Annotated in this window: 101 protein-coding genes, 1 tRNA gene, 2 pseudogenes and 1 riboswitch (1 of these 105 running past the window's edge); of the genes and pseudogenes, 49 read left to right on the top strand and 55 right to left on the bottom strand. The window is 72.7% G+C overall.

Features of this window, described 5'->3' with window-relative positions; all coding sequences use genetic code 11:
- Positions 1-1,236, bottom strand: partial view of an ATP-dependent DNA ligase gene (locus ACFVX6_RS05430; protein WP_389688202.1) — the 5' portion only. It extends 339 nt beyond the left edge of the window; 1,236 of the gene's 1,575 nt are visible here — the first part of the coding sequence; it begins with the start codon at positions 1,234-1,236; its stop codon lies beyond the left edge, outside the window.
- A gap of 427 nt (positions 1,237-1,663) precedes the next feature.
- On the opposite strand from ACFVX6_RS05430, the gene ACFVX6_RS05425 reads away from it, so the two are divergent.
- The 3 genes from ACFVX6_RS05425 to ACFVX6_RS05415 all read left to right on the top strand — a co-directional run bounded on the left by ACFVX6_RS05425 (position 1,664) and on the right by ACFVX6_RS05415 (position 6,371).
- The gene (locus ACFVX6_RS05425) at positions 1,664-4,405 is read left to right on the top strand and encodes an alpha/beta fold hydrolase (protein ID WP_389688200.1); all 2,742 of its coding nucleotides are present in this window, start codon (positions 1,664-1,666) and stop codon (positions 4,403-4,405) included.
- Entirely contained in the window at positions 4,402-5,337 is a 936-nt protein-coding gene (locus tag ACFVX6_RS05420; protein ID WP_389688198.1) for an ABC transporter permease, read from the top strand. Before ACFVX6_RS05425 ends, ACFVX6_RS05420 begins: the two co-directional genes overlap by 4 nt.
- 128 nt (positions 5,338-5,465) lie before the next feature.
- Complete coding sequence (locus tag ACFVX6_RS05415; protein ID WP_389688196.1) at positions 5,466-6,371, top strand: carbonic anhydrase; 906 nt, start codon at positions 5,466-5,468, stop codon at positions 6,369-6,371.
- A gap of 12 nt (positions 6,372-6,383) precedes the next feature.
- Here the strand turns inward: ACFVX6_RS05415 and ACFVX6_RS05410 are convergent, their stop codons facing one another.
- Positions 6,384-7,334 (bottom strand): aldo/keto reductase, encoded by a 951-nt coding sequence (locus ACFVX6_RS05410; protein ID WP_389688194.1) that lies wholly within the window; start codon positions 7,332-7,334, stop codon positions 6,384-6,386.
- 235 nt (positions 7,335-7,569) lie between these two features.
- Positions 7,570-9,360, bottom strand: coding sequence for a beta-galactosidase family protein (locus ACFVX6_RS05405; protein ID WP_389688192.1), 1,791 nt, complete (start codon positions 9,358-9,360; stop codon positions 7,570-7,572).
- A gap of 244 nt (positions 9,361-9,604) precedes the next feature.
- Between ACFVX6_RS05405 and ACFVX6_RS05400 the strand changes: the two genes are divergently transcribed.
- Together ACFVX6_RS05400 and ACFVX6_RS05395 are read left to right on the top strand one after the other, a co-directional pair.
- Entirely contained in the window at positions 9,605-10,747 is a 1,143-nt protein-coding gene (locus ACFVX6_RS05400) for a substrate-binding domain-containing protein (protein WP_389688190.1), read from the top strand.
- Positions 10,748-11,097: 350 nt separating this feature from the next.
- Positions 11,098-12,090: a hydroxyacid dehydrogenase gene (locus ACFVX6_RS05395; protein WP_389688267.1), complete on the top strand. Its 993-nt coding sequence runs from the start codon at positions 11,098-11,100 to the stop codon at positions 12,088-12,090.
- A 90-nt stretch (positions 12,091-12,180) separates the two neighbouring features.
- On the opposite strand, the gene ACFVX6_RS05390 is transcribed toward ACFVX6_RS05395, so the two are convergent.
- Positions 12,181-12,996 carry a sugar phosphate isomerase/epimerase family protein gene (locus ACFVX6_RS05390; protein WP_389688188.1) on the bottom strand — a complete coding sequence of 272 codons (816 nt, stop codon included), beginning with the start codon at positions 12,994-12,996 and terminating at the stop codon, positions 12,181-12,183.
- Positions 12,993-14,105: a LacI family DNA-binding transcriptional regulator gene (locus tag ACFVX6_RS05385; RefSeq protein ID WP_389688186.1), complete on the bottom strand. Its 1,113-nt coding sequence runs from the start codon at positions 14,103-14,105 to the stop codon at positions 12,993-12,995. The genes ACFVX6_RS05390 and ACFVX6_RS05385 overlap by 4 nt, the downstream gene beginning before the upstream one ends.
- Before the next feature lie 241 nt (positions 14,106-14,346).
- On the opposite strand from ACFVX6_RS05385, the gene ACFVX6_RS05380 reads away from it, so the two are divergent.
- The 6 genes from ACFVX6_RS05380 (at position 14,347) to ACFVX6_RS05355 (ending at position 22,272) form a co-directional block, all read left to right on the top strand.
- Positions 14,347-15,471 (top strand): Gfo/Idh/MocA family protein, encoded by a 1,125-nt coding sequence (locus ACFVX6_RS05380; RefSeq protein WP_389688265.1) that lies wholly within the window; start codon positions 14,347-14,349, stop codon positions 15,469-15,471.
- Complete coding sequence (locus tag ACFVX6_RS05375) at positions 15,468-16,625, top strand: dihydrodipicolinate synthase family protein (RefSeq protein ID WP_389688184.1); 1,158 nt, start codon at positions 15,468-15,470, stop codon at positions 16,623-16,625. Before ACFVX6_RS05380 ends, ACFVX6_RS05375 begins: the two co-directional genes overlap by 4 nt.
- A 29-nt stretch (positions 16,626-16,654) precedes the next feature.
- On the top strand, positions 16,655-17,461 hold the full coding sequence (locus ACFVX6_RS05370) for a sugar phosphate isomerase/epimerase family protein (RefSeq protein WP_389688182.1): 807 nt from the start codon (positions 16,655-16,657) through the stop codon (positions 17,459-17,461).
- A gap of 141 nt (positions 17,462-17,602) precedes the next feature.
- On the top strand, positions 17,603-19,996 hold the full coding sequence (locus ACFVX6_RS05365) for a polysaccharide lyase 8 family protein (protein WP_389688180.1): 2,394 nt from the start codon (positions 17,603-17,605) through the stop codon (positions 19,994-19,996).
- An 86-nt stretch (positions 19,997-20,082) separates the two neighbouring features.
- On the top strand, positions 20,083-21,708 hold the full coding sequence (locus tag ACFVX6_RS05360; RefSeq protein WP_389688178.1) for a N,N-dimethylformamidase beta subunit family domain-containing protein: 1,626 nt from the start codon (positions 20,083-20,085) through the stop codon (positions 21,706-21,708).
- Positions 21,709-21,882: 174 nt separating this feature from the next.
- Positions 21,883-22,272 (top strand): VOC family protein, encoded by a 390-nt coding sequence (locus ACFVX6_RS05355; RefSeq protein ID WP_389688176.1) that lies wholly within the window; start codon positions 21,883-21,885, stop codon positions 22,270-22,272.
- Positions 22,273-22,301: 29 nt separating this feature from the next.
- Here ACFVX6_RS05355 and ACFVX6_RS05350 read toward each other — a convergent pair whose 3' ends face one another.
- From ACFVX6_RS05350 to ACFVX6_RS05330, 5 genes are all read right to left on the bottom strand, one after another.
- Positions 22,302-23,840, bottom strand: coding sequence for a PE-PGRS family protein (locus ACFVX6_RS05350; protein ID WP_389688174.1), 1,539 nt, complete (start codon positions 23,838-23,840; stop codon positions 22,302-22,304).
- Entirely contained in the window at positions 23,818-24,672 is an 855-nt protein-coding gene (locus ACFVX6_RS05345; RefSeq protein ID WP_389688172.1) for an ABC transporter ATP-binding protein, read from the bottom strand. The genes ACFVX6_RS05350 and ACFVX6_RS05345 overlap by 23 nt, the downstream gene beginning before the upstream one ends.
- A complete protein-coding gene (locus ACFVX6_RS05340; protein ID WP_389688170.1) occupies positions 24,669-25,724 on the bottom strand; it encodes a FecCD family ABC transporter permease in 1,056 nt (351 codons plus the stop codon). The genes ACFVX6_RS05345 and ACFVX6_RS05340 overlap by 4 nt, the downstream gene beginning before the upstream one ends.
- Positions 25,721-26,713: an ABC transporter substrate-binding protein gene (locus ACFVX6_RS05335; RefSeq protein WP_389688168.1), complete on the bottom strand. Its 993-nt coding sequence runs from the start codon at positions 26,711-26,713 to the stop codon at positions 25,721-25,723. Before ACFVX6_RS05335 ends, ACFVX6_RS05340 begins: the two co-directional genes overlap by 4 nt.
- Positions 26,714-26,750: 37 nt before the next feature.
- Positions 26,751-26,888: riboswitch (cobalamin riboswitch) on the bottom strand.
- Between the two features lie 9 nt (positions 26,889-26,897).
- Positions 26,898-27,890: a helix-turn-helix transcriptional regulator gene (locus ACFVX6_RS05330; RefSeq protein ID WP_389688166.1), complete on the bottom strand. Its 993-nt coding sequence runs from the start codon at positions 27,888-27,890 to the stop codon at positions 26,898-26,900.
- A gap of 321 nt (positions 27,891-28,211) precedes the next feature.
- Here ACFVX6_RS05330 and ACFVX6_RS05325 point away from each other — a divergent pair, with 321 nt between their 5' ends.
- From ACFVX6_RS05325 to ACFVX6_RS05310, 4 genes are all read left to right on the top strand, one after another.
- Complete coding sequence (locus ACFVX6_RS05325; RefSeq protein ID WP_389688164.1) at positions 28,212-28,658, top strand: hypothetical protein; 447 nt, start codon at positions 28,212-28,214, stop codon at positions 28,656-28,658.
- A gap of 81 nt (positions 28,659-28,739) precedes the next feature.
- Entirely contained in the window at positions 28,740-30,755 is a 2,016-nt protein-coding gene (locus tag ACFVX6_RS05320) for a PA14 domain-containing protein (RefSeq protein ID WP_389688162.1), read from the top strand.
- A 298-nt stretch (positions 30,756-31,053) separates the two neighbouring features.
- Entirely contained in the window at positions 31,054-31,932 is an 879-nt protein-coding gene (locus ACFVX6_RS05315; protein ID WP_389688160.1) for a GNAT family N-acetyltransferase, read from the top strand.
- Positions 31,933-32,024: 92 nt separating this feature from the next.
- Positions 32,025-32,762 carry a trypsin-like peptidase domain-containing protein gene (locus ACFVX6_RS05310; RefSeq protein ID WP_389688158.1) on the top strand — a complete coding sequence of 246 codons (738 nt, stop codon included), beginning with the start codon at positions 32,025-32,027 and terminating at the stop codon, positions 32,760-32,762.
- A gap of 56 nt (positions 32,763-32,818) precedes the next feature.
- On the opposite strand, the gene ACFVX6_RS05305 is transcribed toward ACFVX6_RS05310, so the two are convergent.
- A complete protein-coding gene (locus ACFVX6_RS05305; protein WP_389688156.1) occupies positions 32,819-33,142 on the bottom strand; it encodes a hypothetical protein in 324 nt (107 codons plus the stop codon).
- 125 nt (positions 33,143-33,267) lie between these two features.
- Here ACFVX6_RS05305 and ACFVX6_RS05300 point away from each other — a divergent pair, with 125 nt between their 5' ends.
- Positions 33,268-33,690 (top strand): hypothetical protein, encoded by a 423-nt coding sequence (locus ACFVX6_RS05300; RefSeq protein ID WP_389688154.1) that lies wholly within the window; start codon positions 33,268-33,270, stop codon positions 33,688-33,690.
- Here the strand turns inward: ACFVX6_RS05300 and ACFVX6_RS05295 are convergent.
- Positions 33,687-34,898: an IS110 family transposase gene (locus ACFVX6_RS05295; RefSeq protein ID WP_389688152.1), complete on the bottom strand. Its 1,212-nt coding sequence runs from the start codon at positions 34,896-34,898 to the stop codon at positions 33,687-33,689. The genes ACFVX6_RS05300 and ACFVX6_RS05295 overlap by 4 nt on opposite strands.
- Positions 34,899-35,214: 316 nt before the next feature.
- On the opposite strand from ACFVX6_RS05295, the gene ACFVX6_RS05290 reads away from it, so the two are divergent.
- Complete coding sequence (locus ACFVX6_RS05290; protein ID WP_389688150.1) at positions 35,215-35,433, top strand: hypothetical protein; 219 nt, start codon at positions 35,215-35,217, stop codon at positions 35,431-35,433.
- 61 nt (positions 35,434-35,494) lie between these two features.
- Here ACFVX6_RS05290 and ACFVX6_RS05285 read toward each other — a convergent pair whose 3' ends face one another.
- From ACFVX6_RS05285 to ACFVX6_RS05255, 7 genes and pseudogenes are all read right to left on the bottom strand, one after another.
- The gene (locus tag ACFVX6_RS05285) at positions 35,495-35,770 is read right to left on the bottom strand and encodes a hypothetical protein (RefSeq protein WP_389688146.1); all 276 of its coding nucleotides are present in this window, start codon (positions 35,768-35,770) and stop codon (positions 35,495-35,497) included.
- Between the two features lie 314 nt (positions 35,771-36,084).
- Positions 36,085-36,656, bottom strand: a pseudogene (locus tag ACFVX6_RS05280) (IS630 family transposase); the annotation flags it as partial.
- 85 nt (positions 36,657-36,741) lie between these two features.
- Positions 36,742-37,383 carry a gamma carbonic anhydrase family protein gene (locus ACFVX6_RS05275; protein WP_389688144.1) on the bottom strand — a complete coding sequence of 214 codons (642 nt, stop codon included), beginning with the start codon at positions 37,381-37,383 and terminating at the stop codon, positions 36,742-36,744.
- A 284-nt stretch (positions 37,384-37,667) separates the two neighbouring features.
- Positions 37,668-37,910, bottom strand: a complete 243-nt coding sequence (locus ACFVX6_RS05270; RefSeq protein ID WP_389688142.1) for a hypothetical protein — start codon at positions 37,908-37,910, stop codon at positions 37,668-37,670.
- 42 nt (positions 37,911-37,952) lie between these two features.
- Positions 37,953-38,165, bottom strand: coding sequence for a hypothetical protein (locus ACFVX6_RS05265; RefSeq protein WP_389688140.1), 213 nt, complete (start codon positions 38,163-38,165; stop codon positions 37,953-37,955).
- A gap of 276 nt (positions 38,166-38,441) precedes the next feature.
- Positions 38,442-38,514: transfer RNA gene (locus tag ACFVX6_RS05260), tRNA-Trp, on the bottom strand.
- Positions 38,515-38,568: 54 nt separating this feature from the next.
- A complete protein-coding gene (locus ACFVX6_RS05255) occupies positions 38,569-39,303 on the bottom strand; it encodes an ankyrin repeat domain-containing protein (protein ID WP_389688138.1) in 735 nt (244 codons plus the stop codon).
- A gap of 569 nt (positions 39,304-39,872) precedes the next feature.
- Here ACFVX6_RS05255 and ACFVX6_RS05250 point away from each other — a divergent pair.
- The 4 genes from ACFVX6_RS05250 (at position 39,873) to ACFVX6_RS05235 (ending at position 44,670) form a co-directional block, all read left to right on the top strand.
- The gene (locus ACFVX6_RS05250; RefSeq protein ID WP_389688136.1) at positions 39,873-41,204 is read left to right on the top strand and encodes a glycoside hydrolase family 18 protein; all 1,332 of its coding nucleotides are present in this window, start codon (positions 39,873-39,875) and stop codon (positions 41,202-41,204) included.
- A 79-nt stretch (positions 41,205-41,283) separates the two neighbouring features.
- Entirely contained in the window at positions 41,284-42,528 is a 1,245-nt protein-coding gene (locus tag ACFVX6_RS05245) for a serpin family protein (RefSeq protein ID WP_389688134.1), read from the top strand.
- Positions 42,529-42,571: 43 nt separating this feature from the next.
- Positions 42,572-43,786 (top strand): serpin family protein, encoded by a 1,215-nt coding sequence (locus ACFVX6_RS05240; protein WP_389688132.1) that lies wholly within the window; start codon positions 42,572-42,574, stop codon positions 43,784-43,786.
- Complete coding sequence (locus ACFVX6_RS05235) at positions 43,786-44,670, top strand: aldo/keto reductase (protein WP_389688130.1); 885 nt, start codon at positions 43,786-43,788, stop codon at positions 44,668-44,670. The genes ACFVX6_RS05240 and ACFVX6_RS05235 overlap by 1 nt, the downstream gene beginning before the upstream one ends.
- 55 nt (positions 44,671-44,725) lie before the next feature.
- On the opposite strand, the gene ACFVX6_RS05230 is transcribed toward ACFVX6_RS05235, so the two are convergent.
- Positions 44,726-45,769: a PfkB family carbohydrate kinase gene (locus ACFVX6_RS05230; protein WP_389688128.1), complete on the bottom strand. Its 1,044-nt coding sequence runs from the start codon at positions 45,767-45,769 to the stop codon at positions 44,726-44,728.
- A complete protein-coding gene (locus ACFVX6_RS05225; RefSeq protein WP_389688126.1) occupies positions 45,766-46,410 on the bottom strand; it encodes a bifunctional 4-hydroxy-2-oxoglutarate aldolase/2-dehydro-3-deoxy-phosphogluconate aldolase in 645 nt (214 codons plus the stop codon). Before ACFVX6_RS05225 ends, ACFVX6_RS05230 begins: the two co-directional genes overlap by 4 nt.
- A gap of 86 nt (positions 46,411-46,496) precedes the next feature.
- On the opposite strand from ACFVX6_RS05225, the gene ACFVX6_RS05220 reads away from it, so the two are divergent.
- Entirely contained in the window at positions 46,497-47,297 is an 801-nt protein-coding gene (locus tag ACFVX6_RS05220) for an IclR family transcriptional regulator (RefSeq protein ID WP_389688124.1), read from the top strand.
- 151 nt (positions 47,298-47,448) lie between these two features.
- Here the strand turns inward: ACFVX6_RS05220 and ACFVX6_RS05215 are convergent, their stop codons facing one another.
- A complete protein-coding gene (locus ACFVX6_RS05215) occupies positions 47,449-49,491 on the bottom strand; it encodes a tetratricopeptide repeat protein (protein WP_389688122.1) in 2,043 nt (680 codons plus the stop codon).
- Positions 49,492-49,741: 250 nt separating this feature from the next.
- Positions 49,742-50,785: a S66 peptidase family protein gene (locus tag ACFVX6_RS05210; protein ID WP_389688120.1), complete on the bottom strand. Its 1,044-nt coding sequence runs from the start codon at positions 50,783-50,785 to the stop codon at positions 49,742-49,744.
- A gap of 97 nt (positions 50,786-50,882) precedes the next feature.
- Between ACFVX6_RS05210 and ACFVX6_RS05205 the strand changes: the two are divergent.
- The 5 genes and pseudogenes from ACFVX6_RS05205 to ACFVX6_RS05185 all read left to right on the top strand — a co-directional run.
- Positions 50,883-51,623 (top strand): annotated as a pseudogene (locus ACFVX6_RS05205) (alpha/beta fold hydrolase); the annotation flags it as partial.
- 177 nt (positions 51,624-51,800) lie between these two features.
- Positions 51,801-52,334, top strand: coding sequence for a helix-turn-helix domain-containing protein (locus ACFVX6_RS05200; protein WP_389688263.1), 534 nt, complete (start codon positions 51,801-51,803; stop codon positions 52,332-52,334).
- Positions 52,327-52,749: a DUF4180 domain-containing protein gene (locus tag ACFVX6_RS05195; RefSeq protein ID WP_389688118.1), complete on the top strand. Its 423-nt coding sequence runs from the start codon at positions 52,327-52,329 to the stop codon at positions 52,747-52,749. The genes ACFVX6_RS05200 and ACFVX6_RS05195 overlap by 8 nt, the downstream gene beginning before the upstream one ends.
- Before the next feature lie 76 nt (positions 52,750-52,825).
- Positions 52,826-54,529 carry a sigma-70 family RNA polymerase sigma factor gene (locus ACFVX6_RS05190; RefSeq protein WP_389688116.1) on the top strand — a complete coding sequence of 568 codons (1,704 nt, stop codon included), beginning with the start codon at positions 52,826-52,828 and terminating at the stop codon, positions 54,527-54,529.
- A gap of 185 nt (positions 54,530-54,714) precedes the next feature.
- Positions 54,715-57,231, top strand: a complete 2,517-nt coding sequence (locus ACFVX6_RS05185) for a Helicase associated domain protein (RefSeq protein WP_389688114.1) — start codon at positions 54,715-54,717, stop codon at positions 57,229-57,231.
- A gap of 39 nt (positions 57,232-57,270) precedes the next feature.
- On the opposite strand, the gene ACFVX6_RS05180 is transcribed toward ACFVX6_RS05185, so the two are convergent.
- A complete protein-coding gene (locus ACFVX6_RS05180) occupies positions 57,271-58,662 on the bottom strand; it encodes a glutamate decarboxylase (protein ID WP_389688112.1) in 1,392 nt (463 codons plus the stop codon).
- Positions 58,663-58,971: 309 nt separating this feature from the next.
- Here ACFVX6_RS05180 and ACFVX6_RS05175 point away from each other — a divergent pair, with 309 nt between their 5' ends.
- Both ACFVX6_RS05175 and ACFVX6_RS05170 read left to right on the top strand, forming a co-directional pair.
- Positions 58,972-59,385 (top strand): tyrosinase cofactor, encoded by a 414-nt coding sequence (locus tag ACFVX6_RS05175; RefSeq protein ID WP_389688110.1) that lies wholly within the window; start codon positions 58,972-58,974, stop codon positions 59,383-59,385.
- A complete protein-coding gene (locus tag ACFVX6_RS05170; RefSeq protein ID WP_389688108.1) occupies positions 59,385-60,248 on the top strand; it encodes a tyrosinase family protein in 864 nt (287 codons plus the stop codon). The genes ACFVX6_RS05175 and ACFVX6_RS05170 overlap by 1 nt, the downstream gene beginning before the upstream one ends.
- On the opposite strand, the gene ACFVX6_RS05165 is transcribed toward ACFVX6_RS05170, so the two are convergent.
- Both ACFVX6_RS05165 and ACFVX6_RS05160 read right to left on the bottom strand, forming a co-directional pair.
- Positions 60,188-60,910, bottom strand: a complete 723-nt coding sequence (locus ACFVX6_RS05165) for a response regulator (protein ID WP_389688106.1) — start codon at positions 60,908-60,910, stop codon at positions 60,188-60,190. The genes ACFVX6_RS05170 and ACFVX6_RS05165 overlap by 61 nt on opposite strands.
- The gene (locus ACFVX6_RS05160; protein WP_389688105.1) at positions 60,907-62,595 is read right to left on the bottom strand and encodes an ATP-binding protein; all 1,689 of its coding nucleotides are present in this window, start codon (positions 62,593-62,595) and stop codon (positions 60,907-60,909) included. Before ACFVX6_RS05160 ends, ACFVX6_RS05165 begins: the two co-directional genes overlap by 4 nt.
- 126 nt (positions 62,596-62,721) lie before the next feature.
- On the opposite strand from ACFVX6_RS05160, the gene ACFVX6_RS05155 reads away from it, so the two are divergent.
- A complete protein-coding gene (locus ACFVX6_RS05155; protein ID WP_389688104.1) occupies positions 62,722-64,074 on the top strand; it encodes a cation:dicarboxylate symporter family transporter in 1,353 nt (450 codons plus the stop codon).
- A gap of 228 nt (positions 64,075-64,302) precedes the next feature.
- Positions 64,303-66,108, top strand: a complete 1,806-nt coding sequence (locus tag ACFVX6_RS05150; protein ID WP_389688102.1) for a S8 family serine peptidase — start codon at positions 64,303-64,305, stop codon at positions 66,106-66,108.
- A 135-nt stretch (positions 66,109-66,243) separates the two neighbouring features.
- On the opposite strand, the gene ACFVX6_RS05145 is transcribed toward ACFVX6_RS05150, so the two are convergent.
- From ACFVX6_RS05145 to ACFVX6_RS05135, 3 genes are all read right to left on the bottom strand, one after another.
- A complete protein-coding gene (locus ACFVX6_RS05145; protein WP_389688100.1) occupies positions 66,244-66,942 on the bottom strand; it encodes a (2Fe-2S)-binding protein in 699 nt (232 codons plus the stop codon).
- 43 nt (positions 66,943-66,985) lie between these two features.
- Positions 66,986-68,038, bottom strand: a complete 1,053-nt coding sequence (locus tag ACFVX6_RS05140; RefSeq protein ID WP_389688098.1) for an SIS domain-containing protein — start codon at positions 68,036-68,038, stop codon at positions 66,986-66,988.
- Positions 68,039-68,182: 144 nt separating this feature from the next.
- The gene (locus ACFVX6_RS05135; RefSeq protein WP_389688096.1) at positions 68,183-69,436 is read right to left on the bottom strand and encodes a PTS transporter subunit EIIC; all 1,254 of its coding nucleotides are present in this window, start codon (positions 69,434-69,436) and stop codon (positions 68,183-68,185) included.
- 176 nt (positions 69,437-69,612) lie between these two features.
- Between ACFVX6_RS05135 and ACFVX6_RS05130 the strand changes: the two genes are divergently transcribed.
- A complete protein-coding gene (locus ACFVX6_RS05130) occupies positions 69,613-70,404 on the top strand; it encodes a GntR family transcriptional regulator (protein WP_389688094.1) in 792 nt (263 codons plus the stop codon).
- 124 nt (positions 70,405-70,528) lie between these two features.
- Here ACFVX6_RS05130 and ACFVX6_RS05125 read toward each other — a convergent pair whose 3' ends face one another.
- Positions 70,529-71,335, bottom strand: coding sequence for an alpha/beta fold hydrolase (locus ACFVX6_RS05125; RefSeq protein ID WP_389688092.1), 807 nt, complete (start codon positions 71,333-71,335; stop codon positions 70,529-70,531).
- A gap of 140 nt (positions 71,336-71,475) precedes the next feature.
- Between ACFVX6_RS05125 and ACFVX6_RS05120 the strand changes: the two genes are divergently transcribed.
- The gene (locus tag ACFVX6_RS05120; protein WP_250738094.1) at positions 71,476-72,162 is read left to right on the top strand and encodes a GNAT family N-acetyltransferase; all 687 of its coding nucleotides are present in this window, start codon (positions 71,476-71,478) and stop codon (positions 72,160-72,162) included.
- A 64-nt stretch (positions 72,163-72,226) separates the two neighbouring features.
- Here ACFVX6_RS05120 and ACFVX6_RS05115 read toward each other — a convergent pair whose 3' ends face one another.
- Positions 72,227-73,255, bottom strand: coding sequence for a TolB family protein (locus ACFVX6_RS05115; protein WP_389688090.1), 1,029 nt, complete (start codon positions 73,253-73,255; stop codon positions 72,227-72,229).
- Between the two features lie 114 nt (positions 73,256-73,369).
- Positions 73,370-74,251: an alkaline phosphatase family protein gene (locus tag ACFVX6_RS05110; protein ID WP_389688088.1), complete on the bottom strand. Its 882-nt coding sequence runs from the start codon at positions 74,249-74,251 to the stop codon at positions 73,370-73,372.
- A 262-nt stretch (positions 74,252-74,513) separates the two neighbouring features.
- On the opposite strand from ACFVX6_RS05110, the gene ACFVX6_RS05105 reads away from it, so the two are divergent.
- Positions 74,514-75,677 (top strand): alpha/beta hydrolase, encoded by a 1,164-nt coding sequence (locus ACFVX6_RS05105; protein ID WP_389688086.1) that lies wholly within the window; start codon positions 74,514-74,516, stop codon positions 75,675-75,677.
- On the opposite strand, the gene ACFVX6_RS05100 is transcribed toward ACFVX6_RS05105, so the two are convergent.
- Entirely contained in the window at positions 75,655-77,127 is a 1,473-nt protein-coding gene (locus ACFVX6_RS05100; protein ID WP_389688084.1) for a carboxylesterase/lipase family protein, read from the bottom strand. The two genes, ACFVX6_RS05105 and ACFVX6_RS05100, sit on opposite strands and share 23 nt — an antisense overlap.
- A gap of 105 nt (positions 77,128-77,232) precedes the next feature.
- Between ACFVX6_RS05100 and ACFVX6_RS05095 the strand changes: the two genes are divergently transcribed.
- Both ACFVX6_RS05095 and ACFVX6_RS05090 read left to right on the top strand, forming a co-directional pair.
- On the top strand, positions 77,233-77,631 hold the full coding sequence (locus ACFVX6_RS05095) for a hypothetical protein (RefSeq protein ID WP_389688082.1): 399 nt from the start codon (positions 77,233-77,235) through the stop codon (positions 77,629-77,631).
- Positions 77,632-77,802: 171 nt separating this feature from the next.
- On the top strand, positions 77,803-78,087 hold the full coding sequence (locus ACFVX6_RS05090; protein ID WP_250738105.1) for a chaplin: 285 nt from the start codon (positions 77,803-77,805) through the stop codon (positions 78,085-78,087).
- A gap of 113 nt (positions 78,088-78,200) precedes the next feature.
- Here ACFVX6_RS05090 and ACFVX6_RS05085 read toward each other — a convergent pair whose 3' ends face one another.
- The 5 genes from ACFVX6_RS05085 to ACFVX6_RS05065 form a co-directional block, all read right to left on the bottom strand.
- Positions 78,201-79,064, bottom strand: coding sequence for a tyrosinase family protein (locus ACFVX6_RS05085; protein WP_389688080.1), 864 nt, complete (start codon positions 79,062-79,064; stop codon positions 78,201-78,203).
- 6 nt (positions 79,065-79,070) lie between these two features.
- On the bottom strand, positions 79,071-79,457 hold the full coding sequence (locus tag ACFVX6_RS05080) for a tyrosinase family oxidase copper chaperone (protein WP_389688078.1): 387 nt from the start codon (positions 79,455-79,457) through the stop codon (positions 79,071-79,073).
- 72 nt (positions 79,458-79,529) lie between these two features.
- Positions 79,530-80,063: a GNAT family N-acetyltransferase gene (locus ACFVX6_RS05075; RefSeq protein WP_389688076.1), complete on the bottom strand. Its 534-nt coding sequence runs from the start codon at positions 80,061-80,063 to the stop codon at positions 79,530-79,532.
- A 17-nt stretch (positions 80,064-80,080) separates the two neighbouring features.
- Entirely contained in the window at positions 80,081-80,692 is a 612-nt protein-coding gene (locus ACFVX6_RS05070; RefSeq protein WP_389688074.1) for a trimeric intracellular cation channel family protein, read from the bottom strand.
- Between the two features lie 178 nt (positions 80,693-80,870).
- Complete coding sequence (locus tag ACFVX6_RS05065) at positions 80,871-81,482, bottom strand: sigma-70 family RNA polymerase sigma factor (protein WP_389688072.1); 612 nt, start codon at positions 81,480-81,482, stop codon at positions 80,871-80,873.
- 86 nt (positions 81,483-81,568) lie between these two features.
- On the opposite strand from ACFVX6_RS05065, the gene ACFVX6_RS05060 reads away from it, so the two are divergent.
- Positions 81,569-82,396 (top strand): alpha/beta fold hydrolase, encoded by an 828-nt coding sequence (locus ACFVX6_RS05060; RefSeq protein WP_389688070.1) that lies wholly within the window; start codon positions 81,569-81,571, stop codon positions 82,394-82,396.
- A 24-nt stretch (positions 82,397-82,420) separates the two neighbouring features.
- On the opposite strand, the gene ACFVX6_RS05055 is transcribed toward ACFVX6_RS05060, so the two are convergent.
- The 3 genes from ACFVX6_RS05055 to ACFVX6_RS05045 are packed head-to-tail and all read right to left on the bottom strand — an operon-like array spanning position 82,421 to position 85,745.
- The gene (locus ACFVX6_RS05055; protein ID WP_389688068.1) at positions 82,421-83,545 is read right to left on the bottom strand and encodes an acyl-CoA dehydrogenase family protein; all 1,125 of its coding nucleotides are present in this window, start codon (positions 83,543-83,545) and stop codon (positions 82,421-82,423) included.
- Positions 83,542-84,750, bottom strand: coding sequence for an acyl-CoA dehydrogenase family protein (locus tag ACFVX6_RS05050; protein WP_389688066.1), 1,209 nt, complete (start codon positions 84,748-84,750; stop codon positions 83,542-83,544). Before ACFVX6_RS05050 ends, ACFVX6_RS05055 begins: the two co-directional genes overlap by 4 nt.
- A complete protein-coding gene (locus tag ACFVX6_RS05045) occupies positions 84,747-85,745 on the bottom strand; it encodes an NADPH:quinone oxidoreductase family protein (protein WP_389688064.1) in 999 nt (332 codons plus the stop codon). Before ACFVX6_RS05045 ends, ACFVX6_RS05050 begins: the two co-directional genes overlap by 4 nt.
- Before the next feature lie 238 nt (positions 85,746-85,983).
- Between ACFVX6_RS05045 and ACFVX6_RS05040 the strand changes: the two genes are divergently transcribed.
- From ACFVX6_RS05040 to ACFVX6_RS05025, 4 genes are all read left to right on the top strand, one after another.
- Entirely contained in the window at positions 85,984-87,108 is a 1,125-nt protein-coding gene (locus tag ACFVX6_RS05040; RefSeq protein WP_389688062.1) for a hypothetical protein, read from the top strand.
- 86 nt (positions 87,109-87,194) lie between these two features.
- Positions 87,195-88,115, top strand: a complete 921-nt coding sequence (locus tag ACFVX6_RS05035) for an SDR family oxidoreductase (protein ID WP_389688060.1) — start codon at positions 87,195-87,197, stop codon at positions 88,113-88,115.
- 136 nt (positions 88,116-88,251) lie between these two features.
- Positions 88,252-88,854, top strand: coding sequence for a TetR family transcriptional regulator (locus ACFVX6_RS05030; RefSeq protein ID WP_389688058.1), 603 nt, complete (start codon positions 88,252-88,254; stop codon positions 88,852-88,854).
- A 79-nt stretch (positions 88,855-88,933) separates the two neighbouring features.
- The gene (locus ACFVX6_RS05025; RefSeq protein ID WP_389688056.1) at positions 88,934-89,737 is read left to right on the top strand and encodes a hypothetical protein; all 804 of its coding nucleotides are present in this window, start codon (positions 88,934-88,936) and stop codon (positions 89,735-89,737) included.
- Here the strand turns inward: ACFVX6_RS05025 and ACFVX6_RS05020 are convergent.
- Positions 89,724-90,557 carry an enoyl-CoA hydratase/isomerase family protein gene (locus ACFVX6_RS05020; RefSeq protein WP_389688054.1) on the bottom strand — a complete coding sequence of 278 codons (834 nt, stop codon included), beginning with the start codon at positions 90,555-90,557 and terminating at the stop codon, positions 89,724-89,726. The genes ACFVX6_RS05025 and ACFVX6_RS05020 overlap by 14 nt on opposite strands.
- Positions 90,558-90,580: 23 nt before the next feature.
- Complete coding sequence (locus ACFVX6_RS05015) at positions 90,581-91,345, bottom strand: PIG-L deacetylase family protein (protein WP_389688052.1); 765 nt, start codon at positions 91,343-91,345, stop codon at positions 90,581-90,583.
- An 18-nt stretch (positions 91,346-91,363) separates the two neighbouring features.
- On the opposite strand from ACFVX6_RS05015, the gene ACFVX6_RS05010 reads away from it, so the two are divergent.
- Entirely contained in the window at positions 91,364-92,188 is an 825-nt protein-coding gene (locus ACFVX6_RS05010; RefSeq protein WP_389688050.1) for an MBL fold metallo-hydrolase, read from the top strand.
- An 85-nt stretch (positions 92,189-92,273) separates the two neighbouring features.
- The gene (locus tag ACFVX6_RS05005; RefSeq protein WP_389688048.1) at positions 92,274-92,795 is read left to right on the top strand and encodes a DUF3887 domain-containing protein; all 522 of its coding nucleotides are present in this window, start codon (positions 92,274-92,276) and stop codon (positions 92,793-92,795) included.
- A 30-nt stretch (positions 92,796-92,825) separates the two neighbouring features.
- Here the strand turns inward: ACFVX6_RS05005 and ACFVX6_RS05000 are convergent, their stop codons facing one another.
- Together ACFVX6_RS05000 and ACFVX6_RS04995 are read right to left on the bottom strand one after the other, a co-directional pair.
- Positions 92,826-94,166 carry an alpha/beta fold hydrolase gene (locus tag ACFVX6_RS05000; protein WP_389688046.1) on the bottom strand — a complete coding sequence of 447 codons (1,341 nt, stop codon included), beginning with the start codon at positions 94,164-94,166 and terminating at the stop codon, positions 92,826-92,828.
- Positions 94,167-94,263: 97 nt separating this feature from the next.
- A complete protein-coding gene (locus ACFVX6_RS04995; RefSeq protein ID WP_389688044.1) occupies positions 94,264-95,196 on the bottom strand; it encodes a TetR/AcrR family transcriptional regulator C-terminal domain-containing protein in 933 nt (310 codons plus the stop codon).
- Positions 95,197-95,312: 116 nt separating this feature from the next.
- Here ACFVX6_RS04995 and ACFVX6_RS04990 point away from each other — a divergent pair, with 116 nt between their 5' ends.
- Complete coding sequence (locus ACFVX6_RS04990; RefSeq protein WP_389688042.1) at positions 95,313-96,875, top strand: MFS transporter; 1,563 nt, start codon at positions 95,313-95,315, stop codon at positions 96,873-96,875.
- A gap of 49 nt (positions 96,876-96,924) precedes the next feature.
- Here the strand turns inward: ACFVX6_RS04990 and ACFVX6_RS04985 are convergent, their stop codons facing one another.
- The 3 genes from ACFVX6_RS04985 to ACFVX6_RS04975 form a co-directional block, all read right to left on the bottom strand.
- The gene (locus ACFVX6_RS04985; RefSeq protein WP_389688040.1) at positions 96,925-97,269 is read right to left on the bottom strand and encodes a hypothetical protein; all 345 of its coding nucleotides are present in this window, start codon (positions 97,267-97,269) and stop codon (positions 96,925-96,927) included.
- A gap of 14 nt (positions 97,270-97,283) precedes the next feature.
- Positions 97,284-98,369, bottom strand: a complete 1,086-nt coding sequence (locus ACFVX6_RS04980) for an S-(hydroxymethyl)mycothiol dehydrogenase (RefSeq protein WP_389688038.1) — start codon at positions 98,367-98,369, stop codon at positions 97,284-97,286.
- Positions 98,370-98,553: 184 nt separating this feature from the next.
- The gene (locus ACFVX6_RS04975) at positions 98,554-99,480 is read right to left on the bottom strand and encodes a LysR substrate-binding domain-containing protein (RefSeq protein ID WP_389688037.1); all 927 of its coding nucleotides are present in this window, start codon (positions 99,478-99,480) and stop codon (positions 98,554-98,556) included.
- Positions 99,481-99,550: 70 nt separating this feature from the next.
- Between ACFVX6_RS04975 and ACFVX6_RS04970 the strand changes: the two genes are divergently transcribed.
- From ACFVX6_RS04970 to ACFVX6_RS04960, 3 genes are all read left to right on the top strand, one after another.
- Positions 99,551-100,495, top strand: coding sequence for a dihydrodipicolinate synthase family protein (locus ACFVX6_RS04970; protein WP_389688035.1), 945 nt, complete (start codon positions 99,551-99,553; stop codon positions 100,493-100,495).
- Between the two features lie 95 nt (positions 100,496-100,590).
- Complete coding sequence (locus tag ACFVX6_RS04965; protein ID WP_389688033.1) at positions 100,591-101,631, top strand: DUF5954 family protein; 1,041 nt, start codon at positions 100,591-100,593, stop codon at positions 101,629-101,631.
- A 357-nt stretch (positions 101,632-101,988) separates the two neighbouring features.
- Positions 101,989-102,660: a LysM peptidoglycan-binding domain-containing protein gene (locus ACFVX6_RS04960; RefSeq protein WP_389688031.1), complete on the top strand. Its 672-nt coding sequence runs from the start codon at positions 101,989-101,991 to the stop codon at positions 102,658-102,660.
- Positions 102,661-102,695: 35 nt separating this feature from the next.
- On the opposite strand, the gene ACFVX6_RS04955 is transcribed toward ACFVX6_RS04960, so the two are convergent.
- The 3 genes from ACFVX6_RS04955 to ACFVX6_RS04945 form a co-directional block, all read right to left on the bottom strand.
- Complete coding sequence (locus ACFVX6_RS04955) at positions 102,696-103,340, bottom strand: MerR family transcriptional regulator (RefSeq protein WP_389688029.1); 645 nt, start codon at positions 103,338-103,340, stop codon at positions 102,696-102,698.
- Positions 103,341-103,403: 63 nt separating this feature from the next.
- Complete coding sequence (locus ACFVX6_RS04950) at positions 103,404-104,318, bottom strand: phytoene/squalene synthase family protein (protein WP_389688027.1); 915 nt, start codon at positions 104,316-104,318, stop codon at positions 103,404-103,406.
- Positions 104,319-104,345: 27 nt separating this feature from the next.
- Entirely contained in the window at positions 104,346-106,091 is a 1,746-nt protein-coding gene (locus ACFVX6_RS04945; RefSeq protein WP_389688025.1) for a protein kinase, read from the bottom strand.
- A 179-nt stretch (positions 106,092-106,270) separates the two neighbouring features.
- Here ACFVX6_RS04945 and ACFVX6_RS04940 point away from each other — a divergent pair, with 179 nt between their 5' ends.
- Positions 106,271-106,756 carry an NUDIX domain-containing protein gene (locus ACFVX6_RS04940; protein WP_389688023.1) on the top strand — a complete coding sequence of 162 codons (486 nt, stop codon included), beginning with the start codon at positions 106,271-106,273 and terminating at the stop codon, positions 106,754-106,756.
- Between the two features lie 13 nt (positions 106,757-106,769).
- Here the strand turns inward: ACFVX6_RS04940 and ACFVX6_RS04935 are convergent, their stop codons facing one another.
- From ACFVX6_RS04935 to ACFVX6_RS04920, 4 genes are all read right to left on the bottom strand, one after another.
- The gene (locus ACFVX6_RS04935) at positions 106,770-107,036 is read right to left on the bottom strand and encodes a GlsB/YeaQ/YmgE family stress response membrane protein (protein ID WP_266884034.1); all 267 of its coding nucleotides are present in this window, start codon (positions 107,034-107,036) and stop codon (positions 106,770-106,772) included.
- 95 nt (positions 107,037-107,131) lie between these two features.
- A complete protein-coding gene (locus ACFVX6_RS04930) occupies positions 107,132-107,452 on the bottom strand; it encodes a hypothetical protein (protein WP_389688021.1) in 321 nt (106 codons plus the stop codon).
- Between the two features lie 5 nt (positions 107,453-107,457).
- Positions 107,458-108,351: a hypothetical protein gene (locus ACFVX6_RS04925; RefSeq protein WP_389688019.1), complete on the bottom strand. Its 894-nt coding sequence runs from the start codon at positions 108,349-108,351 to the stop codon at positions 107,458-107,460.
- Positions 108,348-109,196 (bottom strand): phosphatase PAP2 family protein, encoded by an 849-nt coding sequence (locus ACFVX6_RS04920; protein WP_389688017.1) that lies wholly within the window; start codon positions 109,194-109,196, stop codon positions 108,348-108,350. The genes ACFVX6_RS04925 and ACFVX6_RS04920 overlap by 4 nt, the downstream gene beginning before the upstream one ends.
- 204 nt (positions 109,197-109,400) lie before the next feature.
- Here ACFVX6_RS04920 and ACFVX6_RS04915 point away from each other — a divergent pair, with 204 nt between their 5' ends.
- Positions 109,401-110,033 carry a TetR/AcrR family transcriptional regulator gene (locus ACFVX6_RS04915; protein WP_389688015.1) on the top strand — a complete coding sequence of 211 codons (633 nt, stop codon included), beginning with the start codon at positions 109,401-109,403 and terminating at the stop codon, positions 110,031-110,033.
- Positions 110,034-110,213 lie beyond the last annotated feature (180 nt).

Here is a 110,213-nt window from a genome sequence, read left to right as displayed (position 1 = left end):
CAGGTGCAGATTGGACAGGAGGCCGGTGCGCCGACCGTGGCCCCGTTCGACGGCGAGCACCACCAGGTCGAGGGTGTGCACCGGTTTCACCTTGAGCCAGTGCTTGCCGCGTCGGCCGGCCGCGTAGACGGAGTCGAGGGCCTTGAGCATCACGCCCTCGTGCCCCCGGCCCAGGGTCCGCGCCCAGAACTCCTCCGCCTCGGCCGCCTGCGCCGCCGGGTCCTCGACCACGAGCCGGCCGACCCGGAACTCCTCCGGTACCAGGGCGGTGAGCGCCTCGTACCGTTCGCGCACCGGCAGGTCGAGGAGCACGCGGTCCCCCGCCACCAGCACGTCGAAGAAGTAGGGGACGACCGGAAGGGTCCGCCGGGCGGCCTCGACGTCGGCGCGGGAGCCGACCCGGCTCGCCACCTCCTGGAACGGCACCGGGCGCCCGTCCGCCGCGGAGCGTCCGATGACCTCCCCGTCGAGGATGAACCGGTCCCCCGGAAAGGACCGGGCCAGCTCGGCCACTTCCGGCAGCCGGCCGGTGATCTCGTCGAGGGAGCGCGTGTACACCCGTACGTCGTCCCCCTCGCGGTGGACCTGCACCCGGATCCCGTCGAGCTTCTCCTCCACCGCACACGGCCCGAGCACGGTCAGGGCCTCGGCCACCGACTTGGCCGTGTTCGCCAGCATCGGCTGTACGGGCTGCCCGACGCGCAGGGTGACCTCGCGCAGGGCCGCCGCCCCCTCGGCGAGCACGGCCGCCGCGACCCGGGGCAGGGAGCCGTCGAGCATCGCGGCCCGGCGCAGGGCGGCGGCGGGCACCCCGGCCGCGGCGGCCACCCCGTCCAGGGCCACGGCGTCGAGCGCGCCCTGGCGCACCTCCCCGCCGAGCAGGCTGCGCAGGAACCGCTGCTCGGCCTCGGTGGCGGCGCCGAGCAGCGCGTCCAGGATCCGGCGGCGTTCGGCCTGGGCGCCTGCCCCGGCAACGGCGGCGAGCCGGGTCACGGCCTGGTCGACGGCGGTCACGGTCAGGGTGGGTTCGGCGGCCGGTTCGGTCTCCCCGGCGAGCGCCCGCCAGCCGATCCCCGGGCGGCCCTGCGGGAGCCGCCCTGCGAGGTAGGAGACGACCAGCGCCGCTTCCTCGGCGGGCGCGGCGGCGAACAGCTCCGCGAGCAGGGCGGTCTTCCCCGACCTGGCGGAGGTGTCGGCGACCTCCCGGGACACGCGCGCAACCTCGGCCAGCAGCATGCGGCCATCCTCCCGCCGCTCGGCGTGCGCCGCAGCCCGGCGTGCGCAGGCCGCCGGGCGCCGGGCGCAGGGCTGCGGGCGCCGGGCTGCGGGCGCCGGGCTGCGGCAAATCCACTTCGCCGGCGTTTGAGGCGCGGGGCCTGGGGCGGAGCCCGCCACGCGGCGGAGCCGCGGAATGCTGCACAGCCCGGAAGGGGTGGGGTGGGGAAGGAATCGCCCCCGGCCCGACCCCGCCGGGCTTTCCGACTCCCTGCCCCGGCCCCCGGCCCGGACTCCCGGCCCCGGCCCCGGCCCGCCGCCCGCCGCCCGCCGCGTTACCGCGTACCGCAGGCGCGGTATGCCGACCGGCCGGCGTAGTCCTTGAGGACGTCGGCAGTTCAACCTGCGGGAGCGCGGACGGCACGGCCTTGGCGCTTAGGGTTCCCGTATGAAGCTCCGACTGCCACGACGCCGCCGAAGCCGCCTGCTCGCGGGCGCGGCCGCGCTCGCCGTCGTCGCGGGGGCGGGCACCCTCACGGCCACCGCCGCGGCCGGCGACGCCCCGTCCGTGCGCCGCGAGGACAAGGTCCTCGACATGCCCGGCGCCGGGATCGACATCTCGTACTTCACCAGCGGGGACACCGCGGGGGACGGCGGGGCGAAACGTCCCGCCGTGCTCCTCGCCCACGGTTTCGGCGGCAGCAAGGAGGACATGCGTCCGCAGGCCGAGCGCCTCGCGCGTGACGGCTACGCCGTCCTGACCTGGTCCGCGCGCGGATTCGGCCGCTCCGGCGGGAAGATCGGGCTCAACGACCCCGCGTACGAGGTCAAGGACGTCTCCCGGCTGATCGACTGGATCGCCGCCCGGCCCGGGGTGCGCCTCGACGCGGCGGGAGATCCGCGCGTCGGCATCGCGGGCGGCTCCTACGGCGGGGCGGTCTCCCTGCTCACGGCCGGCAACGACCCCCGCGTGGACGCCATCGCCCCCTCGATCACCTACTGGAACCTCGCGGACTCCCTCTTCCCCAACGGCGTCTTCAAGAAGCTGTGGGCGGGCCTCTTCTTCACCACCGGTTCCGCGGGCGGCCTGCAGCCGAGCGCCTCCGGCCCGGGCGCCGTCCCCCAGGCGGCCCCGGCCGCACCCGGCTGTGGACGCTTCCAGCCCGAGCTGTGCGCCATGTACGAACGGGTCGCGGTGACAGGCAAGCCCGACCCCGAGGCCCGCGCACTGCTGGAGGAGCGCAGTCCCTCGGTGGTCGGCGGCGCGATCAAGGTGCCGACCCTGATCACGCAGGGCCAGGACGACTCCCTCTTCCCGCTGGACCAGGCCGACGCCATGGCCCGGACGATCGCCGCCAACGGTGCGCCGGTCTCCGTGGACTGGGCGGCCGGCGGTCACGACGGGGGCATGCGCGAGGCGGACCGGGTCGAGGACCGGGTGAAGACCTGGTTCGACCGGTACCTCAAGGACGACGCGGCCGTGGACACCGGCCCCGCCTTCCGCGTCTCGCGCTCCGGCGGCATCGACTCCACCGACGGCCGGGTCACGCTGCGCGGAGCGAGCGGCTCCACCTATCCCGGGCTGCTGTCCGGGCCGCGCGAGTTCGCCCTGACCGGCCGGGAGCAGACCTTCGCCAACCCGGCCGGCGGGGCCCCGCCCGCGCTGTCCGCGCTGCCGGGCATCGGCGGGCAGCTCGCCGCCCTCGGAGGCGGCCTCTCGCTGGACTTCCCCGGGCAGAACGCCCGGTTCGAGTCGGAGCCGCTGACCGGGGAAACCCGGATCACCGGGACCCCGACCATCACCCTAAAGGTGAGGTCTACGGCTGCCGACGGTTCGGCCGTTCTGTTCGGCAAGGTGTACGACGTCAGCCCCGACGGGCGCCAGCAGGTACTGCCGAGTCAGCTGGTGGCGCCGGTGCGGGTGGAGGACGCGCAGCAGGACAAGACCGTCGAACTGCGGCTGCCCGCGATCGACCACGCGGTCGAGGCCGGGCACCGGCTGCGGCTCGTCGTCGCCGCCACCGACCTCGGCTACGCCTCCCCGGCCGCGCCGGCGACCTACACCGTCTCGGCGCAGGGCCCCCTGGCCGTGCCCGTCGCGGGCGGGGTGCGCACGGCGTCCTCCGGGCTGCCCGCCTGGACCTGGTGGATGCCGCTCGGGGCCGCGCTGCTGGCCGCGGCGCTGGTGGGGATCCGCAGGACCGGCCGTGGGCCGGGCGGTCCGCCGAAGGGCGGCACGCAGGCGGGCGCGGCGCAGCCCGACCCGGCGCTGGCCGACGTACCGCTGGAGATCACCGGGCTGACCAAGCGCTACGCCAAGGCACAGGACCGCTACGCCGTACGGGACCTGTCCTTCCGGGTGGAGAAGGGGCAGGTGCTCGGCCTGCTCGGGCCCAACGGCGCGGGCAAGACCACGACCCTGCGGATGCTGATGGGCCTGATCTCTCCGGATGCCGGTGAGATCCGGGTCTTCGGGCACCAGGTCCGGGCCGGTGCGCCCGTGCTCTCGCGGGTCGGGGCGTTCGTGGAGGGTGCCGGCTTCCTGCCGCACCTGACGGGCCGCGCCAACCTGGAGCTGTACTGGCAAGCCACGGGCCGCCCGGCCGCGGACTCCCACATGGAGGAGGCCCTGGAGATCGCCGGGCTCGGCGACGCGCTGGAGCGGGCGGTCCGCACGTACTCGCAGGGCATGCGCCAGCGCCTCGCGATCGCGCAGGCCATGCTCGGCATGCCGGACCTGCTGATCCTCGACGAACCGACCAACGGTCTGGACCCGCCGCAGATCCGCGAGATGCGCGACGTGATGATCCGGTACGCGGCCGGCGGGAGGACGGTCATCGTCTCCAGCCATCTGCTGTCGGAGGTCGAGCAGTCCTGCACGCACCTGGTGGTCATGGACCGCGGCCGGCTCGTCCAGGCGGGCGAGGTCGCCGAGATCACCGGCGGCGGGGACGTCCTGCTGGTGTCGCTGGCCGAACCGGTGGACGAGGCGGTCTTCGGGAAGATCGCCGCGCTGGAGGGAGTGGAGTCCGTGGCGAGCGCCGAGGACGGTCTGCTCGTACGGCTGGACGGCGCGAGCGCCGCCGAGCTGATCGCCGAACTCGTACGGCTGGAGGTGCCGGTCTCGGGAGTGGGGCCGCACCGGCGGCTGGAAGACGCGTTCCTCACCCTGATCGGAGGCGCGGCATGAACACCGTGACGGATGCGAACGCGCACGTGAACAACACAGGCTCGCCCGCGAACGGCGACGTGACGCCGGACGGCATCGGCCGCGAGGTCGCCCACGGCTACCGGGCGAACCGGACGCTGCCGCTGCGCGTGGAGGCGCTGCGGCAGTGGCGCCGGCGGCGGACGCTGGTGATGGGCGGCATCCTGGCCGCTCTGCCCTTCATCCTGATGATCGCCTTCGCGGTCGGCGGCGGCCCCGGCAGCCGCGGCGGCAACGACGGCCGGATCACCCTCATCGACACGGCGACGGCCTCGGGCGCGAACTTCGCGGCCACCTGCCTGTTCGTGTCGGCCGGGTTCCTGCTGGTGGTGCCGGTGGCGCTGTTCTGCGGGGACACGGTGGCCTCGGAGGCCAGCTGGTCGTCGCTGCGGTACCTGCTGGCCTCGCCCGTGCCCAGGGCCCGGCTGCTGTGGAGCAAGCTGGTGGTGGCCCTCGGGTTCAGCCTGGCCGCGATGGTGCTGCTGCCGCTGGTGGCGCTCGCCGCGGGTACGGCGGCCTACGGGTGGGGGCCGCTGGAACTCCCCGCGGGCGGCTCGCTGCCGGCCGGGGACACGATCGGGCGGCTCGCGATCGCCGTGGCGTTCGTCTTCGTATCGCAGCTGGTGACAGCCGGGCTGGCGTTCTGGCTGTCGACGCGGACGGACGCGCCGCTGGGCGCGGTGGGCGGGGCGGTCGGTCTGACGATCGTCGGCAACGTGCTGGACGCGGTGACCGCGCTGGGGTCCTGGCGGGAGTTCCTGCCGGCGCACTGGCAGTTCGCCTGGGCCGACGCCTTGCAGCCCCAGCTCGAGTGGGGCGGGATGATCAAGGGGACCGTGGTGTCGGTGTCGTACGCGGTGGTGCTGTTCGCGCTCGCGTTCCGCGGGTTCGCGCGCAAGGACATCGTGTCCTGAGGTTCCGCCGTCGGGGGCCAACCCGGGCGGACCCTCGTGTGCCTGCCGCGCCGGCGGCCCGTACCCCCCAAGAATCGCCTCGGTCAGGGCGTACGGACGCGTCCGAACGGCACCGAGGGGTACGACCCATGGACAGAGCAGGACTTCCGCCTCGCAGGTTCGTGCTGACGGGTGGCCTCACGGCCGCCGCGGCCCTGCTCACGGGATGCTCGGCCAAGAGCACCCCGAAGGCGACGACGGCCGCGCCGGAGCCGCGCCCGAGCACCCCCGAGGGCGCGTACAGCCGCCTTATGGAGGGCAACAAGCGCTGGGTGAGCGGCAGCCTGAACCACCCCGACCGGGATCCGAACCGCCGAGAGCTGGTGGCGCAGGCGCAGGATCCCTTCGGCGTGATCCTGGCCTGCATCGACTCCCGGGTGCCGCCGGAGCTGCTCTTCGACACCGGGCTCGGCGACCTGTTCGTGCTGCGCACGGGCGGGCAGGCGGTCGGCCCGGTGGTCACCGGGTCGGTGGAGTTCGGGCCCATGACGGCGGGCACCCCGCTGATCATGGTCCTCGGCCACCAACGCTGCGGGGCCGTCGACGCCTCGTACAAGGCGTTGCGGGAGGGCAACCCGCTGCCCGGCAACCTGCGGGCGATCGAGAAGGCGCTGGTGCCGGCGTACGAGCTGACGATCAAGGACCCGGGCGCCGACCCGGTCGACACGATGATCCGCCATCAGATCAAGGTGACGGCGGACGATCTGCGTGCCAACGCGGATCTGGCGCCCCTGGTGGGGAAGGGCTCGCTGGCCGTGGTCGGCGCCTACTACTCGCTGGACACCGGCCAGGTGGAGATTCTGACGGGGGCGCCGACGGGGAGCCCTTCCGCCAGCCCGTCGGCCAGTACCTCGGCCTCCGGGAGCACCTCGCCCAGCCCGTCGGCATCGGCATCGGCGTCCACATCCCCGTCCGCGTCCCCGTCGGCATCGGATTCCGCATCCGCGTCCCCGTCGGGGTCCGCTTCCGTCAGTCCGTCGCCCGACGCCTCCTGACGGCGGGACCGGTCAGCCTGCGGCGGCTCCCGCGACGGCGTCGACCTCCGCCAGGAGTTCGGCGTCGAGCGGCCGGTCGGCGACGGCCGCGTTGGCCCGTACCTGCTCGGCGGACGTGGCACCCGCGATGACGGAGGCGCAGCCGGGCTGGGCGGAGAGCCAGCCGATGGCGAGTTCCAGGACGGTGCGCCCGTGCTTGTCGGCCAGCGCCGCGAGGGCTTCCACGGTGTCGAGGCGCTCGTCGGTGAGGTAGGCGTCGCGGCCTTCGAGGCGGGAGCCCGCGGGGACGGGAGCGCCGCGGCGGATCTTTCCGGTCAGCAGCCCGTTGGCCAGCGGGAAGTACGGCAGGACGCCGACTCCGTAGTGGAGGGCGGCCGGGACGAGCTCGCGCTCCGCCGATCGCTGGAGCAGCGACCACTCGTTCTGGGCGGATACGAAGGGTGCCGCGCCGGTCTCGCGGGCCACGTGGGCGGCTTCGGCGAGCTGCCAGCCGCTGAGGTTGGAGTGGCCGATGTAGCGGATCTTGCCTTCGGTGACGAGCTCGGTGAGCGCGGCGAGGGTTTCGGCCACGGGAACGTCCGGGTCCGGGCTGTGGAGTTGGTAGAGGTCGATGTGGTCGGTCTGCAGGCGGGTCAGGGATGCTTCGACGGCGCGCCGGATGTACGCGCGGCCGCCGCGGGAGCCGGCGGCGGGTCCGTAGCCCATGTCCACGCCGTCGTAGCCGAACTTGGTCGCGAGGACGACCTGGTCCCGGCGGCCCTTGAGGGCTTCGCCGAGGTGGGTTTCCGAGCCCCCGGCGCCCCCGTAGATGTCGGCGGTGTCGAGGAGGGTGATGCCCGCGTCGAGGGCGGCGTCGACGACGGTGCGGGTGGCCCGGGCGTCTAGGCGACCGCCGAAGTTGTTGCAGCCGAGCCCGATCGCCGACACCTGAAGACCTGAACTGCCCAGGGGGAGATGGCGCATTTCTTTGTTCCTCCGCACTCGTCCGGCACATGATCGGCAGGACGGCAGTGTAGATCGCACCCGACCCCCGGCCCCGGGACGGGTGCCTGCACCGGCGTAGAAGTTCACACGATCGCAAAAGACTTCGCGGAGGTCGGCGCCGGTGACCGGGGCCGGTGACCGGGGCCGATGACGGGGCCGGTGACCGGGGCCGGTGACCGGGGCCGGGACGAGCGCGGCCGTCGTTCCGTGCGGGTCAGTAGTCGATGTCGACGACCGTGGGGCGGCCGAGGTCGGGCTGGTCCCGCAGGGGCAGCTCGGTGCCCGGGCGCTCCAGTTCCAGTACGACGAACTCGTTGGCGCCGGCACGCCACAGCGGGGCGGGTGCGTACAGGGTGCGCTGGGGGCCGCGCGGGGTGTCGTAGTGCCCCAGGAGGAAGCCGTTCAGCCAGATCAGGCCGGTGCCCCAGGAGGAGAGGTCGACGAAGCCGTCGGCCGGGGGCTCGGTCAGGGTGTGGGTGAAGCGGTGGAAGACGGGGGTGTCCGGGGCGGCGGAGTCCCCCGACCACACCAGCGCGGCCAGTTCCGTGAGCGGGAGCGGTCGTATCTCCCATTCGAAGAGGTGCTGGTGGCCGTGGCGCACGGCGCGGGAAATGCCCTTGCGGTCGTCGAGGAGCGGCCCGTAATTGACCCGGCCCTGGGCCCGGACGAGCAGGTCGAGGACGACTCCTTCCTCGCCGACGGGCAGGTCCAGGCCCTCGTCCGGTGAATTGCGGTCCAGGATGCCGAGCGGTGCTCCGTCGGCGAAGACGTACGCCCGGTCGCCCAGCCCGTCGATCTTGACCGGCATGACGGGGCGCGGGCCGGTGATGGTGGTGCGGTAGTGGATCAGGCCGTGGTCCTGGCCGAGCTTCTCCATCGACTCGGGAGCGGGGCGCAGGAGCGGCGGGCCGGCGAGGAGGTCGAGGTGCGCGAGGAGCGGCGCGATGCCTCCGGCGACGGCGAGGGCCGGGGTCATCCGGGGCGGCGGCTCGGGCAGCGGGCCGTCGGGCAGCGGCACGTACTTGCCGATGACCTCGCGGAACGCGTGGAATTTCGGGGTCAGTTCGCCGGCCTCGCCGATGGGGGCGTCGTAGTCGTAGCTGGTGACGGTGGGCTGGTAGCCGGGGTCGCCGGGCCGGGATCCGGTGTGGTTCGCGCCGGCCCAGAAGCCGAAGTTGGTGCCGCCGTGGGCCATGTAGAGGTTGACGGAGGCTCCGGTGGCGAGGAGTTCGTCGAGCGACTGCGCCGCGTCCTCCACGGGGCGCACATGGTGCTCCTCGCCCCAGTGGTCGAACCAGCCGATCCAGAACTCCATCGCGGTGAGCGGGCCGGTCCGCTGGTAGCGGCGCAGGGACGCGAGGCGTTCGGCGGGCTTGGCTCCGAAGGTGGCGGTGGCGAGCCGTCCCGGGACCATGCCGCCCTGCAGCATGGCGTCCTCGGGTCCGTCGGCGGTGAACAGCAGGCAGTCGACGCCGCGTTCGAGCAGCGAGCGCTCGATGTGGGCGCGGTAGCGGGTGTCGTTGCCGTACGAGCCGTACTCGTTCTCGATCTGGACGGCGACGACGGGACCGCCGCGGCTCGCGAGGTACGGCAACACCTCGGGAACCACGAGGTCGAACCAGCCGTCGACTTCGGCCTCGAAACGCGGGTCGGAGCAGCGCAGGCGCAGGCCGTCGACGGCGAGGAGGCGGGCGGGCAGGCCGCCGAAGTCCCATTCGGCGCAGATGTAGGGGCCGGGGCGGACGATGACGTCGAGGCCGAGGTCCTGGGCGATGCGCAGGAAACGGCCGAGGTCGCGCCAGCCGGTGAAGTCGGCCTTCCCGGGGGCGGTCTCGTGGAAGTTCCAGGGGACGTAGGTGTCCACGGTGTTGGCCCCCATGGAGCGCAGCCGGGTGAGGCGGTCTTCCCACAGATCGGGGTGGACCCGGAAGTAGTGCAGTGCCCCCGAAACGATGCGGTGGGGGCGGTCTGCGCGTCGGAAGCCGTCCTGGTCGTGCGTGAGCATGCGCTGACTCCCGGGAGAGATCGAGATGCTGCCGTGAGGGGGCGGGACGTGGCCGAATATATGAACGCGCGGTCCGCGCCGTCAATGACCGGTTGATCGGGTTCGATCGAATCGATCGTTTCGGTTTTCTGTGGTGGAATCGAGCGGCACGCGCACCACGGACCACACACGAGCCATGCACACGGGCCACGCACACGGACCACGGACCACGCACCACGGGCCGGGCACACCGCAGGGGGATCCCTTGAGACCACATGTCGACCAGCGCCAGGCCCGCGTGCTCACCCTCGTCCGGGCGCGGGGCAGTGCACGTGTCGCGGACCTCGCCAAGGAGCTGGGCATCTCCCCGGTGACCCTGCGGCGGGACGTCGAGGCGATGGCGGCGCGGGGCGAGATCCAGCGGATGCACGGGGCGATCAGCCGGCTCGAGCCCGTCCCGGCGGCGCCGGTACCGGGGCCCGCGGTGCCGGGCTCCGTACCCGACCCGGGTCGCGGTGGCGGCGGGCTGGTCATCGGGATGGTCGTGCCGACCACCGAGTACTACTACGCGGACGTCGTACGGGGCGCCCGCGAGGTGGTCGAGGCGAGGGGCGCGCGGCTCGCCGTGGGGCTGACCCGGTACCTGGCGGGCGAGGACCGCACGCAGGCGGACCGGTTGCTCTCCACGGGGGCGGACGGACTGCTGCTGACCCCGAACTGGGAGGCCGGAACTCCCGGACCCGGCGAAGGGGCGTGGACGGCCGAACTGCCCGTGCCGACCGTCCTGGTGGAGCGGTGGGCCCCGCCGGGGCATCCGGCGGCCTCCCTGGACCGGGTGTCCTCCGACCACGCCGACGGCGCGGCGCGGGCCGTGGCGCACCTGGCGGAACGGGGGCACAAGCGGATCGCGCTGGCCAGCCGGGAGACCCCGACGTCGGGGCGGCTGCGGACCGGCTTCGCGGCGGCCGTGGCCACCCTCGGGCTGGAGCCGCCGCCCGCATGGCCTGCGGCCGGGGCGTGGCCTGCGGCCGGGGCGGGCGCGACGGCCGGGGCGGCTTCGCCGGCGGAGGCGGAGGCCTTCGCGCGGACCCTGGACTACTTGTGCGCGGCGGTGTCCGAGGGCGGAGTGACCGCTGCCCTGATCCACAGCGACACGGACGCGATCATGCTGATCCCGCGGCTCCAGGCGCGGGGGGTGCGGGTGCCGGAGGACCTGGCCGTGATCACGTACGACGACGAGGTGGCCGAGCTGGCCGACGTACCCCTGTCGGCGGTGGCTCCGGCCAAGCGTGAGGTGGGGGCGCGGGCGGCGGGCATGCTGCTGGACCGGCTGGAGGACCGCGGGGCGGGGCGGGAAGGGCCGCGACAGCATCTGGACCTGCTTCCCCGGCTGACGGTCCGCCCGTAGCCCCGCGAGGTGTGCGTTTCGCGTGTGCGTTTCGATCGAATTGCGGATTCGCTCTTGACGACATGATCGTCCGCGCAAAAGGATGAGGCTCGCGAACAGCTCCGGGGCCGCCACTTTGGGGAGCGGCGGCCCCGGGGCCCATTCGCCCCGCGAGGACCTGCCGGTTGCCGCCCGCCGGGTTGCCGCCCGCCGGTCGGTTGCGCCCACGTGTCGGTACCGGCGCCTCGGCCGGGGTTTGTGACCATCGGGACTTCGGATCTCACGGCAGGAGCCGCCAAGTGACCCACCCCGCCTCCGACTCCGCCCCATCCCCTCTCGCCGCGCCCCGCCGGCCGGTCACCGTGCTCGCCATGGGCTCCGGGACCCGGGCCGCCGTCCTCGGTGACCGGATCCTTCCGGAGCTGGTCCGGGTCGCCGACGTGGATCCCGGGCTGTTGGTCACCGACTTCGGCTCCGCCTGCTCCGAGGACGCGCTGCGGCAGCGGCTTGCCGTGGCCGAGGTGCTGTTCACCGGGTGGGGCTGCCCTCCGCTGGACGCGCGGGCGCTGGAGCTGATGCCGGAGCTCCGGGCGGTCGTGCACGCCGCGGGCAGTGTCAAACACCATGTCACCCCGGCTTGTTGGGAGCGGGGGCTGCTCGTGTCCAGCTCGGCCGCCGTTAACGCCCTGCCGGTCGCGGAGTACACGCTCGCCGCCATCCTGTTCGCCAACAAGCGGGTCCTGGACTCCGCGCACGCCTACCGGGCCGCCCGCGGCCACATCGACCCGCTGCGCCACTACCCCGCCGTCGGCAACTACCGCCGTACCGTCGGCCTGGTCGGCGCTTCCCTGATCGGCCGCCGCGTACTGGAGTTGCTGCGCCCCTTCGACCTGCGGGTGCTCGTGCACGATCCGTACGCCGATCCGGCCGAGCTCGCCGCCCTCGGCGCCGAGGCCGTCGCCCTGGACGAACTGCTCTCCCGCAGCGACGTGGTGAGCCTGCACGCTCCCGAGCTGCCGCAGACCCGCCGGCTGCTGGACGCGTCCCGGCTGGCCCTGATGCGGGACGGGGCCACCCTCGTGAACACCGCGCGGGGCTCGCTCGTCGACACCGCGGCGCTGACCGGGGAGCTGGTCTCGGGGCGGCTGCACGCCGTGCTCGACCACACCGAGCCGGAGGTGCTGCCCGCCGACTCCCCCCTGTACGACCTGCCCAACGTGCTGCTCACCCCGCACGTGGCCGGTTCCCTGGGCGGGGAGCTGGACCGGCTGGCGTTGTCGGCGGTCGAGGAAGTGGCGCGCTACGCCCGGGGGCTCGGCTTCCGCCACGCCGTCGACCGGGACCGGCTCGGCCACTCGGCCTAGGGCCTGTCGTCAAACTCCCGTCGTCGCCCGAAGGGCGGCCTCGCGGGCGTCTGGTGCGCCGCGAGGCAGAAGGGAGTTCGACGACAGGCCCTAGGCTTTCTCCGTCGGCTCTTGCCCGGCCCGCGCCGCGCGGACGAGCCGCTCCAAGTACGCGCGGCCCGGCCCGAGCCGCTCCGGCAGCGCGCCGGCGCCGGGGTACCAGCGCTTCTCGTACTCCCAGCAGAGCCAGCCCCCCGGCGGTACGAGGGCCACCGCCTCGGCGAGCGGCAGCGCTCCCCCGCCGAGCCCGAGCGGGGTCAGCTCCTGCGCGGACGCCACGTCCTTGACCTGGACGTACCCCAGGTGCCCGGCGAGGGCCCGGCTCGACTCGGCCGGCGACTCGCCCCCGAGCCAGGTGTGCAGTACGTCCCACAGCGCGCCCGCGCCCGGATGCGCGACCCGGTCGAGGACCCGGGCCGTGGCGGTCGCCGTGCGGTGCGAGTCGTGGGTCTCCAGCAGGATCCGCACCCCGTGCCGCTCGGCGAAGGGTGCGGCGGCCCGCAGCCTGCGGACCGCGTGGTCGTCGGCGTCGACCGCGGGCGGTTCACCGCCGCCGGGGAAGACCCGTACGTAGGGGGCTTCGAGGTCGGCGGCGAGCCGGACCAGGGACTGGATCTCGGCGAGGACGGGCTCGTCGGGGCCGGGCGCGGCCACCCGGGCGTAGCCCGCGACTCCGAGGACAGTGACGCCGGCGGAGGCCAGGGTGCGCAGTCCGGCCGCGCGGTCGCCGGCGGAGCTGGCGGGATGCAGGGGCTCCTCGGGGTGGGCCCGCAGTTCGAGGCCCTGGAAGCCGTGCGTGGCGGCGAGCTCCGCGCTGCGCTCCAGCGGGGTGCCGGGCAGGCCGAGGGTGGAGAAGGCGTACCTCACGGACGGCTTCCTTCGGTGGCGGCGGGGAGCCTGCCGGCGGCGGGCGCGGTGGCGGGCGGCGGCGCGGTGGAGGCGCGCACCGTCAGCTCGGCGGGCAGCGTGGTGATACCGCCCGGGGGCAGCGCTCTGCGGCCCGTGACGAGCTGGGCGGCGAGCACCCCCGCCTCGCGCAGCGGCACCCGGACGGTGGTGAGGGCGGGTGCGGTGTCGACGCAGACGGGCAGGTCGTCGAAGCCGGCGACGGAGACGTCCTCGGGTATCCGCAGGCCGGCCTCGCGCAGGGCCGCGGCGACCCCGGTGGCGACGCTGTCGTTGGCGGCGGCCACGGCGGTGAAGGGCGCTCCGCGGCGGAGCAGTTCACGGGTGGCGTCGTATCCGGCGGACCGCTCGAACCCCGCGTGCACGGTGAGGCCGGCACAGTGCGCGGGCAGTTCGGGGTCGTGGTCGCGCAGGGCGTCCTGGTGTCCGGCGAGGCGCTCCCGGGTGGTGCTCAGTCCGGGCGGGCCGGCCACGTAGGCGATGTGTCGGTGGCCGAGCGTCAGCAGGTGCTCGGTGAGCCGGAAGGCGCCGCCCCGGTCGTCGAACATGACGGTGGCGACGGGGAGTCCGGCGGGCATGGGCAGCGGGGGCCGCCCGCAGAGCACCACCGGGGCGCCGGTGGCCGCGATGCGGGCGAGACGGGCGGCGAGCGCCCGGGTGTGCTCCGGGTCCTCCACGGCGCCGCCGGTCAGGACGACTCCGCCGGCCCGCTGTCCTTCCAAGAGGGCGAGGTAGTCGAGCTCGGCGGCCGGGGCGCCCTCGGTGTTGCAGACGACGGCGAGCCGGCGCGCGCCGCCCTGCCCGCCGGGGGCCAGGGCGCTCTGCAGGGATCCGGCGAGGATCCCGAAGAAGCTGTCCGCGACATCGTGGACGAGGACGCCGATCAGGTCGGAGGTCGCGGCGGCGAGGGCCCGCGCAGGGCCGTTTGCGATGTAGCCGAGGTCCTCGATCGCCCGCTCCACGCGGGTCCGGGTGGCGCCCGCCACCGGATACCCGCCGTTGAGCACGCGCGAGACCGTGGCCGGCGATACGCCCGCGTGCACCGCCACTTCGGCGAGTGTGACCGCCATCGTCCCCTCCATCCGTTCCGTCCGGGGTCATCGTCTCACCCGGTGTGTGGATCTCCATAGCCCCCGATGAAGAAAGCGCTTTCTATCACCCGTAAGAGTCTTGCACCGCGACACCACGCGGCCCTAGCCTGAGCGGAGAGAAAGCGCTTTCTATGCTGCTTTCTCGGAAACTCCGCACAAGAAACACCGCAACAAGACGAAGGAGGGGGACATCGTGCAGCGCAGGACGATCAAGATCGCCATGAACGGCGTCACCGGGCGGATGGGATATCGCCAGCACCTGGTCCGCTCCCTGCTCGCACTGCGCGAGCAGGGCGGGCTCGACCTCGGCGACGGCACGGTGCTGTGGCCGGAGCCGGTTCTGGTCGGCCGGCGCGAGGAGGCCCTGCGGGCCATCGCGGAGCGGCACGGCCTGGAGCACGTGAGCACCGACCTGGCTGCGGTGCTGGCCGACCCCGAGGTCGAGATCTATTTCGACGCCCAGGTCACCAGCGCCCGTGAGGCGGCCGTGCGGCAGGCCGTGGCGGCCGGCAAGCACGTCTACTGCGAGAAGCCCACCGCCCTCACCTTCGAGTCCTCGCTGGAGATCGCGCGACTGGCCGACGCGGCCGGCGTCAAGCACGGGGTGGTGCAGGACAAGCTGTTCCTGCCGGGCCTGCTGAAGCTCAAGCGGCTCATCGACGGCGGCTTCTTCGGCGAGATCCTGTCCGTGCGCGGGGAGTTCGGATACTGGGTCTTCGAAGGCGACTGGCAGTCCGCCCAGCGCCCTTCCTGGAACTACCGCTCCCAGGACGGCGGCGGCATCGTCGCCGACATGTTCCCGCACTGGGAGTACCTGCTGCACGAGCTGTTCGGCCGGGTCCGCACGGTGCAGGCGCTGACGCGCACCCACATCGGCCGCCGCTGGGACGAGGCGGGCAAGCCGTACGAGGCCACCGCGGACGACGCGGCGTACGGGATCTTCGAGCTGGAGGGGGGCGCCGTCGCGCAGATCAACTCCTCCTGGGCGGTACGGGTCAACCGCGACGAGCTCGTGGAGTTCCAGGTGGACGGGACGCACGGGTCGGCGGTCGCCGGGCTGCGCGGCTGCCGGATCCAGCACCGCGCGACGACCCCGAAGCCGGTGTGGAATCCGGACCTGCCCCTGACCGAGAGCTTCCGCGACCAGTGGCAGGAGGTCCCGGACAACACCCCCGCCGACAACGGCTTCAAGGCCCAGTGGGAGCTGTTCCTGCGCCATGTCGTACGGGACGAGCCCTGGCAGTGGGACCTGCTGGCCGGGGCCCGCGGGGTGCAGCTGGCCGATCTCGGGCTGCGTTCCTCTGCGGAGGGCCGGCGGCTCGTGGTCCCGGAGGTGGCGCTGTGAGCATCCGGCTCCCCTCGGCGGACGGCGGGCTGCGCCTCCACGCGCCGGTGACCGCTCCGCTGGCGCCGCTCACCTGCGGCCCGGCCGGCAGCCGCATCTTCTACTCGGCCGCGCACGTGGTGGCCGACCCCCTCTCCGCCTCGGCCGAATCCGGCCCGGTGATCGACTGGGAGTCCACGCTGGCCTTCCGGCACACCCTGTGGGCGCAGGGTCTCGGGGTCGCCGAGGCCATGGACACGGCGCAGCGCGGGATGGGGCTGGACTGGCCGGGCGCGGCGGAACTGATCCGCCGTTCGACCGCCGAAGCCCGGTCGGTGGGCGGCCGGATCGTCTGCGGGGCGGGCACCGACCAGCTGGCTCCGGACACCGCGCACACCCTGGCCGCCGTCACCGCGGCGTACGAGGAGCAGCTGGCGCTGGTCGAGGAGTGCGGGGCGACGGCCGTGCTGATGGCCTCCCGGGCGCTGGCCGCGGCGGCGCGCGGTCCGGAGGACTACCTGGAGGTGTACGGGAGGCTGCTGCGGCAGAGTTCCCGGCCGGTGGTCCTGCACTGGCTGGGGCCGATGTTCGACCCGGCGCTGGAGGGGTACTGGGGGCACGCGGACCTGGACGCGGCCACGGACGTCTTCCTGAAGATCATTTCCGAGTACCCGGAGAAGGTCGACGGCATCAAGGTCTCGCTGCTCGATGCGGGGCGCGAGGTGGACATCCGGCGGCGGCTGCCCGCGGGCGTGCGCTGCTACACGGGCGACGACTACCACTATCCGGAGCTGATCGCCGGGGACGGCGAGCTGGCCAGCGACGCCCTCCTGGGGATCTTCGATCCGATCGCCCCGATCGCGGCGCGGGCGGCGCTCGCCCTCGACCAGGACGACGCGACCGGATTCCGGGAGCTGCTGGATCCGACGGTGGCGCTGTCCCGGCACCTGTTCGCTCCGCCCACCCGCTACTACAAGACGGGCGTCGTGCTCCTGGCCTGGCTCGCGGGACACCAGGAACACTTCGCGATGGTCGGCGGGCTGCACTCGGCCCGCTCGCTCCCCCATCTGGCCACCGCCTACGAACTGGCCGACAACCTCGGCCTGTTCCCGGACCCGGAGCTCGCCGAGGCCCGGATGCGACAGCTGCTCGCGCTGCACGGGGTGACCTCGTGAGCCCGGCGGCGGCGCCTGCCCGGTTCAGCTTGAACCAGGAGACGATCCGCCAGTGGTCCCTGCCCGAGCTGGTGGCCGGGTGCAGCGCGGCCGGGGTCGGCGCGGTCGGGCTGTGGCGCGATCCCGTACAGCGGTTCGGGGTGCGGGAGGCCGCGAAGCTGGTCGCCGGGGCCGGACTCCGGGTCAGTTCGCTGTGCCGGGGCGGCTTCTTCACCGCCGCCGATCCGGACGGGCGGGCGGCCGCCCTCGAGGACAACCGCCGTGCCGTGGAGGAAGCCGCCGAGCTGGGCGCCGACGCGCTGGTCCTGGTCTCGGGCGGCCTGCCGGACGGTGACCGGGACCTGGCGGGAGCCCGCCGGCGGATCGTCGACATCCTGGGCGACCTGGTCCCGTACGCCGCCGGGCACGGGGTGCGCCTGGGGATCGAGCCGTTGCACCCGATGTACGCCGCGGACCGCTGCGTGGTCTCCACCCTCGGTCAGGCCCTGGACATCGCCGAGGAGTTCCCCGCGGCGCGGGTGGGGGTGGTCGTCGACTCCTACCACCTGTGGTGGGACGAGCGGCTGCCTTCCGAGGTCCGGCGGGCCGGAGAGGCCGGCCGGATCGTGTCCGTCCAGGTCGCCGACTGGGTGACGCCGCTCCCCGAAGGCGTGCTGCTGGGGCGGGGACAGCTGGGCGACGGCTCGATCGACCTGAGGGCCTTCCGGGAGCTGACCGACTCCGCGGGGTACCTGGGGCCGGTAGAGGTGGAGATCTTCCATCCCGGGCTGTGGGCGCGCGACGGCGACGAGGTGCTGCGGGAGGTGATCGACCGCTACCGCGAGCACGTCGCATGAGGTGAAGGGGGTGCGTGAGCCGAAGTACACGAAGTACACGGGGGCCACAGCGTTTCAGGCGAAGCAGCGTTTCAGGCGAAGCAGCGTTTCAGGCGATGCAGCGTTTCAGGCGAAGCAGCGTTTCAGTCAAAGGAGACTGTGATGACAGATGTGTGGAGCCGCCGTGCCTTCCTCACGGGGGTCGGTGGCAGCGTGGTGCTGCTCGGCACCCCCGCCTTCCCCGCGACCGCCGGGACGGTGACCTCGGTGCACGCCGCCATGCGCGCGGTGTGGCAGGGCCTCGTCCTGGGAAGCGTGTCCTCCCCCACCGCGGAGCCGTTCCGCACGCGGCTGGTCGCGCTGGGCGCACAAGCCGGCCAGTGGCGCTCCTCGATGGCCCCGGCGACCGGTTCGCTCTGGCCCGACCAGGTCTTCAGCACCGACCCCGAGTGGATGGCGCAGAGCTACTACCGCCTGCGGAGCATGGCGGAGGCCTATGTCAGACCGGGGACGGGGCTCACCGGTGACGCCGCGCTGCGTACGGCCGTGCTGACCGGACTGGACCATCTCCACGCCCAGGTCTACAACGCCGGGCAGGCGCGGTACGGCAACTGGTGGTGCTGGCAGATCGGCGCCCCCCAGGCGCTGCTCGACACCGTCGTCCTGATGTACGGCCGGCTCTCCGCGGCCCAGCTCACCGCCTACTGCGCCGCCGTGGACCACTTCGTACCGGATTCCACGGTCGGCTCGTACACGGGGACGAGCACCGGGGCGAACCGGGTGGACCTGTGCCGGGTGCTCGCGCTGCGCGGTGTGGTCGGCGGCGACGACGCGAAGATCGCCCTGGCCCGGGACGCGCTCACGCCGGTGTTCCCGTACGTCACCTCCGGCGACGGGCTCTACCGGGACGGCTCCTTCATCCAGCACACCTACGTCGCGTACACCGGCTCGTACGGTTCGGTCATGCTCGGCGGACTGGGCATGCTGTTCGGCCTGTTGAAGGGAACGGCCTGGGAGGTCACCGACCCCGGCGCGCAGATCGTCTTCGACGCGGTGGAGCACGCGTGGGCGCCGTTCCTCTACAACGGACTGATGATGGACGCCGTATCGGGGCGGGCCCCCAGCCGGGGGGTCCAACTGGCCGATCCCCTCCAGGCGCAGCTGGACGACCACACCCGCGGGCACTCGGTCCTCGCCGCGATCCTGCTCCTCGCCGAGGGCGCGAGCACCGCCGAACGGACGCGCTGGCGCGGCTTGGTGAAGGGCTGGTCGGCGCGGGACTACTACAGCCCTCCGATGGCGGACGCCACCCAGAGCCTGGCGGCCCTGGCCCGGCTCTCCGAGGTCTCGGCGGACGCCACGGTCACGGCGGCGCCCGAGCCGGTGGCGCACCGGTTGTTCCCCTCGATGGACCGGGCCGCGCACCGCAGGCCGACGTGGGCGGCCTCCCTGTCCATGGCCTCGAAGCGGATCACGCACTACGAGACGGGCAACGGCGAGAACCTGCGCGGCTGGCACACGGGCAGCGGCATGCTCTCCTGGTGGGGCTCCACCTACGGGAACGGCCAGTACTCGGACGCGTTCTGGCCCACGGTCAATCCCTACCGGCTGCCCGGGACCACCGCCTCCCGCAAGGCGCTGGCCGACGGAGCCGGGGGCGACTGGGGTGCCTCCCGGCCGGACGTCACCTGGGTGGGCGGCACGACCGACGGGGAGTTCGCCTCGGCGGGCCAGCACCTGAAGGGGCTGGGCAGCACGCTCTCGGCCCGCAAGTCCTGGTTCTTCCTCGACGACACGGTGGTCTGCCTGGGCGCCGGGATCAGCTCCACGGACGGCGCCGCGGTCGACACGGTCATCGACAACCGGAACCTGGGCGCGACCGGCGCCCACGCCCTGACCGTGAACGGCACGGTCCAGCCGGCCACGCTGGGCTGGACCGCCTCCTTCCCCGGGCCCGGCTGGGCGCACCTGGCGGGCTTCGGCGGCTATGTCATGTCGGGTTCGAACACTTTCAGGGCGCTGCGGGAGGCCCGCACCGGCCGGTGGAGCGATATCAACCGGAGCGCCTCGACCACGGCCCTGACCCGGCGCTACCTGACCCTCTGGTACGACCACGGGACGGACCCGACCGGCGGCAGCTACGTCTACCAGCTGATGCCGGGGGCCTCGGCCGCCCAGACCTCGGCGCGGTCCGCCGCCACCGGATGGCTCACGGTGCTCGCCAACAACACGACAGCCCAAGCGGTGGCGGTGGGCTCGCTCGGCTTCACCGGGGTGAACTTCTGGCAGCCCGCGACCATCGGCGCCCTGCAGGCGAGCGCGCCGTGTTCGGTCACGGTGCGGGAGCTCGGCGACGGCACGGCCGTGGTCTGCGTCTCGGACCCGACCCGCACCCTCTCGGGACTGACCCTCGTGTGGAACCGGCCCGTCACCCAGGTGCTGTCCCAGCCGGCGAGCGTGGTCTCGGCAAGCACCGGGACCGCGCTCCAGCTCGGCTTCGGCAGCCTCACCGCTCTGGCGGGAGCGAGCCAGGTGGTGAAGGTGAGACTGGGGTGATCTCCGGACCACTCCTGGTCACCTGATCCCCGGCCACCCGCGGGGCGGTAACAGCGGAGCCCACAGGGTGACATAGCGTGACCTGCATGGATCAGGAGCACATATCCGGGGACGGCGAAGGCGCGGGCAGGCGGCGGTTCCTCGCCCTGGCGACGGGGGCCGCAGCCACCGCCGCCGGGCTGGGGGCCGTGGCCGGCTGCACGAGCGGGGACGCCGGGTCGGCGGACGGGGCGGGGCCCGGCGAGAGCCCGGAGCCGTCCGGTACCCCGCAGAAGAAGGAGGGGCCGCACGGCTTCGACGTCCGGGCCGAGAACGCCCGCCCGGGGAACGCCGACTGGCAGGTCACCAAGGCCGGCCCGGCCCGCGCCATCGAGGGCTTCGCCGACCGGGTCAGCGTGCTCCCCGGCGAGTCCTTCGGCCTGCACGTCTCCACCACTGCGCCCCGGTTCACCGTCTCCGCCTACCGCATGGGCTGGTACGGCGGCGCCCGGGCCCGCCTGGTCTGGCGCTCCGAGGCCCTGCCCGGGGTACGCCAGCCCGACCACACGGTGGACGCCTCGACGCGCACGGTCCGCACCCGGTGGGCCCGTAGCACCACCGTCGAGACCAAGGACTGGCCCGAGGGCTGCTACCTGCTGCGCCTCGACGCGCAGGGCGGCGAGGGCCAGCGGTTCGTCCCCGTCACCGTGCGGTCCGCCGCCACGGCCGGACGTACCGTCGTGGTCAACGCGGTGGCGACCTGGCAGGCGTACAACCGCTGGGGCGGCTACGGCAGTTACGACGGCCCCAGTGGCGGATACGCCTCGCGCTCGCTCGCCGTGACCTTCGACCGGCCCTACGAGTACGACGACGGCGCGGGCCTCTTCCTGGTGTACGAGGCTCCGCTGCTCGCGCTCGCCGAACGGCTCGGCATCCCCCTGGCGTACACGACGACCACCGACCTTGCCCGGGAGAAGCGCCTGCTGGAGGGAGCTTCGGCGGTCCTCTCCCTCGGACACGACGAGTACTGGTCACCCGAGCAGCGGGCGCACGTCACGGCAGCCCGGGACGCGGGCACCAACGTCGCGATCCTGGGCGCGAACTGCTGCTACCGCCGGATCCGGCTGGAGGCCTCCGAGCTCGGGCCGGACCGCACGGTGGTCTGCTACAAGTCCTCCTACGAGCAGGATCCCGGCTTCAAGCGCGGCCACCCCGCCACCGTCGACTTCCGTTCCCCGCCGGCCGCCGACCCGGAGAGTTCGCTGCTCGGCGTGATCTACGACGGCTACCCGGTGGACGCCCCGTACGTGGTGACCAACCCGGGCCACTGGCTCTTCGAGGGCACCGGCGCGAAGGCCGGCGAGAGCTTCCCGCACCTGGTCGGCGTGGAGTACGACAAGGTCAACACCGGTTTCACGACCCCGCGCCCGATCGAGATCCTGGCCCACTCCCCCGTGGTCTGCGAGGGCCGCCCGAGCCACCAGGACACGGCGTACTACACGACGCCGAGCGGCGCCGCCGTCTTCGCGACGGGGACGATGCGCTGGGTGGAGGCCCTCGACGCGAAGGGCGACGGCCGCAGCGGAGCCAACCACGGCCTGGACGCCCGCTCGGGCGCCCTGACCACGCGGGTGACGGAGAACCTGCTCCGCACCTTCGCGGCGGGCCCGGCGGGACGGACGCATCCGGCGCAGGACAACGTGAAGGCGGTGTACGGGGGTCCGAGCGCGTGAGGCCCGCCCCTCGACCACTCCACGGCTCCACGGCTCCACGGCTCCACGGCTCCACCCAAACGCACTGGACTCATCCCGTAAGGGCTGTTTAGGATCATGTCGCGGCATCGCGTGTCGGTCACCGGCTGGGTGAGGCATGGAGGTGCCGAGAGTGCCTTTCGGAGGCATCCACTCATGACGGTTCAGCTCAACCACACGATCATCCAATCCCGTGACCACCGGGAGTCGGCCGAATTCCTGGCCTACTTCCTCGGCCTGGAGGTCGGAGCCCCCTGGGGCCCCTTCATCCCCGTCGAGATCGCCAACGGCGTCACCCTGGACTTCGCGACCATCGCCGCCGAGTCCATCACCCCGCAGCACTACGCGTTCCTCGTCTCCGAGGCCGAGTTCGACGAGGCCTTCGAGAAGATCAAGCAGGCGAGGATCACCTACTTCGCCGATCCGCACGGACAGCGCCCCGGCGAGATCAACCACAACGACGGCGGCCGCGGCGTCTACTTCCTGGACCCCTCGGGCCACGGAATGGAACTGATCACCGTCCCGTACGGCGGCTTCAAGCAGTAGGTCCGGCCCGGCCCGCCCCGGCGCTCCGTTCAGTCGAGCATGCGCCGCATGACCCACTCCGGTAGCGCCGGGTTCCCGGCCGCCGCCCTTGCCGTCTCCTCGTCGGCGAGCAGCCGGGCCAGCGCGGGCACGGGAAGCCGCGGATGTTCCGCGGCTTCCCGGCGGACCGACGGGGACGGGTCGCCGAGCAGCCGCAACGCCGACTCCCCGGACAGCCGGGGGTCGGTCGCCGCCCGAGCCCGGACCTCCTCGTCCTCGTCCCGGCTGAAGCGTTCCACCAGCTCCGCCGTGGAGTCCGGGTCGTCCAGCGCGAGCTGCCGAAGTCGCCGGTTGGGGTCCTCGGCGTAGCGGAGCAGGTTCCGGCCGGGGAAGTTCGGGTGGCCGTAGGGGCGATTCGGTGTGGAGAAGCTGCCGGTCCACCAGGTGAAGACCTCCAGCAGCATGTCCGCCGGGGCGTCGTCGCACCGCTCCGCGAGGAACAGCCGCACGGTCGGGTCCCGGTCCCGGGCCAGCTGCTCCACGACGTCTGGCGGCAGCCGCCGGGCCATCGCCACGCTGCTGCGCAGCACGGGGTGAACCGAGCCGGCGAGCCGCCGCATCGCCGCGGGATCACCGTGCAGGGCCATCACCCACGGAGCGGGGTGGCGCAGCCCGTCGAGTTCCAGTCCCGGCAGGAAGCCGGCCCGCTCCTCCTCCGTCAGCTCGGGCCGCAGCGATACGGCAAGGCGTACGGCGTGGGCGGGATCTGCGGCCAGTGCGGCGACCTGGTCGGGCTCCAGGTAGGGGTTCGCCGCGAGGAAAGCTCGCCAGGTGGGGTCCGGGCTCCCGCTGAGGCGCAGCACGAGGTCCCGGTCCAGCCGCCGGGTCTCCACGAGGTCGAACGTCACCCTCACCCTGTCGAAGAGCTCGCACGTGACCGGGGCCTCCTCGTGCCGGGCCAGCGCGACCGCCGTCCGCACCACCTCGGCGGTGTCCTCGGCCAGCCGGGCCCGCAGCCCGTCGTCGAAGCGCGCCCAGGCCGACTCGGCCGCCGCCGCGCGCACGGTGGCCGCCGGATCGGCGGCCAGGGCCCGGAGCAGCCGCTCCGGCATGCGGGGCAGGCTCGCGGCGTCCGCCCGCGCGTCGTCGGAGCGGGCCGCGGCCAGCGCTTCGTACACGTCCTCCGTCAGCAGCCCCCCGGCGGCGTCCGCCGCGTACGCCAACTGGTACCGGCGCCGGTCGTTCGGCTCTCCCCGCACGAGCCGGGACCACTGTTCGGTGGTGAGTGTGACGCAGGTCCGGGTTCCGGTCCTCGAGAACCGCAGCGTTGTGCCCCGATGCTCGGCCAGGCTGCCGCGCACCCTCCAGTCCGGGTGTGCGATCGCCGCCTCCACCACCGCCTGCGGCAGGTCCGCCCGGTACGGCAGTTGGTCGCTGATGCCGAGCATCGCCACCAGGATCCCGTCGGGCGCGGCACGGTTCATGCTCAGGCCCTCCAGTCTCTCCTGGCGCAGCCGTGGGCCGGCCGCCTCCCCGAACTCCAGCCCGTCCCAGCCCGCCACCGCGTCAGTACCCCGTTCGCTCCCCATCCTCCGGAAGGTAGACGATGTGCGGCGCGCCCGTCGTCGGGTGGGTGCCGATGCGGGTGCGGACCCCGTAGACCTCGGCCAGCAGGGGCTCCGTCAGCACCTCCGCCGGGGTGCCGGAGGCCGCCACGCGGCCGCCCGCCAGGACGTACAGGCGGTCGCAGTACATCGCGGCCAGGTTGAGGTCGTGCAGGACCAGCAGGGCGGTGGCCGGCAGGGCGCGGACCAGGCCGAGGATCTCCAGTTGGTAGCGGATGTCCAGGTGGTTGGTCGGTTCGTCCAGGGCGAGCAGGCCGGGGTCCTGGACGAGGGCGCGGGCCACCAGGGCGCGCTGGCGCTCGCCGCCCGAGAGCCCGTCGAAGCGGCGGTCCGCGAGGGCGGCCGCGCCGACGGTGTCCAGGGCCCGCGCGACGCGGCGTACGTCGTCGGGTCCGTCCTGCTCCCAGAACCGCTTGTGCGGGCTTCTCCCCATGGCGACCACCTCGCGCACGGTCAGCCCGAAGGTGCCGGCCGCATCCTGGGGCACCACCGCCACCCGCCGGGCGCGGTCCTTGACGCCCAGCGAGGCCGCGTTCGCGCCGTCCAGCAGGACGCGCCCGCCGGTCGGGCGCAGGGCGCCGTAGATGCAGCGCAGCAGTGTCGTCTTGCCGCTGCCGTTGGGACCGACGACCCCGACCGTCTCGCCGGGGCGGGCGGTGAGGTCGATCCCGTGCAGCAGCGGCTGCCCGTCGATCTCGTACCGCACGGCCTCGACGGCGAGTTCCGCAGCTTCCGCCGCCTCCGCTGCCTCCGCCACCGGCTCGGCCACCGGCCCCGTAGGCCGTCCCACCCTCATCCCACGACCCCTTCGGTACGGGTGGACCTGCGCAGCATCCACAAGAAGAACGGCCCGCCGACCAGCGCCGTGACCACGCCCACCGGGATCTCCTCCGGCGCGGCGGCGGTACGGGCGATCAGGTCGGCCAAGGTCAGGAACACCGCCCCGCCCAGCGCGGCCACGGGCAGCAGCGCCCGGTGCCCGGCGCCGACGGCCATCCGGGCGGCGTGCGGGACCATCAGCCCCACGAAGCCGATCGCCCCGCTGTAGGCCACCAGTACGCCGATGACGAGCGAGGTGAGGACGAACACGGCGGCCCGGAAGCGGCCCGTGTCCAGGCCGAGCGTCTGGGCGCCCTCCTCCCCCGCGAGCAGCAGGTCGAGCGGCCGGGCCAGGGCGACGAGCAGCCCGGTGCCCAGGAGCAGGGCCCCGGCGGGCAGGGCCAGTTCGCTCCAGCGCGCCCCGCCCAGCCCGCCGAGGGTCCAGAACAGCACGCTGCGGATCTGATCGGGATGGGCGGCCAGCACCAGGATGAGGCTGGTCAGGGCGGACAGCACGTACTGGACGGCGACTCCGGCGAGGATCAGCCGGCCGGTGGTCATGGTGCCGCCGCGCCGGGCCATCGCGTAGACGGCGACGAGCGCGCCCATCGACCCGGCGAACGCGGCGAGCGGTACCGCGGTCCCGCCCGCGAAGCCGAGGAACCCGGCGCCGAAGACGATCACCAGCACCGCCCCGGCCGAGGCCCCGGAGGAGGCTCCGAGCAGGAACGGGTCGGCGAGCGGGTTGCGTACGAGGGCCTGGAGCACGGTTCCCGCGACGGCGAGTCCCGCGCCGACGACGGCTCCGAGCAGGACGCGCGGCATCCGGACGTCCCACACGATCGCCCCGAACGCTCCTGCTCCCCCTCCGGGTCCCGGCCCTCCGAGCACGATGTCGAGCACCCGCCCCGGAGGGATCCGTACCGGCCCCAGGGCCAGGCCCGCCAGGGCCGACGCGGCCAGCGCGGCGGCGAGCAGGGCCAGTACGACCGGCGTACGGGTGAACGCGCGGGCGGCCCGGAGCCTCACGGGGCGGCGGGGTGGAGCTGGCCGCCCAGCGATTCGACGGCGTCGGCGACGCGTACGCCGAGCACGGCGGAGGACAGCGGGAGCACGACGAACCGCTGGTTCTTGACCGCGGGGACCTGTGCCAGCGCCGGATCGTTCAACAGGCGCTGCTTCTTGGCTTCGACGGTGGTGCCGCCGTAGTCGTAGATGAGGACGACCTCGGGCTTGCGCTCGATGACCTTCTCCCACGACACGTCGCCGAAGGTGTCGTCGAGGTCGGCGAACACGTTCGTCCCGCCCGCCATCGAGACGATCTCGTTGCCGATGCCCTTGCCGCCCGAGGTGAAGGCGGAGGCCTCGCCCGAGTCGTAGACGAAGACGGCGGGCTTGGCCCGGTCCTTCACGCGCGCGCTGACGGCCTCGATGCGGCGCTGTTCGTCCGCGATGAGCCGCTCGCCGCGCTCGGGCACGCCGAAGGTCCGTGCCACCTCGGTGATTTCGGTCCTGAGCTGGTCGAGGCCGACCTTGCCCTCGGTGCAGTACTCCACGCTGAGGCGGGAGTTGATGCCGGACTTGGCGAGTCCCTCGCGGTCGCGGCCCTGCGCCTTGTCGAAGGCGCTGGAGTAACCCCCGTACACGAAGTCGGGGTTGGCGCCGAGGAGGATCTCCTTGGAGGGGTACTCCTTCGCCAGCACCTTGATCTTGTCGTACGCGGGCCGATAGGCGGGCAGTACGGCGTCGTCCAGGTAGGCCGTCCCGACCGTCCTTCCCTCCAGCCCGAGGGCCAGGAGGATCTCGGTGGCGTGCTGGTTCATCGTGACCGCACGCTGTGGCGGTGCCTGATAGGTGCTGGTGACACCGCAGTTGGTGACCGTGTACGGGAATCCGGGCGCGGCGCTCGCCGCCGCCTTCGCGTCCTGCGCTGCGGGTGATCCCCCGCACGCGGCCAGCGGTATCAGGAGGGGGACGGGCAGGAGCGCGCGCAGCAGCGCACGGGGGTACGAAGACATGGTGAAGCCTCTCCGGGGGATCCGCGTCCCCTGGTCGAACCGAAAGAGGCGGTGCGTCAGTGTCTGACTCCCGGGTCCCCGCACGGGGGTGTCCGGTCACAGTGGCGGGACCGCACCGGATTCGCACCGGTTTCCTGTCCTGCACCGCCTGGATAACCCGGCCCAGTGTGCCAGAAGGGCGACGTCAGCGTTGCGCGCGCACCGCGTCGGCCGCCCGGGAGGCGAGGGTCCGCAGCGCCTCGTCGGAGGGTGATCCCGGCTCGGCCGTGTAGAGGTAGAGGGTCTGGTCGGGGTCGTCGGGGAAGGCGAGGGACTCGTACTCCAGGGCGAGTTCGCCGACGAGGGGGTGCCGGAAGCGCTTGGTCCCGTGGGTGTGTTCGAGCACGTCGTGCCCGGCCCACCAACGCCGGAAGTCACCGTCGAGCGCGCCTAGTTCCTCGACGAGCGGACTCAGGTCCGGATCGTACGGGTGTCGGCCCGCGTAGAACCGCAGCGCGGCGACGGCTGCGCGCGCGGCGCTCTCCCAGTCGGCGAAGAGCCCGCGGGCGGCGGGGTCGAGAAAGAGGAACCGCGCCAGATTGCGCCCGCGATGACCGGGCGCGCCCGACTCCGGGGTGTCCGGCTCCGAGGCGTGGGGCTCCGGGGTGTCCGGCTCCGAGGTGTGGGGCTCTGCCGCGCCGAAGTCGGCGTACAGGGCCTCGGCGAGCCGGTTCGCGGCCAGGACCTCAAGCCGGCGCCCCATGATCATCGCCGGGGTGCCGTCGTCGAGGGCGTCCAGTACCCGGTACAGACCGGCCCGGACCCGCTGCGGGCCGGCGGCTTCCGCGGGGCCGGGGGCTCCGGCCGCCGCGCCGGCTGCTCGCCCGGGCCCGGTGGCCCGCTGCGGCCGGGCCAGGTCGAAGAGGTGGGACCGCTCGGTGGCGTCGAGCCTCAGCGCACGGGCCACGGCGTCGAGGACCTCATCGGAGACGTGCAGGGTGCGCCCCTGCTCCAGCCGCGTGTAGTAGTCGACGCTGACCCCCGCAAGCTGCGCGACCTCCTCCCGCCGCAGCCCGGGCACCCGCCGCCGCCCCGGGTGGGCGGCGACCCCCATCTCCTCGGGACCGATGCGGGCACGCCGGGAACGCAGGAAGTCCCGCAGGTCGGAACGGGGCTCTCGCCCGGCGGTGGCGTTCATTCCCCCAGGCTAGGCGGTTTCCCCGGGTTCCTCGGGCACCTCCGGGTTCCTCGGGCGCCTCCGCACCCCGGCCGGGCCGGTCCGACATCGCGAGACACCCCCGCACCAGGCCGGCGGCGGAGCACTGCGCACGGAACGGGCGCACCGCCGGCAGCCGGGCGGGTCGAGGGGACCGATCCGGGCCCACCCCACCACGCCGGTCCATTGAGCAGCCCGGCCGAGCCACCCCCGCTCACCCTGCCCGTCCCCCGTCCGCGCGGGCCGTGTCACAGCCCGGTCACAGCGGCCCCACAGGACCCGCTCCCGGGCCACCATGACCCGATGCGCAGACACCACGTGATCATCGCCCTCACCGGCGCCGGAATCCTCGCCCTCACCGGTTGCGGCAGCGACTCCGACGCACCGACCCCCGACAAGCCCTCCACCTCGACCGTGCCGAGCGCCGACCCGAGCGCCCGACCCAGCGCCGATCCGAGCGCGGCCCGCCCGGACAGCGGCCTCCCGCCGAGCCCCGCACCCGCGCAGCGCGCCGCCTACCTGGCCGCGCTGAACAAGATCGACCCCGAGATCGTCAACGGCAACGACGACAAGGCCGTCTCGCGCGGCCTCGACCAGTGCCAGTCCATGAAGGGCGAGAAGGACCCGGCGAAGCGAGTGGCCGGCGCGAACCAGCGCTTCATCGGCCCCAACCACCCCGACGGCTTCGGCCCCGTAAAGTCCGCCCTCATCGTCGCGACCGTCCAGGCCAACCTCTGCCCGACTTACTGAGTTCAGTAGAGTCTGCCCGGCGGAAGATCAACCCCCTCGTGACCCGCCAGTCCACCTTCCTCTTGGGACAGGCCTCACACCGTGACCACAACTCCTCGGCGGCACCGTGCCGCCGCCGCGCTGGCTGCCATGGCCACCGCCTGCGGACTGATCACCGCCGCAGGCGCCACCTCCGCCGCAGCAGCCACGGCGGCGGCGACGTGCCCGTCGTCGCAGTCCACCCGCGATTTCTTCCCCACCACCTCGTTCAGCCAGGCGCCCGTACGGACCGACTGCGACACCACGGTCGACGAGAACTGGGGCACCGGCGCTCCGGCCGCCGGCCTGCCGGCCGATAATTTCGGGGTCCGCTGGACCCTGGACCGGGACTTCGGATCGGGCGGCCCGTTCACCCTGACGGCCACCGGCCAGGACGGCATCCGCGTCTACCTCGACGGGGCCCTTCACATCGACCTGTGGAAGAACGTCGCGGCTGACCAGACGCAGACCGTGAACGTGACGATTCCGCCCGGCACCCACAAGTTGCGCGTCTACACCGTCAACTGGAGCGGCGCCGCCGACATCAAGTTCGGCTACGTGCCCAGGACCTCCGCGGCCGAGGACAAGGTCAAGCCCCTCGCGCCGACCGGCGTCACGTCGGTGCTCGACAACACCACCGCGCAGGTGAAGGTGTCCTGGGCGGCGAACAGGGAGATGGACCTCGGTGTCTACCGGGTCTACCGACGGCTCGCGGGGACCACCGCCTGGACCACCGTCCGCACCACGAAGGCGACCTCCTTCGCCGAGCCGCCACCCGAGGGCGCCGGCCGTACCTACCAGTACCAGGTGCGTGCCTTCGACCTGGCCGGCAACGCCTCTGCCGCGACCGCCGGGCAGCCGGTGACCACCTCCAACGCCGCCGTTCCCGGCGTGCCCCGTGCCACAGCCGCCGACACCGGCATCTCCCTGACCTGGCCGACGTCTCCCGGAGCAACCGGCTACCTGGTCAAGCGGATCGGTGACCCCACCGTCCGCAAGACCACCGCGGCGAGCTTCAAAGACACCGCGGCCCCGCGCTCGGTCGTCTCCGAGTACCAGGTCGCGGCCGTCGACTCGGCCGGCCGGGCCTCCCAGTACAGCACCCCGGTCACCGCTCGCCGCCCGGTCGCGGCACCGCACGAGGTCACCGCGAAGCCTGCCTCGGGCAAGTACGTCGACCTGACCTGGAAGGTCCGCCCGGCAACGGACGGCGCGTACGAGGGCTTCACCGTCTACCGGTCCACCACCCTCCCGGTGAACACCCAGACGGCGGAGGTCTTCTGCGGCAGCCGTACCTCGAAGAAGCTGCCGGACGGGCAGATCCAGTGGACCTGCCAGGACAACGGGACCGCAGCCAACACCAAGTACCACTACGCCGTGAAGGGCTGGGGCGTCGACCAGTACGCGGGCAACACCTCCGTGTCGTCCAACACCGCCACCGTCACCACCGGCTCCCGCGACCAGACACCGCCCCCCGCGGTCACCGGCCTGACCGCGCGGGCCACCGCCTACGGCATCGTCCTGAAGTGGAACGCCAATCCGGCGGCCGACCTCCGGCGTTACGAGGTCTACAGCGGCACCCCGGTGGGTGCGGACTGCTCGGCGGGCGTGGCCGCGTACCTCGGCACCGCTGACACGTCGTACCTGCTGGAAGCGTTGCCGGACGGCGAGGAGCAGTGTTTCTTCGTCGACGCCGTCGACACCACCGGCAACTCCAGCTTCCAGTGGACCGGAGATGCCACGGTCGTGAACGCGACCGAGCTGGACCTGACGCCGTCCGTCGGGACTCCCGAGACCGGACCGGTCGCCCTCGGCGCCACCCGTACGGCCTCCGGCACCGACGTGGAACTGTCGTGGAACACGGTCGCGGACGCCATCGGCTACCTGGTGTACCGCTGGAATCCGACGACCAAGGCCTACGAGAAGCTGACGACCCGGCCCATCACCGGCACCTCGTACACGGACTCCGGCCCGCCCACCGGTACCACCCATTTCTACCGGGTGACCGCCTCGTACGCTGACGGCAAGGAGTCGGTGCCCGGCGGAAACCACGTGATCCTCCCTCCGCCCCACCAGTAGGAGCGCCCCCCGAACCAAGCGACCGGACAGAGTACGTACAGACAAGGCAGACAGGCAGACAAGGCGTACGGCTCCCGGAAGAACCGTGCCTACCTGCGCCGATGGAGGAACAGGGCCGCACCAACCAGCCTTCAGTTAACCCTTTGCCGAGGAACCGATGGACCAGCTACGTTCTCCCAGCCGTCCATGTTGATCCGGACCGGCACTGTCGACGAGGAGGTGTGGAGCACATGCGCAGGAGTGCCCAGCAGTTGAGCCCGCGTACTGACCTTTGCCACCTCCTCACGACGGAGACACCTTGTCGCTCCGCATCACCCCACTGACCGACCCCTCTCACGGGGCACACAGCCGACGCCTTGCATGGCTGGCGTCCGATGCCGATTCCAACCCCGTCGGAACGGCCTTTCTGCGCCTGTTCGATGGCGGACAAGCGCACCTGGCCGAACTGACCCTCCACGTCCACCCCGTGGAGCGCCGCAAGGGCGTCGGCTCCCAGCTCCTCGACACCGCCGTGGCCGCCGCCCGGGACGACGCCCGACGCTGCGTCAGCGCGCAGGCCCGGGCAGGATCGCCCGGCGACCACTTCCTCCCGGCCCACGGCTTCCGCAAGGTCCTCACCCTGAGGTACGCCCGCTTGCCACTGGCCGACGTGGACACCATCGCCCTCGCCGAGGTCATCAAGAGCCCGCATCCCGACTACCGGCTGGCGTCCTGGCAGGGAACCGTCCCCGACGCCCTCGCCCAGACGTTCGCCGCGTCACGCCGGGCCATGGACGACATGCCCATGGAAGACACCGACCACGGAACCACGGCCTGGGACGTGGACCGGGTGCGGGCTGCGGCAAAGGCCGTCCAACAGCGCGGCGACCTGTTGCACACCGTCGTCGCCATCGACACCCGCGACGGCTCGATCGCCGGGTTCACCGAACTCGTCGTCCCCGGCAATGGCACGGGCGATGGCCAGCACTACGGCACCGGCGTCCTGCCCGAGCACCGCGGACACGGCCTCGGCCGATGGATGAAGGCCGAATCGATCCGACAAGCCCGCGAGCGCCATCCAGACCTCGACGGCCTCCTGACCGACACCGCCGACAGCAACACGCACATGAGACACATCAGCGACAGCCTCGGCTACCTGCCCACGCACACGACACTGCAGTACCAGCTCGACCTGTAGATATCGGCTGCGGTCCCTCTTCACCGTCCGCAGGCGATGCCACACCGCCGGCATCGACCACCGACGTGCGCACCGTGGTTCACGACGCTGCTGTGACAGGTCTTGCCCGCGGGCGGACCGAGAGGTACTGGACCTCCGAAGGCATCGCAGCAGTGGCCGCCGGAGACGCCAGGGACGACCTGGTCCAGCCCGAGTGGACCGGTGACGGCTCGATAGCCAAGACGGTCGGCCGGTTGTACGCCTCGGGCACTGACGGCGATCTCGGCGCCTGCACCGCGACCGTCGTCGGAATCCGCACCGTCGTGACCGCGGCCCACTGCGTCAGGACGTCGATCGAGGGGGCGTCCCCGGGCGAGGCCACCTGGGACAAGGACCTCTACTTCGTTCCGGGCTACCGACGCGGTACCGCACCCCACGGCGGGTTCACGGTGCCCCTGATACGGATGGCCGAGAACTGGCAGGCCGACGGCTTGGACGTGGCCATGCTCGAAATGTACCCCGGCGTCGACGGGCGGAACATCTCCGAGGCGACCGGCGCCCAGCCCGTCTCGTTCGCCGGCGAACAGGGCGCGATGACTTACTACTTCGGCTACCCGTACACGGACCGGCTCCTGCACTGCTCGGGCACCGGCGCGTGGGAGGCCGGCAAGAGACTGAGGAGTATCCCCTGCATGATGGGGCCCGGATCGAGCGGCGGCCCGTACCTCTCGGGCGAGTCCGCGTCAGGCAGCGTCGTCGCGGTGAACGTCAGCGGTGGTGAGGGCGTCAGCTACGGAACGGCCCTCGGCGCGTTCGCGGAGCGTCTCTACCGGCAGTCCGAGCACGGCTAGGGGCGCCGCCGGGCACTGGCGGAGAACGGGCCCCGGTCGCACCGGGCGCCACCGAGTCAGGCTGAACCGCCGAGACAACGGCGCGCATCAGCCCACAGCCGCTCGAACTCCTCCTCGGAGATCTCCGCCGCCTCGGGCTGGTCCCGCCAGCCGTCCAGGGGACCTTCGGCGAGAATCCCGTACTGGCCGTCGTAGCGGAACATCGCCGAGAGGTCGGCATGATCACGCACGTACCGGACCTCTTCCAGAGAGGCCGCCGTCATCGGGCGCGAGTCCTTCCCCCGGATCTCGACCTGTCGCGCTACCCAGCCTTCGTCATCGGCCTCGAAGTACAGCCACAGGTCTTCGTCCTCGTAGTACGTGCGGATCCAGCTCGCCATGCAGCCATCCTGACCCACCAGACTCCTGGTACGGAAAAGCCCCCCGGCCGATCAGGGCCGGGGGGCCCCTATCTGTTTGGTCAAGGTGGAGGGGTGCTGGTTCGGGCCTCTGGAACGATGTGCCTGTGCATGCTGATGATCAGGTTGGCGAGGGTGTCTCTGCGGACCTCGCGGTGCTTCTCCGGAGCGCAGACGACAGCCGTCCGGTGATGATCGCTTCCTCCGTCTGTGGCAGTTGTGGCGGGCGTGTGTTCCTCGTGCTCTTTGACGATGCCGAGGGCGGGGCCGAGCGGATGTGTGTTGGTTGCGGCGTCCACGCGTTCATCGCGGATAGCGAGGAGTTTTGGGAGGAGGCGGATCCTGGCGAGGCCGGCTGCCCGTGCGGAAGCAGGGAGTTCGAGGTGGCCGTCGCGTTCTCGCTTGCCGACGATGGGTTGGTCCGCTGGGTGACGGTTGGGCTGCGGTGTCGGAGGGATGGTGCCGTGGGGGTCTATGCCGACTGGAAGATCGATTACGGACCCACGGACCACCTCCTGACCATGGTCTAGGTCTGTGGAACGACGGTCCGAACAGGCTGCGGTTCGTAGAAGGTTCCGTCACGGAGCATCGCAAAGAGGACGTCGGCCCGGCGCCGGGCGAGACAGAGCAGAGCCTGAGTGTGGTGCTTCCCTTGGGCGATCTTCTTGTCGTAGTAGGCCCGCGATGCCGGGTCGCCTAGGGCCGCGAACGCGGAGAGGAAGAAGGCCCTCTTGAGCTGCTTGTTTCCCCTGCGGGAGGGCTGTTCGCCTCGGATCGACAACCCGGAACTGCGGGTCGCGGGCGCGAGACCGGCGTAGGCGGCGAGGTGGCCGGCGGTCGGGAACGTGCTGCCGTCACCGACCTCGATCAGAATCCGTGCTCCGGTCCTGACGCCGACTCCCGGCATCGACCTCAGGACCTTCGAAAGAGGGTGAGCCTCCAGGATCTCCTCGATCCGCCCGACCAGGAGTTTGCGCTGGTCAAGGACGGCGGTCAGAGATTGGGCCAGGCTCGGGACGATCAGCGCGGCCGCGTCCGTGCCAGGGACGGTGACGGTCTGCTCGTCCAGAGCGGTGAAGATTTCCTCGACCAGCCGTTCGGCCATCCTCGGCGCCTTCGGCCGTAACAGCGTCACCAGGCGGCGCCTGCCAGCTTTGCGAATCTGAGCCGGTGATCCGAACCGTTCCAGCAACGTGAGGACAGCCAGGTGCTGCAACCGCGGCCCCAGCACCCGCTCCAGGGACGGATGGATCTGGGTCAGCAGGCCGTGCAGCCGGTTGGCGAACCGGGTCGCTTCGCCGGCGAGGTCGTCGTCGAAGCCGACGATCATCTCCAGTTCGGCGATCGTCTCGTCCTCGCCGTCGATCGCCCGCAGCGTGTGAGGCATCGCGCGGGCCGCGTCCGCGATGATGAACGCGTCCTTCGCGTCCGTCTTGGCCTCGCCCGGGTAGAGGTCGGCGATCCGCCGCATCGTCAGCCCGGGAAGGTAGGCGACCGGGCAGCCCATGTCCCTCGCGACGGCCAGCGGCAGAGCCCCGATCGAGGCAGGCTGGTCGACCACGACCAGCACCGTTCCGTGCTTGGCCTGCAGCTTGGCGAACAGCTCGCGGAGCTTGGGTTCGGTGTTGGGCAGGCGCTTGTCGAATGCCTTCTTTCCGGCCGGGGTGACGGCGGTGGCGTGGTGTTCGCCCTTGCCGTCCAGGCCGAGGAAGACGTCGATGCCGCCGGTGTCGATCACGTGCAAGCCCCTCCGCTCACGCTTTCGTCCGGCCTTGCCACGGCACCGAGCTGCCACATCCACGTTACGGAGAGCTCTTCCGGCCTGGGTGAAGCCGGTGCTCAAGCCCCTCATCAGCGGTCCGTCGATGCCTCCGGGCCCGGTGACACCACCCCCCGGATCATCAACAACAAGGGGGGGAAGTCATGCCGGACCCGAAGGCCGGTAGCCCCATTGCGGAGCCACGAAAAAGGTAACGGGGGGGCAAACGGCACGCGCAGCCCGCCGGACACCCAGGCAGGAGAATCGCGACGACTTCACCGCGGTCACAGACCGGATGAGCGGTGAGATCACGGGGCAGGGCCACCGCATCACTCAGCCAGAGACAACGACCGGCGTTCAGAACCGGTGTCTTGAGGGGGCTGGCGTCGCCATCGCCTGTCTCATCGGCCGGGTGCGCGAGCTTCGCGGCTACATCCGCGCCGTCGGCATGGAACCGCCGACGGCTGAGCCGACCCCGGAGAAGGCGCGCGAGTTCATCCACCGCGATGTGTGAGAGAACTGGAGTGCGAGCAGCCCCCACCCCTCACGGGTGGGGGCTTTTGCTGTGCCTGGGGTCAGGTGGGCGGCTGTCCACTGCCCGTGAAGGCGACCTCGCCCCGCTTCCTACTGGGCCCGTCGCTGGCTCTGATGAACCCCTCCTTGCCATCCGGCATGCGCAGGACGGCCGCGCGAGCGTTCAGCAGCTCCCGCTCGAGCCCGGGATCGTCGGCCGTGAGGGAGCCGAACCACGTCTTCGGGGTGCCGTCGTCGAAGATGGAAACCCGGGCATGGACTGCCCGTTCGGTCCCGTCGATCACCAGTACCGCGTCGCTCTCGAGTTGTCTCGGCATGCCGCCAGTGTGCACCCGAAGATCGGGGGCAGGCGTCAGCCGCGATAACCGCCACGTCTCAACGGACGCCAGTAGCATCATCCCCTCGCCGAGGGGGTGCTTGATGTTGCTCGCCCGATCACTTCTGACCACTACCGTTCAAACAGTTCCGATTGCAGCACTCACGACCGTGGTGTTGGGCACCTGGCTGGCCCCGTGGATCGCCCGCCGTCAGGTTTCGGCGGACGCTCGTCGAACTAGTCGGCGAGTGGCGAGTCCACCTAGTGCCGCATCAGGCAACGTGGGTGCCGTCGAGGGTGAACGTGGTTCACGGTCGGGTCTTTGTGTCTGCCGCCGCGTTCGGCCCACTGCCCGCCCGGGTGGGGTTGCAGGTTCAGCGGGCCGAACTCGTCCAGGCAGAACACCACCTCCGGCTCGCCGTCCTCGGGTATGACCTCGCCGTCGGCGATCGCACAGAGGTGTTCGACGCGGGCCTTCTTGGCGGCGTAGTCCGGATCGTGAGAGGTCTTCCAGGTCTTATGCGTGGGAACGAGACGCCCTCCTCACGGAGCAGGACCCGCAGGCCCTCGCGGCTGATGCAGGTCGAGAACGGCAGGCCGTGCTCGACCGGCTTGGACTTGGCGTTCTTCTTGATTTCCGGGCGCTCGGGCAGGGTGAAGGTCCTCGGCCGCCCGCCCGCGTACTTCGGAAGAGGGAGTCGAAGCCCGTCAGCGTTGAAGTTGTGGATTACATCCCGGACCCGGTCCGCGCTGGTGAACGTCACCTCGGCAATCTGCGCCCGGCGCCAGGTCACCACCGACTTTGTGCCCCTACGGATGATCCGCAGCAGCAGCAGCCGCCTGCCCTCGTCGTCGTCGATCTCACGGAGCCGCACTCGCTCTGCCACCGGCACAGCTTGCCGGACGCGCGCGCCGGCGTGGAATCCGGACGGTGCGTCACCTCGCCACAGCACAAGGGCCGCTGATGCGGCGCTACCCGAGATTCAAAACCTCATCATCCGCGTGCGTACCGAACTCGGCGACGCGCACCTCCGCGATGCGCTCGTACCGGCTGATCCGGTCGGTCCACTCCGCGTCCACGCCGAACGCCACCTGCGCGAAGCCCACCCGCCCGACGGCCTCGGCCAGGCCCGGATCGCCAGGGGCCAGCAGCCGCACCGGCGCGTCAAGCGCCACGGTGTGCGGCGGCACGAAGTACTCGTCCGGCAAAACGGTACGCGCATGGACGAGCGCGCCGACAGCGACAACCGAGCCGGCCCCCAACCGTGCGCCTTGGAGGACCGTTGCCGAGGTCGCCACATAGACGCACCTGCCGACCTCGCAGCCCAGCAGCGTGGCATGCGGCCCCACGAAGACGTGGTCGCCGACAAGCACCGGCTGATCGCCGGCGACCGCAGACCCGCGCAACACCGCGTTCTCGCAGATCACCGCCGCCTCCCCGACCTCGATCCGAGACCCCTCGGCATCGAGGACCGCACCGTACATCACCCGCGCCCTTGGCCCCACGCGCACATCACCGACGAGCGTGGCCGTCGGGGCGACGTAGGCGGTGGGATGGACCTGCGGTTCATGCCCGCGATGCCGGATGCGGATTCCCTGCGCTTCAGTGATCATGAGCGGATTCTCTGCCGACCGATCGCGAGCATGCTGGCGGATTTCCGACGTCGCGTTCGCCGAGACATGCGCCATCCGCGATCTGAGGCACTACAGGGCGAACGTTGGCTGCTACGGCACTGGCTGAAGAGGTCGGGCCGAGCCTCGACCGTGAGCATGACGATGCCACTTACGGAGACTTCTACAGTCAGGAGGCTGTGGTCCTGGCGTACCAGAAGGCAGCTCTGGAGGGATCTCTCCCGATATTGAGGTCTCAGAGTCCCGGATCAACGGGCATCTCGGCGTCATGGAGCAGTCGCAGCTCCCTCACGAGGATCATCCACGCGCCCTGGCCGCCAGGCGATGGCCGTGGAGTCGCCCGGGACGATGTCGTCCGGGTCCGGGACATCGATGCGCCGGAGGAATTCGATGAGGTCTCGGTCGGAGTAGGCGACGCCGAGGACGGTGTCGACGCCGAGGATCCGGATCACGACCCGTCGGCCTCCCGACGGGGAGATTCGGTGCACGAGGATCGGCGCATGGTCCATGGCTCCAGCCTGCGACGTCACGGCCGGTCGGGCATCCCGGGGTCAGTCGCCCCAGGCGTCGGGGCCGCCACCCTGCCAGCGAATCGGCGGCCAGCCCGCCGCGGTCTCCAGGCCGGCGGCTCGGAACATGTCGACGACTCCCGCGAAGGAATGCGCCACGCCGAGTGGCCGATCCTCGCCATGAACGTGCGCCGTCACCGCGCGGCCGCCGTCCCGGTCGGCAGGGTGGACGACGATGTGCGTGCGGTCGGGCATACGTCCAGCGTGCGCGGCTCAGGGCAATTCAGCACGCCGAGGGCCACGTCGGGCGACAGAAGGGACAGGCGGGGACTCCATCGACGGCAAACGCACGCCGCGCGGCATCCCTAAGATCGGATGGTGGGGTGGGAGGTGGAGCGCTGTAGTCAGACTGCCGGCGCGGGTAGCGAGAGCGAATCGCCCCATAGTCAAAGCGCACACAGACACAGAAAAGCCCAGGTTCAGATTGCTCCGGCCTGGGCTTTCGACAGGTAAGTACCTGGTCATTCCTTGCAGGGGTGGCAGGGCTCGAACCTACGACAACCGGTTTTGGAGACCGGTGCTCTACCAACTGAGCTACACCCCTTCGGTGAGACCAACCATGCCATGGCGTACTCCGAAGATCCACTGAATTCGGTGGTCAACCGCGAGGAATTTCGGTCCGGGTCCGCGCGCCGCCGGACCCGAGCCAGTCGATGAGCGGGCCGTCCTCGCTGGTCAGGGCGATGTCGAGCGGAGTCAGGCCGCCGTGGCCGATCCAGTTGATGTCCGCTCCTTGAGACAACAGGTATTGCGCCGTGGACAGTTGACCCCCGTGGCACGCCCCCCAGAAGGCGCTGGTGATCTCATCCGGATCCGCACCCGCCGCGACGGACTCCTCGACCGCGGCGAGCAGTCCGAGGGTGGCCGCGTCCTGGAGGGTGGGGCGGGCTCCGAGTTCGAGGAGTCTGCGCGCCGCCCTCCACTGCCCGAAGCCGGTCGCGTCGGCCAGGGGGGCGCCGCCTCCCAGGATCGAACCCGGGGCTTCGATGTCGGCCCCGGCTTCGACCAGGGCGTCGATCGCGGTGACGTCGTCGTTGCTCGCGGCCCAGTGCAGCGGCGTTTCCCGGTGCGAGCCGACGAAGCGGGCCCCCGGGTCGGCTCCGGCGGCGACGAGGGTACGGATCACCTCCGCGGTCCGCGGGTAGTGGCCGGGCCAGTCCACGGCGAGGTGCAGCAGGCTCCGCTCGCCCGCCGCCTCGCCCCGCTTCACGATCCGGCTCCCCGCCAGCCCGGGGTGCGCGGCCAGTAGCCGCCGGAGTCCGTCCAGGTCGCCGCCCCGGATCGCGGCCGTGACGGCTACGGCGAGCGGGTCCTCCGATGCGAGAGCGAGCATGCCGCCCAGCCTACGAGCCCGCGGCAACCCTGGAGCCCCCGGTCGACGCGGGGCGCGCGCCCCCCCTCTACGGAGGATCGAGGACAGGGTGAAGAGCGGTGCGGTGGCATCAGGTTCCCCCCGGCGCGGAGCAGCCCGGTCGGGCCCCGCCGGACGACGCCGCACCCGCGCGTGCTCGTCGCCCGCGCGTGCTCGTCGCCCTCGCGCGCTCGTCGCCCTCGCGGTGCTGACGGCCGCCCTGCCCCTCGGCCCCACCCCTGAGTTCCGGTGCCGGTCCAGGCCCGGACAGCTCCGGCGAGACCGTCTCCCTCACCGGAACCGCCCCGGCGAGCGCCTCGACGTGACCCTCACCCGGGTGGCCGACCCGACGGGCCCCCACGCCCGACAACGCGGACCGGCTGGTTTCCGTAGAGCTGCGCCTGGAGAACGGGCGCGCCGGACGCCCCGGACACCCTCCCGTCCGCACCGACTTGCCCCACCCCCTTGACCCGCTGTGGTCCAGACCAATAGTTTCCGCATGCACAGCGCACGCGCCCCGGCACCACTCACCGCATCCGCAAAGGAAGCCCATGCGCCGCAGCATGCTCGGCAGGCTGGCAGTCGCCGCCTGCTCCCTCTCCCTGCTGACCGCCTTCGCCCCCGCCCACGACGGCTCCGGCCACGAAGACTCCGGGCACGGCCGCTCGTACAAGAAGGTCGGCTACTTCACCCAATGGGGCGTCTACGGACGGGACTTCCAGGTCCAGGACCTGGAGAAGAACGGCAGCGCGAGCAAGCTCACGCACATCAACTACGCCTTCGGCAACATCAGCGCGGACGGCAAGTGCTTCACCGGAAACATCCCCGGTGAGGCCGACGCCTGGGCCGACTACGTCCGTCCGCTGGACGCCGAGAACTCGGTGGACGGCGTCGCCGACGACTGGGTCCAGCCGCTCGCCGGCAACTTCAACCAGCTCCGCGAGCTCAAGGCCAAGCACCCCGGCCTCAAGGTCCTGCTCTCCCTGGGCGGTTGGAGCTGGTCCACGCACTTCTCGGACGCCGCGCTCACCCCGGCCTCGCGCAAGGCCCTCGTGTCCTCCTGCATCGACCTGTACATCAAGGGCAACCTCCCGCAGGACGGCAGCCGCGGCGGCGCGGGTTCGGCCGCCGGGATCTTCGACGGGTTCGACATCGACTGGGAGTGGCCCGGCTCGTCGGGCGACACCGACACCACCTACCGCCCCGAGGACAAGAAGAACTTCACCGCGCTGGTGAGCGAGTTCCGCACGCAGCTCGACGACTACGCCCGCAGCCAGAAGCGGAAGGCGAAGTACGAGCTGTCCGCCTTCGTCCCGACCGCCCCCGCCAAGATCGACGCGGGCTTCGACGTCCGCCGGATCATGCGCGACCTCGACTTCGTGACCCTCCAGGGCTACGACTTCCACGTCTCCGGCGAGGCGACCACCGCCCAGCAGTCCGCGCTGTACGCGAGGAACGACTTCAGCGTCGACGGCACCGTGGACGCCTGGGAGCGGCGCGGCGCACCCGCGCACAAGCTCGTGATGGGCATGCCGTTCTACGGGCAGGGCTGGACCGGCGTCAGCGGCGGCGGGGACGGCATGGGGCAGCCCGCGACGGGTCCGGCTCCCGCCACCTGGGCATCCGGGTACGCGGACTACAAGGAGCTCAAGCAGCTTGCGGCGTCCGGCACTTACAAGCTCCACCGGGACCGCCGCAACGGCAGTGCCTGGCTGTTCGACGGCACCACCCTGTGGACGTACGACGACCCGCAGGTGCTGCGCACCAAGACCCGCTACATCCGTGAAGAGGGCCTCGGCGGCGCGATGTTCTGGTCGCTGGACGCGGACACCGCCGACGGTGAGCTGATGACCGCGGTCGACGAGGGACTGCGCGGCCGCTGACGGCCCCGCCCCTGAACAGCGCCGCCGGGCCGTGGAAAACGACCCGTCCCGGCGGCGCCCCACCCCTTACGCTCCCCGCATGAAGACGCAGACGGTACGAGCGGTCAACGCACTCACCTCGCGCTGGGCCGGCCGGGCCGTGACGGGCGACGAGGGCACGGTCCTCACCGCCGCCGGGGTCTGGCCGCTGCTGGCCCTGCTCGCCGACGGCGCGGCGGGACCTGCCCGCAGCGAGCTGGAACAGGCCCTCGGCATACCCGCCGACACGGCGGTCGACGCCGCCCGGGAGTTCCTCACCGCCCTGGACGGCGTACGGGGCCTGCGCGCCGCCACCGGTTTCTGGGCCGCGCGGGACCTCCTCCTGGAGGAGGCGTGGTCGGCCCGGCTCCCCGCCGGGACCCGGGGCACCCTCACCGGCGACGGGGACACCGACCGCAAGGCCCTGGACGCCTGGGCCGCCGACCGCACCGATGGACTCGTCGAGCAGATGCCGGTCCCCGTCGACGAGGAGACGCGCTTCGTGCTCGCCTCCGCACTCATGCTGCGCATGCGGTGGATCCAGCCCTTCCACGCCTGGACGACCGAGATCGGCGAAGGCCCCTGGGCGAGGCAGGAGGTGCAGGCCCTGAGCCGCAGTACGACCCTCCTCGACCGGGTCCGCGTGGCCCGGGCGCCGGGCGGTCCGGTGACCCTGCTGGAGGTGGTGGGCGACGGCGGGGTCGACGTCCACCTCGTCCTGGGCGAGCCGCAGGCCCCGCCGGGCCGGACCCTCCAGGCGGGCATCGCGGCCGTCACCAGGGAGATCCCTTCCACGGGCGCGAGCCTGCTGCCCGAGGGAAACCCGGGGCCGGGGCTGCGCATCGGGAGCGTCCTCTCGGAACGCCGCGAACACCGGCTGCACATCAGCACGGTGGCCTTCGAGGTGAAGGGCGACCACGATCTCCTCGACCCGGCCTGGCTGTTCGGCTTGCAGAGCGCCTCCGACACCCGGACCGGCCACTTCCCGGGCATCAGCGGCGAGCCGTTGGCCGTCGGCGTCGCCCGGCAGTCGGCAGTGGCGCGCTTCCACTCCGAGGGGTTCGAAGCGGCCGCCGTGACGGCGATCGGGCTTGCCGCCGGCTGCGCGATGCCCCGGCTGAGGTACCGCGTCCGACAGGCCCAAGTGGCCTTCCACCGCCCCTTCGGCTTCCTCGCCGTCCACCGGACCTCGCGCCTGGTGCTCGCCGCGGGCTGGGTGGCGGAGCCCCTCCCGTACGAGGTGAAGGACCATGCGGCGGAGGAAGCGGAGGCCTGGGCGAAGCTGGATGCCGAAGAATGGGATTGAGCCGGTCCCGCTCCGCCGGGCCGGTGCCCGTACGCTCCGCTCCATGGACAACTCGACGGTGGAGGCGGTCAACCGCCTGACGGCACGGTGGGCGGCACGGCGGTCGGCGCAGTCCGCGGACACGGGCGACGGCGACGGCGACGGCGACGGCACGGTGTTCACCGCGGCCGGGCTCTGGCCGCTGCTGGCCCTGCTCGCGGACGGCGCCGACGGGCCGGCCCGCACCGAGCTGGCCGAAGCCCTCGGCATACCCGCCGACTCGGCGGCCGAAGCCGCCCGGGAGCTGCTGACCGCGCTGGACGGCGTACGGGGCGTGCGGGCCGCCACCGGCCTGTGGGCGCGGCGGGACCTCCCGCTGGAGGCGGCTTGGTCCGCCCGGCTCCCCGCCGGGACCCGGGCCACCCTCACCGGCGACGAGGACACCGACCGCAAGGCCCTGGACGCCTGGGCGGCCGAACGCACCGGCGGCCTCGTCGAGAAGATGCCGGTCGAGGTGGGCCCGCACGTCGAGTTGGTCCTCGCCTCCGCGCTCGCGCTGCAACTGACCTGGGAGCAACCCTTCTTGGAGCGGCCCGTGCGGCCGTCACACGGCCCGTGGGGCGGGCGCTCCCTGCGTGGGCTGGCCGTCACCCACGCCTTCCCCGAGCGGATCCGGGTGGCCCGGGGGCCCTCGGGCCCGGTGACCCTGCTCCGTGTGCCGGGCGCGCCCGGTGCCCGCGGTGCGGACGTGCACCTGCTGCTCGGTGAGCCCGGGGACGTGCCCGGGGACGTCCTGACGACCGGGATCGCCGAGGTCACCGGCGCGCTCGCCTCCTCGACCGCGAGGGAGCTTCCCGACGGCGAAGCGGGTCCCGGGCTGTCGCTGCGCACGGTGGACTCGTCCAGCCCAGAACCCGTGGCCCGGATCGGCACGGTGGCCTTCGGCATCCGCGCCGAGCACGATCTGCTGGAGCACGCCGAGCTGTTCGGGCTCGCCTCCGCGGCCGCCCGCCCCGGTCACTTCCCCGGCATCTCCTCCGTCCCGCTCGCGGTCCGCTCCGCCCGCCAGTCGGCCGTGGCCCGCTTCCACGCGGAGGGGTTCGAGGCCGCGGCCGTCACCGCCGTCGGCATGTTCCGCGGGGCCGCGAGGACCCGGTCGTACCGGGTCCGACAGGCCGAGTTCGAGGTGGACCGGCCCTTCGGCTTCCTCGCCGTCGACCGGGATTCCGGTCTCGTGCTGTTCGCGGGCTGGGTCGCCGACCCCGATACCCTCACCTGATGACTTCGGACAAGATCACCGCGACCGACTCCGGCACCTGGCTCCTCGGCGACCTCCCGGTCCGCCGCATCGGGTTCGGCGCGATGCGCCTCACGCACCTCGCCGACGGCTCCCCCAGCGACCGCGACCGCGTGACCGGGGTGCTGAGGCGGGCCGTCGAACTGGGCGTCAACCACATCGACACGGCAGCCTTCTACTTCTCCGCGACCCGCTCCGCCAACGAGCTCATCAACCGGGCCCTCGCCCCGTACGCCGACGAGCTGGTCATCACCACCAAGGTCGGGCCGGCCCGCGATGCCGCCGGCGAGTGGTGGTGGGCCACGCCCGAGCAGTTGCGCGGACAGGTCGAGGAGAACCTGCGCCAGCTCGGGCGCGACCACCTGGACGTCGTCAACCTGCGCGTGCAGCGCCAGGCGACGACCGGTTCGATCGCCGAGCACTTCGGGGCGCTCGCCGAGCTGCGCACGGCCGGGCTGATCCGGCACCTGGGCGTGTCCAACGCGCGGCCGGACCACCTCGCCGAGGCGCAGGCCATCGCTCCCGTGGTCTGCGTGCAGAACGCGTACGGGATCGGTTCGCCCGGCGAGGAGCACGCGTTCCTCGACGCGTGCGGCGAGCAGGGCATCGCCTTCGTTCCCTTCTTCGCGATCGCGGGCACGGGCAAGGAGGCCGGAGGGGTCACCGAGGAGGGCCCGGCGGTACGCGATCTCGCGCGGGCCCACGGCGTGTCCCCGGCCCAGCTCCGCCTGGCGTGGACCCTGAGCCGGGGCGCGCACGTCCTCGCCATCCCGGGCACCGGGAACCCGGAGCACCTGGACGAGAACGTCGCCGCCGGCGCGCTGCGGCTGTCGGCCGGGGAGACGGCCCTGCTCGCAGCCGGGTAGCCCCCGGTGCGCCGGCACTCCTGGACTCCTGGACTCCTGGACTCCTGGACTCCGATCATGTCGTCTCCCGTCCTGCGCCGAGGAGGTGTTCGCGGTGCGCGGCCGCCAGGGCGGCCGTCTCGGTGAAATCGGGGATGCGTCCGGTGCCGCCCCGGCCGGACACGGAGAGGGAGGCGGCCGCCATCGCGTGGGCGACGGCGTCCGCGAGGGTGTCGCCCAGCGCGAGCCGGGCGGTGGCGGTGCCGGTGAAGCAGTCCCCGGCGCCGGTCGCGTCGACCGGGTCGGGGTTGACCGGGACGGGCAGGTACGCCGCCCCCGTGCCGTCGTCCAGCAGCAGCCGGTCGGCGCCCGCGGTGACCGCGACGGTGCGGGCGCCCAGGGCCCGGTAGCGTGCGGCGGCCTCGGCCGGGTCGTCGGTGTCGACCATGGCCAGCGCGTCGGCCGGGCAGGAGGTCTTCAGCAGCCCGGCCAGCGGGGCGATGCGGGCCAGGAGGGTACGTGCCTCACCTCGACTGGTGAGGCGGGAGCGGAAGTTGGGGTCGTAGGAGAGGTGTCCGCCGGCTTCGTGCACGGTCCGGGCGGCGAGCAGGACGGCTTCGCGGCTGCTCGGCGACAGGGCGCCGGCGATACCGCTGGTGATGAGGGCCTTGGCGCCCGTCAGCAACTCCCGCCAGGACTCGACGTGTTCCACGGAGAGGGTGGAGCCGGCGCTGCCGGTGCGCCAGTACACGAACTCGCGGTCGCCCTTGGTGTCGGCGCAGAGCAGATAGGCGCCGTTCGGGCGCGGGGAGCGGCGTACGTGGGAGACGTCCACGCCGAGTTCGGCGGCGCGGGCCAGCAGCGGGACGCTCAGCTCGTCCTCGCCGACGACGGCGAGCAGGGCGGTGCGGGCTCCGGCGGCGACGGCCGCGGCCGCGGCGTTGAGGGCGTCCCCGGAGAAGGAGACGCGGGCGGGGGTGCCGTCGGCTGCGTCCCGCAGGGCCGTCTCGGCGTGGATCTCGACGAGGACCTCGCCGAGGACGAGGACGTCGTATCCCCGCGCCCCGGCCGCGCTCCCGGACCCGGCGGTGCTCCCGCCCGTGTGCCCGGCCCCGCTCACGACCGGCGCTCCGTGCCCGCGCAGTCGCCGCAGCAGGGCTGGGCGAGGTCGGCGAAGACGGCGGCCAGTTCACCCGGGGCGGCGGGCAGGCCGCTGCCTATCCCGACGGCGGCGGCCCCGGCGGCGAGCCAGTCGCGGACCTGGCCCGGCGCGATCCCGCCGGTCGGGATGATCAGGGCGTCGGGGAGCACGGCCTTGAGGGAGCGGATGAACTGCGGGCCGCCCACGTGGGCCGGGAACACCTTCGCCGCACCGGCCGACCGGACGGCCGAGGCGATCTCCCCCGGGGTGAAGCCACCCTCGATGAAGACGGCCCCTCGCTCCTCGGCGACCTCGCGGACCTCGGGGGCCGGGTAGGGCGAGATGAGGAAGGCGGCGCCCGCGTCGAGCGCGGTCCGCGCGGCCACCGCGGTGGTGACGGTGCCGACTCCGATGAGGGCGGGCCGCCCCTGCGCGTCGGCAAGCGGGACGGTGCGGGCCACGGCCTCGGCCCAGCCGGGGGTGGAGGTGGTGAGTTCGACGGCGCGGCAGCCGGCGGCGAGCAGGGCGATGGTGTGGCGGACGGCCTCGTCCGCGTCGGCGTTGCGCAGGACCGGCAGCAGTCGCTGCGCGGTGATGGCCGCATACGGGTGACAGGACAAGAGACCCTCCATTTGTTCCACGTAATGGAACTTAGTATCGTGTAACGGAACACCTAATGCAGACCATACCCATCTCTGGAGATCCCTTGTCCACGGACGAAAGGCCCGAGAACGCAGAGGCCGCAAGCACGTCCCGCGGCGGCCGGACTTCCGCCGCGGGTACGGCGCTGGAGAAGTCGATGCGGATCCTGGAGGCCGTGGCCGCGCCCGGCGGCCCGCACCGGCTCACCGATGTCATGGCGGCGGCGGCCGTGCCGAAGTCGAGCACCTTCCGCATCCTGGCCTCGCTGATCGAGCAGGGCTTCGTACGCTCCGAGGGCGAGAGCCGCTACGGCGTCGGCCCCCGGCTGCGCGGGCTGTCCGCCCTGGTCACCGGAGGGGAACCGGCCAGCATCGAGCGGATCCTGCGGGAACTGCAGGAGGCCACCGGGCAGGCGGTCCATCTCGCCCTGCACAGCGGGGAGACCATCACCTACATCCGGAAGCTGGAGAGCGAGCAGCCCTTCCAGACCGCCTCGCGGGTCGGCATGCGGATGCCGCTGCACACGACCGCGATCGGCAAGAGCATCCTGGCCCACCTGCCCGGTGCCGAGGCCCGCGAGCTGATGGCCTCGTCCGGGCTGCCGCGCCGCACCCCGAACACGCTCACGACGCCGCAGGTCCTGGAGGCGGAGCTGGAAGCCGTGCGGGAGCGGGGGTTCGCCCTGGACGACGAGGAGAACGAGGCGACCATCCGCTGCATCGGCGCCGCGATCCTCGACACCGGGGGCCGTCCGATCGGCGGCGTCAGCGTCACCACCGTCACGTTCCTGGTCTCCCGCACGGAGATCGAGGCCTACGCACCCGCCCTGCTCGCGGCCACCCGGGCCCTGGCCCCGCTGCTGTAGGCCACCCGCGGGCGGCGGTCCGGGCCCGGCTTGCCGCCGGGGCCCGACCTGGCGTCGGGGTCCGGCCTGGCGTCAGGGCCCGACCTGCCGCCGGGGTCCGGTCCGCCGCCGGGGTCCGGTCCGCCGTCGAGGCACAGCCCGCGCTCGGGCCCTAGTCCGCAGACGGAGCCCGGGCGGCGGTCCGGGTGAGCAGTTCCCGGGCCGTCCGCAGGTGCCGGTGGCCCGGTTCCAGGACGGACTCGGCCCGCGCCAGGGCGCCGGTCAGCACCGCGGCCGCCTCGGGGCCCCGGTCCCGGGCGAGCAGGGCGCGGGCCCATTCCAGGCGGGAGTAGAACACGTGCGGATGGTCCTCGCCGAGCACCCGGGTCCGGTCGGCGGTGAGCTCCGCCCAGGCTTCGGCCGCCTCGGCGGTGCGCCCGGCGCGGGCCGCGAGCGCCGCCAGGCTTCCCCGGACGGCGAGCGTGTGCGGATCGTCGGGCCCGATCCCCTCGGCGGCTTCGGCCTCGGCCAGCAGCCGCCCCAACTCGGCCTCCGCATCGGCTGCTTCGCCCGGCCGGAACCAGATCAGGCTGCGCCGTGTCGCCAGCACCTGCGGATGACCTGCGCCGTGGACCCGTAAGCGGTCGGCCAGCAGCCCTTCCAACTGGCCGGCGGCCGCGCGGGGATCGCCGCCTTCTCCGGTGGAGTAGGCCAGCTGGTGACGGGCCGCCAGGGTGTCCGGGTGATCGGGCCCCAGCACCGCCCGGGCGTCCACGAGCAGCTCCGCGAACTGGGCCGCGGCGGCCAGGTGGTTCCCTGACTCCCCTACGAAGAAAGCCAGTTGATGTCTCGCTGCCAAGGTGTCGGGGTGCCTTGGCCCGAGCCGGCCGGCGCGCCTGTGGGCGATCCCGGCGAGATCGGCGGCGGCCCGGCGCGGCTTTCCGGAGTCCCCGATGGCGATGGCCAGCGGCAGTTCGGCGCCGGGGACCCCGCCGCGCGAGGCGAGGCCGAGGGCCTCGACGGCCCGCGCGAGGCGGCCCTCCTGATGGGCGACGAGCCCCATGTCGTAGGCGTCGGCGGGCTCCACCAGGGGCAGCAGCCCGCGCCACAGGTGGTCCGGCACGGGACCGTTGCCCGGCGCGTTCAACAGGTAGTCGAACGCGGTGAATCCGGCACCGAAGTTGCCGATGAGCAGCCCGCTCGTGGCGTAGGCGGCGGCGCAGGCCCAGTCCATCGCCTCCGCGAACGGCTCGGGCTGGAGGTCCCCGCCGCCCCGGGCCGCCAGATAGGGGGCGTGTAGCTCGCGCAGCCACGCGCGGCTCACGGGGCGGCGCAGTCCGGCCCGGCGGCAGTCCACCGCCGCCGCGACCACGGCGGCGCCGCGCGGATTGGCGCCCGGGGCCCAGGCGTTCTCCCAGGCCGCCAGGAGTTCCGGACCGGCCGCCAGCACCTCGGCGACCCCGAATCGCTCGCCCGCGCGCAGCGCGGCCCCGATGCGCGGATCGCCCCGGTGGGCGGCGGCCCGGCCTCGCTCCGCCCTGGACCAGTGCCGGGGCAGCCTGACGACCACCGCCCGGTGGAGCAGGTCGCGCTGGGCCCGCCATGCGTCCCGGTCGGAGCCGGTGAGCCGGCTCTCCTCACGGGCGTCGTAGCGCCGGTGCTCCTGGACCCGCATCGTCGCGATGACCACCGCCGTGCGCAGGGAGGCCAGTTGGGCGGCGTTCAGGCCGCCCCCGCCGAGGTAGTCCTCCAGGTCGTCCAGCCACAGCACGGCGCGGCGCCGCCGCCCGGCGATCCGCACCGCTTCGGGCAGTGCGGCGCGCGAGAGCGGGCGGACGAAGGCGTGCCGCGGGTAGCGGCTGCGGGCCACCTCGTAGGCGAGCCGGGTCTTGCCCGCCGTGGACTCTCCCACCACGAGGACGAAACGGGTCTGGTCCAGGGCTGCACGCAGGGCCGGTTCGGCGTCGCGCCGGATGTACGCGGGCGGGGCCGCCGGGGCCTCGGCCGGGTGGGCTCCGGCCAGTTCGGGGCGGTCCACGTGGCGCAGCAGCGGGACCCGGCCCGCCGCGGTACGGAGCACCTCGCCGGCGGCCCGGGGATCGGCGCTCTCCCCGGGGGGCCGCATCCGCTCCGCGGCGAGTCCGGACAGCGTGGTGACGGCCGCGCCGATCCCGGCGGCCCAGGGCCCCGAGGTCCACACCGCCGCCAACGCCACCGCACCTGCTCCGAGCCCTACCGAACCGAGGTATCCCGCCCAGCCCCGCGCCCGGCCGGATCCCCTCAAGAGCAACGCCGACATGCCGCCCCCAACACGTCCCGTGGGAGCCCCATTGTCACCCCGGGCCCGGGCGGGGGAACCCCAACGGAGCCACTGCGGAGCGATGTTCGTCAGTAAGTTGAGGAAGTGACGAAATTCAATAAGTCCCGAGGTTCAGTAAGTGACGAGGTTCAGTAAGTGACGAGGCTCAGTAAGTGACGAAGATGCGGCGGGCCGGGCCGTCCACCCGGATCCGGCCCCCGACAGGGATCACGATCTGCGGGTCGGTGTGCCCGAGGTCCACGTCGAAGACGGCCATGGCGTCGGGGGCGTACTCGCCGAGGGCCCGCAGGACCGCCTCGCGCTGCTCGCGACGGTAGCGCTCCCGCTCCTCCGCGTCGAAGCGCTGCTCGAAGGACCAGCTCTTCGCCCGGCCCATCAGGAGGGCGGGGAACTGCCGCAGCAGTCCGCGTTCCCCCATGTTGCGCAGGATCCAGTAGACGTCCCGGGCGCTCGGCATGTCCTCCGAGGTCTCCAGGAAGAGCACCCCGCCGGCGTACTCCTCGACGGGCCGGACCGCGCGGTCGGCCATCAGCAGCCAGGAGAGGATCTCCAGGTTCCCGCCCCAGCCGTCGCCCTCGACCACCCGGTCTGCGTTGTGCCAGGTCCAGCCGTCGGCCGGCTCCAGTTCCGGTTCGGCGTCGAAGGTGCGCGGGTCGTCCCAGGGACCGTTGACGTCCCCGCTGGCGCCGGCGGCGGTCAGCTCGTACTCGCCCGAGGTGAACAGCGCCGCCCGCAGGGACTCGGCCGTGAGCGGGTTCATGGCGCCGGGCCGTCCGAGCTCGACCATCACCGAGCCCCCGTGGTAGGCGACCAGTCCGAGGTGCCTCAGGTGCAGGAGCAGGTTGGTGTTGTCGCTGTAGCCGAAGAACGGCTTGGGGTTGGCGCGCAGGAGATCGGCGTCGAGGTGCGGGAGCAGCGTGATCTGATCGTCGCCGCCGATGCTGGCGATCACCACCTTGATCTCGGGGTCGGCGAAGGCGGTGTGGAGGTCGGCGGCCCGCTCCTGCGGCGTCGCGCCCATCTTCCGGGTGGTCGGGTATTCCACCGGTTCCAGCCCGAACTCCTCCCGGAGCCTGCGCAGCCCCAGCTCGTAGGGCTGCGGGAAGAGCGCGGGCAGACCGGCCGAAGGGGAGAGCACCGCGACGCGGTCTCCGGGGCGGGGCTTGGCGGGGTAGCGGGGATCCGTCATCCGATGATCCTAGGAGCGGGCCCGCCCGCCACCGAAGCGGTTTTCCGGGGTCCCTCGCTCCTCTCGGCGCAGGCGGCGGTGTGATCGAATCGGCGGCATGACCACCGAGTTGATACCCGTCGCCGGCGGAGGCCGCATCTGGGCCGAGTGGGCGGGGGACGGCCCTCCGCTCGTCCTGCTCCACGGATCGGTCCACGACAGCCGCCTGTGGGACCACGTCTTCGCCACCCTGGCACGGCACCACACCGTGGTGCGTTACGACGCCAGGGGTCATGGCCGCTCGACGCCTCCGACCGAGCCCTTTCGTTACGAGGACGACCTGCTGGCGGTTCTGGACCGATTCGGCATCCGGACCGCGGGGCTCGTCGGCTTGAGCATGGGAGGCGAGGTCGCGCTCGACTTCGCCCTGGAACACCCCGACCGGGTCCGGTCGCTGACCCTGATCGCATCCTCCGTCGGTGGCCACGAGTGGCCCCGAAGTCCTGAGATGGATGCGTACGCCGCGGCGCACCGCGGATCGGTCGGCAGCCGCATCGCCGAGCTGGAGCTCACGCTCTGGGCGAGCCTGGGCGACCGGGCCCCGGGATTCGAGGTCATCGAGCCCATGGTGCGCGAGAACGCCGAAGCCGGAGCCGCCGCGGAGAAGGGGCACGCCCTCGACCCGGCCGAGGGCGCGGTCGACCGTCTGGACCGGATCGGGGTTCCGACGGTGGTCGTCGTCGGCGATCACGACCACCCCGAGATCGGCGTCATCGCCGACCGTCTCGCCGCCGGCATCCCCGGCGCGCGGCTGGAGGTGGTCGCCGGCGCCGATCACTACCTGCCACTGCGGGCTCCCGGGCGACTTCTCGCACTCCTCCTTGGTTCCGTCGGCTCGCCGAGCCCCGCCGGGTGGTCCGCCGGGCGATCCGCCGGGCGATCGGCGCCGCCCGATTCCCGCCCGCCCACCCGGGCCGGATTCCTCAACCTTCCCTATCAGCCTGCATTCGCACCTCTTAGGGTAGGATCCGGAATCATGAGTGACGAAGGACGCGAGCTGTACTCGGTCGGCGAGGTGGCCGAGCTGCTCGGGCTGCACGTGCGCACCGTCCGGAACTACGTGCGCGACGGCCGGCTCAAAGCCGTCCGAATCGGCAAGCAGTACCGGATCAGCCGGACGGACTTCGAGGCCCTCACGAGCCTCCCCGCCCCGGCCGCCGAGGATCCGTCCACCGCCGGGGAAGCACCGCGGCGGCATCTGGAGGTATCGAGCATCGTGCAGATCGATGCGATCGGTCCCGACGCGGCGAGCCGGCTCGCCAACCTCGTCACGGCGAGCGCGCAGTCGCCGAGGGCCGCTCCGGCCATGCTGCGCGTCCAAACGGTTTACGACAAGGAGCGGGCCCGCATGAAGATCGTGATCCTCGGCGACGCCGCCACCACGGCCGATCTGCTGCACCTGGTCGACGGAGTGCTCGGGCCGGGCAACGACATGGGGAACGACCTGGACCCCGTCACCGGCCACGGTGCCGTCACCGGCCACGACGCGGGGGCGGCGCACCGTGGCTGACCTCCTCGTGGAACACCACGGCGTACCGGTCCTGGTCTGCGCTGCCGACGGCCCGCCCGTCGCCACCGAGCAGGACGCGCTCGACCAGCTGATCGGCGGCGCCTTCTACCGGACCGACATCGTCGCCGTCCCGGTGGAACGCCTGGACGCCGGCTTCTTCGACCTGCGCAGCGGGCTCGCCGGGGCCATCATGCAGAAGTTCGTGAACTACCGGGTCCGCCTGGTGGTCGTGGGCGACCTCGCGCACCACCTGGAGGCGAGTTCGGCCCTGCGCGATCTCGTACGGGAATCCAACGAGGGCCGCCACATCTGGTTCCTGCCCGATCTCGACGCCCTGGCCTCCCGGCTCGCGCCGGCCGGGGAAACGGGGCCGGGCACTGCGGATTCCGCATCCGCGGAACCGTTCGGCGGATAAGCGTTATCCAAGTCCCCCTCGACGGTCTCCCAGGTATTGGGCATCATCGAGCGCCGGTACGGACAGGGACTTTTCTATGAGCACTCAGCACACGGCAGCACTGGTGGCCGCGGCCCGCGCGGGCGATCCCCGTGCCCAGGACGACCTGGTCAGCGCCTATCTGCCGCTGGTCTACAACATCGTCGGTCGGGCCCTGAACGGGTCCGTCGACGTGGACGACGTGGTCCAGGACACGATGCTGCGGGCACTCGACGGGCTGGGCGGCCTGCGCGACGACCACAGCTTCCGGTCCTGGCTGGTCGCGATCGCCATGAACCGGGTACGCGCCCACTGGCAGGCCCGCCGGAGCGCCCCCGGCGAAAGCGGCCTGGAAGCCGCCTGGGAGCTCGCCGACCCGGGCGCCGACTTCGTGGACCTGACCGTCGTACGGCTCCAGCTGGAGGGCCAGCGGCGCGAGACGGCCCGTGCCACGCGCTGGCTCGAGCCCGACGACCGGGCACTGCTCTCCCTGTGGTGGCTGGAGTGCGCCGGGGAGCTGACGCGCGCCGAGATGGCGCAGGCGCTGGAGCTGTCCCCGCAGCACACCGCGGTACGGGTGCAGCGGATGAAGGCGCAGCTGGAGGCGGCCCGGGTGGTGGAGCGGGCGCTGGGTGCCCAGCCGCCCTGCGAGGACCTGCGGGCCATGGCGGCGAGCTGGGACGGGCTGCCCTCGGCGCTGTGGCGCAAGCGAATAGCCCGGCACGCCCGCGCGTGCCTGCGCTGCGCCGGGCTGTGGAACGGCCTGGTCCCGGCCGAAGGACTGCTGGCCGGGCTGGCGCTGCTGCCGGTCTCTGCGGCGCTGCTCGCGGGCGTACGGGCCGCCCTGGACTCCGGCTACACCTCCGCGGGCCTGGCCACCGCCGCTCCGGCGTACGCTCCGGACGGCGCCCCCGCCCCGGACGCCGGCCACGCCGACGACGGCAGTGGCGACAGCGGCAGTGGCGGCAGTGGCAGTGGCGGCAGCAACCTCGAAGCGCAGTTCGCCGCGGCGGGCGGCCCCGGAGACGGGCGCGCCTCGCTGCGCAAGCAGCGCCGCACCCGCGGCCGGCGCCGGGTGATCGGTGGCGCGGTGCTCGCCGCCTGTGTCGTGGGAGGCGGGCTGACGTACCTCGCCACCCGCCCCGGCACCGGCTCCCCCGAGGTGCCTCCGGCCGCGCTCGTGGCGCCGGACTCGGGGACCGCGCTGCCCCCGGAGGCGGCCTCCCCCACCCCGAGCCCCTCGGTGTCCGCCTCTTCGAGTGCCTCGCCGAGCCCCAGCCCGAGCCCGACTCCTACTCCGAGTCCGACCCCCACGCCCACCCCGAAGCCGAGCCCGAAGTCCACCCCGCCGAAGAGCCCCGCCCCCGCCCCGCCGGGCGGCAGCACCGCCGCCCAGGTGATATCCCTGGTCAACTCCGAGCGCGCGAAGGCCGGCTGCGGGCCGCTCAAGGAGGACGCGCAGCTGCGTACGGCCGCCCAGGGCCACTCCGACGACATGGCCCGGCGGGACTTCTTCTCGCACACCAACCCGGACGGTGCGGACCCGGGCAAGCGGACCACTGCCGCCGGATACCGCTGGTCCACCTACGGGGAGAACATCGCGAAGGGGCAGCGGACGGCGGCTCAGGTGATGGATTCCTGGATGAAGAGCCAGGGTCACCGCGAGAACATCCTCAACTGCTCCTTCAAGGACATCGGCGTGGGCATCCACCAGGGCGCCGGCGGCCCGTGGTGGACGCAGAACTTCGGTGCCCGGATGTAGGGCCACCCGGCCCGACTCCGGCCCGACTCCGGCCCGACCCCGACTCGGCGCCCGACCCGGCCTTCGCCACGCTCCGCCCCCGCCCCGCCACGCTCCGCCGCACCCCCGTCTGCGCGATCTCCCCGCAATGATTCAAAATGGGGGCAAGATAGGAGCTGGAAGCAAACCGGCAGATCACGGTGGAGGTGGGGCGCATCAGCAGGCAGAAACTCCGTCCGCACCAGCGCGAGGCCGTCGACGCCGCCGTGCGGGCGCTGGAACTGCCCGCCGGGCGCAGGGTCCCACGGACCGGGCTCCGTACGCAGGTGATCATGGCAACGGGCTCCGGCAAGTCGCTGGTCGCCGTGCACACGGCGGAGGAACTGCGGGCCGGCCGGGTCCTGGTGCTGGTGCCCTCCCTGGACCTGCTCGTGCAGACCGCCGCGGCCTGGCGCGAGGGCGGCCGCACCGGCCGCGCCTTCGCCGTGTGTTCGCTGCGCGGCGAGGACGCGGGAGTGCCCACCACCACCGACCCGGCCGAACTGGCCGACTGGGCGGGCCCGCCCGTCGACCGGGTCACGGTGTACGCCACGTACGCCTCGCTCGGCCTGGGCACCATCGAACGCGCGCACCGCGAGGGGCTGCCCGGCTGGGACCTGATCGTGGTCGACGAGGCGCACCGGACCTCGGGGCGCATCGGCAAGCCCTGGGCGGTGGTGCACGACAACGTCCGGATCCCGTCGGTCCGCCGGCTGTACATGACGGCCACGCCCCGGGTCTGGCAGTCCGCCGAGGGTTCGGCGCCCCCCGAGAGCGACGAGCCCGCCGAGAGCCCCGAGGGCTCCGACCGGCCGGAGGGGGTGCGCGGCCGGGGCGACCTCGTGGCCTCCATGGAGGACGATCCCGACGGGCCGTTCGGCGCGCGCTGCTACACCCTCACCCTCTCGGAGGCCGTCGACCGGGGCATCTGCGCGCCCTACCGCGTGGTCTGCGTGGACGTCAGCGATCCGGAGTTCCAGGCGGCCGTACTGCTCGGGCCGGACGGGCGCTCCGACTCCGTGCGCGGGGTGCGGCTCGCGGCGCTCCAGACGGCCCTGGTGACGGCGGCCGTGAAGCAGGGGTTCCGGCGCACGCTCGTCTTCCACCACCTGACCAAGGAGGCCGAGGCCTTCGCGGCCGGCCTGCCGGCCGTCGCCACACGGCTGCGCGCCACGAGTTGGGCGCCGCGGCCGGTGTACCCCCGTACCGTCTGGGCGGACTGGCTGTGCGGGCAGCACACGGCGGCGCACCGGCGCCGGGTGCTGGGCGCCTTCGCGGACGACCGGGTCGCGGACAAGGCCTTCCTGGGCAGTGTCCGGGTGCTGGGCGAGGGCGTGGACACCAAGGAGTGCGACTCGGTCTTCTGGGCCGACGTACGGGGTTCCATGCCCGACCTGGTCCAGGCCGTCGGCCGGGCGCTGCGCATCCGGCCCGGGGAGGGCAAGGTCGCCTCCCTCGTGGTGCCGGTGCTGCTGGGGCCCGGCGAGTCCCCCGAGACGATGCTGACCTCACGGGCGTACGGGGACCTCGCACGGCTGCTGGAGGCGCTACGGGCCCACGACACCCGGGTCGTCGAGTCCCTGGCGCAGCCCCAGGCCCCGAGTCGGCGCACGGGCACGGGCGGCGCGGAGCCCGTGGGCGGCTCCGGCCTGCGCGGCGGCGCGGAGTCCTTGCTGAGCTTCTCCACCCCGCGCGACCCGGCGCTGCTGGCCGCCTTCGTCCGGCTGCGGGTCCTGCACCCGGAGCACGAGCACTGGCGGCGCGGAGTGGAGGCCGCCCGGATCTACGCCGGGCTCGCCGGGGACCTCAAGGTGCCGTTCGCGTTCAAGGTGCCCGCGGAGGCGGACAAGGACGCGGCTGCCGCGGAGGAGCAGGGAGCCGCGGCTCCGTGGCCGCCGGGGCTGGCCCGGTTCCCGCTCGGCCAGTGGATCGCCGATGCCCGGCGCACGTACCGGCGCGGGGCGCTCGGCCACCGGCGGGTGGCGCAGCTCGACGAACTGGGCATGGTGTGGAGCCACTTCGACGTGGCGTTCGACGAGGGGCTCGCGGCGGCGGGCGGCTGGGCCGCCGAGCACGGTCACCTGCTGCCTCCCGTGGACGCCACCTGGCGCGGCGCCCCGGTCGGGGTCTGGGTGAAGAACCAGCGGGCGGCGGCCCGCCGGGAGGGACCCGGAGCCCTGTCCGAGGAGCGCCGGGAGGCCCTGGAGGCCATCGACGCCTCCTGGTGTCCGTCCTGGGACATCTCCTGGCAGCGGGCCTTCCACCTGACCCGGGTCCACCTGGACGCGGGCGGCCCGCTCCCGACGCGCCCCGGGGAGGCCGTGGTCCAGGGCGAGGACCTCGGCGTGTGGCTGCGCGGCCAGCGCGCGTCCTGGGAACGCCTCGCCTGGGCCCAGCGCTGGCTGCTGGAGCACACCCTCGGGGTGACCCCGGCCGAGGGCGCGGACCGGCCGAAGCCCCGGGTCGCCCACGCAGACGCGTGGGCGGCGCACCTGGAGGCGGCCCGGCGGTTCCACGACCGCGAGCGGCACCTGCGGGTGCCCCGTGCGCACGTGGAGCGGGTCGGCGACCGGGACCTGCGCCTCGGCTCCTGGATCGCCAACCAGCGCGCCCGCGCCGCGTCCCTCACCCCGGAACGGACGGCCGCGCTGACGGAGCTGGGGATGCGCTGGCCGGCGTCCTGAGCGCCGGGGGCGCCCTTCCAGTCGGGCCCGCCCCCGGGGTCAGTGGTGGAAGCCGGACCGGGGCAGGGCCGCGGGGACGGGCTGCGGGTGCGCGATCAGGTGTTCCACGGCGAGGCGCAGGTCGGAGACGAGCAGGGCGATCTGGTCCCGGGTCACCCCGTGCCGGATCAGGACCCGTTGGATGACCGTGTCGTCCCGCTCGGCCGGCAGCGGGTACGAGGGCACCTGCCAGCCGCGCATCCGGAGCCGGTCGGAGAGGTCGTAGAGGGTGAAGCCCGCACCCTGTGGATCGGTGAGCCGGTACGAGACGGCGGGCAGCGCGCCCTGGCCGTCGTAGAGGAGGGTGAACGGGCCGATGGTCTCGATCTCGCGGGCCAGGTACTGGGCGGTGTCGGCGCAGGCCTGCTGGACCCGGCGGTAGCCGCCCCGGCCCAGGCGGAGGAACAAGTAGTACTGGGCGATGATCTCGCCGCCCGGCCGGGAGAAGTTGAGGGCGAAGGTGGGCATGTCCCCGCCGAGGTAGTCCACGGAGAAGACGAGGTCGGCGGGGAGCAGGTCGGCGGTGCGCCAGACGATCCAGCCGACGCCCAGCGGGGCCAGGCCGTACTTGTGCCCGGAGGTGTTGACGGAGGCCACCCGCGGCAGCCGGAAGTCCCAGACCACGTCGGGGTGGAGGAAGGGGGCCACGAAGCCGCCGCTGGCGGCGTCCACGTGGATCGGCACGTCCCAGCCGTGCTCGGCCTGGATCCGGTCGAGTTCGGCGGCGATCTCGGCGACGGGCTCGTAGACGCAGGTGTAGGTGACGCCGAGGATGGCGACCACGCCGATGGTGTTCTCGTCGACGTTGGCGGCGAGCTGCTCGGGGCGCAGGCCGGTGGCTCCGGGCAACAGGGGGAGCTGACGGAGCTCGACGTCGAAGTACCGGGCGAACTTCTCCCAGCAGACCTGGACCGGCCCGCACACCAGGTTCGGCCTGTCGGCGGGCAGCCCGGCGGCGCGGCGGCGCTCGCGCCAGCGCCACTTGAGGGCGAGGCCGCCGAGCATGGCGGCCTCGCTGGAGCCGGTGGTGGAGCAGCCGGTGCCGGTGGTGCCGGCGGGGGCGTTCCACAGGTCGGCCAGGATGTTGACGCAGCGGGCCTCGATCTCGGCCGTCTGCGGGTACTCGTCCTTGTCGATCATGTTCTTGTCGAGGCACTCGTTCATCAGCCGGTGGACCCCGTCGTCCGACCAGGTGGTGCAGAAGGTGGCCAGGTTCTGGGCGGCGTTGCCGTCGAGGAGCAGCTCGTTGTGGAGGAGCTCGTAGACCACCTCGGACGGCGAGTGGTCTTCGGGCATCCGGTACTTGGGGAGGATCTCGCCGCTGAGGGCGGACGCGAACACGTCCGTCTCGGCGTCGCGGGCACGCAGGTCCTTCGTCTCATGGAGAGCCATATCGGGACTATAACGGGATGTAACGGGACAGATCGCCTCGAAATCCACTTCGGAGCACCTCTCGGACCGGACCCCGGAGGCAATGTCAGATGCGGCTTCCGGCCGACTCCGCGGTGTGATCCCTTCCATAGCCACCCCGTGCTACCGAAAGATTTCCTGTCCGTTAAGCTTTTTCACACAGGTCTTCCCGTCCGGGCCGCTGGAGCCAGTCCGGACGGGAAGATCATCCAACTAGTTCGACCGGCAACTTATCCGCGCATGTCCGGATAACGGCCCTGTGTTCTCTGCGCCCTGATACCTCTTCGGGCCATGAACAAGATCACCCGCCGACAGGCCTTAGGCGCCACTGCCGGCGCACTCACCGCCCTCGGCCTCGCCGGCGCCACCGCGCACGCAGCCGTCACCGGATCCCGTACCGCCGCACCCGCCGGGCCCGCAGGCCCCTCGGGAATCACAGACGAGGTCTACCAGGGCCGCCGCATACGGATAGTCCCCGCCTCGGGCGGCGGGGACGACCACGGCGGCCACCACGGGGGCCACCAGTCCCCCGGTCAGCCGACCGTCCTCATAGACGGCCGCGAACTGCACGTGATGCGGAACGCCGACGGCAGCTGGATCAGCGTGGTCAACCACTACGAGACCTTCTCCGGCCCGCTCCCCCTCGCCCGCGCCGCCGTGCGCGAGCTCCAGGGCGCCGCCCTCGTCCCGATGGGCGGCATGTGATGACCATCCGCAAGAACCAGGCCTCGCTCACCTCCGAGGAGAAGAAGGCCTTCGTCGCGGCGCTCCTCGAGCTCAAGCGCACCGGCCGCTACGACCGCTTCGTCACCACGCACAACGGCTTCATCATGAGCGACACCGACTCGGGTGACCGGGTCGGCCACCGCTCCCCCTCCTTCCTGCCCTGGCACCGCCGGTTTCTGCTGGAGTTCGAGGCGGCGCTGCAGGCGGTGGATCCGTCGGTGGCCCTGCCCTACTGGGACTGGACGGCCGACCGGACCGCCCGCTCCTCCCTCTGGGCCGCCGACTTCCTCGGCGGCACCGGACGGGCCCGGGACGGGCAGGTGCTCGACGGACCGTTCGCGTACGCGACGGGCAAGTGGGAGATAGCCGTACGGGTCGACGGGCGCTCCTACCTGCGCCGCGCGCTCGGCACCGGCGTGGCCCAACTGCCGACCCGGGCCGAGGTGGACTCCGTCCTCGCCATGCCGGTGTACGACGCGGCGCCCTGGAACAGCTCCTCAGGCGGCTTCCGCAACAACCTGGAGGGCTGGCGCGGGGCCAACCTGCACAACCGGGTGCACGTGTGGGTGGGCGGCCAGATGGCCACCGGGGTCTCCCCCAACGACCCGGTGTTCTGGATGCACCACGCCTTCATCGACAAGCTGTGGGCCGACTGGCAGGCGCTGCACCCGCAGTCGACCTACCTGCCGGCGGCCGGCACCCCGAACGTCGTGGACCTCAACGACACCATGCGGCCGTGGAACGACGTGACCCCGGCCGACATGCTGGACCACCGGAAGTTCTACACCTTCGACACCGAGCCGGCCCCGGTACCGGCCGGGGCCGCCGCCAGCCAGCGGTAGTGCAGTTCGGGGCGGCCGACCTGGCCGTACCGGGGGGTGCGGTCCGCGCGGCCGGTGTCCACCAGGTGCTCCAGGTACCGGCGGGCGGTGATCCGGGAGATCCCGGCCGCCTCGGCCGTCCCGCCCGCGGTCAGCCCCTCGGGGGCCGCCCGCAGCAGGGCGGCGACCCGGTCCAGGGTCGGCCCGCCGATGCCCTTGGGTAGTTCGGCCGGCCGGGGTGAGCGCAGGGCCGCCATCGCGCGGTCCACATCGTCCTGGCCGGCCGCCTCGCCCGCCGCCGTCGCGCGGAACTCGGCGTAGCGCAGGAGCCGTTCGCGCAGGGTGGGGAAGGCGAAGGGCTTCAGTACGTACTGCACCACCCCGAGCGAGACGCTCTCGCGGACGACCCCCAGGTCCCGCGCCGAGGTCACCACGACCACGTCGGCGGGGTGGCCCGCGGCCCGCAGTCCGCGCGCGAAGCGCAGCCCGTGGCCGTCGGGCAGGGTCAGGTCGAGCAGCAGCAGGTCGATCCGGGTCCGCTCCAGGACCCGGGTGGCCTCGGCGAGGGAGTGTACGACCGCGACGGCGGTGAAGCCGGGCACCCGCCCGACGTAGAGCGCGTGCGCGTCGGCGGCCACCGGATCGTCCTCGACGACGAGGACCCGCACCTCGGGCGTGCTCACGCGTCCGCCTCCCCGCGCGCCGGCAGTCGTACGGTGAACCGCGCGCCCCCGTCCGGCAGTTGGTCGGCGTCCGCGCTTCCGCCGTGCCGGTGGGCCACCTGCCGCACCAGCGCGAGGCCCAGACCCCGTCCCTCACCCTTGCCCGACCAGCCGCGCCGGAACACGTCCGCGCCCTCGGGAAGTCCGGGGCCGTTGTCGGCCACGCCGATCAGCACCCCGCGCCCGTGGGGCCCGGCCGGGCCGTCGGGGCGGATGGTGACGGAGATCCGGCCGCCGGGCACGCCGGTGAGGGCGTCGACGGCGTTGTCGACGAGGTTCCCGAGGACGGTGACGAGGTCCCGCGCGGGCGGGCCGCAGGGCCCGGCGCCGATGGCTCCGCTGTCCGGGGTGACGACCAGCTCGACCCCCCGTTCGTGGGCCTGCGCGGCCTTGCCGAGCAGCAGGGCGACGAGCACGGGCTCGCCGACGGCGGCGATCACCTCGTCGGTCAGGGCCTGGGCGAGGGACAGTTCGGCGGTGGCGAACTCCACCGCTTCCCGGCTGCGGCCGAGTTCGATGAGGGAGACCACGGTGTGGAGCCGGTTGGCCGCCTCGTGGGCCTGCGCGCGCAGCGCCCGGGTGAATCCACGTTCCTGGTCCAATTCCCCGGTCAGCGACAGCAGTTCGGTGTGGTCGCGCAGGGTGATCACCGTGCCCCGGCGGCCGCCGCCGGCGACGGGCGCGCTGTTGAGCACGAGCACGCGGTCCACCGTCAGATGGACCTCGTCCACCCGGGGCCGGTCGGAGAGCAGGGCCCCGGTGAGCGGGGCCGGCAGGCCGAGGTCGGCGGCCGCGGTCCCCTTGACCTCCCCGCGCAGGCCGAGGAGTTCGCGGCCCGCGTCGTTGACGAGGGTGATCCGGCGCCGGCCGTCGAGCATCAGCAGCCCTTCGCGGACCCCGTGCAGGGCGGCCTGGTGGTAGTCGTACATCCGGCTCAGCTCGGCCGCGTTCATCCCGTGGGTGTGGCGGCGCAGCCGGGCGTTGACGACGTAGGTGCCCGCGCCGCCGAGGGCGAGGGCCCCGCCGGCCACCCAGGCGAGGGCGGAGAGCCGCGCGGCGAGGCGGGCGCTGACCGCGCGGACGGTGATGCCGGCGGCGACCATGCCGATGACCCGGCCGTCGTCGGTGATCGGGGTGACCACGCGGAGGGAGGGGCCGAGGGTGCCGGTGTAGGTCTCGCTGAAGGTCTCGCCCCGCAGGGCGGGGGCGGTATTGCCGAGAAAGGGTTCGCCGATGCGCATCGGGTCGGGGTGGGTCCAGCGCCGTCCGTCCGGAGCCATGATCGTCACGAAGTCCACGCCCGCGTCGATGCGGACCCGCTCCGCGTAGGGCTGCAGGGCCGCGGTGGGGCCCCCGGGGTCACCTGCCCCGCGCCCGGTTCCCCGTACGGCTTCGGGGACGGGCTCCCCTCCCCCTTCACTAGCGCCCTCCTGCCGCTGCGCACGCGCCGCGTCCCGCACCGACGGGGAGTCCGCGACCGCGCGGGCCACCGCTCCGGCCTGGCGCCGGGCGGCCTCTTCGGCCTGGTCTCGGGCGGTCGCGTACGCGAAGACGGCGCAACCGGCGACGACCGCGGCGACCAGCACCACCTGCATGGCGAAGAGCTGGCCGGCGAGGCTGCGCGGCGGCCGGGGAAAGCGGAACATGGCGCTCAGTGTGCACCCGGGCGTGAACTCAATGAACGCAAGGGTGACCGGGGTCACAGCGGCGGGCGATGGTCCTCCCGGGACGCCTTCGCCATCGGGGAGGCGAGGGCACTACCAGGAGGCATCGTGGCCGCCAGGCGCGACAAGACGCATTATCTGTACATCGCTGTGATCGGCGCGGTGCTGCTCGGCATCGCCGTCGGGTTCGCCGCGCCCGGCACGGCCGTGGAGCTCAAGCCGCTGGGCACCGGGTTCGTCAACCTCATCAAGATGATGATCTCGCCGGTCATCTTCTGCACGATCGTGCTCGGCATCGGCTCCGTCCGCAAGGCAGCCAAGGTCGGCGCGGTGGGCGGACTGGCGCTCGGCTACTTCATGGTGATGTCCACGGTGGCGCTGGCCATCGGACTGCTGGTGGGCAACCTGCTGGAGCCGGGCAGCGGGCTGCACCTGACCGAGGCGGCCCGGCACGCGGGCGAGGCGCAGGCCAAGGCGGGCGGTGCGGAGAGCACGCCGGAGTTCCTGCTGGGGATCATCCCGACCACGCTGGTGTCGGCCTTCACCGGGGGCGAGGTGCTGCAGACGCTGCTGGTGGCGCTGCTGAGCGGGTTCGCGCTGCAGGCCATGGGAGCGGCGGGCGAGCCGGTGCTGCGCGGGATCGGCCACGTGCAGAAGCTGGTGTTCCGGGTGCTCGCGATGATCATGTGGGTGGCGCCGGTGGGCGCGTTCGGCGCGATCGCGGCGGTGGTCGGGGCGACCGGCATGGACGCGCTGAAGTCCCTCGCGGTCATCATGATCGGCTTCTACACGACCTGCCTGCTCTTCGTCTTCGTGGTCCTGGGCACGCTGCTGCGGCTGTGTACGGGGATCAGCGTGTTCGCCCTGCTGCGCTACCTGGGCCGGGAGTTCCTGCTGATCCTGTCCACCTCCTCCTCGGAGTCGGCGCTGCCCCGGCTGATCGCGAAGATGGAGCACGTGGGCGTCTCACGGCCGGTGGTCGGCATCACGGTCCCGACGGGCTACTCCTTCAACCTGGACGGGACCGCGATCTATCTGACGATGTCCTCGCTCTTCGTCGCGGAGGCGATGGGCAAGCCCCTCGCGCTGGGCGAGCAGATCTCCCTGCTGCTGTTCATGATCGTGGCCTCGAAGGGTGCGGCCGGGGTCACGGGTGCGGGCCTCGCCACGCTCGCCGGAGGACTCCAGTCGCACCGGCCTGAACTCGTCGACGGCGTCGGCCTGATTGTGGGCATCGACCGGTTCATGAGCGAGGCGCGGGCGCTAACCAACTTCGCGGGCAACGCGATCGCGACCGTGCTGATCGGCACCTGGACCAAGGAGTTCGACCGGGCCCGGGCCACCGAAGTCCTCGCGGGGCGACTGCCGTTCGACGAGAGCACGCTCACCGACGACGGACACGAGCAGGCCACCGCCGTACCGGCCCAGTCGGACGGCGCCAAGGACGGCGTAACCGTCTGACGGGGACGCCCCGCGGACCGGCCGGGCAGGGCTCGCCCCCACGGTGCCCAGCCCGGCCGGTCCCGACACCTCGGGCGGGAGTCATTTTTCAGCCAAGATCGGATGAACCGTCTAGCTGTAAAAGGTACTTCCATATCGGGGCACGCTTCTGACATCTTGCGTCCACCACTCGTTTCGTACGGCCCGGTAGGTGCCACCCGCACCGCAGGGCCGTCTTCGGAGGACGCATTGATACCCCACATATCCAGCCGACCTCGACGCACCCTCGTACTGGCGGCCGCCCTGGGCGCCCTGGCCTTCGGGGCACCGGCCGCGCTCGCCGGCACGGCGCCGGTCTCCCCGGCCGGCATCCCCGGCACCTCCGCCCCCGCCAAGGCCCAGGCCCCGGCGCCGACTTCCCAGAGTGCGACCTGGGCTGCCGGCACCCGCGCCTACGTGGTGATCACCGCTGCCGGTGACAGCTCCGCGGTCCGTTCCGCCATCACGTCGAACGGCGGCACGGTCTTCTCGTACTACGACCAGATCGGCGTGATCGTCGCCCACTCGACCTCCTCGACCTTCGCCGCCACCATGCGCGGGGTCAGCGGGGTCCAGAAGGTCGGCGCGACGCGCACCTCGGACGTACCGGCCGACGCCTACAACCCGGCGCTGCCCGCCAACCCGTCCCAGTCGACGACCCCCACGGGCGAGCCCGTGCGCGCCGACATGAGCCAGATCAAGGCCGACCAGGCCTGGGCCGTGACCACCGGTTCGGCCTCCGTCAAGGTCGGCATCCTGGACACCGGCGTCGACGACCAGCACCAGGACCTGGCGCCGAACTTCAACGCCGCGGACTCCGCCTCCTGCGCCTACGGCAAGGCGGACACCCGGGTCGGCGCCTGGCGCGACGTGGACACCCACGGCACGCACGTGGCCGGCAGCGTGGCCGCCGCCAAGAACGGCAAGGGCGTCGTCGGCGTGGCCCCGGGCGTGAAGATCTCCTCGGTCCGCGTGGCCGAGCCGGGCACCTCGCTGTTCTTCGCCGAGAACACCATCTGCGCCTTCGTGTGGTCGGGCGACCACGGGTTCAAGGTCACCAACAACAGCTATTACACGGACCCGTGGCAGTTCAACTGCCCGGACAACATCGACCAGGCCGCGATCATCGAGGGCGTCAAGCGCGCCCAGGAGTACGCGGAGAGCAAGGGCTCGCTCCAGGTCGCCGCGGCGGGCAACGAGAACTACGACCTCGCCAACAAGACCACGGACTCGGCGAGCCCCAACGACTCGACGCCGACCACCCGGACCATCACCAACGCCTGCCTCGACATCCCGACCGAGCTCCCGGGCGTGGTCACGGTCGCGGCCAACGGCACCGGAACCACCAAGGCCTCGTTCTCCAACTTCGGCCAGGGCGTCATCGACGTCGCGGCGCCGGGCAGCAACGTCTACTCCACGGCTCCGGGCGGCGGTTACAGCACCAAGAGCGGTACGTCGATGGCCACTCCGCACGTCGTGGGCGTCGCGGCGCTCATCGCCAGTGCCAACCCGGCCTTCACCCCGGCCCAGATCCGCACGGCGCTGGCCACTCAGGCCAACGACACCGCCTGCCCGTCGGACACCCGCTGCAAGGGGACCACGGCCAACAACGGGTTCTTCGGCGAGGGCCAGGTCGACGCACTGAAGGCGGTCGGCGGCTCGACCCCGCCCCCCGGCAAGTACTTCGAGAACCTCACCGACGTCGCGATCGCCGACAACGCGACCGTGAACAGTGCCATCACCGTCAGCGGAGTGACCGGCAACGCGCCGGCCACCCTCAAGGTGGGCGTGGACATCAAGCACACCTACATCGGTGACCTCAAGGTCGACCTCGTGGCTCCGGACGGCTCCGTCTACGTCCTGAGCAACCGGACCGGCGGCAGTGCGGACAACATCGTCCAGACCTTCACCGTCAACGCCTCCACCGAGGTCGCCAACGGTGTCTGGACGCTGCGCGTGAACGACAACGCCAGCCAGGACACCGGCAAGATCGACGCCTGGAACCTGACCTTCTGATCTTCGGGCCCTCCGGCCTTCCGATCAGTGGCGCCACGGGGGCCATCGGGGAGCGGTACGCCGCACCTCGGTGGCCCCTCGCAGCATCTCAGCGGCCCCTACCGCACCTCGGCGGCCCCTCGGGCCCGTCGCGGCCTACTTGGTCCGCAGCACGCAGTCCCCGCAGAGCCCGCCGCCCGGCACCTTGTAGTACAGGCAGCAGCTGCGGCGTACGAAGGCCACCCCGAGGCCGGGTTCGTGGACGAAGGTGCCGCTCCCGCCGAGCGGGCCGCCGTCGGCGAGCAGTCCGGCGGCGAGCGAGGCCGCCGCTTCCCCCGGCACCCGGTCCGTGAGCACCCGGACGGCGCCGACCAGCCCGGAGCCGGCGTTGCCGCGCAGCACCAGCGGCGAGACGCCGAACCGCTCGCGCAGCGCCGTGTCGAGCACCGCGAGGTGGCCGAGCACCGTGTCCGCGAGGGCCCGCGCCGGGGTCTCCCCGGGGAATTCGGCGGGCTCGGGCAGCCACAGCTCCAGGGACCCCGCCCCGGGCAGCCGCCACCACAGGCGGCCGGGTCCGAGGTCCGGCACCCGCCCGGCGAGCACGGCGCAGCCGAGCCCGAGCGACCAGAGCCGCGAGGCGATCCCGAACTGCGCGGTCGAAGCCGCCACCCGCCCGGGTCCGCTCCCGATGCGCCGGCCGACCTCCCCCACGTAGGCTCCGAGCCGCTCCCCGTACAGCTCGTCGAGCGGCCGGAAACCGGGGCCGGGCGGCTCTTTCCCGTACGCCACGGTGAAGAAGGGGCCGACGGAGCCCAACTGCCGCAGTACGCCGTCCATCCCGGGCTCCGTATCCATCTGCCGATGATCTCACCGCACCGGGCGGCGCCGGACCGGCGGGCTACGCCTGGGTGAAGGCCGCGACCTCGAAGTCGGACATGTCGAGGCCGCCCTGCTTGGTGTCGTCGTTGGCGAAGACGAAGGACTCGATCGGAACGTCCCGCTCGGCGCTGAGCTGGGCCACCAGCTCCTGCAAGACCACCGTCTCCAAGACCACCCGGACCGCGTCCGCGACCTCGGGCAGGCGGACGACCGACAGGCTGTCCGCCGGCTCCACCTCGGCCGTGGTCATCAGGAGCGTGAGGTGGCCGGCACCCGCCAGCGAGCGGGCCAGCTCGATCTCGCGGCCGTCGCCGTAGACGAGGTGGAGGGTGTTGCCCGCCGACTCCATCTCACCGTGCAGGTAGTTGCGGGTCGCCGAGTGGGCCGCGGTCATCCGCACCACCTCGCGGAGCAACAGCGCGCCCTCCTCGGCGGAGGCCCGGGAGGCTCCGGCCGCCACGCCGTCGGAGGCGATGCAGCGGGCGCCGCGCTCCCGCAGGCCCGCCACGATGGCGGTGGCCTGCGAGTGGACCGCGGTGGTCTGCTCGGCGATCTCGCCCCACGGGTCGCCGTCACGGCCCGCAACGGCCCCGGCGATCAGATCGAGGGCGACGATGGTGCCGGTGTAGCCGATGGTCGAGGCGTACGAGTCGGGCTCGTTGCCGAGGTCCACGGTGAGGTCGGCGAGGTCGCCGAGCGGCGAGGGGACCACGTTGAGCAGCGAGGTCTTCGTGATGCCGGGGGCGGCGCACTCGAAGGCGGCGATCGTCTCGGAGCTGCGGCCGCCCTGGGAGACGGCGATCAGGCAGTCGGTGTCGAAGCCGGCGGTGCCGGTCTCGATCTCGCTGGACAGCACGCGCTGGGTGACGATGCCGGCCTCGCGGAGCTGCTGTACGGGGACGGCGAGGGCGGCGTACGAGGCTCCGATGCCGGTGAACAGGGGGCGCTCGGCGGCACGCAGCCCGGCGAGCTCCGGAGAGGCGAGCTGGGTGCGGACGCGGTCGGCGATCCGGGCGAGGGCTGCGCCCTGGTCGGCCTGGCCTTCGAGGAACGTGATGCGGGATCCGGACATGGTGGGGGGTCCTTAGCGAAGTCTGGGGGTCGCGGGCCCCCGCCGGTTCGGGCGGGCGGGGGCGTGCGGGGCGGTCGGTCGGCGCGCGGCCGGTGGGTCGGTCGGGGGAAGCAGGGCCGGTCGGCGGGGCCGCCGGCTCGGGGCTCAGGAGGCGTCGGCCTTGGTGAGCGGCTTGCCTTCCTCGTCCCGTTCGCGGCCCGGGGTGGGGAGGTCGAACTTCACGATCGCCCAGCGGAAGAGCACGTAGTAGATGGCGGCGAAGGCCAGGCCGATCGGGATGAGCATCCAGGGCTTGGTGGCGATGCCGAAGTTCACGATGTAGTCGATGGCGCCGGAGGAGAAGCCGAAGCCGTCCCGGATGCCGAGGGCGTAGCAGACGGCCATCGAGACGCCGAAGAGGAAGGCGTGGATCGCGTAGAGCAGCGGGGCCACGAACATGAAGGCGAACTCGATGGGCTCGGTCACGCCGGTGACGAAGGAGGTCAGGGCGACGGAGATCATCATGCCCTTGACCATGACGCGGTTCTCGGGGCGTGCGGTGTGCGCGATGGCCATGGCGGCGGCCGGGAGCGCGAACATGTAGATCGGGAAGCCGCCGGTCATGAACTGGCCCGCGGTCGGGTCGCCGGCGAGGAAGCGGGCGATGTCTCCGTGCACCTCGGTGCCGGTGGCCGGGTTGACGAAGCTGCCCGCCTCGAACCAGGGGAAGACCGAGAAGAAGTGGTGCATCCCGATCGGGATGAGGGCCCGGACGACGAGGCCGAAGAGGCCCGCGCCCCAGGCGCCGGTGCCGACCAGCCACTCGCCGAAGTGGAAGAACCAGCCGCCGACGGTCGGCCAGACCACTCCGAATACCACTCCCATGCCGACGCCCGCGAAGGCGCTGAGGATGGGCACGAGCCGGCGGCCGCCGAAGAAGCCGAGCCACTCGGGCAGCTTGGTCCGGCTGAAGCGCTGGTAGAGGAGGGCCGCGACCAGGCCCATCACGATGCCGCCGAGGACCTTGGCGTCGAGGGGTTCGCCGTCCACGCCCTTGGGGAAGGCGGGGCTGGCGAGTACGGCCTTGAAGACCAGGTAGCCGACCACGGCCGCCAGTGCGGTGGAGCCGTCCGACTTCTTGGCGAAGCCGATGGCCACGCCGACCGCGAAGAGCAGCGGCAGATGGGCGAAGACGGTGTCACCGGCCGCCGCCATGACCATCGCGAGCTTCTGGATGACCATCGGGAAGTTCTCGCGGCCCAGCAGGTCGGCGCCGCCGAGGCGGGTCAGCAGGGCCGCGGCCGGGAGCGTGGCCACGGGCAGCATCAGGCTGCGGCCGATGCGCTGCATGACCGGCATGATCCGGCCCGGCTTCTTGCCGGCGACCGGCGCGGTGGCCGGGACTGTGGCCGTACTCATCTCGGGACTCCTCGTCGAGCGGGGTGGTGGGGACGACTCGAAGGTAGCCAGTGGTTTTGAATTGGTCAACGGTGGTTTCTTGTGGTCTTACAGAAAATATCAAGACGAGGGCTTAGGTCCCGACTCCCCCAGGGCGGAAGCCAGTCGAAGTGGTAGCAAGTGGTATCGTTCGGTACATGACCGACGACGCCGCCCTCGCCGACGCCTCCCCGATCGCGGCGCATGCCCGCGGGGCGAACGCCCGCGCCGCGGACCCCCTGTGGGCCCAGGCCGCGGACCGCATCCGCGAGGAGATCGCCCGCCGCGGCCTGTCCGAGGGCAGCAAGCTGCCGCCCGAGCGCGAGCTGTGCACCCGGCTGGACGTCTCCCGCGTCACCCTGCGCCGCGCGCTCGCCCACCTCGTCGAACAGGACCTGGTCACCGCGTCCCACGGGCGCGGCTGGTTCGTCGCGGCGCCGGTGGCGCCCGCGCCCGCCCGCGAATGGCCCAAGGACCTGGAGTCCTTCACCGCCACCGCACGGCGCAAGCACATGCGCGCCAGCTCAGTGGTCCTGCGCCACGACACCGTCACCGCGTCCCTGGACGACGCCGACCGCCTCGACGTGCCCGCCGGCACCCCGCTGCTGCGCCTGGAGCGGGTCCGGCTGCTCAACGACGTCCGGATCGCCGTCGACCGGACCCTGGTCGTCGCCGAACTCGCGCCCGACCTCACCCGTACCGACTTCCGCGAGACCTCCCTCTTCGAGGAACTGCGCCGCTGGGGCGTCGAACCCGACCGCGCCGAGGCCACCATCGAGGCGCGCAACGCCGACGGGGAGCTCGCCGGCCACCTGGGCATCGCCGAGGGCGCGCCCGTACTCGTACTCGACCAGACGGTGTACACCAAGCAGCAGCGGCCGCTGCTGCTGTCCACGGTGGAGTACAGCGGGGACCGCTACCGGCTGCGCACCACCCTGCAGACAGACTGACACCGCCCGTCCTACGCGCGGTAGCCCCGTTCGGCACCCTCCGGGAGCCCCGTTCGTCACCCGTCGGACAGCCGAAAGCCCCGGACGGGCGGTCGTCCGCCCGTCCGGGGCGCGCGTGCGTCGGTCAGATGCCCGCGAGGAACCCCAGCAGTGCCCGGTTGAAAGCCTCCGGCTGTTCCACGCCCGGCAGGTGCCCGGCCTGCTCCACCACGGCGAGCACCGAGTGCGGTACCAGTGCGTGCAGGGACTCGGCCTCGGCGACCGGGGTGTAGACGTCGTCGCGGCCGACCACGATCAGGCAGGGCACCTCGGCCGGCAGCGCCGCGAGCACGGGCGCGTAGTCGGGTCGCTCGGCCCGCCCGCGCAGGGCGGCGGCCGCTCCCTCGGGGTCGGTGGCGTACATCATCCCGGTGACCTTGGCCGCGACCTCCGGCATCCCGGTCACGTTGTACGGCGCGAGCATCTTGTCGATGACCTCGTCGGTATAGGGCTTCATTCCCTCCGCGAGGAGCCGCTCGGCAAGGTTCCGGCGGAAGGTTTTGCCTTCCTCCGTTTCCGGCGGAGAGGAAGTGTCGGAGAGGACGAGGGCCCGCACTCGGCCCGGGTGGCGCAACCGCATCTCCATGGCGATCTGGCCGCCCATGGACACACCGCCGACGACCGCCTGTTCGACGTCCAGACGGTCGAGCAGATCGGCGAGATCGTCGGCAACGTCCGCGAGCAGCGTTTTGCCCGGCAGCACCGGACTTTGCCCGTATCCCCGCAGGTCAGGGGTGATCACGCGGTAACCGGCCGTGGTCAGTGCGGCCGTCTGGGGGGCCCACATCGAGTGGTTGAACGGATGTCCGTGGATCAGGATTACAGGGGCTCCGTCGCGGGGACCCAAGTCCTCGAAAAAGAGTGTCACGCCATTGCCAATTTGGGGGTTCATGAGAGGACCCTAAGGGGCTACATTGAGCCACTCGCGTTCACCTGACAGCCCGTTGCCTTTCACCCGTGTTTTGCACGGGGGGCGACGTCAGGGACGCAGACTGTGCAACCACCCCACCGCCCAGAAGGACCGAAGGCTCCGTGCCCGTACCCGTACTCCTCGCCGGCCGCTCCGTGCGGCTTGAGCCCCTCGCCCCCCACCACACCGAGGCCTTGGCCCTGGCCGGGGCCGAGGATCGTACGACTTACGCCTTCACTCCCGTACCTCACGGGTTGCAGGCGTCACACGAGTACATCGACCGTGCCCTCGCCGATCAGGCGGCGGGTCGATCGCTCCCGTTCGCGGTGGTCAGAGCCACCGACGGTCGGGTGGTCGGTTCGACCCGGTTCCTGGAACTCGACTACTGGCAGGGGCCGCTGGTGTGGCCCGCCGTGCCGGGGGTCCCGTTCGGCGATCCGGCAACGGCGATCCCCGACGCCGCCGAGATCGGCAACACCTGGCTGTCCCCCGCGGCCCAGGGCACCGGCATCAACACCGAGGCGAAGCTGCTCATGCTCCGCCATGCCTTCGAGACCTGGGGGGTCCGGCGGATCTCGCTGCGCGCGGACGCCCGCAACGGACGCTCGCGCGCCGCGATGGAGCGGCTCGGGTTCACCAGCGAGGGGGTCCGCCGGGCCCATTCGCGGGGCCTGGACGGCGCCGTGCGCAGTACGGCCTTCTACTCGATCCTCGACGAGGAGTGGCCGACCGTGCGGTCGGTCATCGAGCTGCGGCTGTCGGCCGCGGCGCAGCGCAAGCGGCGCCGCAAGACGCTCATCCCGGCGTAACGGTCCTTCTCCGAGACCCCGGACGCCCTGCCCCTGGCTCCTGCCCCGCCCCCTCCTCCCGGTGTCAGCCGAGGAAGGCGGGGGCGAGGGCCGAGGTCATCAGCCGGGCCGGGGCCCCGCCGCCGTCGGCGGGCAGGGAGTACAGGTCGGCGCCGAAGTCACCGGGCAGCGAGTAGACGACGGTCTTGTCGTCGGTCCACACCACCTGGTCGTCGACGCTGCGCTCCTCGGCGAGCGGAGCCTCGGCCATCGTGGCGAGGTCCAGGACGTACAGCCGCCACGGCGCGTCCGGCGACAGGCCCGGCACCCTCTTCTTGAACACCAGCCGGGTCCCGTCGGGCGACAGGGACGGGCATTCCAGGTTCTCGCGCAGCGTGGTCACCGTGCGCGCCGCGAGGTCGCCGCGGACCAGGTGGGTCTGACCGCCGGTGGCGAGCGTCGCGTAGAAGGTCCGTTCGTCGGCGGCGAAGGTGACCCCCCAGAAGTTGACGTCCGCGTTGCGGTACGTCTTGCCGTCCTTGTGGATGGTGAAGTCCTCCAGCGAGGCGTCGTACGTCCCGCTGCGCAGGTCCAGCAGGGAGGTCCGGGTCGAGAAGTTCGTACCGGCGTACGAATCCCCGCCCACGAAGACCGTCCAGGCGACCAGGTGGCCGCCGGGCGAGACCCTGGCCCGGGTCGGGATGCCCGCCAGCGGGCGGGTGGCGACCTCCTTCAGTCGGGCGTCGAGGACCACCGCCTTGTAGCCGTCCTGCACCCCGCCCTTGTCGGCCTGGAGGCAGACCCCCGTGCCGGCGGCCGCGTGGAAGCGCAGGCAGCTGATCCCGGAGGCGGTGCGCGGACCTTCGGGCGCGCCGGCCGCCGCGGTGGCGAGCTCGTCGCGGTGCGGCCCCCAGGCCATGTTCCGGAAGACGATCCGCCGACCGCCGTCACCCGCGGCGAGGGAGACCTCGCCGCGGTTGATGGGCGGCCCGCCGGCCTGGACCCGGTTCTTCTCCTCGGCGCGCGAGGAGGCCCGTACGACGGCGAGCGCCCCGATGGCGGCGAGCAGCACGACGGCGGAGACGAGGATCAGGATCCGGCGCTGGAGGGGCATGGGTGGAGGCCCTTTCGGAGGCTACGGGGGGGGAGGCGCGAGACCGGCGCGCCGGCGGTGTCCGACCCGGTCGGGACGCGGTCAGGACGCGGTCACGGCTCGGTCAGGGCGCGGTCAGGACGTCCAGATCCCCGTGATGTCCTTGGCGGTGGCCGCGTTTCCGGCGTGGGTGGTCAGACCGGACAGGCCCTCCAGGGTGCGCAGCACGTCGTAGTGGTTGTAGGTGGTGGAGGTGCTGGAGCCGGGGGTCACGGACTGGCCGTAGAGCACGGTCGGGATCTTGTTCCCGGCCAGCCGGTTGTCCTCGTCGAAGGTGACGACGAGCAGGCTGTTGTGGGTCTTGGCCCAGTCCGCGTACGCCTTGATCTTGTTCTTGAGCCAGGTGTCTCCGGTGCCGACGGAGCAGTCGTGCATGTCGTTGCAGAGGTCCGGGACGACGAAGGACACCTGGGGCAGGGTGGTGAAGTCCGTGGGGAACTGCGTCATGGTCTTCGCCGTGGAGGTGGGCACGTTGGAGAACGCGAACCAGGGGTTGTGCTTGCGCGCGTACTTGCCGCTGGAGCAGGTGGTGGAACCCTGGCTGGGCAGCCCCTCGTTGTAGCTGGCCCAGGTCTTGCCCGCGGCGATCAGCTCAGAGGCCAGGTTGGGCGCGGAGCTGAAGCCCGGCGTGTAGCAGCTGTCGCCGGTCACGCCCTGGTTCGAGCCCGAGAAAAGCTGCATGTAGTTGGGCTGGCTCGGGTGCGTGATGCCGTACGACTTGGTGAGGTTGGCTCCCCCGGCCTTCAGGGAGTTGATGTACGGGGCGCTGGAGCTGCCGATGACCTGGCTGTAGGCGTGGTTCTCGAAGACCACGACGACTATGTGGTCGGGTGTGGGCAGACCGGCCGCGTGCGCGGGCTGGGCGGCACCGATGCCCGCCCACAGCGCGGTGCCGGCGGCAGTGACGCCCAGGGCGGTGGCGAGGGCGGTCTTGCGGCGGGATCGTAAAAGGGACATGCCGAACACGGAAGTTACCTCCGGGCAGGGGGGCTGAGGGCGGCGCGGAGGTACCGTACCGAGCGGCATGTGCAGAGGCCAGGGCTACTCGGCGAACAGATCGGGAACTCCGCAGAGCCTTTTCGCGCCGGGCAACGTGCTCCCCTTCGGAACACCAAGAGACGTAAAAATCGGGAACCCGTGAGCACGTACGCTCATCTTTCGATCGAAAGCAGTCCAACCCCGCCCCCACGGGGCAGCACCAGCCGGAGAGCAACCGCACATGTCGCACTCACCCGACGGACAGCAGCAGCCGTACCGCTCGGAAGGGCCCTACCAGCACCAGTACCGCCCTCCGCAGCCCGAGGAGCCGCGCCGGCCGTCCCGGGTCCGGCGGTGGGTGATCGCGGGTGCCTCCGTCCTCGCGCTCGCGGCCGTCGCCTCGCTCGTGATGAGCCACTACGAGATACCGCCCTTCACCGACAAGGGCGACTCCGTCTCCTTCGGGCAATTGCCGCCGTCCGGTTCCGCCGGCGGCGACACCGGTGGAGCGGCGGTCACCCCGCCGCCGCACTCGAAGATGTCGATGCCCACGGGCCCGGCGGCCGACTTCAAGAACTCGATGACCCTGCCCGACGGCACGCACGTCGCCGTCACCACGCTGAACGGCAAGAAGTCCGGTTTCAAGGGCAAGGTCTGGGTGTGGGCGCCCAAGGAGTACAACGACCCGAAGTTCGCCAAGAGCGGCTTCCCGGTCATGATCGCGCTGCCCGGCGGCGCCGGTTACCCGAACAACTACTGGATGGGCACCGACCTGGGCCTCCAGACCAGCATCAGCAAGTGGTACACCGAGGGCAAGAGCAAGCCCTTCATCCTCGCCATGCCGGTGCTGAACCCGGGCCCGGACGACAAGGGCATCTACTGGGACGGCTCCGACATCCCGGGCCAGCCCAAGATGGGCACCTGGCTGACCGACGACGTCCCGGACCTGATGCGGGAGAACTTCCGCACGGTCAAGTCCCGTGACGGCTGGGCCTACATGGGTTCCTCCACCGGCGGCTTCGCCAGCCTGAAGGCCGTGCTGAAGCACCCGGACAAGTTCAAGGCCGCGATCTGCTCCGGCCCCGACATCGTCCCCGACTCCTCCCTGTGGACGGGCCACGACAAGGAGAAGGCGGAGAACAACCCCGAGCTGCTCGCCAAGGCGCTGATCGACAAGAAGGGCAGCCCGGACGTCTACCTGGCCTTCCAGGTCGGCACCAACGAGAGCAACAAGAACACCCTGCCGAACGTGCAGAAGTTCATCGCCGCCTACGGCAAGGGGCCGATCCACACCGACCTGAAGATCATCCAGGACGGCCGGCACAACGCCAAGACCTACGTGCCCAACATGGGCGAGGGGCCGATCCAGTTCATCAGCAAGGTCATGGAAGGACCAGTCGAGTAGCAGTCGCGCTCACCGGCTGCTCGCGCCCCGGCCCGCCGAACACCTTCGGCGGGCCGTCGCCGTTCCAGGGCGCCCAGCCCGGGTCACCGTCGACGGCGAAGCGCACCCAGGCCGCGTGCATCTCCTCGGCCAGCTCCCGCGGGGCGTCCGGCCCCGCCAGCCAGGAAGCCTCGGGTACGTCGAGGGTGTCGAAGACGAAGCCCAGCTCCAGGGCGTGGCAGGACCCGAGGCCCGGTACCCCGGAAGGCCACGCGAACTCGTACACGAAGCTCGGCGCGCTCCGCCCGGCCGCGCCCGCCAGCGCGCGCAGCGGATCGCGCAGCAGCCGGTCGGTGAGCAGGTGGCCGAGGAGGTCGGCCGGTCCCGCCCCGGGCCGCTCGGCGCGCAGGGCCCGTACGGCGGCCCGGTCCTTGCCGGAGCGGATCCGGCCCAGGGCCACGGACAGCGGCCCCAGCCGGTCCAGCAGCCGCATCGTGCCGGTCGGGGCCAGCCAGAGCCGGTGCTCTTCGGCGGTCCAGCCCAGCAGCAGCGGTACGTCGCCCCGCGCGGCCGCCGCTTCGAGCGGATCGAGCGGCAGCGTCTCGGGGTCCGCGACCAGGCCGAAGGCGGGGCCGCCGAGCAGCGGGGACGAGCGGCGCAGGACGGCCGCCTGGGCGGCGAGCAGATCGGGCAGGGCGGCCCCGGCGAAGGCTTCGGCGGTGGCGGGGACCTTCAGCAGGGCGGCCATCCGCCGTACCATGGCGCGCACCCGGTCCCGCGGCAGCACCTCGGGGGCGCCGCTCTGCAGGACGGCCTGCCGGAAGAGGCCCGCGGCGCGGGGTGCGGCGAGCAGGGCGCCGATGCTGATGGCACCGGCGGACTCGCCGAAGACGGTGACCCGGGCGGGGTCGCCGCCGAAGGCTGCGATGTTGTCCCGCACCCAGGCCAGGGCGGCGATCTGGTCGAGCAGCCCGCGGTTGGCGGGGGCGTCGGGGAAGAGGCCGTAGCCGAGGACGCCCAGGCGGTAGTTGACGGAGACGAGCACCACCCCGTCGCGGGCGAAGGCGGAGCCCTCGTAGACGGGCACGGCCGAGGAGCCGCGGGTGAGGGCGCCGCCGTGGATCCACACCATGACCGGCAGCGGGGTCGACGGCGCCCGGTCCGGGGTCCACACGTTGAGGTTCAGGCAGTCGTCCCCGGGGACCTCCGGGTCCGGCAGCAGCGCGGCGAACGCCTCGGGGTAGGGCACCTTGGGTGCGGTGGGGCCGTACGCCCCCGCGTCGCGTACGCCCTCCCAGGCCTCGGGCGGCTCGGGCACGGCGAACCGGCGGGCTCCGACGGGCGGGGCGGCGTAGGGGATGCCCCGGAAGACGGCGATGCCGCCCGGCCCGATCCTGCCCTCGACCTCGCCGAAGACGGTCCGGACCCGGGGGCGGGACCGGTCCGGGGTCTCCCTCGCCGCTGCGGCCATCTCGTCCTCCTGGGGTCGGGGCTCGGTGCCGGTCGCACGGTCGCACAGGCATGCGCGGGGTGACAAGGCGTGACCCCGCCCCCGGCGCGCCGGGTTGGGCGGGGCATGCGATCCCTGTCTCTCCCCCACACCATTCGGAGCCTCGTCCGGGCCGGATCGGTCCCCGTCCTGCTGCTCGCGGCCACGGCCACGGCCGGAGCGGCAGCCGGCGGCAGCTCGTACGCGGCCGACGGCCCGACCACCTCCCTCGGCACCCCGACGGCCGTCGGGCCCGCCTTCCAGTACCTCGGCACGGACGACCGCCCGCACGGCATCGACTCCCCCAGGGGCTGCGTGGAAGCCCTCGGCGGCGGCGGGCGGGCGGTGACGAACAAGACCGGGCGCTCGGTGGCCCTGTACCGGGAGCCGGGCTGCGTGGGCACACCGGTGGAGGTGCTGGCGCCGGGCGCGGTCATGCCGGTGCGCCCTTATTTCTCCTCCGCCCGCTTCTCGGCCGGCTCGTAGTTCCTCATCCTCGTGGTCCGGAATCGGCAGGTGGTCCGGGACCGCCGGGCAATCCGAGATCACCAGCGGCCCAGCGGCCGTGACCCTTGGGCGCTCTCCGCGTTGTATGCCATGTCAAACGCCGCAGCTTCTCTTCCCTGCGGCACCCCCATTCCTCTCTAGGAGATCTTGATGTCGCGTATCGCGAAGGCATTCGTCATCACCGCTGCCGCCGGTAGCGCCCTGGCCGCCGGTGCGGGTCTGGCGGCTGCCGATGCCGGAGCGCACGGTGCGGCGGTCGGCTCCCCCGGTGTCCTGTCGGGCAACCTGCTCCAGGTTCCGGTGCACGTCCCGGTCAACGTCTGCGGCAACACCGTCAACGTGATCGGCCTGCTGAACCCTGCGTTCGGCAACACCTGCATCAACGCTTCGGGCCACGACGGCGGCCACCACACCGAGGGCAACTACGGCGGCTGAATCACCTGGTGAACCGAAGGGCCCCCGCCGTACGGCGGGGGCCCTTCCTCGTGTCCCGGTGTCGTCATCGACTCGTGGCCCGGTGCACCCGGCTGCGACGCGGTCGCCGGGGCTCACTCGTAGCGGTAGATCCCCTGGTGGCCGAGCATCTCGCGCGGGGTGACGTCCCACGGCGGCATCGCCTCGTCGAGGGCGATCACCCGGCCGCGCTGGAGGTCACCGAGGGCGAGCGGGGCCGCGGGCAGGTAGCCGGAGGCCGGGTGCCGCTGCTGCCAGCGGTCCCAGAGCAGGTCCACGAAGGCGTGGTGCAGCCAGAATGCCGGGTCGTTGGGGGCCGTGCCGCCGGTCATGTGGCCGCCGATCCACTGGTGCACCTTGTTGTGGTTGCGCCACTTCTCGCTCTTCGGGGCGGCCCAGCCCTCCAGTTTGTTGCGGAAGCCCCCGCGCCCGGCCGTCGAGTCCCAGGGGGAGCTGTCGTACAGCGGGTCGTCGATCGCCCACTGGAGCTCGGCCGGGGTCGGCAGGCTGATCGGGTTCTGCGGCCGGCCCAGGTTGCGGGTGAGGAAGGCGGCCTCCGTGATGCCGACCGTGACGGTCCAGTTGCCCTTGCCGTAGGCGAACGGGCCGGTCATCACCTGGCGGTCGCTCTCCCGGCCGGTCCCGCCGAGGAAGTCCTCGGCCCACAGGGAGGAGGCCGGGCTGTTGTCGGTGGTCCAGTCCCAGTACGGGATGGTGACGCCCGGGTCGACGGCCTGGAGCTGCCGTTCGAACTCCAGCAGGTAGCGCCGGTGCCAGGGGAAGAAGGACGGCGACATGTGCCCGACGCGCAGTTTGCGGTCCCGGTCGGGGACGAAGTACTTGTCGTGGGTGCGGACGAACGCGTCGTAGGTGCCGTTGCGCTTGAGCTCGATCACGGCCGCCGTGAAGCGCTTCTTCTGCGCACTGGTCAGGTTCTTCTGGTTCTGCCGGATGTACACGCCCTGCTACTCCTGTCCCCCGTGGTGCGCGGCGGCGAACGCCAGCTGAGTGGTGCCCAGTTCGTCGACGGCCGCGCGGGCCAGCTCCAGCGGGGTCGCGTAGGACTGGAAGTGGTTGATCCCGCTCAGGTACGTGCCGTCGGAGCGGCGCATGACGTGCAGGGCACGGCCGTCGATGCGGACGGAGGTCCCCGCCGGGTCGACGGCGATGTGCCGGCCGCGGTACGTCTCCTCGCCCGCCGGGGTCAGCGGGGCCGGTGTGAGCGTCTGCCGGGGACGGCGGGCCCGCAGTACGGGGGCCAGCGCCGCGGCCGTGCCGGCGAACACGGCCGCGGTGAAGGCCGTACGGAGGACCGCGCGGCGGGTGAGTGGTGCGGCGGGTGCTGCGTACATACGGTCTCCCTCGCTCGGTGGCCGGTGGCTACGGGTCTAACGCGGCGCGGCGGGCGAGGTCACCGGGAGCACCTACTCCTGTTCGGTGTGTTTGTAGTAGAGGGTGGTCGCCACCAGGCGGCCGGCCGGGTCGGCGGCGTAGTCGGGGATGGATCCGGCCTCGGTCCATCCGGCGGCGCGGTACACCCGCTCGGCCGCACTGCCGCTCTCGGTGTCGAGGAACAGCAGCACCACCCCGGCGCGGGCCGCGGCGGCCTCGGCTTCGGCGAGGAGCGCGCGGCCGGTGCCGCGGCCGCGGGCCCCGGGGTGGACCATGAGCTTGCGGACCTCGGCACGGTGACGGCCGTTGGGCTTCGTTTCCCGGCTCCAGCTGACGGTGCCGTCGACCCGGCCGTCCGGCCCCCGGGACACCCACAGGGCGAGCGAGCCCTCCTCGACGGCGGGGCGCAGGGAATCCCACCAGGCGGCGGCCTCCCGGTGGTCGAGGTCGGCGAGGAAGCCGATGGAGGAGCCTGCGCGCACGACGGCGAGGAGCAGGGCGGCGAGCTCCTCGCGGTGTGCGGTCAGGGCGGCGGCGTCGTCGATCCGGGTGAGGGAGGGGTTCATCCGACCGAGGATAGGGATCAGGCGGTGGTGCGCTGGAGCCGGGGCAGGTGCAGATCGCGGAAGATCGCGGTCATGCGCAGGGCGAAGACGAGGCCGGCCGACACCACGATGTTGGCGGTGTCCGGCACGCCGGCCCAGTGCAGGCCGAGGTAGGAGAGCGCCCCGGCGAGCGCGGCGGTCGCGTACACCTCTTCGCGCAGCAGCAGCGGCGGGAACTCCCCGCAGAGCACGTCGCGGACGACCTCGCCGGTGACGCCCGTCAGGACGGCCAGGATGAGCACGGCGACGGGGGTGACGTGCGCGTCGATGGCGGCGCGGGCTCCGATCACGGTGACCACGGCGAGGCCGACGGCGTCGACGACCATGAGCGCGCGGTGCGGGAGCTCGCGGCGGCGCAGGTAGAGCATGGTGGCGACGGCGACGGACCCGATGAGGACGAGGAGCACCCAGTCGTGGGTCCAGTAGAGCGGGTGCCGGCCGAGGATGAGGTCGCGCAGGGTCCCGCCGGAGATGCTGGCCGCGAAGGCGAGGACGAGCCCGCCGAAGGGGTCCATGTTGGCCCGGTGGGCGGCCAGGACGCCGGAGGCGGCGAAGGCGGCGATGCCGAGGAGGTAGAGGGCGTGCAACATGGCGCCTCCTTCGAGGGGCGGGACGAGGGGACCCGTCGAGGTTGCCGGATCCGCCCGGGTGCCCGCATCGGCCGTTCGGCCAGAGCGGCGGTGCGGATGCAGCCGGTCCCCGTCCCCGCCGTCGCCCCGTCCCCGCCGTCGCCCCGCCCCCGCCCTACCTCCCGAACCGAACCTCCCGTCAGGCACCGTCGCCGAGCCGGTCGCGCTGGATCCGGTGGGCGAGGGTGCGGCGCACGGAGGGCGGGGAGGCCGGGGTGTCCGCGGTGGCCCCCGAGGGGACGTCGAGGCCGCGGCTGATCGCGTCGTACGCCTCCTGGTAGCTGCCGGGCAGGTCCTCCCGGTGCAGCCTCAGGTCCTCCTCGACGAGGCGGCGCAGCTCGTCCACGTCCCGGGGGGTGAAGCGCTTCTTCCCCCGGGCGATGGCATCGACGTGCCGGGCACAGCGCGCGGTGTCCGGGTGCGCCTCGGCGATCTCCTCGGCCAGGCCCCACAGGCGCCCTTCGAGCCACGGCGCGTCGCCCTGGTCGAGGGAGAGTCCGATCGGCGGGAGCGGGTCCTCCGCCTTGTACTTCGCCACCTGCTTCGACACGGCGGGCTGACTCATGGCGGTGAGCTGGGCGATCTTGTCCTGAGTCCAGCCGAGACCGGTGAACACCTTGATCATCTCGGTGCGCAGCTTGCGCATCTCCTCGCCCGCGCGGATGACCTCGTTCATCTCCGCCAGCATCCGCCCGGCCTGCTCCTCCGTCAGCGACTCGGGGATCCGGCGCGCACCCTCTTCACCTGTCATAGCTCGGTTATACACCGGAACCGCGCTCCGGAGGCACCGATCATAACCGGGTTGTACAACTTGGTTATGACTGGCAGGCTGCGTCCATGCCCACCTTCTGCTCACCCGATGGAACCCGGCTCGCCTACCGCACGATCGGAGACGGCGACCCGGTCGTCTGCATCCCCGGAGGACCTACGGGCTCCCGCTACCTCGGCGACCTCGGCGGCCTGTCCCGCCACCGCCGGCTGATCCTCCTCGACCTGCCCGGCACCGGCGGGTCGGCGGTTCCCGAGGACACCGCCTCCTACCGGTGCGACCGGCTCGTCGAGGACGTGGAGGCGCTGCGCGCACACCTCGGGCTCGCCCGCACCGACCTGCTCGCCCACTCCGCCGGGGCGAACGTCGCGATGGGGTACGCGGCCCGGTACCCCCGCAGCGTCGGCAAGCTCGCCCTGATCGGCCCGAGCACCCGGGCCGTCGGGATCGAGATCACCGGCGCGATGCGGCTCGAACTGGCGCGGCTGCGCAAGGACGAGCCGTGGTTCCCGGCGGCGTTCGCCGCCCTGGAGGCCGTCTCCGCGGGCACGGGCAGCGACTGGGACGCCCTCGCCCCCTTCTTCTGCGGCCGGTGGGACGGCGCGGCACGGGAGCACCACGCCGCCGGCCTGCCGGTCAACCGGGAGGCCGTCGCCCACTTCGGCGCCGACGGCGCTTTCACCCCGGAGGACACCCGGGCGGCGCTCGCGTCCTTCGAGGCACCCGTCCTGCTGCTCACCGGGGAGTTCGACCTGAACAGCCCCCCTCGGTCGACGGCCGAGCTCGCGGCACTGTTCCCCGACGCCACGCTCTCGGTGCAGGCCGGAGCGGGCCATTACCCCTGGGTCGACGATGCCGGACGGTTCGCGGCGGCCGTCGCGGCGTTCCTGGGGTAACGACCCGAACGATCCGCTCGCCGCCTACGGCGCCGGAAGCTCCGCGAAGTCCGCGACCAGGCCGCGGTGGTGGCCGGCCGTGCCCAGGGCCAGGGAGTCGGCCTTGGCGCGCTTGAGGTACAGGTGCGCCGGGTGTTCCCAGGTCATGCCGATGCCGCCGTGGAGCTGCACGCACTCCTCGGCGGCCCGGACCGCCACGCCCGAGCAGTAGGCCTGGGCCACCGCCACCGTGAGCGGCGCGTCGGCGGCGCCGGTCGCGAGGGCGTCGGCCGCGGCGCGGGCCGCCGCGCGGGCGGAGGCCACGTCCAGCCACAGCCGGGCGAGGCGGTGCTTGAGGGCCTGGAAGGAGCCGAGGGGGCGGTTGAACTGGTGGCGGGTGCGCAGGTACGCCACCGTCTCCGTCAGGCACCACTCGGCGATCCCGAGCTGTTCCGAAGCGAGCAGCCCGGCGCCCGAGAGCAGTGCTCCGGCAATGGCCGCGCGGGCGGTGGCCGGGTCGGCGAGCCGGGTTCCGGCGGCTCCGTCGAGGTGGACGGTGGCCAGGGGGCGGGTCAGGTCCAGCGCCACCAGCGGGGTGCGCGAGACCCCCGCCGCGTCGGCCGGGACGGCGTACAGCCCGGTGTCGGCGAGGACCAGCAGCACGTCCGCGCAGACGGCGTCGGCGACGGAGCCGACGCTCCCGGCGAGCGAGCCCGCGCCGGAGTCCCGTACCGGTGTCGGCAGGGGCGCGCCCGGGGCCAGGGTCAGGGGCAGCGCGGGCACGCAGACGCGGCGGCCCGCCGCGAGCTCCCGCAGGAGGTCGGCGGACTCCGCGCTCTCGCAGCCGAGCAGGATCTCCGTCGCCAGGACCGCGCTCGTGAGGTACGGGACCGGCGCCGCGGCCCGGCCTAGCTCCTCCAGGACGACGGCCGCCTCCCGGTGGCCCGCCCCCTGCCCGCCCAGTTTCTCCGGTACGAGGAGTCCCGCCGCGCCGATCCCGGCGGCGAGCACCCGCCACAGTTCGGGGTCGTGGGGCTCGGGTCCCTCGATCCGGGAGAGGACGGCCGCGGAGTCGCAGCGGGCGGCGAGCAGGGACCGTACCGCCGTGCGGAGTTCCTCCTCGGTCTCGGAGTACAGCAGGTCCAGCGGAGCTGCGGCGGGAGAGCTCATCGGGCCAGGTCCTTCCAGGCGAGGTCCTTGTCGTCGCGCGGCTCGGCGGGCAGGCCGAGGACGCGTTCGGCGACGATGTTGAGGAGGATTTCGCTGGTGCCGCCCTCGATGCTGTTGCCCTTGGCGCGCAGGTAGCGGTAACCGGCGTCGCGGCCGGTGAAATCGACGATCTCGGGGCGGCGGAGGGTCCAGTCCTCGTACAGCAGGCCCTCTTCGCCCAGGAGTTCCACCTCCAGCCCGCTGATCTCCTGGTTCAGCCGGGCGAAGGTCAGCTTCATGCCCGAGCCCTCGGGACCGGGCTGGCCCTGGGCGAGCTGCTGGCGCAGCCGCTCTCCGGTCAGCCGGGCGACCTCGGCTTCGACCCACAGCTCCAGCAGCCGCTGGTGCAGGTCGGGCGTCCGCAGCTCCGGCCGCTCGCGCCAGGCGGCGGCGACCGGGGCGATCATTCCGCCCTCGCGCGGGATCCGCATGCCGCCGATGGAGACGCGTTCGTTCATCAGGGTGGTGCGGGCCACCGCCCAGCCCTGGCCGACCTCGCCGAGGCGGTGGGCGTCGGGGATCCGGACACCGGTCAGGAAGACCTCGTTGAACTCGGCCTCGCCGGTGATCTGGCGCAGCGGACGCACCTCGACGCCGGGCGCCGTCATGTCGCACAGGAAGTAGGTGATGCCCTGGTGCTTGGGCAGCGCCGGGTCGGTACGGGCGATCAGGATGGCCCAGCGGGCGGTGTGGGCGCTGGAGGTCCACACCTTCTGGCCGTCCACCACCCAGTCCCCGCCGCCCCCGTCCCCGCCCTCGCGCACCGCGCGGGTGCCGAGGGCGGCCAGGTCGGAGCCGGCGCCGGGCTCGCTGAAGAGCTGGCACCACACTTCCTCGCCGAGCCACAGCGGGCGCAGGAAGCGCCGCTTCTGCTCCTCGGTGCCGTACGCGAGGATCGTGGGCGCGGCCATGCCGAGGCCGATGCCGATCCGGCGCGGGTCGTTGTCGGGGGCTCCGGCCGCCTCCAGCTCGGCGTCCACGACGGCCTGCAGGGAGCGGGTCGCACCGAGGCCGCCGAGGCCTTCGGGGTAGTGCACCCAGGCGAGTCCGGCGTCGAAGCGGGCCCCCAGGAACGCCGCTCGTGCGGTGGTGGCGGGCGGGTGCGCGGAGAGCAGTTCCCGTACCCGGGCACGCAGTTGGTCGGCGGTGAGCGCGGCGGCCGTCATCGGGAGCCCCCTGCCGGGGAGGCGGGCAGCGTGGCGTCCAGGGCCGGTACGACGACCACCCGGCCGGTGGTGGTCCCGTCGGCGAGGCGTTGCACGGCGTCCGCGGCTCCGGCGAGCGGTACCCGCTCGCTGACCAGCGGTTTGATGGAGCCGTCGGCGGCGAGCCGGGTGAGCTCGGCGTGGCAGGCGGCGATCGCTGCCGGGTCCTTGGCGGCGTACAGGCCCCAGTGGAGGCCGAGGATCGCGTAGTTCTTGACGAGGGCGTGGTTCAGCGCGGGCGCGGGGATGGTGCCGCTCGCGAAGCCGACCACGATGATCCGGCCTTCGAAGGCCACGCACTTGGCCGAGGCGGTGTAGGCCTCGCCGCCGACCGGGTCGTAGACCACGTCGGCCCCGCGTCCTCCGGTGAACTCCTTGACGCGGGCGACCAGTTCCTCGCTGGTGCGGTCGATGACGAGATCGCAGCCGAGCTCTTCGGCGACGCGCACCTTGGCCTTGCCGCCGACGACGCCGATGACGGTGGCTCCGGCGGCCTTGCCGAGCTGGACGGCGGCGCTGCCGACCCCGCCGGCGGCGGCGTGCACGAGGAGGGCCTCGCCGGCCTGGATCCGGGCCCGGCGGTGCAGGCCGAACCAGCCCGTCTGGTAGCCGATGTGCAGGGCGGCCGCCTCAGCGTCGTCGAGGCTGTCCGGCGCGGGGAGCAGGGCGCGCGCGGGGGCGGTGACGTACTCGGCGAAACCGCCGTGCGGCAGGCTCGGGTTGGCGATGACACGACGGCCGTCGTCGGTCTCGCCGCAGATCTCGACGCCGGGGGTGAAGGGGAGCGGCGGGCGGATCTGGTACTGGCCGCGCACGAGCAGCGCGTCGGGGAAGTTGACGTTGGCGGCGAGCACCTTGAGCCTCACCTCGCCCTCGCCGGGCACCGGTTCGGGAACCTCTTCGAGGCACATGGCCTCGCGGGGCTCGCCGGGGGTGTGTACTCGCCATGCCTGCATCCGGGGCCTCCAGCCGCCGACGGGAACCACGCCTCGCGGGCATACTAAGCGGTCGCTTGCACTGCTGTGAACCGGTGGGACCGACCGAGATCCTCGAACCCGGTCCGTGCATCCGGATCCTCCCCGGCCACTCCCGTAAATCCGGCCACTTCCCGCAAGCCTTCGGGCAGCATGTGGCGTGCACGTGTCATGACTTAACGGGGAACAGCACGTCCACGAGTCCAGGGGGAACCGTCACATGAGAAGAAGCACGTCCGCTACCGCTGCCGCCGCCGTCCTGGCGGGTCTGGTCACCGCGGCGGGCCCTGCCGCGGCCGCCGAGGCGAAGTGCACGCCGAAGATACAGGTACTGGGACATCTGGCGCCCGACACCTACGTCCCGGACTCCGCACCGACGCAGGGGGTCCTGGACCTCGGTGCGGGCCGTCTCTCCGTCGGCTTCTCCGGCAACAAGCCGGTGTACTGGACCGGCACCAGGCTCCACCGGGTCCCGCTGGGCGACGCCACCCGCACGGGCGAGGTGATCGCCGTCAACCGGAGCGGGCTGATGCTGGGCCGGGTGACCGGCGAGACCGGCCACCTCTTCACCTACCGGGCCGGGGACGCGGCGGTCACCCCGCTCCCCGGAAGCGGCCGGCCGGACATCGAGGCCGATGTCAACGACGCCGGGTACGTCGTCTCCACCACCGCGCAGGGGGTCGGCACGGTCTGGAAGGACGGCCTGAAGGTGCGGGAGCTCCCGCTGCCCGCCGACAGCGGCCCCGGCACCCGCATCAAGATGATCACCGCGATCAACACCACGGGCGACGTCCTGGGGCTGGCGGAGCAGGACTACGAGGTGCCCGAGACGGGCCAGCACAAGTGGTGGAACTACCCGCTGATCTGGCCCGCGGACGGCTCGCCGGCCCGGGCCCTGGCGCCGAGCGGCGGCGGCGGGTTCGAGGACAGCTACGTGCAGGACATGGACGAGAGCGGCCGGGTGGTCGGCTACGACTGGCTCGGCCCCTGGCACGAGTACAAGCCCTTCGTCTGGACCCCGCCGCACACCGGCCCCGCCTCCTCCCCCGGGGTGCTGAACACGCACCCGTACGGGACCTTCGAGGCGATCAGCCCGACGACCGGCGTGAGCGTCGGCACGGCCAAGTTCCACCCGGAATCGCAGACCCTGCCCGACCAGGCGCAGCTGTGGCCCGGCTCCGGTCCGGTCCTCGCGCTCCCCCGGCTCGCGGCGAACGGCGCCAGCACGGCGGAGGCGGTCTCCGACGGCGACCGGGTCGGCGGATCGGCCGTGAACGCGAACGGCAAGCTCAGGCCGGTCGTCTGGACCTGCGCGAGCAAGCAGGCGTACCTGCCGCAGCCGTAGGGCCGGGCGAACGGCACGTAGGCCCGGGCACGTGGCCGTTGTCCAGGCCATGGCGATCTGAGCGTTCGCACGCTATCGATGGCCGCATGAAAAACATCGATGGCCGACCGGAAAACCCTCTGCGCGGCCTGCCCGCGCCCCCGCCGCTCGGTTCGGCCGCCCTGCCGCCCGGCACGTTCACCGGCCGGGCGGTGCTCGTGACCGGCGGCGGGACCGGGCTGGGCAAGGCCATCGCCACCGAGTTCGCACGGCTCGGCGCGGATCTGGTGATCGCCGGCCGCCGGATCGAGCAGCTGAAGTCCGCCCAGGAAGAGCTGGCGGCCGTCCCCGGAGCGGGCCGGGTGACGGCCGCCGTCTGCGACATCCGCGATCCCGAGCGGGTCGCCGAGGTCTTCGACGCGGCCGGGGCGGCCTTCGGCGGGGTCCCGGACGTGCTCGTCAACAACGCCGCCGCCAACTTCCCCTGTCCGGCCGAGGACTTGTCCCCCAACGCCTGGCGGGCAGTGGTCGACATCACCCTGACCGGCACCTGGTTCGTGACGCGGGAGTTCGGCCGCCGCCACCTCGCCGCGGGCAGCGCCGGGTCCATCGTGAACATCGGCGCCTCCTACGCCTGGACCGGCGGGCCCGGCTACGCGCACAGCGCCGCCGCCAAGGCGGGGGTGAAGAACCTCGTCGAGACCCTCGCCGTCGAGTGGGGCCCGTACGGCATCCAGATCAACGGCCTGGTCCCGGGGTTGTTCCCGCACTCGGACATGACGGAGGACATCCGGGGCGGCCTGGAGCGGGCAGCCCCGGACGACAAGGACACCAGACAGCCCGCCCTGCGGGTCGGCGCACCGCGCGAACTGGGCTGGGCCGCCACCTTCCTGGCCTCGCCCTACGCCCGCTTCATCACCGGCCACACTCTGGTGGTGGACGGGGCGAACTGGCAGCGACGCTCGCTCGTCAACCCCGAAGTGATACCGGTACGCGACCAGTTGGGGCGGGGGCCGTTCGTCCCGTGACGTGGCGTGGTGGCAGGGCGTGGAGGTACGCGCTCCTTCCGGCCCGTTACGTCATTTCGGCACGACACGCCATGGTGCGATCGTGTGGCACATTGACCCCGTCTACAGCCCCCATCCACCCCTTGGAGGTGTTGCGGTGAGCACGGCGAGCACGGGCCGCCCGTCATTGACGGCACGGCGCAGGGAGGCCACGTGGTACGAGATCGCGGAGGCGGCTGCCGACCTGTTCTCCGAGCGGGGGTTCGAGGCCACCACGGTCGAGGACGTCGCGCGGGCGGCCGGCATCTCGCTGCGCACCTTCTACCGGTACTGCCCGACGAAGGAGGACGCGCTGACCCCGGTCCTGACCGCCGGCGTCTCCACCCTGGTCGAGGAACTCGCCCTGCGCCCCGCGTCGGAGCCCCTCACCGAAGCGGTCCAGGCCGCCTTCACCACCGCCACTGCGGGCACGCGCTACGAGGGCCCCGGCCAGACGGCCCGCCTGATCCAGGTGATGGGCGGCGTCCCGGAGATCCGCATGCGCTGGCTCGCGGCCGCCCGCGCGATGCAGGACCGTCTGGTGCCGGTCCTCGCGGCCCGCACGGGGCGCCCGGAATCCGCCCTGGAGACCCGTGTTCTGGCAGCCGTCCTCATCGACGCGGTCACCGTCGCCCTCGAGCACTGGGCTTCCGAAGGCGGTCACGAACCCCTCCCGGCGGTCTCGGCGCGCGCGCTGGCCCTCCTGCGCCTGGAGGAGTAGCGGGCCCCGGTGGCCGGCGGTGCACGGGGTGCACGGGCGGTGCCCCCCGTTGTCAGTGGTCCGGGGCACCATGGACCGCATGTCCCACGCTGATCTGACCCTTGACCGGTGGCGCTCGCTCGCCCTGCCGGACGTCCACCGGTTCGCCCGGGAAGCCGCCGACCTGGTGGGCGCCCGGGTGAGCCTGATCGATGCCGTCCCGCACCTCGGCAGCCCGCTGCACCGCGTGTTCGTCGAGCGGGACGGGCGGGAGTTCGCCCTGATACCCGGGGGAAGCGTCCGGCTCGGGTTCGATCTGGACGCCTGGGAGCCGACGCCGGAGCAGACCGCCGACTTCGAGCGGAGCCTGGCCGAGGAGTACGGCTACGGCCCCGATCTCAAGGCCCACCTCGCCGAGTTGCTGAGCCCGCCCCGGACCGTCACCCTGGCGACGGTGTTCATGGCCGTGGAGAACGAGCCGCTCGACGAACCCCCCGCCGACATGCCCGCGGTGCTCGCGGGGCGCGGACTGCGGATGCCCGGCGCCGACGAGTGGGAACACGCCTGCGGGGCCGGGGCGCGCACCCTCTTCCGGTGGGGCGACACCTGCCCGATCGGCGAACCCTCCTACGGCAGCGGCACGTTCGCACCACGGTGCGAGCCCAACGCCTTCGGCCTGCGCATCGCCCACGACTCCTACGCCGCCGAACTGAGCGGCGACCGGGGCGCCGTCCACGGCGGAGACGGCGGCGAGTCCGTGTGCGGCGGGTACGGGGACCTGTGGGCCTGGCTGACGCTGGCCACGGCGAACCGCAACCCGGCGATGGCCGAGTTCGTGTACGGACCGGAGGGCGAGTCCGCCTGGGAGGCCTTCTCCGTCCGGCCGGTGCTCAGCCTCCGGTGAAGTGCGGGGGCCGGCGCTGCGCCTTGGCGGTGTAGCCCTCGCGGGAGTCCTCCGAGGTGAGGGTGAGGGCCGCCGTCATCGCCACGCGGTCGAGGGCCGCGGGGAGGGCGGCGTCCGCGTAGGAGTCGATCGCGCGCTTGATGCCCTGGACGGCGAGCGGGGCGTTGGCCGCGATCTCCGCCGCGAGCTTGCGGGCGACCGCCTCCAACTCCTCCGCGGGGACCACCTGCTGGACGAGGTTCAGGCGCTCCGCCGTCCGGGCGTCGATGCGGCGGCCGGTCAGGGCAAGGAACTTGGCCCAGCCGGCGCCCGCCTCGCGAGCGATGCGCAGGTCGCCGCCCGCGTCCACCGCCACCCCCAACTGGGCCTCGGGCAGGGCGAAGACGGCATCCTGCGCGGCGACTCGGACGTCCGCCATCAGGGCCAGTTCGAAGCCGAAGCCCAGACAGTACCCCTGCACGGCCGCCACGACCGGCTGCGGAAGCCGGGCCAGGACCGCGAAGCGTTCGTGGACCCAGCGGATGCCCTCGTAGTAGTTGCGGTTGCGCTCGGCCGCCGAGCCGCCGGTGATCGCGCCGCCCGGGGCCGTCACGTCGATGCCCGCGCAGAACGCCCGGCCCTCGGCCCGCAGCAGGACCACCCGTACGGCGGGGTCGAAGCGGATCCGGTCCGCGAGCAGGCCCAGCTGGCGCGTGGATTCCCAGCTCCAGCCGTTGAGCTTCTCCGGCCGGCAGAGGGTGAGTTCCGCGATCCCGTCCGCGACGTCCAGACGGATCCGTTCCTCACCCTCCGCGATCTCCGTGCTGATGGTGTCGATCACGCGGACACCCTAGGTCGCTCCGCTCAGCGCGGGAAGACCTCGAACGGCACTGCCGGACGGCCACCGAACCGGGCCGCCGCCTGCTGGGCGTTGCCCGTCAGGAACGTGCGTACGTACGCCTCCGGGTCCTCGTCCGTCAGCGCGGCGATGTACGCCTTGTGCTCCATCAGGGACTTCACCGAACGCTCCAGGCCGGGGCCCGCATCGGCCGCGTGCGTGGGCGTGGTGGTACCGGACACCGCCACCCAGCGCACCCCGTTCCACGGCTCCAGGCCCTGTTCCGTGAGGAGTTCGGGGAAGATCCAGCGGTTGCCGGCGTCGCCGGCCGCATCCAGGGTGGCCCGGCCGACCGCCTTGTGGTCCGGGGTGTTCCAGTAGCCGCCGCCCTCGGCCCCGCCCCAGGTGTCGCGGTGGTTCATCGTGATCACCAGCTCGGGGCGGTGGCGCCGGATGGCCGCCGCGATGTCCCGGCGCAGGTCCAGGCCGTACTCGAGGACCCCGTCGCGGTGGTCGAGGAACTCCACCGTGGGCACGCCGACGACGGCCGCGCTCGCACGCTGCTCCGCCTCGCGCAGCGGGGCGCACGCGGCGGGGTCGATGGTGTCGATGCCGGCCTCGCCGCGCGTGGCGAGCAGGTAGACGACCTCGCGGCCGCCGTCCGTCCAGTCCGCGATGGCCGCCGCGCAGCCGTACTCCAGGTCATCCGGGTGCGCCACGACGGCCAGCGCACGCTGCCAGTCGGTGGGCATGGGCTCCAAGGGGGCGGGCCCGTCCAGTCGTTCGTTCATACGTCGCACAATAGGCCAATGGACACACAAGGGCAGGTGGTGGCCCTTCTCGACGCCACCGGGTCGTTCTTCGAGCCCGCGGTCACGGCCTTCCCGGGGGCGGGCGCCGCCGCCTGGGAGCGGGCCGCGCTGCTGGATCCGGGCGCGGCCGGGCCGGACGGCTCCTGGCGGCTGGACTTCCGCTGCTTCGCCGTGTCCCGGCCGGGCGGCCGCTGGGTGCTGATCGACGCGGGGGTCGGCCCGGCGCAGGGCCCGGCGTCCGGCTGGGCCCCGGTACCGGGCCGGCTGCCCGCCGCGCTCGGGGAGGCCGGGATCGCCCCGGCCGACGTGGAGGCGGTGGTCCTGACCCACCTGCACGAGGACCACACCGGCTGGACGCAGGACGCCGCCGGCCGGCCGTTCTTCCCCGACGCGCGGTACCTCGTACAGAGCGCGGAAGTGGCGGCCCTGGACCGGGCGGATCCCGTGTGGGACTGGACGGTGGCCCCGCTGCGGGCAAGCGGACAGCTCCAGGAGGTGGCCGGCGAGCACCGGCTCGCTCCCGGCATCACCCTGCTGCCGACGCCCGGGCACACGCCCGGCCACCAGTCGGTGCTGGTGGAAGGGTCCGCCGGGCCCGGCGGGGGTCCGGGCCGGGGCCGGGACGTCCTGGTCACCGGTGACGTACTGGTCCACGCGGTGCAGCTGGCCGATCCGGCGGTCCCGTACTCCCACGAACGCGACCGGGCCACCGCCCGCTCCTCGCGCGAGGAGCTCCTGGCCCTGGCGGTCCGCCGCCGCGCCCTGCTGGCCACCGCGCACCTGACCCGGGCCTTCGTGGAGCCGCCCGAACCGGGCCCTTGAGCACCCGGGGCACCTGCCCGCAGCCGACATGCGACCGCTTGGGCGGCGCCCTAGCATGAAGGATGGCGTTCCGAAGGAGGAATCCATGGAAGCCACGGTCCCGCTGTCAGACAAGCACCCCACGGGTGGCGCGAAGCAACGGCTCGTCCGGTTCGCTCGGCTCGCACCCGCGGCCGTACTGGCCTCCGCTGCCATGTTGCTGACGAACGGCTCCCTGCCCGCCGCGGCCCAGGTCCGCGTCCCCGCGGATGTCACGGCCCCGACCGTGACGACCCTTCCGGGGCGGGCCGATGACGAGCGGCTCGCACTCGACACCCTCGACGAGGTCGTGCGGGGCGACTTCGCCGCCGTCTCGGCCCGCTTCGACGAGACCCTCCGCCACCAAGCGTCTCCCGAGGCGCTCGCACAGGCCTGGAAGGACTACCAGGTGCAGTACGGGCCCTACCGGTCGCACGGGGACCCCCGGCAGGTCACGTCCGTCCACGGATCCGTGGTGAACGTGCCCCTGCACATGGAGAAGGGGACCGGAGAGTTCCGCGTCACCTTCAACGAAGGCGGACACCTCATCGGTCTGTACTTCCTCCGCACGGGCATCCCGGTCCCGTAACTCCCTTTACCTCACTGGGATTCAGAGAGGTCAGGCCTCGTCGCGTACGAGCGCCAGCAGCCGGTCCAGTACGCGCGGGCCTCCGGCGCGGACCCCGTCGTGCTCGAACTCGTCCGTCACCCAGGTCTTCAGGCCACGGATCGCCCGGGCGGTGGCCATGGAGTGTGCGGTGTCCACGTACATGTCGTCGTGGTAGACGGCTGCGGCCACCGGCACCTCGTTCACGGCGAGCCGCGCCCGGTCGTACAGCGGGGTCCAGCCGGTGCGGGCCAGCAGCAGCTCGGCGGTCTCGCGCAGCGGAGCGAGCGCCGGGTCGCAGTCGAAGTGCCAGGGGTGGATGGTCTCGCCGGTGAAGTACAACGGCTCCGCGCCCGCGAGCGTCTTCGCGGCGTCGAACCGCGGGTGCCCGGAGCGGACCCGCTCGGCGGCCCAGCCGATGGGCGCGCCCGGGTCCTGGGCGTAGATCGCCTCGTGGACCAGGGCGTAGAGGGGGTGCCCGGCGAAGGAGAGCTGGGCGTGCACGGCCTCCAGGAAGGCGTCCGAGAGGGCGGGTCCGTCCGGGGTGGGGACGAAGGCGTCCTCCAGCAGGTAGTGGAGCTGGTGGCTGCCGTCGGAAACACCGAGGAGCAGGCCGAGGGACTGGAAGGCCTCGGCCGTCAGCAGGTATCCGCCGGGGAGTTCGGCCGGGCGCTCGACGAGGTGGGCGGCGATGCGGCGGGCCCGCTCCACGTCCATGGGGTAGCGGGCGTAGTGCGCCCGGTTCTTGCGCTCGATGCGCGGGTACGCGGCTTCGTACACCTCGGCGACGGTGGCGTCGAGGGAGGGCAGCCCGCCGGTGATGAGGGCGGCGGCCAGCCCCTCGGGGGCGGCACCCAGGTAGTGGGTGACGCAGAAGCCGCCGAAGCTCTGGCCGAGGACCGTCCAGGGCGCGCCGCCGGTGAGGAGGGGGCGGATGGTCTCGGCGTCGCGCACGATGGAGTCGGCGCGGAAGTGGGCGAGGTACTCGGCCTGCTGCGCGGGGCCGCCGCGCAGCGGCAGGGTCTGCCGGTTGACCGGCGTGGAGCGGCCGGTTCCGCGCTGGTCGAGCAGCAGCACCCGGTACTCGTCGAGGGCCCGCTCCAGCCACGCCTGCCGGCCGACGAACCGGCGGGCACCGAAGCCGGGTCCGCCCTCCAGGTAGAGCAGCCACGGCAGGGATTCGGGGTCCTTGCCGGTGGCGACCAGTTCGCGGGCGTACAGCTCGATCCGCTCGCCGTCGGGGCGGGCGTGGTCGAGCGGGACGGTGAAGTGGTGGTCGGTGAGGACGACACCGGGCTGGCGGTAGCTGCCGGCGGCGGCGCTCTCGGAGGACGCGGGGTTCACGGGGGTCACGGGAGGTCCCTGGGGTCGGCGCGGTGCGGTGGTGTACGCGGCAGCCGTCCCGGGGCCGGTGGGTGGTGACGAACCGGAACGACAGGCCCGCCCGAGCTTACGCGAGGCCCCCGGGAGAGGTCGGGCCTGTGGATTGCTCGACGACGGATGCGACTCCGTCCAGCATCCGCGCGAGCCCGAACTCGAACAGAGTGTCGAGATCGAGGTCGAACTGCTCCTCCCCGAAGAGCGTGGACAGGACCGGAAAGGATCCGGCGGTCTGGATCGTTTCCATCCGCGGCTCGTTCGAGGCCATCCACTCCTCGGGGGTCATTCCGGTGTCCTGCCGAGCTTGCGACTCCAGCTCGACGGCCGCCGCGACCCCCTGGGCGTATCCGAGGAGAGCGAGGTGGACGTGGATGATCTGGGTTGGTGTCAGCCCCACGCCGTTCAGGGCGCTGAGTACCCGTTCGGTGTACCGCATCGCGTGGGGCGAGGCCATCGGTCGGGTGAGGGCGGCCATGGCCCGTGCGAGCCAGGGATGGCGCTGGTACAGGACCCACAACCACCGTACTTCCCGTTCCAGTTGCGCCCGCCAGCCGTGCGGCCGCGACCCCGGCGGTTCTCCGGCGAAGACCGTCTCCGACATCAGCCGTACGAGCTCGCCCTTGCTGGGGACGTGACGGTAGAGCGCCATCGTGGAGACTCCGAAGTCGGTTGCGACGCGGCGCATGGAGAGTGCGCCGAGCCCTTCGGTGTCGACGAGGGCGATCGCGGCGCGGACGATGCGATCCCGTGTGAGTCCGTGAGGCGCAGTCGAGGACCGTTCTCGTCCCGACTCGGCGACGACGGTGCCGACCCCGGGTACGGGACGCACCAACCCCTCCTGGTTCAGGGTGGCGAGCGCTTTCGTCGCGGTTGCCATGGCAACGCCCCACTCCTGGGTGATGCGCCGGGTGGAAGGGATGCGCGCACCGGGCGCAAGCTCGCCCGAGGTGATCCGCCGACGAATCTCGCCTGCGATGCGGAGGTAGGGCGGTTCCATGGCCATGACCGCACTGTACTAGTGCGCTTGGACGGCCTTCTGGCTGCTGACGGCCACGGAATGACGGAGTGCACTAGGCAGGTGTTTGCGGCGTACGCCGTGGTCGCCGTTCCCTCCTGTTCATGGAGAACACACCCGGCCCCCGCGCGGGGCGCAAGGAATGGACTGCCCTCGGCGTCCTGATGCTGCCCCTGCTCCTCGTCTCGATGGACGTCTCGGTCCTGTATTTCGCGATCCCCTACATCAGCCGGGATCTGGAGCCGAGCGCGACGCAGCAGTTGTGGATCCTCGACATGTACGGCTTCGTCCTCGCAGGGCTCCTCATCACGATGGGTGCGCTCGGCGACCGGATCGGCCGACGCACGCTGGTGCTCGCGGGAGCGGTGCTCTTCGGAGCGGCCTCGGTCGCCGCCGCGTACGCGCACACGGCCGGACTGCTCATCGCCGTGCGCGCGCTGCTGGGGCTGGGCGGCGCCGCCCTGATGCCCTCGACCCTCGCCCTGATCCGCAACCTCTTCCACGATGAGGAACAGCGCGGCAAGGCGGTGACCCTGTGGACCGCCGTCATGACGACGGGCATTTCGCTGGGGCCCGTGGTCAGCGGTCTGTTGCTGGAGCACTTCTGGTGGGGCTCGGTCTTCCTGATCAACCTGCCCGCGATGGTGCTCCTGATCGTGCTGGTGCCGTTCCTGGTACCGGAGTTCAAGTCGGCGACGCGCGAGCGCTTCGACCTGCCGAGCGCGGCGCTGTCACTCGGCGCCGTGCTCCTGGTCATCCACGGCATCAAGGAATGGGCCCGGCACGGGTACGAGCCGCTTCCCGCCCTCTCCATCGGCATGGGGATCGTGCTCGGTTCCGTCTTCGTACGCCGTCAGAAGCACCTGGCGCATCCGGTGATCGACCTCGACCTGCTCGGCCGGCGGACCTTCGGCGGTCCGGTGTTCGCCAACCTCCTCGCGATGTTCGCCACGGTCGGGATGGCCGTCTTCCTCACCCAGTACCTACAGTCCGTCCTCGGTCTGAGCCCGTTCAACGCCGCACTGTGGAGCATGGTGCCGGCCGCGGGAGTGGCCGTCGCGGCGCCGGCGGGAGCTGTGCTCGCACAGCGCCTGGACCGTGCGTACGTCATGGGCGGCGGCTTCCTCCTCTCCGGTTGCGGCTTTCTCTGGCTGACCCAGGTGCGCGCCGACTCCGCGCTCTGGTTCACCCTCGCCGGTGTCTCCCTCTACGCAGGAGGCCTGGTCTCCGCCATGACCCTCGCCAACGAACTCGCCCTCGGAGCGGCCCCGCCGGAGCGCGCGGGATCGGCAGCGGCCGTTCTGGAGTCCGGCCAGGAGCTCGGCGGAGCGTTGGGCATGGCCGTCCTCGGATCCATCGGGGCAGCGGTCTACAGCCGGGACATGGCGGACGCGCTGCCCTCCGGGGTGCCGCAGGCCGAAGCCGTGCGCGAAACGCTCGGCGGCGCGACGGCCGCCGCGGCCCAGCTGCCCGAAGGGGTCGCGGATGCCGTACTGACGGCCGCGCGTGACGCCTTCACGCACGGGATGAGCCTCGCAGCCGTCGGCGCCGCCGTCGTCATGGCCGGTGCCGGCCTCTTCTCGTTCACCTGGCTGAGGGGTGCGGGCACGACGAAGCGCCCAACGGGGGCATCAGCCGACCCGCGGCCCGCGACCCTCGCGCCGTGACGGCCGGGGCCGGCTGCCCGCAGAGCTGCCGGCGTCACCGGGAACGGCGTCACCCGGAGTGGCGCCACCAGTAGCGGCCGACGACGAGTTCCTCGAGTGCGTGGAGCCTGTCCGCAGCCATCCGGGCATGGGTGGCGGGGCGTTCGAGTGCGATGCGGAGGTCGGAGGCGAGGTAGGTCGCTTCGCGGACCTCGCAGCCTGCTCGGAGGGTTTCCGGGGCGGTCTGCGTCGCACGGGCGATGACGTCGAGGACGGTCTCCGTGTGCGGGCCGCTGAACCGGGCCAGGAAGAACCAGTCGTCGAGCGGTTCTCCGAAGCGGGCCCATTCGAAGTCCAGCAGGGCCGCCGCCGTGATCGCGCGGGCGTCGTCGTGGGCTCGCCCCAGGTCGGTCACCGGTCGGTGCGTGTTCAGAACTCGACCACCGAGCGGAGCACCTCACCCCGTTCCATGCGTGCGAAGGCCGCCTCGACCCCGTCCAGGGCGATCCGCTCCGAGACGAACGCGTCGAGGTCGAGCCGTCCTTGCAGGTAGAGGTCGATGAGCAGCGGGAAGTCCCGCTCGGGCAGGCAGTCCCCGTACCAGGAGGACTTCAGGGCGCCGCCGCGTCCGAAGACGTCCAGCAGTGGGAGTTCGAGCTGCATCTCCGGCGTCGGGACGCCGACCAGCACCACCGTGCCGGCCAGGTCGCGCGCGTAGAACGCCTGCTTGTACGTCTCGGGACGGCCGACGGCCTCGATGACCACGTCCGCCCCGTTGCCGCCGGTCAGCTCCTGGATGGCCTTGACCACGTCCTGCGTACCGCCGTTGACGGTGTGCGTGGCGCCGAGTCCCCGCGCCCACTCCAGCTTCCGGTCGTCCAGGTCCACGGCGATGATGCGGGAGGCTCCGGCCAGCCTGGCCCCGGCGACGGCGGCGTTGCCCACTCCCCCGCAGCCGATGACGGCCACGGAGTCGCCGCGCCCGACGTTGCCGGTGTTCAGGGCGGCGCCCAGGCCGGCCATCACCCCGCAGCCGAGCAGCCCGGCGGCGGCCGGCGAAGCGGCCGGGTCCACCTTGGTGCACTGACCGGCGGCGACCAGGGTCTTCTCGGCGAAGGCCCCGATGCCGAGGGCCGGGGAGAGCGGGGTGCCGTCCTCCAGGGTCATGGGCTGGGTCGCGTTGTGCGTGGCGAAGCAGTACCAGGGGCGGCCGCGCTTGCAGGCCCGGCAGCTCCCGCACACCGCGCGCCAGTTCAGGACGACGAAGTCGCCGGGGGCCACGGAGGTGACGTCCGGGCCGACCGATTCGACGACCCCGGCCGCCTCGTGGCCGAGCAGGAAGGGGAACTCGTCGTTGATCCCGCCCTCCCGGTAGTGCAGGTCGGTGTGGCAGACCCCGCAGGCCTGGACCCGTACGAGCGCCTCGCCGGGGCCCGGGTCGGGCACGAGGATCGTCGTGGTCTCCACCGGCGCGCCCTTGCTCCGGGCGATGACCCCTCGTACGCGATGCGTCACGTGCTACCCCGATCTCGTTCACGGTCTCGTCGACTGCACCGGAGGCCCCCGAAGGTTCCGCCGGTCCCCGGCCAACGTACACGCGCTGTCCCGTGTGCGGGAGTTGCCCCGCGCCCGGGCGGGTGCCGCTCGGGACGGCGCGGGGCTGGCGTCGGCCGGGCCGGCCTGGTCCGAAGGACAGGCCCTAGCCGCCCTCCCCGGACAGTTCGGACGGCAGCGCCGCCCGCAGGGCCGCGCCGAAGGCGGCCACGGCGGGGTGGGCTGCGGCGCCGCTGCGGAAGGCCACGTTGGTGCGGCGCTCCATGACGAGGCGGGTGAGCGCGACGGCCGGATCGGCGTGTCCGGTGATCCCCAGCTGCGGCACCACTGCCACCCCCTGGCCGGCCGCGACCAGGGCGAGCACGGTGGCGAACTCGTCCACCTGGTGGCGGATCCTCGGCATGAACCCGGCGTCCTCGCAGGCGCGCACGGTCATGGCGTGGCAGAGCGTGCCGGGCGTGGCGGTGATCCAGGGCTCGTCGGCGTGCGTACGGAGCAACGCGCGCTGCCCGGCTCCGCCCACCCCGGCGCACGTCCACTGCGCCGGGGTCGCCAGGTACATCGCCTCGCGGTAGAGCGGTTCCGTGGCGAGTCCCGGTTCCTCCGGCGCGGGGACGAAGTCGTACGCGTGGATCAGGGCCACGTCCAGGTCCCCGGCCCGCAGCGCGTGGGCGACCGCCGCCGGGTCGGTTTCGGACACCATCGGCTCAAGCCCCGGGTGCCGGCGGGCCAGCTCCGCCAGGGCCGCCGGGACGATGGCCCGGGTCGCGGTCGGGAAGGAGCCGATCCGCAGTGCTCCGGCCAGTCCGCCGCGCGCCTCCGCGAGCTCGGCGTCGGCACGCTCCAGCAGCTCCAGCACCGCGTCGGCGTGCCGGACCAGGTTCTGGCCGGCGGGCGTGAGCCGGACCCGGCGCCCGGTGCGCTCCAGCAGCGGCAGACCGGCCTCGCGTTCCAGGACCGAGAGCTGCTGGGACACCGCCGAAGGGCTGAAGGAGAGCGCCTCGGCCACCGCGGCGATGGTCCCGCGGTGGGCGAGTTCGCGCAGGAGGCGCAGGCGTCGTACATCGAGCATCGGATCAGCTTACGGTTCAGGTAAGAAAGGCGAACTGGATTCGATGCTCGGAGCGGGTCAGGCTCGACCCATGACCCAGACGCTCAGGACCTCGCCCACACCCGCCGCCGCCCCCGCCGCCCCCGGCCCGTACGCCCCGCGCGGGATCCACGTGCCGCTGATCACCCCGTTCACCGCGGACGGCGAGGTCGCCGCGGACGCCCTGGAGGCGCTCGCCCACGAGGTGCTCGACGCGGGAGCCACCGGGATCGTGGCGCTGGGCACCACCGGCGAGTCGGCCGCCCTAGACGAGGCCGAGCGCGACCTGGTCACCGGTGTCTGTGCCCGGGTCTGCGGGGAGCGCGGGGCGGCACTGACCGTGGGCGCCGGGGCGAGCGGCACCCGCGCCGCCGAGGAGTCGCTCGGCCGGCTGAAGCGGTGGCCCGAGGCGCGGGCCGCGCTGGTGACCGTGCCCGCGTTCGTACGGCCCGCGGCCGCCGGGGTGCTGGCGCACTTCGAGCGGCTGGCTCGGGTCAGCCCCGTACCGCTGATCGTCTACCACGTCCCGTACCGCACCGGGCAGCCGCTGGACGCGACGCTGCTGCGGACGATCGGTGCGCTGCCCGGGGTGGCCGGAGTGAAGTACGCCGTCGGCTCGCTCGACGGGGAAGCGGTGGCACTGCTCGGCGATCTGCCGGACGGTTTCGCGGTGTTGGCCGGTGACGACGCTTTCCTGTCGCCCCTGCTCGCGCTCGGCGCGGCGGGCGGGGTCCTCGCGTCGGCCCATCTCGCGACGGACCGGTTCACCGAGCTCGCGGCCGCCTGGCGGGCGGGCGAAGCGGACCGGGCCCGCCCCCTGGGCCATGCGCTGGCCCGGCTGTCCGCGACCCTCTTCGCCGAGCCCAACCCGGCGGTGATCAAGGGGGTGTTGTACGCGCAGGGCCGCATCCCGACCCCCTACGTACGCCTCCCCCTGCTGCCGGCGAGCGCGGAATCGGTCACGGCGGCGCTGCGGGAACTGGCGCAGCTTCCCTGACCTCGCTCCTGCCCGGGTACCACAACCTTCTGCAGTCCGTGGCGAGTTGGCAATGCTCCGGCGGTCCGTCCGCAACCGGACCCAGAATGTTCGCCATGAGCAGCGAGGTACCCCCCGGGCGCGAGCACCTCTACATCAACGTCGAGCCCGCGGAACATCCGGTGGCGGCCGCGCAGGAGGCCGACGCCTCCGACGCCGCGCAGCGGTACACGCGCTACATCGTCCGGGGCCCGCTCTTCGGGATCGCCTCCCAGGAGGCGGGCGGCGGGCACCGGTGGCAGGTGCCGGCCCCGGTCACGTGCGGGTTCCCGCAGGACGCCCGGGACCGGCTGAACTCCGCCCTGTGGTTCCGGGCCAAGGACGACACGGACGACCGGGAGGTCCGCCGGGAGCTCCTGGCCGCCGTCGCGCGGCTGGAGACGGAGGCGGTCGACGAGGTCACCGCGGCCGGTACGCGTTACCGCGTGGTGCGGTGCGAGGAGATCATCTACACCGACGGGGACGGCCCGGAGCCGCCCCGGCCGACCGATCCCGAGCCGGCCGTGCGCGACTGGGAGCTGGGGGCCCGGGAACCGGAGGTCGACGCGGGCTTCGTGATCGACCACATCGCGGCGGCGAGCGTCATGGAGGCCTCCGAGCGGCTCGCACTGATGGGCCTGTACTACCGCAGCCCCCGCTACCCGGCCGAGGTGCGGGCGGATTCGCGGCGCGCGCTGTGCACGCACGCCGGGACCGTGCTGCTGCCGACCGGCTACCGGGTGCTGGAGCGCACCGCGGCGGGCTGGGAGCCCGCGTCCGCGGTGCTGCCGAGCCCGCACGCGGCCCGCAGGGCGCTGGTGCACATCCTGACCTGGCTCTGGCCGGCGACGTCCGCGTTGCAGGGGGCCGAGCTGCCGGAGTCCCGGCGGGCGGGGTACGAGCGGGTGGCGGCGGAGTTCCGGGCCGCCGGGGACGCGAACGCGGCGCGGCTCGACGACGGCCGGGAGCTGCGAGTCGTCCGGATGCGCCGGCTGGTGCGGATCGGGCCGGACGGGCCGGAGGGCCCGCGACCGTCGGACGAGGAGGAGAACGGGGAGGGGCCGACCAGGATCCACCCGGCGATGGACGAGGACGGCACGATCACGTACGAGGGCTGATTGACCCGGGATGGGCGATTCGCCACCAACGGGCGGGTCGCCCGAATCGGCCCCAGCGACGGGTGACTTGCCCGGATTGGGCCGCCGCCCGCCGGCCCGTGATGTGGGTCACGCCGGCGACTTCAACATCATTTCCCCGCGAGGGACGATTCCCTTTTCCCGGTTGGATATTCACGAATTCCCGGATCTCTTTTCAAGGTCATCCACCGGGCCGAATGAGGGAAGTTGATCTCCCGGTCGAATTCGTGTCTTGTTCCGGCCCGCCGGACTCGCCTACGGTCGCCTCATTCCAGGTGGTCAGCTGCCGAATCCGGCCTCCGCCAGGGCTCTTCCGTCCCCCACGTGAGGAATTCCGCCATGCCCGCACAGGGAAAGCATCGCCGGCCGAAGCAGCACAACGCACTCACCCGCAAGCTGGCCCTCGCCGGTACCGGCAGTGCGGCGCTGGCCCTCCCGCTGATCAGCGCGACCACGGCCGGGGCGGCCGAGGTGGCCGTCGCCCCGACGACGTATTCCGTGGTCAGCGGTGACACCCTGAGCAAGATCGCGGCCGAGCACTCCATCGGCGGCGGCTGGCAGAAGCTGTACGAGGCCAACAAGGGCATCGTCGGCGCCGACCCCTCGGCCATCCGCCCCGGCCTGAAGCTGAACCTCACCGCGGTCGCCCCCGCCGTCGCGCCGGCCGCGGCCAAGGCCGCCACCGGCTACGCGAACAACCTCGACGGCTGGATCCGGGAGTCGCTCGACGTCATGGCGCAGCACGGAATTCCCGGAAGCTACGAAGGAATTCACCGCAACGTCATGCGCGAATCCTCGGGGAATCCGCTGGCCATCAACAACTGGGACTCCAACGCGGCGGCCGGCATCCCCTCCAAGGGGCTCCTCCAGGTCATCGACCCGACCTTCAAGGCCTATCACGTACCCGGCACCCCGATGGACTCCTACGACCCCGTCGCCAACATCACGGCCGCCTGCAATTACGCGGCGGCCCGCTACGGTTCGATCGACAACGTCAACGGCGCCTACTGAACGAGCTTGCGGCGCTCAACTCGGCTTTGACCGCCTCACTCCAGCCCGTACCGCCGCGCCGACTCCTCCTCCTGCGCCAGCCGGTGCATGGCCTTCAGCACCGGCTGGACGAGGACGACCGCGGCCACCGCCGTCTCGACCTTCTCCGCCTCGGAGGGGTACGTCTCCATGAAATCGAAGTCGTGCACGGCCGCCTGGTGCATCAACTCGGCGTACGGGGCCATCAGTTCGGCATCCCACGGATAGCCGAGCCGGATGAGGGTGGACACCGCCGACACGAGCGAGCGGTGCACCGGGGACAGGTCCCCCACCTCCCGGGCCGCCGACCAGCCCAACATCTCCAGTAGCCGGTCCACCTCGCGCCGAGCGGTGAGCACCGCCGGTTCCTCCTCGTCCGGCTCGGGCCCCTGCGGCAGCGCCCACAGGGCAGCGCCTATCCGCATCGTCCGCCCCAGGGACTCGTCGTCCACGTGCGCGAGCACTTCCCGGGCCGTGGCCACCGGAATCCCGCCGACCTGGATCAGCGCGCGGACCAGCCTCAGCCGCCGCAGATGCTCCTCGTCGTACTCGGCGGTCGTCGCGCTGACCCGCCGTCCCGGCGCCAACAGCCCTTCGCGCAGGTAGTACTTGATGGTCGCCGTGGAGACGCCACTGCGTTCGCTCAACGCCGCCAGTCGCATCTCTTGAGCCTTTCCTTGGAGAGTGCCGCTATCCCATCATGCACGGGCGGCACGGCCCGGGAGTCAGCCGGCGGTACGCGGCCTGCGTGCCCTGGCGCGCACCAAGGTGCGCAGCGGAGCCGTGAACCCGTAGCCGACGTCCTTGCGCAGAGCCCCTGCACCGGCCCGCTCCACCGCCGTGAGCTGGTGTTCCATGAGCTCCGTCATCGTCGCGGCGACCGCCCGCAGCCCGGGTGCGGTGAGGTCGAGGATGCCGTCCGCGGCAGCGAGCGCGGTACGGGCCCGTCCGCACTCGGCGGCCAGCAGTTCCCGTACGGCCGGGGTGTCGCGGGCCTGTTCCAGGTCGGCGCGGGTCACCGAGTGCTCGGCGAGGCGGGCCCGCGGGATGCAGAGCCGGCCGGCCGCGAGGTCTCCTGCGAGGTCGGCGAGGAAGTCGACGCGTTGGGCGGCGTCCACGAACCGCCGCCAGCCCGCGGCCTGTTCGGCGTCGGGCCCGCCCTGGTACTGCAGGCCGGTGAAGACCAGCACCCCGGGCCAGGCGTAGGCGTCGAGGTAGGCCTGGAACTCCTCCTCGGCGGCGAACCCGTCGAAGACCGCCTCCTCGGCGGCCGCCCCGTCGAGGAACCGGAACACCCAATCGGCGGGCAGACCACGTGAGTCGACGGCGTGGGCGTAGGCGCGCAGCAGCGGGTCGGGGCTGTCCCCCGTCTCCAGGGCGCGGCGCACCTCGGTGCCCAGTTCCTCGAGCCCGCTGGCCCGCTGGTCGGCGGATCCGGTTTCGGCGACGTCGTCGACCCGGTTCATGAAGGCGAGGCCGGCCGCCAGCCAGGGCACGAGCGGGGGTGCGGCCAGCAGCCGCAGGGCGAGGTACGGCGCGGGTTCCCGGCGCAGGACCCGGCGGGCCGCGTACGTGTAGTCGGCCCGGAGCCGGGGGCCGGTAATCCCGGCGGTCGTGAGCGTGCTGCGCCAGCTTGGCATGGTGGTGGTTCTCCGCTTCCCCGGTCGTCAGCTCCGGTAGACCTTCTTGATCTTAAAGTCGGTGCCGGCGAGGACGTAGCCGCCCTGTCCGTACTCGTCGCTCAGGTAGGGGCGGACCGCGGGGGCGTTCATCCAGGGCGAGACGTTGAGGTAGCGGGAGCTCGGGTTGTCGACACCGAGTTCCTTCGTCGACTCGGCGAGCAGGGCGGGCAGGGCGTCCCAGTCGAGCGCCGCCATGTCCATGAGCGGCTCGCCGGGCTTCACCGTGCCGGACGGGCCGGTGCGTTTGGCGACGCCGCCGCGGTACTGCCAGGAGTCGACGGTCTTGGCTCCGGGTGCGGTGGGGATGTCGGCGAGCACGTACTCGTCGTAGACCCTCATGTCGACGAAGGTGGTGGTGCCCGTCTGCTGCTTCAGCGCCTCGACGGCGGTACGGATGTTGGCCGGGTCGATCAGGCTGCCCTTGGGCTGGGTGACCGGCTTCGGCGTGCTCGCCTTCGGGGTGGGGGTGGGCGTCAGGGCCACCGCGGTGCCCTGGGCCGGGGAGGCCGGGCCGGAGGCGGTCGGAGTGTCCGTGCTCTTCGTGTCGCCGCTCTTGCCCGCGGACCCACCGGCGTTCCCGTCGGGCAGCCAGTTGACGAGGCCGACGACGCCCGCGGCCAGCACCACCGCGAGGAGTCCGGCGAGCAGGGCCGGGCGACGGCGCCGGCGCGGGGAGGGCGGCGCGGGGACGTTCACGGGGACGGTGAACGCGTACGGGTTGCCCGCGCCGGGAACGAACGGCGTCGGCGGTGTCTGAGACGGGGCGGGCGTCGCCGCCGGTATCGGTACGGCTCCCATGGCGAGGCCGGGGGCCGGGGTCACCGGCCCGAAGCTCCCGAAGCTCCCGAAGGGGATCGTCGGTACCACCGGGGAGGCACCACCGAGAGCACTGCTCGCACCGCGGAGCAGCGCTTCCAGTTCCTCGGCGTCGGGCCGCACGGAGAGGTCCCGTACCAGCAGCCGTTCCAGTACGGGTCCCAGCGGGCCGGACCGGACCGGCGCGGGGATCGGCTCGTCGAGCACCGCGACCACGGTGGCCAGGCTGGTGGCCCGGCGCAGCGGGTGCACCCCCTCCGCGGCCACGTACAGCAGCATCCCGAGCGACCACAGGTCGGAGGCGGCCAGTCCCTCCTCACCGCGCGCCCGCTCGGGCGCGATGTACTCCGGCGAGCCGATCAGGGCTCCGGTCGAGGTCAGCCCGGTCGCCCCGTGCAGGGCGGCGATCCCGAAGTCGGTGAGCACAGCGGAGCCGCTGGGGCGCAGGAGCACGTTGGCCGGTTTCACGTCGCGGTGCAGCACCCCCTCCGCGTGCGCGGCCCGCAGCGCGGAGAGCAGGTCGAGCCCGAGGCGCAGCACGTCCGCCACCGGCATCGGCCCGGCCTCCAGCCGGTCGGCCAGGGAGCCGCCCCTGACGAGCTCCATCACGATCCACGGATGGCCGTCGGAGCCGGGGTCGGGCTCCACGATGTGGTGGATCGTGACCACGTTCGGGTGGGCGAGCCGGGCGAGGGCACGGGCCTCGCGGACGGCCCGTTCTCGCAGTTGGACGACGAGCCCGGGCTGCGCGGCGGCGGTCGCCGGGTCCGGCGGCTGCACCTCCTTGAGGGCGACCTCCCGGTCGAGCGCGATGTCGCGGGCGAGCCACACCGTCCCCATACCGCCACTGCCCAGGGGGCGGGCGAGTTCGAATCGCCCGTCGATCAACCGTCTGCCGGCCTCACTGCTGTCCATGGCCGGTCATCGTAGGCGCCGCCACCGACGCCTGTGCACCCGTACCGGGACGTGGACATCACGGACCCGGGCCCGCGCCCCGGGCACAGCGCCGGGGCCCGCGCGTGGGCGGCACGCAGCGTGGGTAGTGTGCCTGCCCGATGTCCCCGAGGGGCCGAGGCCCGGACGGAGGTGGAACGGTGTCCGTGTGGCTCCCGCCCGCCGAGTACGTCAACACCATCCCCCGGGCAACCGCTTACGCCTGCCTCTACTTCACCGACACCGGCGGCCGCCCAGTGCAGCTGCGTGCGACGTACCCCACGGAGACCTGGCAGTGGCCGGGCGGGAACATGGACCACGGCGAGACGCCCTGGGAGTGCGCGCTCCGGGAGTGCCTGGAGGAGACGGGCATCGCCTTCGAGGGCGAGCGCAAGCTGTTGGGCACGCAGTTCATCGCCCACCGGGGCGAGGACTGGCCCGCGAACCACATCGGCTTCGTCTTCGACGGCGGCACCCTCACCGACGACCAGATCGCCGCCATCGTCCTCGACCCCGAGGAGCACAACGAGGTACGGGTCCACTCGGTGCGGGAATGGGAGGTACTCATGACCCCCTCGAACTTCGCCCGCCTGCGGGAGATCGACGCGGCCCGCCGTAGCGGCACGGTGGCCTACATGGAGGTCTGACCCGGCCCGCCGGTCAGTTGCGGGAGTTGCCGAAGAGCAGGCGGTAGGCGATGAGGAGGACCAGGGAGCCCGCGATGGCGGAGCCCCAGGTCGCGAGGTCGAAGAAGTCGTTCTGGATCGACCGGTTCAGGAACTTGGCCGAGAGCCAGCCGCCGGTGAAGGCGCCCGCGATGCCGATGAGGGTGGTCCCGATCAGGCCGCCCGGATCACGGCCGGGCAGCAGGACCTTGGCGATCCCGCCCGCCAGCAGTCCGAGGATGATCCAGCCGATGATGCCCATGCCCGTTCACTCCGCTTCGATGTGCGCGCCTCGTCGTGCGCGCGACGTCCGTTCAGGTCTCACGAGGAGAGACGCGTGAACAGGCGAAACGGTTCTCAGCCGGGCCGCCGGGCCCCGGCGGCGGGCCGGAGGACGGCCACCGCGGCCAGGCCCAGCACGGCCGCTCCCGTCGCTCCCGCCGCCAGGAATCCGCCGCGGGAGCGCCAGGACAGCACCGACAGCGTCGACTGGGCGGAGGCGAACGAGCCCGCGCTCAGCACGGATCCCACCGAGGCGGCCGACAGCGCCGAGCCGATCGAGCCGACCGACAGCACGCTGCCGACCGATCCGATGGAGAGGATCGAGCCCACCGAACCGATGGAGAGGATCGAGCCCTTGGAGCGGAGCGAGAGGAACGAACCGTCGTCGGGAGCCATGCGGCTCATGCTGCCACACCGGCCATCGGCGCGGCCTGAGGCGCAGCCTGAGCCGCAACCTGGGGCGCGGCGGCCGCCGTCTGCTGCGGGGTCCGGGTGAGCAACAGCACGCCCCGGGCCGCCGCGAGTGCCCCTGCCAGGGCCAACAGGACTCCGAGGGCTCCGCCTTGGATGCGTTCGCCGAGCAGGATCATGCCGATCGCGGCCGCGGCCAGCGGGTTGGTCAGGTTGACCACCGCGAGCGGGGCGCCGAGGCCGCCCCGGTAGGCGCGCTGGGACAGGAGCATCCCGCCGACCGCGAAGACCACCACGAGCAGCGCCACCGAGACGACCCGGACGCTGAGCAGGGACCCGCCCCGGCCGCCCGCCACGGCGACGGTCTGGGTCAGGGCGGAGGCGGCCGCCGAGGCCAGCCCGGACGCCGTCGCGTGGCGCAGCCCCGAGCGGGTGTCGCTCCGTGCGGTCAGCAGCATGATCACCGCGGCCGTGGCTCCGGAGACGGCGAGCGCCTCGGCCAGGGTCAGGGTCTCGTCGGGGGACGGGCCGGAGGCGGGCAGCAGGAGCAGGCCGAGGCCGACGACGGTGGCCAAGGTGCCGCGCCACTCGCTGGCCACGACCCGCCGCCCGGCGCCGCGGGCGCCCAGCGGGACGGCGGCGACGAGGGTGAGCGCGCCGAGCGGCTGGACCAGGGTGAGCGGCCCGTACCGCAGGGCGGCGGCGTGCAGGAGCGCGGCGGCGGCGTTCAGGCCCGCCGACCACCACCAGGCGCCGTTGCCGAGCAGCGCCGCGGTGCTGCGGGCGACCGCGCGGCGGGCGAGGCGTTCCTGGGCGACGGCGGCGGCCGCGTAGGTGACGGCCGCGGCGAGGCAGAGCAGGACGGCGAGGACCGTGGCGTTCACCGGACCGCTCCTACGGGCTCCACTGGCTCTACGGGCCTGGGGGCGCCCGGACCCGCACCCGTCGGCACGGGCACCGCCGCGGAACGCGGGCCCGGCACGCTCCGCCGGGCGACGAGCGACCGACCGACCGGGCGCGGGACCAGCAGCAGGGCGGCTCCGAGGAGCAGCGTGGCGACGATGGCGTCGAGCCAGTAGTGGTTGGCCGTACCGACGACCACGAGCAGGGTCACCAGCGGGTGCAGCAGCCACAGGGCGCGCCACCGCGAGGAGGTGGCGGCGATCATGCCGAGGGCCAGCATCAGCGCCCATCCGAAGTGCAGCGAGGGCATCGCGGCGAACTGGTTGGCCATGGTGTCGGCGGCGGGCGCGGCCCCGTAGACCGTCGGGCCGTAGACCTGGCCGGTGTCGACCAGGTGGGCGGCGCCCAGCATCCGCGGGGGTGCCAGGGGGAAGGCCAGGTGGATGACGAGGGCCGCGCCGGTCAGGACGGCCAGCACCCGGCGGGTCCAGAGGTAGTGCGCGGGGCGGCGTACGTAGAGCCAGACGAGGAAGAGCACCGTGGCGGGGAAGTGCACGGCCGCGTAGTAGGTGTTCGCGGTGTGCACGAGGGCGTCGCTGTGCAGGAGCAGGCGCTGGACCATGCCTTCGCCGGGCAGGTGCAGGGTGCGCTCGGCGTCCCAGACCCGGGTGGCGTTGCGGAAGGCCTCCTCCGTGCGGCCGGTGGCGAGCGTACGGCCGAACTTGTAGACGGCGAAGAGGCCCACGACGAGCAGGAGCTCGCGTATGAGGCGGCGGCGGGTGCCCGGCCCCGCGCCGGCCCCGGCGGGTGTGGTGTGGGAGGTCATCCCCCGGTCTCGCTTCCTGTACACAGCTACACGACTCACAATCGACACACCAGTGTATCGATACATTCTCGTATCGATACGAGTGTGTACCGATACGCTCGCGTTCCCGTAGACTTTCACTAGAGGCCGCTGCGGCGCGACCGAAATATCTCGGCCGCGAGCAGCAGCAGAATGTGGCCACGCAGCATCGAGGAGAGCCGCCCCATGACGTCGCCGACGCCGGAAGCCGCCCCGGCCCCCGCGCGCCGCTCCAAGATCACGCCGGAGCGCGAGCAGCAGCTCTATGACGCCGTCCTGGACCAGCTCCGCGAGGACGGCTACGAGGCGCTGACCATGGAGAAGATCGCCGCCCGGGCCACCTGCGGAAAGTCCACGCTCTACCGGCAGTGGAAGACCAAACCGCAGCTCGTCGCCGCCGCCCTGCGCGCGGATCGGCGCGGGACCCTCGCCGCGGTGGACACCGGAACCCTGTCGGGCGACCTGCGCGAGGCGGCCCGGATCGCCGCCTGCACTTCGGGGCGCGACACCCGGCTGATGCAGGCCCTCGGGCACGCCGTGCTGAGCGACGAGGAGCTGAAGGCGGCCCTGCGCGAGGCCCTGGTGGAGCCGGAGCTGGCGGCGTTCGACTCGATCGTGGCGCGGGCCGTGGCCCGGGGCGAGCTCGCCCCCGGACACCCTGCCGTGGAGTTCCTGCCGGCGCAGCTCATGGGCGTACTGCGCATTCGGCCCGTGCTGGAGGGACGCTACGCCGACGCCGAGTACCTCGTGCGGTTCGTCGACGCCTGCCTGCTGCCGGTGCTGGGCGCGGCCCCGCCGGAAGCGGACCGGGCCCCCTGAACCAAGCCCCCTGAACCAGCGGGCCGCCGTCCCCGATGACCGGACGGTGACCCGCTCGCGCTGCCTCGTGGGGACGGTGGCAGCGCAGCCCCCGGACCGGGGGGGGGGGCCCCCCGCGCGGGGTGTCCGGCGGCCCGGGCCGGGGGCGGTGCGGGGGGGCGGGCGGGGGGGCGGGGCCGG

The organism is Streptomyces sp. NPDC058289 (genome assembly GCF_042880975.1).
Classification (GTDB): Bacteria; Actinomycetota; Actinomycetes; order Streptomycetales; family Streptomycetaceae; genus Streptomyces; species Streptomyces stoeckheimensis.
The sequence above is the reverse complement of the archived record's forward strand: the minus strand, read 5'-3'. Positions and strand labels throughout refer to the sequence as shown.

What these genes read in the sequence shown, in the direction of transcription:
- ACFVX6_RS05095 (WP_389688082.1), top strand. Translation starts at nt 77,233, where the DNA reads ATGCGATCCCTGTCTCTCCCCCACACCATTCGGAGCCTCGTCCGGGCC.
- ACFVX6_RS05275 (WP_389688144.1), bottom strand. Translation starts at nt 37,383, where the DNA reads ATGATCACTGAAGCGCAGGGAATCCGCATCCGGCATCGCGGGCATGAA.
- ACFVX6_RS04990 (WP_389688042.1), top strand. Translation starts at nt 95,313, where the DNA reads ATGGAGAACACACCCGGCCCCCGCGCGGGGCGCAAGGAATGGACTGCC.
- ACFVX6_RS05285 (WP_389688146.1), bottom strand. Translation starts at nt 35,770, where the DNA reads ATGCCGAGACAACTCGAGAGCGACGCGGTACTGGTGATCGACGGGACC.
- ACFVX6_RS05255 (WP_389688138.1), bottom strand. Translation starts at nt 39,303, where the DNA reads ATGCTCGCTCTCGCATCGGAGGACCCGCTCGCCGTAGCCGTCACGGCC.
- ACFVX6_RS05175 (WP_389688110.1), top strand. Translation starts at nt 58,972, where the DNA reads ATGAACAAGATCACCCGCCGACAGGCCTTAGGCGCCACTGCCGGCGCA.
- ACFVX6_RS05050 (WP_389688066.1), bottom strand. Translation starts at nt 84,750, where the DNA reads ATGACGGCCGCCGCGCTCACCGCCGACCAACTGCGTGCCCGGGTACGG.
- ACFVX6_RS05070 (WP_389688074.1), bottom strand. Translation starts at nt 80,692, where the DNA reads ATGTTGCACGCCCTCTACCTCCTCGGCATCGCCGCCTTCGCCGCCTCC.
- ACFVX6_RS05040 (WP_389688062.1), top strand. Translation starts at nt 85,984, where the DNA reads ATGAGAAGAAGCACGTCCGCTACCGCTGCCGCCGCCGTCCTGGCGGGT.
- ACFVX6_RS05145 (WP_389688100.1), bottom strand. Translation starts at nt 66,942, where the DNA reads ATGGATACGGAGCCCGGGATGGACGGCGTACTGCGGCAGTTGGGCTCC.
- ACFVX6_RS05125 (WP_389688092.1), bottom strand. Translation starts at nt 71,335, where the DNA reads ATGAACCCCCAAATTGGCAATGGCGTGACACTCTTTTTCGAGGACTTG.
- ACFVX6_RS05115 (WP_389688090.1), bottom strand. Translation starts at nt 73,255, where the DNA reads ATGCCCCTCCAGCGCCGGATCCTGATCCTCGTCTCCGCCGTCGTGCTG.
- ACFVX6_RS05380 (WP_389688265.1), top strand. Translation starts at nt 14,347, where the DNA reads ATGAACGGCGTCACCGGGCGGATGGGATATCGCCAGCACCTGGTCCGC.
- ACFVX6_RS05075 (WP_389688076.1), bottom strand. Translation starts at nt 80,063, where the DNA reads ATGAACCCCTCCCTCACCCGGATCGACGACGCCGCCGCCCTGACCGCA.
- ACFVX6_RS04955 (WP_389688029.1), bottom strand. Translation starts at nt 103,340, where the DNA reads ATGCGACTGGCGGCGTTGAGCGAACGCAGTGGCGTCTCCACGGCGACC.
- ACFVX6_RS05135 (WP_389688096.1), bottom strand. Translation starts at nt 69,436, where the DNA reads ATGAGTACGGCCACAGTCCCGGCCACCGCGCCGGTCGCCGGCAAGAAG.
- ACFVX6_RS05405 (WP_389688192.1), bottom strand. Translation starts at nt 9,360, where the DNA reads ATGCTCACGCACGACCAGGACGGCTTCCGACGCGCAGACCGCCCCCAC.
- ACFVX6_RS05190 (WP_389688116.1), top strand. Translation starts at nt 52,826, where the DNA reads ATGAGCACTCAGCACACGGCAGCACTGGTGGCCGCGGCCCGCGCGGGC.
- ACFVX6_RS05290 (WP_389688150.1), top strand. Translation starts at nt 35,215, where the DNA reads ATGAGCGGTGAGATCACGGGGCAGGGCCACCGCATCACTCAGCCAGAG.
- ACFVX6_RS05345 (WP_389688172.1), bottom strand. Translation starts at nt 24,672, where the DNA reads ATGAGGGTGGGACGGCCTACGGGGCCGGTGGCCGAGCCGGTGGCGGAG.
- ACFVX6_RS05065 (WP_389688072.1), bottom strand. Translation starts at nt 81,482, where the DNA reads ATGACAGGTGAAGAGGGTGCGCGCCGGATCCCCGAGTCGCTGACGGAG.
- ACFVX6_RS05210 (WP_389688120.1), bottom strand. Translation starts at nt 50,785, where the DNA reads ATGACGGATCCCCGCTACCCCGCCAAGCCCCGCCCCGGAGACCGCGTC.
- ACFVX6_RS05410 (WP_389688194.1), bottom strand. Translation starts at nt 7,334, where the DNA reads ATGCGCCATCTCCCCCTGGGCAGTTCAGGTCTTCAGGTGTCGGCGATC.
- ACFVX6_RS04950 (WP_389688027.1), bottom strand. Translation starts at nt 104,318, where the DNA reads ATGCCAAGCTGGCGCAGCACGCTCACGACCGCCGGGATTACCGGCCCC.
- ACFVX6_RS05385 (WP_389688186.1), bottom strand. Translation starts at nt 14,105, where the DNA reads ATGGCGGTCACACTCGCCGAAGTGGCGGTGCACGCGGGCGTATCGCCG.
- ACFVX6_RS05325 (WP_389688164.1), top strand. Translation starts at nt 28,212, where the DNA reads ATGCGCAGACACCACGTGATCATCGCCCTCACCGGCGCCGGAATCCTC.
- ACFVX6_RS05235 (WP_389688130.1), top strand. Translation starts at nt 43,786, where the DNA reads ATGACTTCGGACAAGATCACCGCGACCGACTCCGGCACCTGGCTCCTC.
- ACFVX6_RS05420 (WP_389688198.1), top strand. Translation starts at nt 4,402, where the DNA reads ATGAACACCGTGACGGATGCGAACGCGCACGTGAACAACACAGGCTCG.
- ACFVX6_RS05250 (WP_389688136.1), top strand. Translation starts at nt 39,873, where the DNA reads ATGCGCCGCAGCATGCTCGGCAGGCTGGCAGTCGCCGCCTGCTCCCTC.
- ACFVX6_RS05090 (WP_250738105.1), top strand. Translation starts at nt 77,803, where the DNA reads ATGTCGCGTATCGCGAAGGCATTCGTCATCACCGCTGCCGCCGGTAGC.
- ACFVX6_RS05170 (WP_389688108.1), top strand. Translation starts at nt 59,385, where the DNA reads ATGACCATCCGCAAGAACCAGGCCTCGCTCACCTCCGAGGAGAAGAAG.
- ACFVX6_RS04975 (WP_389688037.1), bottom strand. Translation starts at nt 99,480, where the DNA reads ATGCTCGATGTACGACGCCTGCGCCTCCTGCGCGAACTCGCCCACCGC.
- ACFVX6_RS05010 (WP_389688050.1), top strand. Translation starts at nt 91,364, where the DNA reads ATGGACACACAAGGGCAGGTGGTGGCCCTTCTCGACGCCACCGGGTCG.
- ACFVX6_RS05425 (WP_389688200.1), top strand. Translation starts at nt 1,664, where the DNA reads ATGAAGCTCCGACTGCCACGACGCCGCCGAAGCCGCCTGCTCGCGGGC.
- ACFVX6_RS05005 (WP_389688048.1), top strand. Translation starts at nt 92,274, where the DNA reads ATGGAAGCCACGGTCCCGCTGTCAGACAAGCACCCCACGGGTGGCGCG.
- ACFVX6_RS05105 (WP_389688086.1), top strand. Translation starts at nt 74,514, where the DNA reads ATGTCGCACTCACCCGACGGACAGCAGCAGCCGTACCGCTCGGAAGGG.
- ACFVX6_RS04935 (WP_266884034.1), bottom strand. Translation starts at nt 107,036, where the DNA reads ATGGGCATCATCGGCTGGATCATCCTCGGACTGCTGGCGGGCGGGATC.
- ACFVX6_RS05160 (WP_389688105.1), bottom strand. Translation starts at nt 62,595, where the DNA reads ATGTTCCGCTTTCCCCGGCCGCCGCGCAGCCTCGCCGGCCAGCTCTTC.
- ACFVX6_RS04915 (WP_389688015.1), top strand. Translation starts at nt 109,401, where the DNA reads ATGACGTCGCCGACGCCGGAAGCCGCCCCGGCCCCCGCGCGCCGCTCC.
- ACFVX6_RS05035 (WP_389688060.1), top strand. Translation starts at nt 87,195, where the DNA reads ATGAAAAACATCGATGGCCGACCGGAAAACCCTCTGCGCGGCCTGCCC.
- ACFVX6_RS05350 (WP_389688174.1), bottom strand. Translation starts at nt 23,840, where the DNA reads ATGGGGAGCGAACGGGGTACTGACGCGGTGGCGGGCTGGGACGGGCTG.
- ACFVX6_RS05245 (WP_389688134.1), top strand. Translation starts at nt 41,284, where the DNA reads ATGAAGACGCAGACGGTACGAGCGGTCAACGCACTCACCTCGCGCTGG.
- ACFVX6_RS05045 (WP_389688064.1), bottom strand. Translation starts at nt 85,745, where the DNA reads ATGCAGGCATGGCGAGTACACACCCCCGGCGAGCCCCGCGAGGCCATG.
- ACFVX6_RS04965 (WP_389688033.1), top strand. Translation starts at nt 100,591, where the DNA reads ATGAGCAGCGAGGTACCCCCCGGGCGCGAGCACCTCTACATCAACGTC.
- ACFVX6_RS05060 (WP_389688070.1), top strand. Translation starts at nt 81,569, where the DNA reads ATGCCCACCTTCTGCTCACCCGATGGAACCCGGCTCGCCTACCGCACG.
- ACFVX6_RS05265 (WP_389688140.1), bottom strand. Translation starts at nt 38,165, where the DNA reads ATGCCCGACCGCACGCACATCGTCGTCCACCCTGCCGACCGGGACGGC.
- ACFVX6_RS05140 (WP_389688098.1), bottom strand. Translation starts at nt 68,038, where the DNA reads ATGTCCGGATCCCGCATCACGTTCCTCGAAGGCCAGGCCGACCAGGGC.
- ACFVX6_RS04960 (WP_389688031.1), top strand. Translation starts at nt 101,989, where the DNA reads ATGCCCGCACAGGGAAAGCATCGCCGGCCGAAGCAGCACAACGCACTC.
- ACFVX6_RS05130 (WP_389688094.1), top strand. Translation starts at nt 69,613, where the DNA reads ATGACCGACGACGCCGCCCTCGCCGACGCCTCCCCGATCGCGGCGCAT.
- ACFVX6_RS05330 (WP_389688166.1), bottom strand. Translation starts at nt 27,890, where the DNA reads ATGAACGCCACCGCCGGGCGAGAGCCCCGTTCCGACCTGCGGGACTTC.
- ACFVX6_RS04970 (WP_389688035.1), top strand. Translation starts at nt 99,551, where the DNA reads ATGACCCAGACGCTCAGGACCTCGCCCACACCCGCCGCCGCCCCCGCC.
- ACFVX6_RS05110 (WP_389688088.1), bottom strand. Translation starts at nt 74,251, where the DNA reads ATGTCCCTTTTACGATCCCGCCGCAAGACCGCCCTCGCCACCGCCCTG.
- ACFVX6_RS05355 (WP_389688176.1), top strand. Translation starts at nt 21,883, where the DNA reads ATGACGGTTCAGCTCAACCACACGATCATCCAATCCCGTGACCACCGG.
- ACFVX6_RS05335 (WP_389688168.1), bottom strand. Translation starts at nt 26,713, where the DNA reads ATGTCTTCGTACCCCCGTGCGCTGCTGCGCGCGCTCCTGCCCGTCCCC.
- ACFVX6_RS05080 (WP_389688078.1), bottom strand. Translation starts at nt 79,457, where the DNA reads ATGTACGCAGCACCCGCCGCACCACTCACCCGCCGCGCGGTCCTCCGT.
- ACFVX6_RS05365 (WP_389688180.1), top strand. Translation starts at nt 17,603, where the DNA reads ATGACAGATGTGTGGAGCCGCCGTGCCTTCCTCACGGGGGTCGGTGGC.
- ACFVX6_RS04930 (WP_389688021.1), bottom strand. Translation starts at nt 107,452, where the DNA reads ATGGCTCCCGACGACGGTTCGTTCCTCTCGCTCCGCTCCAAGGGCTCG.
- ACFVX6_RS05415 (WP_389688196.1), top strand. Translation starts at nt 5,466, where the DNA reads ATGGACAGAGCAGGACTTCCGCCTCGCAGGTTCGTGCTGACGGGTGGC.
- ACFVX6_RS05240 (WP_389688132.1), top strand. Translation starts at nt 42,572, where the DNA reads ATGGACAACTCGACGGTGGAGGCGGTCAACCGCCTGACGGCACGGTGG.
- ACFVX6_RS05180 (WP_389688112.1), bottom strand. Translation starts at nt 58,662, where the DNA reads ATGGCTCTCCATGAGACGAAGGACCTGCGTGCCCGCGACGCCGAGACG.
- ACFVX6_RS05100 (WP_389688084.1), bottom strand. Translation starts at nt 77,127, where the DNA reads ATGGCCGCAGCGGCGAGGGAGACCCCGGACCGGTCCCGCCCCCGGGTC.
- ACFVX6_RS05015 (WP_389688052.1), bottom strand. Translation starts at nt 91,345, where the DNA reads ATGAACGAACGACTGGACGGGCCCGCCCCCTTGGAGCCCATGCCCACC.
- ACFVX6_RS05360 (WP_389688178.1), top strand. Translation starts at nt 20,083, where the DNA reads ATGGATCAGGAGCACATATCCGGGGACGGCGAAGGCGCGGGCAGGCGG.
- ACFVX6_RS05305 (WP_389688156.1), bottom strand. Translation starts at nt 33,142, where the DNA reads ATGGCGAGCTGGATCCGCACGTACTACGAGGACGAAGACCTGTGGCTG.
- ACFVX6_RS04945 (WP_389688025.1), bottom strand. Translation starts at nt 106,091, where the DNA reads ATGGACAGCAGTGAGGCCGGCAGACGGTTGATCGACGGGCGATTCGAA.
- ACFVX6_RS04920 (WP_389688017.1), bottom strand. Translation starts at nt 109,196, where the DNA reads ATGACCTCCCACACCACACCCGCCGGGGCCGGCGCGGGGCCGGGCACC.
- ACFVX6_RS05395 (WP_389688267.1), top strand. Translation starts at nt 11,098, where the DNA reads ATGGGCTCCGGGACCCGGGCCGCCGTCCTCGGTGACCGGATCCTTCCG.
- ACFVX6_RS04995 (WP_389688044.1), bottom strand. Translation starts at nt 95,196, where the DNA reads ATGGCCATGGAACCGCCCTACCTCCGCATCGCAGGCGAGATTCGTCGG.
- ACFVX6_RS05200 (WP_389688263.1), top strand. Translation starts at nt 51,801, where the DNA reads ATGAGTGACGAAGGACGCGAGCTGTACTCGGTCGGCGAGGTGGCCGAG.
- ACFVX6_RS05025 (WP_389688056.1), top strand. Translation starts at nt 88,934, where the DNA reads ATGTCCCACGCTGATCTGACCCTTGACCGGTGGCGCTCGCTCGCCCTG.
- ACFVX6_RS05055 (WP_389688068.1), bottom strand. Translation starts at nt 83,545, where the DNA reads ATGAGCTCTCCCGCCGCAGCTCCGCTGGACCTGCTGTACTCCGAGACC.
- ACFVX6_RS05270 (WP_389688142.1), bottom strand. Translation starts at nt 37,910, where the DNA reads ATGGACCATGCGCCGATCCTCGTGCACCGAATCTCCCCGTCGGGAGGC.